This is a genomic window from Bradyrhizobium campsiandrae (assembly GCF_014529705.1).
GTDB lineage: Bacteria > Pseudomonadota > Alphaproteobacteria > Rhizobiales > Xanthobacteraceae > Bradyrhizobium > Bradyrhizobium campsiandrae.
Genome location: NZ_JAANIH010000023.1, coordinates 1 through 113,290, shown reverse-complemented (window position 1 = coordinate 113,290; position 113,290 = coordinate 1). Strand labels below are relative to the sequence as shown.

The 113,290-nt window shown below is 63.8% G+C and carries 104 protein-coding genes and 1 pseudogene (1 of these 105 cut by a window edge); 53 read left to right on the top strand and 52 right to left on the bottom strand.

What is annotated here, in order from left to right:
• Positions 1-817 carry the beginning of an acyl-CoA dehydrogenase family protein gene (locus tag G8O24_RS18935; protein ID WP_188101860.1) on the bottom strand. The gene continues 827 nt to the left of window position 1, outside the view, so the window shows 817 of its 1,644 coding nt (coding positions 1-817); it begins with the start codon at positions 815-817; its stop codon lies off the left edge, out of view.
• An 18-nt stretch (positions 818-835) separates the two neighbouring features.
• Positions 836-1,606 carry a M15 family metallopeptidase gene (locus G8O24_RS18930; RefSeq protein ID WP_188101858.1) on the bottom strand — a complete coding sequence of 257 codons (771 nt, stop codon included), beginning with the start codon at positions 1,604-1,606 and terminating at the stop codon, positions 836-838.
• 203 nt (positions 1,607-1,809) lie between these two features.
• Here G8O24_RS18930 and G8O24_RS18925 point away from each other — a divergent pair, with 203 nt between their 5' ends.
• The 4 genes from G8O24_RS18925 (at position 1,810) to G8O24_RS18910 (ending at position 6,070) form a co-directional block, all read left to right on the top strand.
• Positions 1,810-2,757 carry an aspartate carbamoyltransferase catalytic subunit gene (locus G8O24_RS18925; protein ID WP_092291136.1) on the top strand — a complete coding sequence of 316 codons (948 nt, stop codon included), beginning with the start codon at positions 1,810-1,812 and terminating at the stop codon, positions 2,755-2,757.
• Between the two features lie 8 nt (positions 2,758-2,765).
• Entirely contained in the window at positions 2,766-4,067 is a 1,302-nt protein-coding gene (locus G8O24_RS18920; RefSeq protein WP_188101906.1) for a dihydroorotase, read from the top strand.
• A gap of 35 nt (positions 4,068-4,102) precedes the next feature.
• Positions 4,103-4,699: a glycerol-3-phosphate 1-O-acyltransferase PlsY gene (gene plsY / locus G8O24_RS18915; RefSeq protein WP_188101856.1), complete on the top strand. Its 597-nt coding sequence runs from the start codon at positions 4,103-4,105 to the stop codon at positions 4,697-4,699.
• Positions 4,700-4,849: 150 nt separating this feature from the next.
• The gene (locus tag G8O24_RS18910) at positions 4,850-6,070 is read left to right on the top strand and encodes a patatin-like phospholipase family protein (protein WP_188101854.1); all 1,221 of its coding nucleotides are present in this window, start codon (positions 4,850-4,852) and stop codon (positions 6,068-6,070) included.
• Here G8O24_RS18910 and G8O24_RS18905 read toward each other — a convergent pair.
• Positions 6,062-7,306 (bottom strand): amidase, encoded by a 1,245-nt coding sequence (locus G8O24_RS18905; RefSeq protein ID WP_188101852.1) that lies wholly within the window; start codon positions 7,304-7,306, stop codon positions 6,062-6,064. The two genes, G8O24_RS18910 and G8O24_RS18905, sit on opposite strands and share 9 nt — an antisense overlap.
• Before the next feature lie 91 nt (positions 7,307-7,397).
• Between G8O24_RS18905 and dprA the strand changes: the two genes are divergently transcribed.
• Positions 7,398-8,540, top strand: coding sequence for a DNA-processing protein DprA (dprA, locus tag G8O24_RS18900; protein WP_188101850.1), 1,143 nt, complete (start codon positions 7,398-7,400; stop codon positions 8,538-8,540).
• A 48-nt stretch (positions 8,541-8,588) separates the two neighbouring features.
• On the opposite strand, the gene G8O24_RS18895 is transcribed toward dprA, so the two are convergent.
• Positions 8,589-8,999: a winged helix-turn-helix transcriptional regulator gene (locus G8O24_RS18895; RefSeq protein WP_188101848.1), complete on the bottom strand. Its 411-nt coding sequence runs from the start codon at positions 8,997-8,999 to the stop codon at positions 8,589-8,591.
• 83 nt (positions 9,000-9,082) lie between these two features.
• Between G8O24_RS18895 and G8O24_RS18890 the strand changes: the two genes are divergently transcribed.
• A complete protein-coding gene (locus G8O24_RS18890) occupies positions 9,083-9,691 on the top strand; it encodes an FMN-dependent NADH-azoreductase (RefSeq protein ID WP_188101846.1) in 609 nt (202 codons plus the stop codon).
• 57 nt (positions 9,692-9,748) lie between these two features.
• Here G8O24_RS18890 and G8O24_RS18885 read toward each other — a convergent pair whose 3' ends face one another.
• Together G8O24_RS18885 and G8O24_RS18880 are read right to left on the bottom strand one after the other, a co-directional pair.
• On the bottom strand, positions 9,749-9,931 hold the full coding sequence (locus G8O24_RS18885; RefSeq protein WP_188101844.1) for a hypothetical protein: 183 nt from the start codon (positions 9,929-9,931) through the stop codon (positions 9,749-9,751).
• Between the two features lie 177 nt (positions 9,932-10,108).
• Positions 10,109-10,882: a glucose 1-dehydrogenase gene (locus G8O24_RS18880; RefSeq protein ID WP_188101842.1), complete on the bottom strand. Its 774-nt coding sequence runs from the start codon at positions 10,880-10,882 to the stop codon at positions 10,109-10,111.
• A 122-nt stretch (positions 10,883-11,004) separates the two neighbouring features.
• On the opposite strand from G8O24_RS18880, the gene G8O24_RS18875 reads away from it, so the two are divergent.
• Positions 11,005-11,472: a winged helix-turn-helix transcriptional regulator gene (locus tag G8O24_RS18875; RefSeq protein WP_188101840.1), complete on the top strand. Its 468-nt coding sequence runs from the start codon at positions 11,005-11,007 to the stop codon at positions 11,470-11,472.
• Positions 11,473-11,521: 49 nt separating this feature from the next.
• Here the strand turns inward: G8O24_RS18875 and G8O24_RS18870 are convergent, their stop codons facing one another.
• Positions 11,522-11,770: a hypothetical protein gene (locus G8O24_RS18870; RefSeq protein ID WP_311972484.1), complete on the bottom strand. Its 249-nt coding sequence runs from the start codon at positions 11,768-11,770 to the stop codon at positions 11,522-11,524.
• Positions 11,771-11,987: 217 nt separating this feature from the next.
• Here G8O24_RS18870 and topA point away from each other — a divergent pair, with 217 nt between their 5' ends.
• From topA to G8O24_RS18850, 4 genes are read left to right on the top strand one after another with little or no spacing between them, the layout of a single operon-like run.
• Positions 11,988-14,747 carry a type I DNA topoisomerase gene (gene topA / locus G8O24_RS18865; RefSeq protein WP_188101839.1) on the top strand — a complete coding sequence of 920 codons (2,760 nt, stop codon included), beginning with the start codon at positions 11,988-11,990 and terminating at the stop codon, positions 14,745-14,747.
• A 7-nt stretch (positions 14,748-14,754) separates the two neighbouring features.
• Entirely contained in the window at positions 14,755-17,112 is a 2,358-nt protein-coding gene (gene rnr / locus G8O24_RS18860) for a ribonuclease R (protein WP_188101837.1), read from the top strand.
• Positions 17,106-17,546, top strand: a complete 441-nt coding sequence (locus tag G8O24_RS18855; RefSeq protein ID WP_188101835.1) for a DUF983 domain-containing protein — start codon at positions 17,106-17,108, stop codon at positions 17,544-17,546. The genes rnr and G8O24_RS18855 overlap by 7 nt, the downstream gene beginning before the upstream one ends.
• A 32-nt stretch (positions 17,547-17,578) precedes the next feature.
• Positions 17,579-18,328: an NUDIX hydrolase gene (locus G8O24_RS18850; protein WP_188101833.1), complete on the top strand. Its 750-nt coding sequence runs from the start codon at positions 17,579-17,581 to the stop codon at positions 18,326-18,328.
• Here the strand turns inward: G8O24_RS18850 and G8O24_RS18845 are convergent, their stop codons facing one another.
• Both G8O24_RS18845 and G8O24_RS18840 read right to left on the bottom strand, forming a co-directional pair.
• A complete protein-coding gene (locus tag G8O24_RS18845; RefSeq protein WP_188101831.1) occupies positions 18,329-19,021 on the bottom strand; it encodes a PEP-CTERM sorting domain-containing protein in 693 nt (230 codons plus the stop codon).
• 168 nt (positions 19,022-19,189) lie between these two features.
• On the bottom strand, positions 19,190-19,735 hold the full coding sequence (locus tag G8O24_RS18840) for a hypothetical protein (RefSeq protein ID WP_188101829.1): 546 nt from the start codon (positions 19,733-19,735) through the stop codon (positions 19,190-19,192).
• Between the two features lie 229 nt (positions 19,736-19,964).
• Between G8O24_RS18840 and G8O24_RS18835 the strand changes: the two genes are divergently transcribed.
• From G8O24_RS18835 to G8O24_RS18820, 4 genes are all read left to right on the top strand, one after another.
• Entirely contained in the window at positions 19,965-21,290 is a 1,326-nt protein-coding gene (locus G8O24_RS18835) for an LLM class flavin-dependent oxidoreductase (RefSeq protein ID WP_188101827.1), read from the top strand.
• 206 nt (positions 21,291-21,496) lie between these two features.
• Positions 21,497-21,664, top strand: a complete 168-nt coding sequence (gene rpmG / locus G8O24_RS18830) for a 50S ribosomal protein L33 (protein ID WP_007603295.1) — start codon at positions 21,497-21,499, stop codon at positions 21,662-21,664.
• 136 nt (positions 21,665-21,800) lie between these two features.
• Positions 21,801-23,747, top strand: coding sequence for a tetratricopeptide repeat protein (locus tag G8O24_RS18825; protein WP_244645897.1), 1,947 nt, complete (start codon positions 21,801-21,803; stop codon positions 23,745-23,747).
• Between the two features lie 117 nt (positions 23,748-23,864).
• Positions 23,865-25,100, top strand: a complete 1,236-nt coding sequence (locus G8O24_RS18820) for an acyltransferase family protein (protein WP_188101825.1) — start codon at positions 23,865-23,867, stop codon at positions 25,098-25,100.
• Between the two features lie 38 nt (positions 25,101-25,138).
• On the opposite strand, the gene G8O24_RS18815 is transcribed toward G8O24_RS18820, so the two are convergent.
• Complete coding sequence (locus G8O24_RS18815) at positions 25,139-26,101, bottom strand: AraC family transcriptional regulator (protein WP_188101823.1); 963 nt, start codon at positions 26,099-26,101, stop codon at positions 25,139-25,141.
• Between the two features lie 216 nt (positions 26,102-26,317).
• On the opposite strand from G8O24_RS18815, the gene G8O24_RS18810 reads away from it, so the two are divergent.
• The 4 genes from G8O24_RS18810 to G8O24_RS18795 all read left to right on the top strand — a co-directional run bounded on the left by G8O24_RS18810 (position 26,318) and on the right by G8O24_RS18795 (position 29,124).
• The gene (locus tag G8O24_RS18810; RefSeq protein ID WP_188101821.1) at positions 26,318-27,088 is read left to right on the top strand and encodes an alpha/beta hydrolase; all 771 of its coding nucleotides are present in this window, start codon (positions 26,318-26,320) and stop codon (positions 27,086-27,088) included.
• Positions 27,089-27,148: 60 nt separating this feature from the next.
• A complete protein-coding gene (locus G8O24_RS18805) occupies positions 27,149-28,024 on the top strand; it encodes an alpha/beta fold hydrolase (RefSeq protein ID WP_188101819.1) in 876 nt (291 codons plus the stop codon).
• A 59-nt stretch (positions 28,025-28,083) separates the two neighbouring features.
• Positions 28,084-28,578, top strand: a complete 495-nt coding sequence (locus G8O24_RS18800) for a DUF302 domain-containing protein (RefSeq protein ID WP_188101817.1) — start codon at positions 28,084-28,086, stop codon at positions 28,576-28,578.
• Between the two features lie 159 nt (positions 28,579-28,737).
• Complete coding sequence (locus G8O24_RS18795; RefSeq protein WP_188101815.1) at positions 28,738-29,124, top strand: RidA family protein; 387 nt, start codon at positions 28,738-28,740, stop codon at positions 29,122-29,124.
• Between the two features lie 8 nt (positions 29,125-29,132).
• On the opposite strand, the gene G8O24_RS18790 is transcribed toward G8O24_RS18795, so the two are convergent.
• Positions 29,133-30,371, bottom strand: a complete 1,239-nt coding sequence (locus G8O24_RS18790; protein ID WP_188101814.1) for an MFS transporter — start codon at positions 30,369-30,371, stop codon at positions 29,133-29,135.
• Between the two features lie 130 nt (positions 30,372-30,501).
• Between G8O24_RS18790 and G8O24_RS18785 the strand changes: the two genes are divergently transcribed.
• The 3 genes from G8O24_RS18785 to G8O24_RS18775 all read left to right on the top strand — a co-directional run bounded on the left by G8O24_RS18785 (position 30,502) and on the right by G8O24_RS18775 (position 31,816).
• Positions 30,502-31,104 carry a TetR/AcrR family transcriptional regulator gene (locus G8O24_RS18785; RefSeq protein ID WP_188101812.1) on the top strand — a complete coding sequence of 201 codons (603 nt, stop codon included), beginning with the start codon at positions 30,502-30,504 and terminating at the stop codon, positions 31,102-31,104.
• Positions 31,105-31,308: 204 nt separating this feature from the next.
• Positions 31,309-31,503 carry a hypothetical protein gene (locus G8O24_RS18780; protein ID WP_188101810.1) on the top strand — a complete coding sequence of 65 codons (195 nt, stop codon included), beginning with the start codon at positions 31,309-31,311 and terminating at the stop codon, positions 31,501-31,503.
• Positions 31,504-31,642: 139 nt separating this feature from the next.
• Positions 31,643-31,816, top strand: coding sequence for a hypothetical protein (locus tag G8O24_RS18775; RefSeq protein ID WP_188101808.1), 174 nt, complete (start codon positions 31,643-31,645; stop codon positions 31,814-31,816).
• 133 nt (positions 31,817-31,949) lie between these two features.
• On the opposite strand, the gene G8O24_RS18770 is transcribed toward G8O24_RS18775, so the two are convergent.
• Both G8O24_RS18770 and G8O24_RS18765 read right to left on the bottom strand, forming a co-directional pair.
• Positions 31,950-33,323 (bottom strand): PleD family two-component system response regulator, encoded by a 1,374-nt coding sequence (locus tag G8O24_RS18770; RefSeq protein ID WP_188101805.1) that lies wholly within the window; start codon positions 33,321-33,323, stop codon positions 31,950-31,952.
• A 14-nt stretch (positions 33,324-33,337) separates the two neighbouring features.
• Entirely contained in the window at positions 33,338-33,703 is a 366-nt protein-coding gene (locus G8O24_RS18765; protein ID WP_008130064.1) for a response regulator, read from the bottom strand.
• 251 nt (positions 33,704-33,954) lie between these two features.
• Between G8O24_RS18765 and G8O24_RS18760 the strand changes: the two genes are divergently transcribed.
• The 3 genes from G8O24_RS18760 to G8O24_RS18750 all read left to right on the top strand — a co-directional run bounded on the left by G8O24_RS18760 (position 33,955) and on the right by G8O24_RS18750 (position 36,192).
• On the top strand, positions 33,955-34,266 hold the full coding sequence (locus tag G8O24_RS18760) for a DUF3572 domain-containing protein (RefSeq protein WP_057756589.1): 312 nt from the start codon (positions 33,955-33,957) through the stop codon (positions 34,264-34,266).
• Positions 34,263-35,552, top strand: a complete 1,290-nt coding sequence (locus G8O24_RS18755; protein WP_188101803.1) for a DNA polymerase IV — start codon at positions 34,263-34,265, stop codon at positions 35,550-35,552. Before G8O24_RS18760 ends, G8O24_RS18755 begins: the two co-directional genes overlap by 4 nt.
• Before the next feature lie 220 nt (positions 35,553-35,772).
• Positions 35,773-36,192 (top strand): ACT domain-containing protein, encoded by a 420-nt coding sequence (locus G8O24_RS18750; protein ID WP_188101801.1) that lies wholly within the window; start codon positions 35,773-35,775, stop codon positions 36,190-36,192.
• 175 nt (positions 36,193-36,367) lie between these two features.
• On the opposite strand, the gene G8O24_RS18745 is transcribed toward G8O24_RS18750, so the two are convergent.
• The 6 genes and pseudogenes from G8O24_RS18745 to G8O24_RS18720 all read right to left on the bottom strand — a co-directional run bounded on the left by G8O24_RS18745 (position 36,368) and on the right by G8O24_RS18720 (position 42,928).
• Positions 36,368-37,756 (bottom strand): alpha/beta hydrolase family protein, encoded by a 1,389-nt coding sequence (locus G8O24_RS18745; protein ID WP_188101800.1) that lies wholly within the window; start codon positions 37,754-37,756, stop codon positions 36,368-36,370.
• A gap of 96 nt (positions 37,757-37,852) precedes the next feature.
• Positions 37,853-38,488 carry a hypothetical protein gene (locus tag G8O24_RS18740; RefSeq protein WP_188101798.1) on the bottom strand — a complete coding sequence of 212 codons (636 nt, stop codon included), beginning with the start codon at positions 38,486-38,488 and terminating at the stop codon, positions 37,853-37,855.
• A 520-nt stretch (positions 38,489-39,008) separates the two neighbouring features.
• A pseudogene (locus tag G8O24_RS18735) lies at positions 39,009-39,353 on the bottom strand (shikimate dehydrogenase); the annotation flags it as partial.
• Positions 39,354-39,414: 61 nt separating this feature from the next.
• Positions 39,415-40,677 (bottom strand): MFS transporter, encoded by a 1,263-nt coding sequence (locus tag G8O24_RS18730; protein WP_188101796.1) that lies wholly within the window; start codon positions 40,675-40,677, stop codon positions 39,415-39,417.
• A gap of 47 nt (positions 40,678-40,724) precedes the next feature.
• Complete coding sequence (locus G8O24_RS18725) at positions 40,725-41,540, bottom strand: alpha/beta fold hydrolase (protein WP_188101794.1); 816 nt, start codon at positions 41,538-41,540, stop codon at positions 40,725-40,727.
• 23 nt (positions 41,541-41,563) lie between these two features.
• Entirely contained in the window at positions 41,564-42,928 is a 1,365-nt protein-coding gene (locus G8O24_RS18720) for an FAD-dependent oxidoreductase (protein ID WP_188101792.1), read from the bottom strand.
• Positions 42,929-43,070: 142 nt separating this feature from the next.
• Between G8O24_RS18720 and G8O24_RS18715 the strand changes: the two genes are divergently transcribed.
• Positions 43,071-43,874, top strand: coding sequence for an IclR family transcriptional regulator domain-containing protein (locus G8O24_RS18715; protein ID WP_188101790.1), 804 nt, complete (start codon positions 43,071-43,073; stop codon positions 43,872-43,874).
• 391 nt (positions 43,875-44,265) lie between these two features.
• Here the strand turns inward: G8O24_RS18715 and G8O24_RS18710 are convergent, their stop codons facing one another.
• From G8O24_RS18710 to G8O24_RS18700, 3 genes are all read right to left on the bottom strand, one after another.
• Positions 44,266-44,670 (bottom strand): NUDIX hydrolase, encoded by a 405-nt coding sequence (locus G8O24_RS18710; protein WP_188101788.1) that lies wholly within the window; start codon positions 44,668-44,670, stop codon positions 44,266-44,268.
• 10 nt (positions 44,671-44,680) lie between these two features.
• Positions 44,681-45,082, bottom strand: a complete 402-nt coding sequence (locus G8O24_RS18705; RefSeq protein ID WP_188101786.1) for a RidA family protein — start codon at positions 45,080-45,082, stop codon at positions 44,681-44,683.
• 71 nt (positions 45,083-45,153) lie between these two features.
• The gene (locus G8O24_RS18700; protein ID WP_188101784.1) at positions 45,154-45,996 is read right to left on the bottom strand and encodes a cell envelope integrity EipB family protein; all 843 of its coding nucleotides are present in this window, start codon (positions 45,994-45,996) and stop codon (positions 45,154-45,156) included.
• A gap of 255 nt (positions 45,997-46,251) precedes the next feature.
• Between G8O24_RS18700 and G8O24_RS18695 the strand changes: the two genes are divergently transcribed.
• The 4 genes from G8O24_RS18695 to G8O24_RS18680 are packed head-to-tail and all read left to right on the top strand — an operon-like array spanning position 46,252 to position 49,261.
• Complete coding sequence (locus G8O24_RS18695) at positions 46,252-46,719, top strand: RidA family protein (RefSeq protein WP_188101782.1); 468 nt, start codon at positions 46,252-46,254, stop codon at positions 46,717-46,719.
• 5 nt (positions 46,720-46,724) lie between these two features.
• The gene (locus G8O24_RS18690) at positions 46,725-47,471 is read left to right on the top strand and encodes a glycerophosphodiester phosphodiesterase (RefSeq protein WP_188101780.1); all 747 of its coding nucleotides are present in this window, start codon (positions 46,725-46,727) and stop codon (positions 47,469-47,471) included.
• Positions 47,472-47,525: 54 nt separating this feature from the next.
• Positions 47,526-48,782: a GNAT family N-acetyltransferase gene (locus G8O24_RS18685; RefSeq protein WP_188101778.1), complete on the top strand. Its 1,257-nt coding sequence runs from the start codon at positions 47,526-47,528 to the stop codon at positions 48,780-48,782.
• Between the two features lie 50 nt (positions 48,783-48,832).
• Positions 48,833-49,261 carry an HIT family protein gene (locus G8O24_RS18680; RefSeq protein WP_188101776.1) on the top strand — a complete coding sequence of 143 codons (429 nt, stop codon included), beginning with the start codon at positions 48,833-48,835 and terminating at the stop codon, positions 49,259-49,261.
• A gap of 109 nt (positions 49,262-49,370) precedes the next feature.
• On the opposite strand, the gene tsaA is transcribed toward G8O24_RS18680, so the two are convergent.
• The 4 genes from tsaA to G8O24_RS18660 form a co-directional block, all read right to left on the bottom strand.
• Positions 49,371-49,862, bottom strand: coding sequence for a tRNA (N6-threonylcarbamoyladenosine(37)-N6)-methyltransferase TrmO (gene tsaA, locus G8O24_RS18675; RefSeq protein ID WP_188101774.1), 492 nt, complete (start codon positions 49,860-49,862; stop codon positions 49,371-49,373).
• Positions 49,863-49,895: 33 nt separating this feature from the next.
• Positions 49,896-50,246 (bottom strand): AzlD domain-containing protein, encoded by a 351-nt coding sequence (locus G8O24_RS18670; protein ID WP_188101772.1) that lies wholly within the window; start codon positions 50,244-50,246, stop codon positions 49,896-49,898.
• The gene (locus G8O24_RS18665) at positions 50,243-50,983 is read right to left on the bottom strand and encodes an AzlC family ABC transporter permease (RefSeq protein ID WP_188101901.1); all 741 of its coding nucleotides are present in this window, start codon (positions 50,981-50,983) and stop codon (positions 50,243-50,245) included. Before G8O24_RS18665 ends, G8O24_RS18670 begins: the two co-directional genes overlap by 4 nt.
• Positions 50,984-51,082: 99 nt before the next feature.
• Positions 51,083-52,114: a transglycosylase SLT domain-containing protein gene (locus tag G8O24_RS18660; protein WP_376708117.1), complete on the bottom strand. Its 1,032-nt coding sequence runs from the start codon at positions 52,112-52,114 to the stop codon at positions 51,083-51,085.
• 39 nt (positions 52,115-52,153) lie between these two features.
• Between G8O24_RS18660 and G8O24_RS18655 the strand changes: the two genes are divergently transcribed.
• From G8O24_RS18655 to G8O24_RS18645, 3 genes are all read left to right on the top strand, one after another.
• Positions 52,154-53,194, top strand: a complete 1,041-nt coding sequence (locus tag G8O24_RS18655; RefSeq protein WP_188101770.1) for a TRAP transporter substrate-binding protein — start codon at positions 52,154-52,156, stop codon at positions 53,192-53,194.
• A 72-nt stretch (positions 53,195-53,266) separates the two neighbouring features.
• Positions 53,267-53,905: an HAD family hydrolase gene (locus G8O24_RS18650; RefSeq protein WP_188101768.1), complete on the top strand. Its 639-nt coding sequence runs from the start codon at positions 53,267-53,269 to the stop codon at positions 53,903-53,905.
• A 116-nt stretch (positions 53,906-54,021) separates the two neighbouring features.
• Complete coding sequence (locus tag G8O24_RS18645) at positions 54,022-54,312, top strand: hypothetical protein (RefSeq protein WP_244645896.1); 291 nt, start codon at positions 54,022-54,024, stop codon at positions 54,310-54,312.
• Here G8O24_RS18645 and G8O24_RS18640 read toward each other — a convergent pair.
• Positions 54,309-55,211: an amino acid ABC transporter substrate-binding protein gene (locus G8O24_RS18640; protein WP_188101766.1), complete on the bottom strand. Its 903-nt coding sequence runs from the start codon at positions 55,209-55,211 to the stop codon at positions 54,309-54,311. The genes G8O24_RS18645 and G8O24_RS18640 overlap by 4 nt on opposite strands.
• A 20-nt stretch (positions 55,212-55,231) precedes the next feature.
• The gene (locus G8O24_RS18635; RefSeq protein ID WP_188101764.1) at positions 55,232-56,554 is read right to left on the bottom strand and encodes an aspartate aminotransferase family protein; all 1,323 of its coding nucleotides are present in this window, start codon (positions 56,552-56,554) and stop codon (positions 55,232-55,234) included.
• A 192-nt stretch (positions 56,555-56,746) separates the two neighbouring features.
• Here G8O24_RS18635 and G8O24_RS18630 point away from each other — a divergent pair, with 192 nt between their 5' ends.
• The 4 genes from G8O24_RS18630 to G8O24_RS18615 all read left to right on the top strand — a co-directional run bounded on the left by G8O24_RS18630 (position 56,747) and on the right by G8O24_RS18615 (position 60,625).
• Entirely contained in the window at positions 56,747-57,652 is a 906-nt protein-coding gene (locus G8O24_RS18630; RefSeq protein ID WP_188101762.1) for a LysR substrate-binding domain-containing protein, read from the top strand.
• 122 nt (positions 57,653-57,774) lie between these two features.
• A complete protein-coding gene (locus G8O24_RS18625) occupies positions 57,775-58,800 on the top strand; it encodes an aldo/keto reductase (protein ID WP_188101760.1) in 1,026 nt (341 codons plus the stop codon).
• Between the two features lie 91 nt (positions 58,801-58,891).
• Positions 58,892-59,053 carry a hypothetical protein gene (locus tag G8O24_RS18620; protein WP_188101758.1) on the top strand — a complete coding sequence of 54 codons (162 nt, stop codon included), beginning with the start codon at positions 58,892-58,894 and terminating at the stop codon, positions 59,051-59,053.
• 147 nt (positions 59,054-59,200) lie between these two features.
• On the top strand, positions 59,201-60,625 hold the full coding sequence (locus G8O24_RS18615) for an MFS transporter (RefSeq protein ID WP_188101756.1): 1,425 nt from the start codon (positions 59,201-59,203) through the stop codon (positions 60,623-60,625).
• A gap of 78 nt (positions 60,626-60,703) precedes the next feature.
• On the opposite strand, the gene clpA is transcribed toward G8O24_RS18615, so the two are convergent.
• Both clpA and clpS read right to left on the bottom strand, forming a co-directional pair.
• Positions 60,704-63,115 (bottom strand): ATP-dependent Clp protease ATP-binding subunit ClpA, encoded by a 2,412-nt coding sequence (gene clpA / locus G8O24_RS18610; RefSeq protein WP_188101754.1) that lies wholly within the window; start codon positions 63,113-63,115, stop codon positions 60,704-60,706.
• Between the two features lie 301 nt (positions 63,116-63,416).
• Complete coding sequence (gene clpS / locus G8O24_RS18605) at positions 63,417-63,749, bottom strand: ATP-dependent Clp protease adapter ClpS (RefSeq protein WP_188101752.1); 333 nt, start codon at positions 63,747-63,749, stop codon at positions 63,417-63,419.
• A 485-nt stretch (positions 63,750-64,234) separates the two neighbouring features.
• Between clpS and G8O24_RS18600 the strand changes: the two genes are divergently transcribed.
• Positions 64,235-65,620: a pilus assembly protein gene (locus G8O24_RS18600; protein WP_188101751.1), complete on the top strand. Its 1,386-nt coding sequence runs from the start codon at positions 64,235-64,237 to the stop codon at positions 65,618-65,620.
• 71 nt (positions 65,621-65,691) lie between these two features.
• Here the strand turns inward: G8O24_RS18600 and G8O24_RS18595 are convergent, their stop codons facing one another.
• Positions 65,692-66,030 (bottom strand): phasin family protein, encoded by a 339-nt coding sequence (locus G8O24_RS18595; protein WP_128966708.1) that lies wholly within the window; start codon positions 66,028-66,030, stop codon positions 65,692-65,694.
• A 389-nt stretch (positions 66,031-66,419) separates the two neighbouring features.
• Between G8O24_RS18595 and G8O24_RS18590 the strand changes: the two genes are divergently transcribed.
• Positions 66,420-68,240, top strand: coding sequence for a D-alanyl-D-alanine carboxypeptidase (locus G8O24_RS18590; RefSeq protein ID WP_188101749.1), 1,821 nt, complete (start codon positions 66,420-66,422; stop codon positions 68,238-68,240).
• 225 nt (positions 68,241-68,465) lie between these two features.
• Here G8O24_RS18590 and G8O24_RS18585 read toward each other — a convergent pair whose 3' ends face one another.
• The 4 genes from G8O24_RS18585 to G8O24_RS18570 form a co-directional block, all read right to left on the bottom strand.
• Positions 68,466-69,191 carry a DnaJ domain-containing protein gene (locus G8O24_RS18585; RefSeq protein ID WP_188101747.1) on the bottom strand — a complete coding sequence of 242 codons (726 nt, stop codon included), beginning with the start codon at positions 69,189-69,191 and terminating at the stop codon, positions 68,466-68,468.
• 64 nt (positions 69,192-69,255) lie between these two features.
• Positions 69,256-70,011 carry a VWA domain-containing protein gene (locus G8O24_RS18580; protein ID WP_188101745.1) on the bottom strand — a complete coding sequence of 252 codons (756 nt, stop codon included), beginning with the start codon at positions 70,009-70,011 and terminating at the stop codon, positions 69,256-69,258.
• 119 nt (positions 70,012-70,130) lie between these two features.
• Positions 70,131-70,991 carry an alpha/beta fold hydrolase gene (locus tag G8O24_RS18575; protein WP_188101743.1) on the bottom strand — a complete coding sequence of 287 codons (861 nt, stop codon included), beginning with the start codon at positions 70,989-70,991 and terminating at the stop codon, positions 70,131-70,133.
• A 337-nt stretch (positions 70,992-71,328) separates the two neighbouring features.
• Positions 71,329-72,252 (bottom strand): division plane positioning ATPase MipZ, encoded by a 924-nt coding sequence (locus tag G8O24_RS18570; RefSeq protein ID WP_188101741.1) that lies wholly within the window; start codon positions 72,250-72,252, stop codon positions 71,329-71,331.
• Between the two features lie 268 nt (positions 72,253-72,520).
• Between G8O24_RS18570 and panC the strand changes: the two genes are divergently transcribed.
• Positions 72,521-73,372, top strand: coding sequence for a pantoate--beta-alanine ligase (panC, locus tag G8O24_RS18565; protein ID WP_188101739.1), 852 nt, complete (start codon positions 72,521-72,523; stop codon positions 73,370-73,372).
• Here panC and G8O24_RS18560 read toward each other — a convergent pair whose 3' ends face one another.
• From G8O24_RS18560 to G8O24_RS18540, 5 genes are all read right to left on the bottom strand, one after another.
• The gene (locus G8O24_RS18560; protein ID WP_188101737.1) at positions 73,373-73,813 is read right to left on the bottom strand and encodes a DUF1489 family protein; all 441 of its coding nucleotides are present in this window, start codon (positions 73,811-73,813) and stop codon (positions 73,373-73,375) included.
• 42 nt (positions 73,814-73,855) lie between these two features.
• Positions 73,856-74,851 carry a hypothetical protein gene (locus tag G8O24_RS18555; RefSeq protein WP_188101735.1) on the bottom strand — a complete coding sequence of 332 codons (996 nt, stop codon included), beginning with the start codon at positions 74,849-74,851 and terminating at the stop codon, positions 73,856-73,858.
• A gap of 156 nt (positions 74,852-75,007) precedes the next feature.
• A complete protein-coding gene (locus G8O24_RS18550; RefSeq protein WP_027548146.1) occupies positions 75,008-75,199 on the bottom strand; it encodes a hypothetical protein in 192 nt (63 codons plus the stop codon).
• A gap of 203 nt (positions 75,200-75,402) precedes the next feature.
• Positions 75,403-75,771 carry a YidB family protein gene (locus G8O24_RS18545; RefSeq protein ID WP_188101733.1) on the bottom strand — a complete coding sequence of 123 codons (369 nt, stop codon included), beginning with the start codon at positions 75,769-75,771 and terminating at the stop codon, positions 75,403-75,405.
• 139 nt (positions 75,772-75,910) lie between these two features.
• Positions 75,911-76,573, bottom strand: coding sequence for a glutathione S-transferase family protein (locus G8O24_RS18540; protein ID WP_188101731.1), 663 nt, complete (start codon positions 76,571-76,573; stop codon positions 75,911-75,913).
• Positions 76,574-76,694: 121 nt separating this feature from the next.
• On the opposite strand from G8O24_RS18540, the gene G8O24_RS18535 reads away from it, so the two are divergent.
• Positions 76,695-77,408: a DUF599 domain-containing protein gene (locus tag G8O24_RS18535; protein ID WP_188101729.1), complete on the top strand. Its 714-nt coding sequence runs from the start codon at positions 76,695-76,697 to the stop codon at positions 77,406-77,408.
• A gap of 1,069 nt (positions 77,409-78,477) precedes the next feature.
• On the opposite strand, the gene tolA is transcribed toward G8O24_RS18535, so the two are convergent.
• The 4 genes from tolA to mgtE form a co-directional block, all read right to left on the bottom strand.
• Positions 78,478-79,452: a cell envelope integrity protein TolA gene (gene tolA / locus G8O24_RS18530; protein ID WP_188101728.1), complete on the bottom strand. Its 975-nt coding sequence runs from the start codon at positions 79,450-79,452 to the stop codon at positions 78,478-78,480.
• Between the two features lie 49 nt (positions 79,453-79,501).
• On the bottom strand, positions 79,502-80,320 hold the full coding sequence (locus G8O24_RS18525) for an aldo/keto reductase (RefSeq protein WP_188101726.1): 819 nt from the start codon (positions 80,318-80,320) through the stop codon (positions 79,502-79,504).
• A gap of 137 nt (positions 80,321-80,457) precedes the next feature.
• Positions 80,458-80,784 carry a helix-turn-helix domain-containing protein gene (locus G8O24_RS18520; RefSeq protein ID WP_188101724.1) on the bottom strand — a complete coding sequence of 109 codons (327 nt, stop codon included), beginning with the start codon at positions 80,782-80,784 and terminating at the stop codon, positions 80,458-80,460.
• A gap of 246 nt (positions 80,785-81,030) precedes the next feature.
• A complete protein-coding gene (gene mgtE, locus G8O24_RS18515) occupies positions 81,031-82,452 on the bottom strand; it encodes a magnesium transporter (protein WP_188101722.1) in 1,422 nt (473 codons plus the stop codon).
• A 76-nt stretch (positions 82,453-82,528) separates the two neighbouring features.
• On the opposite strand from mgtE, the gene G8O24_RS18510 reads away from it, so the two are divergent.
• Positions 82,529-83,335 (top strand): polysaccharide deacetylase family protein, encoded by an 807-nt coding sequence (locus G8O24_RS18510; protein WP_188101720.1) that lies wholly within the window; start codon positions 82,529-82,531, stop codon positions 83,333-83,335.
• A 206-nt stretch (positions 83,336-83,541) separates the two neighbouring features.
• A complete protein-coding gene (locus G8O24_RS18505) occupies positions 83,542-84,819 on the top strand; it encodes a polysaccharide deacetylase family protein (RefSeq protein WP_188101718.1) in 1,278 nt (425 codons plus the stop codon).
• A gap of 11 nt (positions 84,820-84,830) precedes the next feature.
• Here G8O24_RS18505 and G8O24_RS18500 read toward each other — a convergent pair whose 3' ends face one another.
• The gene (locus G8O24_RS18500) at positions 84,831-85,205 is read right to left on the bottom strand and encodes a hypothetical protein (RefSeq protein WP_188101716.1); all 375 of its coding nucleotides are present in this window, start codon (positions 85,203-85,205) and stop codon (positions 84,831-84,833) included.
• 238 nt (positions 85,206-85,443) lie between these two features.
• Between G8O24_RS18500 and G8O24_RS18495 the strand changes: the two genes are divergently transcribed.
• The gene (locus tag G8O24_RS18495) at positions 85,444-85,701 is read left to right on the top strand and encodes a hypothetical protein (protein WP_188101714.1); all 258 of its coding nucleotides are present in this window, start codon (positions 85,444-85,446) and stop codon (positions 85,699-85,701) included.
• A gap of 236 nt (positions 85,702-85,937) precedes the next feature.
• Positions 85,938-88,256, top strand: coding sequence for an AAA family ATPase (locus G8O24_RS18490; RefSeq protein ID WP_188101713.1), 2,319 nt, complete (start codon positions 85,938-85,940; stop codon positions 88,254-88,256).
• A 49-nt stretch (positions 88,257-88,305) separates the two neighbouring features.
• Here the strand turns inward: G8O24_RS18490 and G8O24_RS18485 are convergent, their stop codons facing one another.
• The 3 genes from G8O24_RS18485 to G8O24_RS18475 form a co-directional block, all read right to left on the bottom strand.
• A complete protein-coding gene (locus G8O24_RS18485; RefSeq protein WP_188101710.1) occupies positions 88,306-88,662 on the bottom strand; it encodes a helix-turn-helix domain-containing protein in 357 nt (118 codons plus the stop codon).
• Between the two features lie 216 nt (positions 88,663-88,878).
• Entirely contained in the window at positions 88,879-90,333 is a 1,455-nt protein-coding gene (locus G8O24_RS18480) for an exopolysaccharide biosynthesis polyprenyl glycosylphosphotransferase (protein ID WP_188101709.1), read from the bottom strand.
• A 113-nt stretch (positions 90,334-90,446) separates the two neighbouring features.
• On the bottom strand, positions 90,447-91,403 hold the full coding sequence (locus G8O24_RS18475; protein ID WP_188101707.1) for a class I SAM-dependent methyltransferase: 957 nt from the start codon (positions 91,401-91,403) through the stop codon (positions 90,447-90,449).
• A 231-nt stretch (positions 91,404-91,634) separates the two neighbouring features.
• Here G8O24_RS18475 and G8O24_RS18470 point away from each other — a divergent pair, with 231 nt between their 5' ends.
• The 3 genes from G8O24_RS18470 to G8O24_RS18460 all read left to right on the top strand — a co-directional run bounded on the left by G8O24_RS18470 (position 91,635) and on the right by G8O24_RS18460 (position 95,194).
• The gene (locus tag G8O24_RS18470) at positions 91,635-92,942 is read left to right on the top strand and encodes an O-antigen ligase family protein (RefSeq protein ID WP_188101705.1); all 1,308 of its coding nucleotides are present in this window, start codon (positions 91,635-91,637) and stop codon (positions 92,940-92,942) included.
• 26 nt (positions 92,943-92,968) lie between these two features.
• Entirely contained in the window at positions 92,969-94,090 is a 1,122-nt protein-coding gene (locus G8O24_RS18465; RefSeq protein ID WP_188101703.1) for a glycosyltransferase, read from the top strand.
• 189 nt (positions 94,091-94,279) lie between these two features.
• The gene (locus G8O24_RS18460; protein WP_188101701.1) at positions 94,280-95,194 is read left to right on the top strand and encodes a glycosyltransferase family 2 protein; all 915 of its coding nucleotides are present in this window, start codon (positions 94,280-94,282) and stop codon (positions 95,192-95,194) included.
• A gap of 210 nt (positions 95,195-95,404) precedes the next feature.
• Here G8O24_RS18460 and G8O24_RS18455 read toward each other — a convergent pair whose 3' ends face one another.
• Both G8O24_RS18455 and G8O24_RS44355 read right to left on the bottom strand, forming a co-directional pair.
• Complete coding sequence (locus G8O24_RS18455) at positions 95,405-96,976, bottom strand: substrate-binding domain-containing protein (protein ID WP_188101699.1); 1,572 nt, start codon at positions 96,974-96,976, stop codon at positions 95,405-95,407.
• Between the two features lie 358 nt (positions 96,977-97,334).
• Positions 97,335-98,120: a peptidylprolyl isomerase gene (locus G8O24_RS44355; protein WP_188101697.1), complete on the bottom strand. Its 786-nt coding sequence runs from the start codon at positions 98,118-98,120 to the stop codon at positions 97,335-97,337.
• Here G8O24_RS44355 and G8O24_RS18445 point away from each other — a divergent pair.
• The gene (locus G8O24_RS18445; protein ID WP_188101695.1) at positions 98,104-100,722 is read left to right on the top strand and encodes a glycosyl hydrolase family 28-related protein; all 2,619 of its coding nucleotides are present in this window, start codon (positions 98,104-98,106) and stop codon (positions 100,720-100,722) included. The two genes, G8O24_RS44355 and G8O24_RS18445, sit on opposite strands and share 17 nt — an antisense overlap.
• Positions 100,723-100,740: 18 nt before the next feature.
• Here the strand turns inward: G8O24_RS18445 and G8O24_RS18440 are convergent, their stop codons facing one another.
• Positions 100,741-102,081: a polysaccharide biosynthesis protein gene (locus G8O24_RS18440; protein ID WP_188101693.1), complete on the bottom strand. Its 1,341-nt coding sequence runs from the start codon at positions 102,079-102,081 to the stop codon at positions 100,741-100,743.
• A 281-nt stretch (positions 102,082-102,362) separates the two neighbouring features.
• Here G8O24_RS18440 and G8O24_RS18435 point away from each other — a divergent pair, with 281 nt between their 5' ends.
• From G8O24_RS18435 to G8O24_RS18420, 4 genes are all read left to right on the top strand, one after another.
• Complete coding sequence (locus G8O24_RS18435; RefSeq protein WP_188101691.1) at positions 102,363-103,349, top strand: NAD-dependent epimerase/dehydratase family protein; 987 nt, start codon at positions 102,363-102,365, stop codon at positions 103,347-103,349.
• A gap of 44 nt (positions 103,350-103,393) precedes the next feature.
• Positions 103,394-104,599 carry a glycosyltransferase family 4 protein gene (locus tag G8O24_RS45610; RefSeq protein ID WP_188101689.1) on the top strand — a complete coding sequence of 402 codons (1,206 nt, stop codon included), beginning with the start codon at positions 103,394-103,396 and terminating at the stop codon, positions 104,597-104,599.
• A gap of 27 nt (positions 104,600-104,626) precedes the next feature.
• Complete coding sequence (locus G8O24_RS18425) at positions 104,627-105,925, top strand: acyltransferase family protein (protein ID WP_188101688.1); 1,299 nt, start codon at positions 104,627-104,629, stop codon at positions 105,923-105,925.
• Between the two features lie 161 nt (positions 105,926-106,086).
• On the top strand, positions 106,087-106,824 hold the full coding sequence (locus G8O24_RS18420; RefSeq protein WP_188101686.1) for an FkbM family methyltransferase: 738 nt from the start codon (positions 106,087-106,089) through the stop codon (positions 106,822-106,824).
• A gap of 118 nt (positions 106,825-106,942) precedes the next feature.
• On the opposite strand, the gene G8O24_RS18415 is transcribed toward G8O24_RS18420, so the two are convergent.
• Positions 106,943-113,245, bottom strand: coding sequence for a filamentous hemagglutinin family protein (locus G8O24_RS18415; protein WP_210324907.1), 6,303 nt, complete (start codon positions 113,243-113,245; stop codon positions 106,943-106,945).
• Between the last annotated feature and the right edge of the window lie 45 nt (positions 113,246-113,290).

Genomic DNA, 113,290 nt, shown 5'->3' with positions numbered 1-113,290 from the left:
AGGACGCATTCGAACGGTTACCGAGCTTGTCCTTCAGCCGCTGGAACTGGATCGCGTTGACGGTGCCGTCAGGTGCAAAACGCGGCATGAAGAAACAGGTCAGGCCGCTATCCGCCTGCGCCAGCACCAGGAACGCATCGCACATCGGAGCCGACATGAACCATTTATGGCCGGTGATGCGATAGGCGTTCCCGTCACGCACCGCGCGCGTCATGTTGGCGCGGACATCAGTGCCACCCTGCTTCTCGGTCATGCCCATGCCGAGCGTCATGCCGCGCTTGTCCCACCATGGCGCGAAGCTCGGATCATAGCTCTTCGTCGACAGCACCGGCATGACGCGCGCCAGCAAATCCGGCTGCATCGCCAGCGCGGCGACGGAGGCACGCGTCATCGTAACAGGGCAGAGATGGCCGGTCTCGACCTGCGAAGCCATGTAGAATTTTGCCGCACGAATGACCGCGGCCGCATCGCCCGCAGGTTGTCCGTGCGCCGTCCAGGTCGAGACGTGCACGCCGGCGTGAGCGCTGTGCGCCATCAGCTCGTGATAGGCTGGATGAAACTCAACCTGATCGCGGCGATTGCCCTTGGCATCGAACGTGCGCAGCTTCGGCGTGGTCTCGTTCGCCAGCCGCCCGCGATCGGCCATCGCCGCCGAGCCCCAATGCCTGCCGAATTCTGACAGTTCCCGCTCCGCTGCCGCGCCGCCATTGGCCTTCACGGCCTCGACCAGCGGCTGGTCCACGGCAAACAGGTCGATGTCCTCGAACGGCGGCGATTGATTGAAGACCTCGTGGGTCGCAAAGCTCGGCTGGGTCATCTTGCTTCCTGGGCGGAATCAGTTCCGCCGCGGCTGAATCGGGAAATCATAGGCCGCCCCACCGGCCCCCGGCAGGGAAAAATGCCACCACTCCTTCGAATAGTTCACAAAGCCTTGCTTGGCCATCGCAGCCACCAGCCGCCTGCGCCAGGCGCGCTGATCGGGCGAGATCGACGGTGCTGCGGTATGTCCCTTTGCATCGGTGCAATCATAGCCCGTGCCCATGTCCACGCTCCCCTCCGGCAGCCGCGCCTCGACCGGCGCCGTGCAGTCGGCATAGGATTTTGCGGGATCGATTTTGGCGGAATTATCGGCCTTGAGATCGACCAGAGTGAGATCCAGCGCAGCACCTGTCGAATGCTGCGAGCGGCTCGCGATATAGCCGAGGCGAAACAGCTCGGTCTTTGGGATCTTCGGATTGTAGCGCCGCTCGGCCGCGGTCTCGTGGCCATTTTGCGACCACCTCACCATGTCGAGCGAGGCGCGCGCCGGCCGGTAGCAATCGAACATTTTCAGCGACAGATTTTGCGCGGCCAATTCCTGCTGGACTGCCTTCAGCCGCAGGCCCACTTCACGTTTCACCACGCATTCGCCGGCACCATAGCCGGCGAGCGGACGGCCGACGAAATTGTTCGGCGTGGCGTAGCGGATGTCCTGGATGATGCTGGGATCGACGTCGCGCAGATAGACGAAGCCGCCGGGAAGCGATTGGGCGGAGGCGGCGGCGACAAAAGTGGTTACCGCGACCGCAGCGACTATTGCTTTCACCTGATGTCTCCCGATCGTCATGGCCGGGCTTGTCCCGGCCATCCACGTTCTTTTTGCGTCAAATGCGATAGAAGATCGTGGATGCCCGGGACAAGCCCGGGCATGACGGAGAAACTGGCGACAGGTCGCGCCACCACGGCAAAATAGACAGATCAGGGGATAACTCCCCGCCCCGGCATTGGCCCTTGCTCCATCAGCCATCCGCGCCTATAGCTCTCGCTTTAATGACATCGAAATCGACCTTCGTCCTCGGCCACCGGCATTTGCTGGGCATCGAGGGCCTTTCCGCGGCCGATATCACCGGCCTTCTCGACCTGTCCGAAGAATATGTCGAGCTCAACCGCCAGGTTGACAAGAAGCGCACCGTCCTGCGTGGACGGACGCAGGTGAACCTCTTCTTCGAGGCCTCCACCCGAACCCAGTCCTCGTTCGAACTCGCGGGCAAGCGCTTGGGTGCCGACGTCATGAACATGTCGGTGTCCTCCTCGTCCATCAAGAAGGGCGAGACGCTGGTCGACACCGCGATGACGCTCAACGCCATGCACCCCGACATCCTGGTGGTGCGCCATCACGCCTCCGGCGCGGTGGAACTGCTGGCGCGCAAGGTTGACGGTTCCGTGATCAATGCCGGCGACGGCGCGCACGAACATCCGACGCAGGCACTGCTCGACGCGCTGACCATCAGGCGCAACAAGGGCCGGATCGAGGGGCTCGTGGTCGCGATCTGCGGCGACGTGCTGCATTCGCGCGTCGCCCGCTCCAACATCATCCTGCTCAACACCATGGGCGCCCGCGTCCGCGTCGTCGGCCCCTCCACGCTGCTGCCTCCCGGCATCGAGCGGATGGGCGTCGAGGTGGCGCGCGACATGCGCGAGGGCCTCAATGGCGCTGATATCGTCATGATGCTCAGGTTGCAGCGCGAGCGCATGAACGGCTCGTTCGTGCCCTCCACATCGGAATATTTCCACTATTTCGGGCTCGACCAGAAGAAGCTAGGCTACGCCAAGCCCGACGCGCTGGTGATGCATCCAGGTCCCATGAACCGCGGCGTCGAGATCGACACCGCGGTCGCCGACGGCGCCCAGTCCCTGATCCGCGAACAGGTGGAGATGGGGGTTGCGGTGCGCATGGCGGTGCTGGAAGCGCTCGCCCGTAACCTGCCGAACGCGTGATGGCCGCCATGCTGACCGACCGCCGCCCGATCCTGCTCGCCAACGCCCGCGTCGTCGATCCCTCCAGGGATTTCGACGGTCCCGGCGACGTCCTTATTGCCGACGGCGTCATCCGCGAGACCCGCCGCGGCATTGGCGCAGCCGGCGTCCCCGAGGGCACCGACGTCGTCAACTGCTCCGGCAAGATCGTGGCGCCCGGCCTGATCGACATGCGCGCCTTCGTCGGCGAGCCCGGCTTCAGCCACCGCGAGACCTTCGCCTCGGCGAGCCAGGCGGCGGCGACCGGCGGCATCACCACCATCATCTGCCAGCCCGACACCGCGCCCGTCATCGACAATTCGGCGACCGTCGATTTCGTGATGCGCCGCGCCCGCGACACCGCGATCGTCAACATCCAGCCGATGGCGGCCCTGACCAAGGGCATGCGCGGCGAGGAGATGACCGAGTTCGGCCTGCTCAAGGCCGCTGGCGCCGTCGCCTTCAGCGACGGCGACCACAGCGTGACCAATGCGCAGGTGATGCGGCGCGCGCTGACCTACGCCCGCGATTTCGACGCGCTGATCGTGCACCACACCGAGGACCCGGACCTCGTCGGCGAAGGCGTGATGAACGAGGGCGAGTTCGCCTCGCGCCTCGGCCTGATGGGCATCCCGAAGGCCGCCGAGGCCGTGATCCTCGAACGCGACATGCGTCTCGTCGCACTGACCGGCGGCCGCTATCATGCGGCCTCGCTATCCTGCATCGAGTCGCTCGAGATCTTGCAGCGCGCCCGCGACGCCGGCCTTGCCGTCAGCGCCTCGGTCTCGATCAACCATCTGGCGCTGAACGAGAACGACATCGGGCCCTACCGTTCGTTCCTGAAGCTGTCGCCGCCGCTGAGGGCCGAAGACGATCGCCGGGCGATGGTCGCCGCCGTCGCCTCCGGCCTCGTCGACGTCATCATGTCCGATCACAATCCGCAGGACGTCGAGGTCAAGCGCCTGCCCTTCGCGGAAGCGGCTCCCGGTGCAATCGGCCTCGAGACCATGCTGCCGGCGGGCCTGCGGCTGGTCCACAATGACGCGCTCGATCTCAAGACGCTGATCCGGGCGATGTCGACGCGGCCGGCCGAGCTGCTCGGGCTCGCGGGCGGAACCCTGCGCAACGGCGCACCGGCCGACGTCATCGTGATCGACCCCGACGTTCCCTGGGTGGTCGATCCCGCCGATCTCAAATCACCCTGCAAGAACACCCCGTTCGACGAAGCCCGCTTTACAGGTCGCGCGGTCAGGACCATCGTCGGCGGACGGACAGTTTACGAGCATGTCTAATGGGCGCGGGCTATGTCAGCCACGGAGACACCGCCATGGGGCTTGATGCCTTCCTGCCGGTGGCTTTTGTCATCGGCTATCTGCTCGGCTCTGTCCCGTTCGGGCTGATCCTGACCAGGCTCGCCGGCACGCAGGACCTGCGGTCGATCGGCTCCGGCAATATCGGCGCCACCAACGTGCTGCGCACCGGCCGCAAGGGCCTCGCCGCGGCGACCCTGCTGCTCGACGCGCTCAAGGGCACCGCGGCGGTGGTGATTTCAGGCTATATCGGCGGCCCGAATGCTGCGATGGTGGCAGGCCTTGGCGCCTTCCTCGGCCACCTCTTCCCGATCTGGCTCAAATTCAAAGGCGGCAAAGGAGTCGCCGTCTATATCGGTATCCTGCTCGGCCTGTTCTGGCCGGCAGCGCTGGTGTTCTGCCTGATCTGGCTCGCGACCGCCTTCACCACCCGCTACTCCTCGCTCTCGGCGCTGGTGGCAGCCTTCGTCACGCCGCTGTTCCTGTGGTGGTTCGGCCACCTTGCCCTGGCCTCGCTGTCCGCCGTGCTGACGCTGCTGCTGTTCTACATGCATCGCGAGAACATCAGGCGGCTGCAATCAGGGAAAGAAGGCCGCATCGGCGAGAAGGCTTGAGGCCGGGTATCCTACGGATACCAAAGCACCCTTCTCGCGTTATATGCCAAATCCTGTTCGCAACTCTCCGCCAACTCACGGGAGCTAGTGGCGGTCAGGTTCCATGCCTGTCATCCTGACAGTGGACATGGTGTTACGCGGTTGCTCAGAATGAGCGAGACGATTGACGGCACGCATGATGACGGCGGCTCGCAGAGCACTGCGGCAAGCCGCCTGCTGCTGACGACCAACATCTGGTCGGATGCGCCCTCGCCGCCTCCGGTACCAAAACCCGCCGCCTCACCGGCACCGCCGCCTGATTCCATCACCCAGGCTCCTCCAGTACAGGCTCCTCCAGCAACTGCCGAAGCCGTCACCGCCCTCGCGCCTGTTGCGCCCGCGCCGGCAAACTCCGATCCCTGGCCACCGCGAAAGATCTCGCTGGCGCTCCAGGGCGGCGGCACCTTCGCAGCCTTCACCTGGGGCGTGCTGGAGCGGCTCCTGGAAGAGCCATCGATCGAATTCGACAGCATCAGTGGCGCCAGCGCCGGCGCCATCAACGCGCTGCTGCTCGCCGGCGGTCTTGCCGAAGGCGGCCGCGAAGCGGCCCGCAACCGCTTGAACCGGTTCTGGCTCCGCCTGATGCACGAGGCCTCGTTCCGCTCGCTGATGCTGATCGGCGGCTTCTCGCCGGCGGGAAGCTCGGTCGCTTTCGGGCCGACGCTGCGCTCCGGCCAGTTCGATCCGTTCGACCTCGATCCGCTGCGCCAGGCGCTGTCGCGCGACATCAATTTTGCCGCCTTGCGCGACACCAGATGCCCAAGGAGATGCCCAAAGCTCCTGATCGCGGCGACGCGGATCCGCGACGGGCAGCAGCAGATCTTCGGCAATGAAGCTGTTACTGCGGATGTCGCGCTGGCCTCGACCTGCCCGCCGCTGGTTCATTGCGCCGTCGAGATCGACGGCGAAGCCTATTGGGACGGCGGCTTTGGCGGCAATCCGCCGCTGATCAAGCTGGCGCAGCAATCGACGACCGCCGACCTGTTGCTGGTCCAGGTCACGCCCACGCGCGACAATTATGTGCCGATCACGCTCGCCGCGATCGACCGCCGCCTCGACCAGATCGCGGCCAATGCCGCGCTCAACGCCGAGATCGCGGCGATCGAATGGGCGCGGTCACATACAGCCCCCGCGCTACGGCTCTCGAGAATCGCAGCCGAAGACTCAATCGAGGGCCTGGCGCAACGTTCATCGACCGATCTCGGCCGCGGCTTCATCCGCCTGCTGCACCGGAGCGGTCGCGAGGCCGCCGAGCGCTGGCTCGGGCAAGCTGCCAATACCGGCGTCTCGCAGGCGATGCGCGGACGCGCCGCCGAGCCCGCGCTAGCCTGATTTCGCCAGCGCATTCTCCAAGAACCACGCCGCAGACAGCGCGCCGGAATCATTGCCGAAGCGCGCGATCACCTGCACGCCGATCGGAAGGCCCCCGATCTTCATCACCGGCACGTTGACGCATGGATTGCCCATCAGCGTCCACAGCCTGTTGTAGCGGGGCGAACCGGTCGAGGCGAGCTCCTTGGCCGGCGCGGTGCCGGGCGCGGAATAGGTGAGCAGCACGTCGAAACCTTCGAACAGCTCGCCGAGCTCGCGACGGCCGCGGCGGGCAATCCGGCGTGCATCGTCGTATTGCTTCGGCGTCAGTCCGACGGTCTCATCGAGGCTGGCGCGCAGCAGTGGCGCGATCTCGTCGTGACGCTCGTCGAACTCCCAGGCGAGCGCGCGATGCGCCTCGAAATCCTGGATGATCGGATGGATGCGCCAGGCCTCCTTGACCGCCTCGGGCAGATCGATGGTCTGCACGCTGGCGCCGGCCTTCTCGGCTGCCTTGATCGCAGCCAGCAGCCCCTCTTCTGCCGCCGGCTCCACAGCCTCGGCAAACTCCTGCCTGACCACGCCGATGCGCGGCGACTTTGCCGGGACGATGCCGGAGAACTCCGTCCGGCCCGTCATCCCCAAGAGGCCGCGTGCGAGATCCTCCGCACGCGATCCGAACAGGCCGACCGTGTCGAGCGCCCACGAATAGCACTTCACGCCGACCGTCGGCAGCATGCGGAACGACGGCTTGATCGCGGCAGCGCCACAATAGGCCGCAGGCCGGATCACCGAGCCGCCGGTCTGGGTGCCGAGTGCCAGCGGGATCATGCCGGCGCCGACCGCCGCCGCCGAGCCCGAGGACGAGCCGCCAGGCGTGTGGCCGGGATTGTGCGGATTGAGCGTTTGCGTCGGATCGCGCGAGGCGAATGCCGTGGTTGTGGTCTTGCCGATGATGGTGGCGCCGGCCCGCTTCAGCATCATCACCACAGGCGCATCCGAGCGCGGCTGCCAGCCGCGATAGATCTCCGAGCCCATCTCGGTCGGCATATTGGCGGTGTCGATGATGTCCTTGATGCCGACGGCAATGCCCCGGAGCGGACCAAAGCCTTGCGCCTTCGCCGAGACGTCGTGGCGGACGAAGGCGCGAACGTCCTTCTCCTTGGCCTCGATCGCCTGATGCGACTGGGCGATGGCGGCATCGGGCGTAAGCTCGCCCGCTTCAATGCGGCGCTGGAGATCGGCGAGTGAGATCATGGCAAAATCCTTCTTATTGGCCTCGCTTTTAGCATCGGGGCGAGGCCGCGCAAGCGCACAGCCCTGTTGCGCAACGCCCTCAGGTTGTTCCATGCTGCGCCCACAAGGAGACGCCGTGGACGCCATCAATCCCAGTGTTAAGCTGACCGAGCTAGAACGGATCGACCGGCTGCGGCTGATCCGCTCCGACAATGTCGGGCCGCGCACTTTTCGCTCGCTGGTCGATCATTTCGGCACCGCGCGCGCCGCGCTGGAGCGCCTGCCTGATCTGGCGCGCCGCGGCGGCGCACCGCGATCGGCTCGCATCTGCAGCCTGGATGAAGCGAGGGCCGAGCTCGCCGCAAGCCTCAAATTCGGCATCGCCTGGCTCGCTCCCGGCGAGGACGGCTATCCGGCGCGGCTGGCGACACTCGACGACGCGCCGCCCTTGCTCGCGGTGCGCGGCGATGGCGCGACCTTGATGCGTCCGATGATCGCGATCGTCGGCTCGCGCAACGCCTCCGGCGCGGGCCTCAAATTCGCCGGCCAGCTCGCGCGCGAGCTTGGCGAAGCCGGCTTCATCATCATCTCGGGTCTCGCCCGCGGCGTCGACCAGGCCGCGCATCGCGCCAGCGTCGCGAGCGGCACCATCGCCGTCCTCGCCGGCGGCCATGATTGCATCTATCCGCCCGAGCATGGCGATCTCCTCGCCGCGATCCTCGACCACCAGGGCGCGGCGATCTCCGAAATGCCGCTCGGCCACGAGCCGCGTGCCCGCGACTTCCCTCGCCGCAACCGGCTGATCTCGGGCGCAGCGCTCGGCGTGGTCGTGGTGGAAGCGGCGCACCGCTCGGGCTCGCTGATCACCGCGCGCATGGCGGCCGAACAGGGCCGCGAGGTGTTCGCTGTCCCCGGCTCGCCGCTCGATCCGCGCGCCGCCGGCGCCAACGACCTGATCAAGCAGGGCGCAACGCTCGTCACGGAAGCATCCGACATCATCAACGCGGTTCAGCCGATCCTGGAGCGGCCGATGATGCGGCCGGTGAGCGAGCCCGACAGCGAGCCGTTCGAGAGCGATCCGCAAGGCCACGACCGCGAGCAGATCACGGGCCTGCTCGGCCCTGCCCCCGTCACGATCGACGATCTCGTGCGGATGTCCGGTGCCTCGCCCGCGATCGTGCGCACGGTGCTGCTGGAGCTCGAGCTTGCGGGAAAGCTCGAACGTCACGGCGGCGGGCTGGTGTCGCTGCTTTAGGCCTGTGTGTCCGACACCCTCATTCCGGAGCGCGACGATGTCGGCGCGCTAGCCGCCGTTTCTCTCGTCAAAGCGCGTTCTTGCCGCCGCGATCCTGTCCTGATGTGCGATCGCCCACTCGCCCAGCGCCTTCACCGGCTCTTGCAGCCCGCGACCGAGATCGGTCAGCTCGTAGTCTACGCGCGGCGGAATGGTCGGGAAAATCGTGCGCGTGACGAGGCCGTCGCGCTCGAGGCCGCGCAATGTCAGGGTCAGCATCCGCTGCGAAATGCCGTTGATCATGCGCTTCAGCTCGTTGAAGCGTTTCGGCCCGTCGCTGAGCATCATGATGACGAACACGCTCCATTTGTCACCGACCCGCGACAGCACGGAGGCGACCCCGCGACAATCCGCGTGGTTCGGATCGGGCCTCGGGGACGCGGGAAACTCGGTGTGTGCAGGTTCCAAAGATGTGCCCATGGCTCAAAAAAGTGCGTTCTTGCGGGGATTTTGACAGTCACTCATGTAGTGCGGGTTACAAATCTATACCAGGGTGACCCCAAATGAAACTCCTCCATATCGACTCCAGCGTGCTCGGCCCCCACTCCGTCTCCCGGCAGGTTTCCGCCGCAATCGTCGACCGGCTCAGGCAGGCGACGCCCTCGCTCGAGGTGACCTACCGCGACGTGACCCAGGCCCCGCTCGCCCATCTTTCCGGGTCGCACCTTGCGGTGGCGCAGGGCGCATCCGCGCCTGCGGAACTCGGCCCCGACCTCGCTGCCGGTGCTGCCGCGCTGGAAGAGTTCCTGGCGGCTGACATCGTGGTGATCGGCGCGCCGATGTACAATTTTACGATTCCGAGCCAGCTCAAGGCCTGGATCGACCGTGCCGTGCTCGTGGCAGGCAAGACATTCAGCTATGGCGCGAACGGACCGCAGGGCCTGGCCGGCGGCAAGCGCGTGATCGTGGCCATCTCACGCGGCGGCTATTACGGCGCGGATACGCCGATGGCCGCGCTCGAGCATCTCGAAACCTATCTGCGTGGCGTGTTCGGCTTCATCGGCATCAATCCTGAATTCATCGTCGCAGACGGAATCCAGGTCGGTCCCGAACATCGCGAAAAGGCGCTGGCCGGCGCGCTCCAGGCGGCCACCGGCTTGCGTGCGGCGTAAGGTTACGCCGACGACAGCCGCTGCCGCCCCCCGGCGGCGGCTGAAAGATCGACAAAGCTAAAACCAGGCGCCCTGCACGCCGAGGATCACGGCGATGAGCGACATGAGCAGGCCGATGCCGGAGAAGATGGCAACCCCGATGAACTCCGACACGTCGGAGTGCTTTGCCGGAACTGCGGAACGTTCGGTATGAATACGCGGCGCTGAAATCGGAGCAAAAATACGTGCGGCTTTCGGCATAACGGGCTCCCTTAAATAGGTCTTATGACCCCCTGCCCGTAGAAAAGTCTTGGCAGCGCACGCGAAGGTTCAACGCATCACGCAAGGTTCAGAAAATACCTGCCGCAAGACGAGGGAACCGGCCGGCGCAACCGTTCGCGGTTCGCGCCGGCCGGTTCAACTTTCAGCTCATTTGACTTATCCGCGATAGATCGGCGCGCCGCTCGGCGAGGCGACGGCCCCGCCGTCGACGAAGATCTCCTGTCCCTGAATGTGCGCGGCATCGTCAGACGCAAGGAACAGCACGGTCTTCGAAACGTGATCGGGTTCACCGATACGGCCGAGCGGCGTCGACAGCCCAATCCGCTTCTCGAATGCCTTCTCGGCTTCAGGTGTTGCGATCGCGGCGCCCCAGATCGGCGTGCGGATCGCACCGGGCGCGACCACGTTGACGCGAATGCCGCGCGGCGACAGTTCCGAGGCCATGATCCGCGCCATCGCGCGCACCCCCGCCTTGGCCGCGCCATAGGCCGAGTAGCCGGGAATGCCCAGCACGGAGATCACCGAACCGTTGAGGATGATCGAGGCGTTGTCGTTGAGATAAGGCAGCGCGGACTGAACGGTGAAGAACACGCCGGTGAGATTGGTGCTGATGACTTTCTCGAACACTTCGAGCGTGGCTGAGCCGAGCGGCGTGCCGCCGGGGATGCCGGCGTTGGCAAACAAAATGTCGAGCTTGCCGAACTTTTCCGTACCCCTCTTGACCGCGGCTTCCGTCGCGGCGATGTCGGTGGCATCAGCCGCAAGTGCGATCGCGTCAGGGCCGAGTTCCTTTGCAGCGGCCTCCAGCGTCTCCCTGTTGCGGCCGGTGATAATCACCTTCGCGCCCTCGGCCACGAACAGCTTTGCGGTCGCCAGCCCGATGCCGCTGTTGCCGCCTGTGATCAGCGCCGTCTTGCCTTGAAGTCTCATGCTCGCCTCCACTGGTTTCATGATGAAACTGAGTTGCGATCTACGCCATATGGTTTTATGATGCAACCACACATCCGTGTGATCGCCACCGCAACCGTGCGAATGCGACAGGACGAAGGACGATGGTGAAACGAACCAGCTTCGAGGGCGATGCCTGCCCGATCGCCCGATCGCTGGACGCGATCGGCGACTGGTGGTCGCTGCTGATCATCCGCGAGGCGCTGTTTGGGCTGCGCCGCTTCGGCGAGTTTCAGAGCAAGCTCGGCATGGCCAAGAACATTTTGGCGGCACGGCTGCGCTCGCTCGTGGATCACGGCATCCTGGCAACCGCCCCCGCCTCCGACGGCAGCGCTTATCAGGAGTATGTTCTGACACCGAAGGGCCGCGGCACCTTCCCGATCCTCGTGGCGCTGCGCCAATGGAGCGAGGAGTTCGACGACCACCCCGAGGAGATCGCAACGATCTTGGTCGATCGCGAGAGAGGCCGCCCGATCAAGAAGCTCGAAATGCACGCCGAGGACGGGCGCCTGCTCAGCCCGGCGGACACGATGTTGAAGCCGCGTCCGGCATCACGCCGGCGATCGGCATGATGGCGCCGGGCCTCACCTCAGGATGGCGGATCCGATCGATGCGCAAGCCTCACGACAGCTTGCGCTTGCTTCGTAGCCGCAGGTGCTCATCGGCCTCGAGCTTGGTCATGCCCAAGAGATAATGCAGCACGTCGAGCTTGTGGCGCTCGGCGAGTTTGCGCAAAACGGCCACCTGCTCGGCGATGAAGGCCACGGCTTCATCGGCGCCGCCCTCCCCCGGTTCCTCGTTACGCGAGCCTCCCCGCACGCCTGATGCGGCGCGCGCACGTTTCTTTCCTGGCCTTGCCACCAGCCCCACCCGAATCCATGCCCCGCGGCGACATTACGCCCATCGCGGCCGCAACTCCAAGGTGGTAATTTGCAACTTTCTCGATATGAAACTTTTCCCATCCCGCAGGCTCTCAACACCCCTCGATTTGACAGGGACCGCCTCACCACCCATGTTCGGTGCGAAACGGCCGACCCGAATCTGATCGATTTCGGCCCAAGATTTCCCCGTAAGTTACTGGAACTACATGAATATCGTCATTGTGGAGTCGCCGGCGAAAGCCAAGACGATCAACAAATATTTGGGCTCGTCCTATGAGGTTCTGGCCTCGTTCGGCCATGTCCGCGACCTTCCCGCGAAGAACGGTTCCGTCGATCCCGACGCCAATTTCAAGATGATCTGGGAGGTCGACCCCAAGGCGGCCGGCCGGCTCAACGACATCGCCAGGTCGCTGAAGGGTGCCGACCGCCTGATTCTGGCGACCGACCCCGATCGCGAGGGCGAGGCCATCTCCTGGCATGTGCTGGAGGTGATGAAAGAGAAGCGCGCGCTGAAGGATCAGAAGATCGAGCGCGTGGTGTTCAACGCCATCACCAAGCAGGCCGTCACCGATGCGATGAAGAATCCGCGCCAGATCGACGGCGCCCTGGTCGACGCCTACATGGCGCGCCGGGCTCTCGACTATCTCGTCGGCTTCACGCTCTCCCCGGTGCTCTGGCGCAAGCTTCCGGGCGCCCGCTCGGCCGGCCGCGTGCAATCGGTGGCGCTGCGCCTCGTCTGCGACCGGGAGCTCGAGATCGAGAAGTTCGTGCCGCGTGAGTACTGGTCGCTGATCGCGACGCTGCTGACGCCGCGCGGCGATACCTTTGAGGCCCGCCTCGTCGGCGCCGACGGCAAGAAGATCCAACGCCTCGACATCGGCACCGGCGCGGAAGCCGAGGACTTCAAGAAGGCGCTGGAACTGGCGACCTATGCGGTGACGGCGGTCGATGCCAAGCCGGCGCGCCGCAATCCGCAGGCGCCCTTCACCACCTCGACGTTGCAGCAGGAAGCCAGCCGCAAATACGGCTTCGCGCCGGCGCACACCATGCGCATCGCCCAGCGCCTTTATGAAGGCATCGACATCGGCGGCGAGACCACCGGCCTCATTACTTATATGCGTACCGACGGCGTGCAGATCGACCCGTCGGCGATCACCCAGGCGCGCAAGGTGATCGGCGAGGATTACGGCAACGCCTATGTGCCGGATGCTCCACGCCAGTACCAGGCCAAGGCCAAGAACGCCCAGGAAGCGCACGAGGCGATCCGCCCGACCGATCTCTCCCGCCGCCCCGACGCCATGAGCCGCAAGCTCGATTCCGATCAGGCCAGGCTCTATGAGCTGATCTGGAAGCGCACCATCGCAAGCCAGATGGAATCGGCCGAGCTCGAGCGCACCACCGTCGACATCACGGCGAAGGCCGGCGGCCGCACGCTGGAGCTGCGCGCCACCGGCCAGGTCGTCAAGTTCGACGGCTTCCTTGCCCTGTACCAGGAAGGCCGTGACGACGAGGAGGACGAAGACTCCCGCCGCCTGCCCGCGATGAGCCAGGGCGAGGCGATCAAGCGGCAGTCGCTGTCCGTCACCCAGCACTTCACCGAACCGCCGCCGCGCTTCTCGGAGGCCTCTCTCGTCAAGCGCATGGAAGAGCTCGGCATCGGCCGTCCCTCGACCTATGCCTCGATCCTGCAGGTGCTGAAGGACCGCGGCTACGTCAAGCTGGAGAAGAAGCGCCTGCATGGCGAGGACAAGGGCCGCGTCGTCGTCGCCTTCCTCGAAAGCTTCTTCAACCGCTATGTCGAGTACGACTTCACCGCCAATCTGGAGGAGCAGCTCGACCGCATCTCCAACAACGAGATCTCCTGGCAGCAGGTGCTGAAGGATTTCTGGACCGGCTTCATCGGCGCCGTCGACGAGATCAAGGATCTGCGCGTCGCCCAGGTGCTCGACGTGCTCGACGACATGCTCGGCCAGCACATCTATCCGCCCCGCGCCGATGGCGGCGACATCAGGCAGTGCCCGAGTTGCGGCACCGGCCGGCTCAATCTGAAGGCCGGCAAGTTCGGCGCCTTCGTCGGCTGCTCGAACTATCCGGAGTGTCGCTACACCCGGCAGCTCGCCGCCGACAGCGAGACCACGGCCGATCGTTCGCTCGGCCAGGATCCCGAGACGGGTCGCGATGTCTGGGTCAAGGCCGGCCGCTTTGGCCCCTACATCCAGCTCGGCGAGCAGAAGGATTATGAGGAAGGCGAGAAGCCGAAGCGCGCGGGCATCCCGAAGGGCACCTCGCCCAGCGATATCGAGCTCGAGCTTGCGCTCAAGCTGTTGTCGCTGCCGCGCGAGATCGGCAAGCATCCCGAGACCGGTCAGCCGATCACCGCCGGCCTCGGCCGTTTCGGGCCGTTCGTGAAGCACGAGAAGACCTATGCCAGCCTGGAAGCCGGCGATGAAGTCTTCGACATCGGCCTCAACCGCGCTGTCACGCTGATCGCCGAGAAGGTCGCCAAGGGCCCGAGCCGACGCTTTGGGTCTGATCCCGGCAAGGCGCTCGGCGACCATCCGACCCTCGGCACCGTCACCGTGAAGAGCGGCCGTTACGGCGCCTATGTCACAGCCGGCGGCGTCAACGCGACCATTCCGGCCGAGTTCGAGAAGGACACGGTGACGCTGGCCCAGGCGATCGCGCTGATCGACGAGCGCGCGGCCAAAGGTGGCGGCAAGGCCAAGCCGGCGAAGAAGGCTGCGAAGCCGGCCAAAGCAAAGAAGACTGCCGACGGCGACGACACCGCGCCAAAACCAAAGAAACCGGCCGCGAAGAAAGCCGCGGCCAAAACCAAAACCGATTCCACCAGCAAGGCGCGCGCTGGCGTGGCGTCGACGGCCAAGACTTCTGCCACGAAGCCGTCGGCGACCAAGTCAGCTGGCGCAGCCAAAGCTCCGGCCAAGAAGAGCGCCGGCACCAATTAGAGGTTAAGTGAAACCAAAGAAAGACCGTGGCTTTCCCGACCGGCAAGCCATCGTCGCCTTCATCAAGGCACATCCCGGAAAGGTCGGAACCCGCGACATCGCGCGCGAGTTCGGCCTGAAGAACGCCGATCGCATCGAGCTCAAGCGCATTTTGCGCGAGCTCGCCGACGACGGCACCATCAAGAAAAAGCGCCACACGGTCTCCGAACCGGACAGCCTGCCGCCGACGCTGGTCGCCGACATCACCGGCCGCGACCGCGACGGCGAGCTGATCGCCTCCCCGACCGAATGGGACGAGGTGGAAAACGGCGAGCCGCCAAAGATCCTGATCGAGATGCCGCGCCGGCCCAGGCCCGGCACCGCCGCAGGCGTCGGCGACCGCGCGCTGCTGCGCGTCGAGCCGACCACCGAGGAGCAAGGTCCCGCCTATCGCGGTCGCATCATCAAGGTGTTCGACAAGGCCAAGAGCCGCATCCTCGGCGTCTTCCGCAGCCTGCCCGAAGGCGGCGGACGGCTCGTGCCCGTCGACAAGAAGATGGCGGACCGCGAGCTGAATATCGCTGCCGCCGACACCAAGGGCGCGCAGGACGGCGACCTCGTCAGCGTCGACATCGTCCGCACCCGCAGCTTCGGCCTCGCCTCAGGGCGGGTGAAAGAGAAGCTCGGTTCGGTCAAGAGCGAGAAGGCGATCAGCCTGATCGCGATCTACGCTCACGACATCCCGCTAAATTTCTCCTCCGCCGCAGAGCGCGAGGCCGAAGCCGCCGAGCCCGCCAACCTGAAAGGACGCGAAGACTGGCGCGACGTTCCGCTCGTCACCATCGATCCGCCCGATGCCAAGGATCACGACGACGCGGTGCATGCGCAGGCGGATCCAGATCCCAACAACAGAGGCGGCTTCATCGTCGATGTCGCCATCGCCGATGTCAGCTTCTATGTCCGGCCCGGCACCGCGCTCGACCGCGATGCGCTCGACCGCGGCAACTCGGTCTATTTCCCCGACCGCGTCGTGCCGATGCTGCCCGAGCGCATCTCCAATAATCTCTGCTCGCTGGTGCCGGGCGAGCCGCGCGGCGCGCTGGCGGTGCGGATGATCATCGCGCCTGATGGCCGCAAGAAGTCGCACAGCTTTCACCGCATCCTGATGCGCTCGGCCGCCAAGCTGAGCTACGCGCAGGCGCAGGCCGCGATCGACGGCAGGCCCGACGACACCACCGGTCCCCTGCTCGATCCGATCCTCAGGCCGCTCTATGCGGCCTATGCCTGCGTCAAGCGCGCCCGCGACGAGCGCGATCCGCTCAATCTCGATCTGCCCGAGCGCAAGATCCTGCTCAAGAGCGACGGCACGGTCGACCGCGTCGTCGTGCCTGAGCGTCTCGATGCGCACAAGCTGATCGAAGAGTTCATGATCCTCGCCAACGTCGCCGCGGCCGAGATGCTGGAGAAGAAATCGCTCCCGCTGATCTACCGCGTGCACGATGAGCCGACACTGGAGAAGGTCCACGCACTCTCCGAATTCCTGGAGACGCTGGACGTTCCCTTCGCCAAATCAGGCGCGCTGCGCCCGACCCTGTTCAACCGCGTGCTGGCCCAGCTCGAAGGTCACGATTATTACCCGCTGGTCAGCGAGGTCGTGCTGCGCGCCCAGGCGCAGGCCGAGTACTCGTCGGAAAATTATGGTCATTTCGGCCTGAACCTGCGCCGCTACGCGCACTTCACCTCGCCGATCCGCCGCTATGCCGACCTCGTCGTGCACCGCGCGCTGGTCCGCGCGCTCGGCCTCGGCGAAGGCGCCCTGCCCGACAGCGAGACGCCGGAAACCTTGAGCGAAGTCGCCGCCCATATCTCGCTGACCGAGCGGCGCGCCATGAAGGCGGAGCGCGAGACCGTCGATCGTCTGATCGCCCATCACCTCGCCGACCGTATCGGCGCCAGTTTTCAGGGCCGCGTCTCCGGCGTCACCCGCGCCGGCCTGTTCGTCAAGCTGAGCGAGACCGGCGCCGACGGATTGATCCCGATCCGATCCCTCGGCGCGGAATATTTCAACTATGACGAGAGCCGCCACGCCCTGATCGGAACGCGCAGCGGCACCATGTACCAGCTCGGCGACGTCGTCGACGTCAGGCTGATCGAAGCGGCCCCCGTCGCGGGCGCACTGCGCTTCGAGCTGCTGTCGTCGGACAGCGCGACGAGCCCGCGCGAGCGCAGGCGCCCCGGACCACAGCGCCGCCCTTCGTTCAAGGCCCATCCGGGACGCAGTCCGGATAAAAAACGCAAGCCGCCGAAGCCGAAATCCGGCAAGAAGGGCAAGCAAAAGAACAAGGGCAAAGGCAAGAGCAAGGGGCAAAAGGGCAAGGCATGGTGACGATGAGCACGGCGCCAAAAATCTGGACGCGCGAGACCGGCCTCGTCGAGAAGCGCGACGTCTTTACCGCGATGAAGCGCGGCTTTCGCGGTCGCTGTCCACGCTGCGGCGAGGGAAAGCTGTTCCGCGCCTTCCTGAAGACGGCGGACAATTGCGCGGTCTGCGCGCTCGATTTCACGCCGCACCGCGCCGACGATTTGCCCGCCTATCTCGTCATCGTCATCGTCGGCCACATCGTGGTGCCCACGATCCTCTGGATCGAGACCAATTACACCACGCCGGTCTGGCTGAGCTTCGTCGCCTATCTGCCCTTCACCTTCTTCGCCTCGCTCGGACTGTTGCAGCCGGTCAAGGGAGCTGTGGTCGGCTTGCAATGGGCTCTGCGCATGCACGGGTTTGACGAGAACCCGCCGGATGGTATTCCGCCTGTGTAAGCAACATAAGCAAGAGCGTTTCGGGTGAGGACATGACGGATATTGCGCAAGCCGAGGAGAAGGCCAAAGTCCACGAGGCGAAAGAGGCCGACCACCATCCCTATTTCCGTCCGAAGGATGCGGCGACGCTGATCCTGGTCGATCGCAGCGGCAGCATCCCGAAGGTCCTGGTCGGAAAGCGCCACGACAAGGTGGTGTTCATGCCCGGAAAATTCGTCTTCCCAGGCGGCCGCGTCGACAAGAACGATTATCGCGTGCCGGTTGCGGCCCCGATCACCGCGGAGCTCGAGGCCAATCTCGCCAAGGGCAGCCCGAAGACGCCGGCCTCGCGCGCCAAATCGCTGGCGATCGCCGCGATCCGCGAGGCCTGCGAGGAGACCGGCCTCTGCTTGGGGCGCAAGGTTGAGATCAAGGCGAAGCTCGAAGGTCCCTGGAAGCCGTTCGCCGATGCTGGGCTCCTGCCCGATCCCTCCAGCCTGTTCCTGATCGCGCGCGCGATCACCCCGCCCGGCCGCGTCAAGCGCTTCGATACCCGCTTCTTCACCGCCGATGCCTCCGCGATCACCCACCACGTCGAAGGCGTGATCCATGCCGATGCCGAACTGGTCGAATTGGTCTGGGTCGAGCTCGGCTCGAAGCCGCTCGCCGACCTGCATCCGATGACGCGCAACGTGCTCAACGAACTCGACACGCGCCTTGCCAGCGGCCCCTTGCGCCACGACGCGCCGGTGCCGTTCTTCCATTTCTACGGCGGCAAGATGCAGAAGGATATTTTGAGCTGATCATCGACGGATGACGCCGCGAGCGATCCCGGCGCTACGCCGTGCGATCGTCGCACAACCGGCGAAACCGAGAAGCAGCATGATCCAGGTCGACGGCTCGGGCACCGCCGCGACAGGGGTGTATGTGTAGGTGATTTGAGCGTCGCCACTGATGGCGATCGAGGTGAGCGGAACGACCCTGCCGCCTTCATTGAAAAAAACCTGGTCCTGACTGAATTGCGGCAGTGTCAGCAAAGACAGCGAGAACGGATTGGTGATCGTCGGCAGTGAAAAGCTGTCGCCGAAGCTCGCCTGAAACAGGCTTCCCAATCCCGGGATGGTCACTGGGTCGGTGAGCGCTGCATTGAACGTGGTCGGTCCGGCATTGAGGAAAAATGGCTCGCCGAAATTGTGGCTGATGGTCAAAGGCAACGGATTGATGCTGAACGGCGACGTGAAAGTGTATCGCGCGCTTACGAAGATGTTGACGGACGTCAATGTACCGAGACTGGGCTTGAAGGTGCTGCTGGTGTTGAAGCTGTTGAAAAAGGCAACCTCGCCGAAATGCGACGGATCTCCGTCGTAGGCAGTCACCGGCACCGATGTCCGGTCCGTACCGAACGGGAAATCCGTGGTGACAGAGGCAGCTTGGGATTGACCGGGCGCGATTGCCGCCCAGAACGCGATCAGAAGAGTTGCGGCACCCATTCGCATGGCGGCCTCCAGTCTGCGCTTGATGGAGGCTACCAAGAAGGCACTAGCATCGCAATGGCTGCCCGGCACGGCGTGCCGTTCGCATGGAAAAGCCACGAGATCGCAGCAGCATAGCCGGCGATCGCAGGGGCAGCGCGATTGCTCCGGTGACCCTGCGTCTCGTCCGTCCTACGCGTCTTCGTCCGGCTCGGTGCCGACATAGTCGCGGGCCGGCAGCTTGAGGGAGCGGGCGAGCTCGTTGGCGAGCCTGGTCGCCTCGTCGCGTGAGGTGAAGCTCGACAGCTCGATCGGGACGGTGCCCTTGTTGCCGCAGAGATTGACGTCGTACATCGTCAGCGCGGGATCATAGTCATCGGTGATGCTGATGAAGTGGTAGTCGGCGAGATCACGCGAGCTGCGGATGTTCAGCGGACCGAACTGCCTGGTAATGACGACCTGCCGCCGCGTCTCGTTCAGCACGATGAAATAGCGGAACGTCAGCAGGATGAGACCGGGGATGCCGACGAGGAGCCCGAGGCCCGTGAACACCAGCACCGGCACGAGGTCGTCGGCGAGCCTGCCGAAGCCGGAGAAGTCCTGCTTGAGCCCGAGCGCGACGTTCCACAGCAGATAGGTGCTCGCCGCCAGCAGCGGCAGCGACAGCAGCCGGCCGAGCCAGGGCATCGGCCGGTCGATCCGGACGATGCTGCCGTCCACGGTCATTGCGCCGGTCATGAAGAGTCTCCTCGGGAGCGAAGGTCTTGGCTTGGTCGGCGCGAGCGGCGGGATGGTTCGATCGGCCTCCCCTCATTCCGGGCTCACAGCTCACGCGGCGGCCCGGAATGACGAGAACGTGCTGAACAGGCATCGAAAAACAAAAGAATCTTCCTTGTCCCCCCAATGGCAGAGTTCCGCTGCGCACCTATGTCTTTCCCCAACGACATCAAGAACGGACCACGGCGCGATGGCACAACGGCAACTCAAGCTTGGCGCGTTCATGCGCCCGATCAGCATCCACACCGGCGCCTGGCGCTATCCCGGGGCCTGGCCGGACGCCAATTTCAACTTTGGCCACATCAAGACACTGATCAAAAAGCTCGAGGCCGGCAAGTTCGACGCCTTCTTCATGGCCGATCACCTCGCCGTCTTGAACATGCCGATCAACGCGCTCAAGCGCAGCCACACCGTGACCTCGTTCGAGCCGTTTACCCTGCTGTCGGCGCTCTCGGCCGTCACCGAGCGCATCGGCCTGATCGCGACCGGCTCGACCACGTTCGACGAGCCCTATCACGTCGCCCGCCGCTTCGCCTCGCTCGACCATCTCAGCGGCGGCCGCGCCGGGTGGAACATCGTGACCACGTCGAACCCGGACGCGGCGCTGAATTTCGGCCTCGACGACCACATGGAGCACGCCGAGCGCTACAAGCGCGCCCGCGAGTTCTACGACGTGGTCACGGGCCTCTGGGATTCCTTCGCCGACGACGCCTTCGTGCGCGACGTCGACAGCGGCCTGTTCTTCGATCCTGCGAAGATGCACACGCTCGACCATGTCGGCAAATATTTGAAGGTCCGTGGCCCGCTCAACATCGCCCGCCCCGTGCAGGGCTGGCCCGTGATCGTGCAGGCTGGCGCGTCCGACGACGGCAAGCAGCTAGCGGCGGAGACGGCGGAGGCCGTCTTCACCGGCGGCGGCAGCCTCGCCGACGGGCAAAAGCTCTATGCCGACATCAAGGGCCGCATGGAGAAGATCGGCCGCGATCCCGAGCACCTCAAGATACTGCCAGGCGCCTTCGTCGTGGTCGGCGACAGCGTCGATGAGGCCAAGGAGAAGCGCGCTTTGCTCGACAGCCGCGTGCACTACGACAGCGCCATCGCCTCGCTCTCCGTCATCCTCGGCACCGATGCCTCCGGCTTCGATCCGGATGGACAGCTCCCTGAGATTCCCGAGACCAACGCCAGCAAGAGCGGCCGCCAGCGCATGGTCGATCTCGCCAAACGCGACAAGCTCACCGTGCGCCAGCTCGCCCAGCGCGTCGGCGGCTATGGCGGGCTGTCCTTCGTCGGCACGGCCAAGACCATCGCCGACCAGATGGAGGAGTGGCTGGTTGGGCGCGGCTCCGACGGCTTCAACATCATGTTCCCGTTCCTGCCCGCCGGCCTCGACGATTTCGTCGACAAGGTCGTCCCGGAGCTGCAGAAGCGCGGGATTTTCCGCAAAGAGTATGAAGGGGCCACTTTGAGGGAGAATCTCGGCCTACCCCGCCCGAAAAACCGCTTCTTCGAGGCGTAAAAGCCCCGATTTGGCTCGTTTTCAGGGCCTACAGCCCCTTCGGAGCTGTAGGTAGTTGTTTTTGACGCGTTTTCTTCACGCGAACCGGTGCCCACGTCGCTCGAAAACGCTTCGAAACCTTGACATCAGGCGGTTTCTGGCTAGTTTGCCGGCCAACGCGGGCCGTTTGGCCGGCTCCAGATTCCCCAATTCCTGAGGTTCAGAACATGGCCAAAGCGGTCACCATCAAGGTCAAGCTCGTGTCCTCGGCCGACACCGGCTTCTACTACGTTGCCAAGAAGAACTCGCGCACCATGACCGACAAGCTGGTCAAGAAGAAGTACGATCCGGTCGCGCGCAAGCACGTCGAATTCCGCGAAGCCAAGATCAAGTAAGAAGATCAAGTTAGATCGGCAGTAGCGAAGAGTTTTGCGGGGCCCCCTTGTGGGCCCCGTTTTCGTTGCGGCCCAGTTGTCTCCGCTCGCAATGACGGAGCATGGGGTGACAGCACTGGCCCCTCTCCGATGCCGAATGCGCCGCCACCAGCTTCGCGAAATCCTGATGTGGTCAGAACAGGCAGCCTCCCTGCCTTCAATTGCGAGGCCGCTTTGGACCATTTTGCAGCGAGTCATGAATCGCAGAGAGCGCCGGGCGGCGGCGGCGAAACAATCCGGGAAGGCCACACCGGCGGCGCTGTGCCAGGCCGGCTTTGTGCATTTTCAGTCCGGACGGATTGCCGATGCCGAGCTGTGCTGCCAGCAAGCACTGACGCTGGACGAGCATCATCCGGATGCGCTGCATCTGCTCGGCGTGCTTTGCTTTCACGCGGGCCAGCCCGACGCCGCCGCAGAATGGATTGGCCGCGCAGTCCAGCAGGCACCGAAGGCAGAGTACATCCTCAGCCTCGCCACCGTGCTGGAGCGACAGGGCCGCCTCGAGGACGCGCAGCAACACTTCAGCCAGGCCTTGGCCCTCAAAGCCGAGGATGCGGGCCTCTGGAATCACATTGGCAACCTGCTCTGGCAACTCGGGCGCAAGGACGAGGCCGCGCAGCACTTGCAGCAGGCCCTGACGCTCAATCCGCGATATTGGGAGGCCGCGCATAATGGCGGCATGCTGCTGCTCGAACTCGGCCGCCACGCGGAGGCCGTGGCATGCTTCGACGTCGCTGAGAAGCTGAATCCATCCGCGGCGCTGTACCAGATGCGCGCCGTTTGCCTGTCGGAGCTGAACCGCTTCGAGGAAGCGCAGGCCGATTACGAGAAATCCATCGCACTGGATCCGGATCTTGCGGAGACGCACAACAATCTCGGCCTGCTGCACTGGCGATCTGGTCGGCTGGAGCAAGCCTTTGCCTGTTTCGACCGGGCCCTTGGCCTTCGCCCCGATTTCCATGCCGTGCTCAACAACAAGGCCGTGGTCCTGCTGCATCTGCAATTGCTGGATGAAGCGTTCGCGACCTTGCAAAAATCGCTCGCGGCCGCCCCTGCTGATGCGCAGACGCTGTTCTATCTGGCGACGCTTCAGCTGCTGACCGGCGATTTCGAGCGCGGCTGGCTCGCGCGCGAGGCCCGTTGGCGGCTTCCCTCCGTCGGCCTGGTCGATCGCGGCTTCTCGCAAGCCCTTTGGCGCGGCGACCAGCCGATCGCGGGCAAGACCATCCTGCTCTATTCCGACGAGGGATTGGGCGATGCGATCCAGTTCGCCCGCTACGTGCCCATGGTGGCCGCGCTTGGCGCCAGGGTCATCCTGGAGGTCGAACCCCCGATTCAGCCGCTTTTGGGCAGTGTTAAAGGAGTCGCCGAGTGTATCGGCCGGTCGTCGACGCCGGCGTTCGATCTGCACTGCCCCCTGGGCACTCTGCCGCTCGCCTTCGGGACACGGCTCGACACCATCCCGTTCGCGCAAGGCTATTTGCCTCCACCTTCCGCAACGCGCGTGCAGGCGTGGCAAGATCGGCTTCAAGCGCGGCTTGGTCCTCTCAATCGCTTCCGTGTCGGTCTGGTCTGGGCGGGCAATCCGGATCACAAGAACGATCACAACCGATCGATGGCCCTGCGCACGCTCACACCCCTGCTGGATTGCGACGTTCAGTTCGTCTCCTTGCAGAAAGGCGTTCGCGACCACGACCGGGTTTTCCTGAACCAGCGTCCCGACATCGTCGACCTGACCGAACAACTCACGGATTTCAGCGACACGGCGGCGCTGATCTCGTGCCTTGACCTGGTGATCTCGGTCGACACCAGCGTCGCTCACCTCGCCGGCGCGTCCGGGGCTCCGGTCTGGACGCTGGTGCCGTTCAATCCGGACTGGCGCTGGCTCCTCGAGCGTGACGACAGCCCGTGGTACCAGTCGATGCGGCTGTTCAGGCAGCGAGAGCGAGGCGACTGGGCCAGCGTCGTCGACCGCGTCCGCGTCGAACTGGACAGCCTGCGATCCGCACGGCGGCAGGACCAGCCGTCGCTGCTGTCCGCTTGACCGACGCTACGATCTGCTTATGCGGGTGGCGGCGGCGCAAGTGTGACCCACCTCGCAGAGCGCCATGAGCGGATCCAATACCGCAGCGTGATCGCTGCATGAAATTGGTCCACTTCCGTGAAAAGCCATTTGTCCCTGCTGGATCCATTGCGCTTCGCCGCCGCGCTTGCCGTCGCCATTTTCCACCAGATGTTCTGGTCCTGGGCCTGGACGTCGATCGGCGTCCCGGGTTTCGAGCGCACCGTCGCGGCCGATGTTCTCTACCCCTCCGCCGCGCCCTACACATGGTTCGGCTGGGTCGGCGTGGAGATCTTCTTCGTGATCTCCGGCTTCGTCATCGCAAACTCCGCGATCCAGTCTTCGCCGGGCGCGTTTCTTCTCGGTCGCGCACTCCGGCTCTATCCGGCCGTCTGGGTTTGCGCCACCGCAACCCTGCTCGTCCTGCTGCTGTTCGGCAGCGGGCCGGCCTCCGAACTGATCCTGCCCTACATCCATGCCATGCTGATGGTCCCCAAGGGTGTCACAGGTCAATGGCTGGACGAGGTCTATTGGACGCTGGCAGCGGAAACCGCGTTCTATGGACTCGTGTTCTGCGCGATGCTCACCAAGACGGTCACTCTGCGGCACTTGGCCTGGGGCCTCACCGTCTACAGCGCAATCTTCAATGCCGTCGCGCTGCTTGTCGCGTCATGCACGACGCCGTCCGACCTGCCTTATCTCGTCATTCTCATGTTTCGGGTGCCGTGCGCGGCATTCCTGCTGAGCCATGGCTGCTTCTTTGCGCTGGGGATCTGGCTGTTCATTGCCGCGAACAGGCGGATGACGCCGCTCGAACAGCTCGCCATTGCCGTCGCCTGTGTTTCGGGCGCCGCGGAAATCTATGTCTTTGCCTCGTTCTTTCTGACCTCCATACCTGCCATCGCCGATCAATCGGCGCTCGTGCCGATCATGGTCTGGGCAGCCGCCGTGCTGCTCATGGCCATCGCCGCCGTCAGGAGCAGGCGCTCGGCGAGGACCAGCTTCCCTGCAGCACCGGCCTTTTTGAGAACGCTCGGACTGATCACCTATCCGCTCTATCTCACCCACAACGTCATCGGCTCTGCAATCATTCGCGCCCTGGTGGTTTCAGGCCTCGATGCCACCACGGCGCTGTGGATCGCTCTGACCATGCTCGTCCTTGGCTCTTGGTTCATCTGCGCGAAGATCGAGCCAGCCGTCCGATCCGCGCTGGTGCAAACCCTCGCTTATTTCGGGAAGCTGCCGAAGCGTCAGCCACGCGCGCGCCGCGCGACGCTGGCTGGGGGATTGCGCCTTCCGCTGCCCGCCTCGGTCAAGGTGAAGGTCGCGGCATGAGGGCCGCCGCGCGGCGTCCAGAGCGACCGTTGCCGAGGTCAATCCGATACTTGCAATTCCGAACCGTCCAGCGGCGCACGCCCACTGGCGGCGCGTCGCGAGGCCCGGTAACGGCCTGGCGATTCTCCGTGGTGCCGGTGAAACAGCTTTGAAAACGCCGCCGCTGTCTCGTAGCCAACCCGGCTGGCAATCTGCGCGATCGCCTCATCGCTGGTCTCCAGCAGGAACGCCGCTTCGGCCATCCGGCGCTCGATCACATAACGCTGCATGGGCTGGCCGACGAGCCTGGTGAAGCGCGCCGAAAATGCCGAGCGGCCGAGCCCGACGCGACGGCCAAGCTCGCTCAGGGTCCATGGCCGCTCCGGGTTTTCGTGAATGAGCTTGAGCGCTGGTCCGATATGCGGGTCGGATATGGCCCCGAGCCAGCCGCCTTCTCCGGGACTGAGAGACGAGGTCCAGCTTCGGAGCACCTCGACAAACAGCACTTCCGTCAGGCGCGAAAGCGCCACGCTTTGGCCGGGACGCTCGAGCGCGTGCTCGCTGACCATGCGGCGCAGGATCGCTTCAAGCCAGCCGCCATCTGCCGTCGGCTTCAGCAGGAGTACGGGGGGCAGCAGTTCCAGCACGCTGGCAAACATCGGCCGCGAGACCGTGAAATTGCCGCAGATCATGGTCGAGAACGGCTTGGCGCGGCTGCCGTGGCGAATGATGCCAAACCGCGCGGACGCCCGATTGATGTCAATGATCCGCAAAGGCTTGGCCCGGCGATCCGAGTAGAACGCATGGGGCTCGCCTCGTGTGATGACGACGAAATCGCCTTCGGTCATCTGGATCTTCCGCCCCTGCCCGAGCGCGAGGGTCGCCGAGCCCTGGCTGAGATAGTGAAACAGAGCGTAGGGGCGCGCCGGCAATTCGAGATGCCAGGGATGGCCGAGTTCGAAGTGGAACAGCAACGTCCCCCCGAGACGAATGCGGTCGAGCACTTGGGCGAGGATGTCCATGCCGCCCAAGCTAATCCGGTGGACGATCGGACACAACATCCGGACGGTTGATGGCTACTGTCCGAAAAGTCCGCGCACTACCTCATGCCGCGACGGGCCGCCGTCACGTGCGGCAACCATCTCGCCGACGGCAGATGGAAGAATCGCGACGTTGCTGGAAACGCCTGTCCATTCCCCCCCGGACTTTTTCGTCCGACATGCCAACAGGAATTATCAATGCGAAGCATCCTTCTCTCAGCCGCCACCGTACTCCTGGCCGGATCGACACTGGTCGGCTCCGCGCGCGCCGCCGAACCGCCCAAGGGAGCAGCCCACAACATCGTGCTCGTGCACGGCGCTTTCGTGGACCAGACGAGCTGGCAGCCCGTTGCCGAGATCCTCACGAAGAAGGGCTACAACGTCACGCTGGTGGAAAATCCGCTCACATCGCTCGCTGCTGACGTCGATGCCACCAAACAGGCGCTCGCGAAGCAGGACGGCAGGACCGTTCTGGTCGGCCACTCCTGGGCCGGCGTGGTGATCACGCAAGCGGGCGACGATCCCAAGGTTTCGGCGCTGGTCTATGTCTCCGCCTTCGCGCCCGATGTTGGCGAATCCCTGGCTTCGCTGTCGAAGGCCGGCCCGCCGACCGAAGGCGGCAACGCGATCCATCCCGACGCGAAGGGCAATCTGTACATCGATCCCAAGGTATTTCCGTCGGCGGTTGCGGCTGACCTTCCGCCGGAGATCGCCCAGCACCTGGCCAACTCGCAGCTTCCATTGAATGTTGCCGCGTTCGAGGCTCCCGTCACCATTGCGGCCTGGCGTGACAAGCCGACGTTCGATGTCATCACCACCAAGGACAAAGTCATCGCGCCCGAGGCCCAGAAGTTCTTCGCAGCCAGGATGAAGGCTCAGGTGACGGACGTCGCCGGCAGCCACGCCTCGCTCGTTGTCCATGCCAAGGAAGTTGCCGAGGTCATCGAAAAGGCAACCCTCGTGAAGTGACGGAGCCGCTCCCGGCGCCGCCGCGCCGGGAGCGCACATGCCAAGCATCCGGAGGATCACATGACTCAACTCGACATCGCGCAACACGACAATGCCACACTCGAAACGGCGCCGACCCGTTACGTCGAAGGCCAGGGCATCCGCTTTGCCTATCGCCGCCTCGGCCCCGCGACCGGAACGCCGCTGGTTCTCCTGCAGCACTTCTCGGGCAACATCGATGCGTGGGATCCCGCCGTCGTCAACGCTCTGGCCATTCATCGCCCCGTGATCGCTTTTGACAATGCCGGGGTCGGCCGTTCGACCGGCCAAACGCCCGACAACGTCGAGGCGATGGCGCGAGATGCAGTCGCCTTCATCCATCTCCTCGGCTTTTCTGAAGTCGACCTGCTGGGCTTTTCTCTCGGCGGCTGCATCGCTCAGCAGATCGCCGCCGAGCATGGCCAGCTGGTGCGCAAACTCATCCTCGTCGGGACCGCGCCGAAAGGCGGCGAGGAGCACCTGTTGGCGGTTTTGCAGGAGGCGTTTGCCCGGACCGATGCGCCGGACCCCCGTCTGCCGCTGTTCTTCACGAAGTCATCCGCCAGCCAGTCGGCCGGCCTGGCATTCCTGAAGCGGACGAAGTTGCGCCGGGAAGATCGGGACACCGACAACGGCAACAAGGTCACCGATCCGCAGGCCAAGGCGCTGATCACCTGGTGTGCCACGCCGGACCCCGAGCACGCCATTCTTCGCGCGATCAATCAGCCTGTTCTCGTCGTCAGCGGCAGCCACGACACCATGCTGCCCGCGAGCAACGCCTACGCCATATTCAAGCAACTCAGCAACGCGCAACTGGCGCTCTATCCCGACTCAGGCCACGGCGCCCTGTTTCAGCACCACGCGATGTTCGTCAGCCACGTCCGGACTTTCCTGGACGCGCAGCCTGCGACGGCATGATCCCTCGCGTTCCGACGCCATCACACGCAGCCCGCCAATAGAGACGTAAAGAGGACGAGATGACAATCGTTAAAGTCGACGTGGAACGATTCAGCCTGACGAGCTCAAAACCATTCGACGCCGTTGTGGCCGCCTTCAAGTCCGCGATCGGACAGCCTGACATCGCCGAATTCTTCAAGGAGACCAAGGCGACACATTCCTTCCCGGATCTGGAACGCGTCGTACGACGCAATCTCGGCCCAACGGATCTCATGCTCTTTGCGCAATTCGACCTGGGCGACATTCTGCGCCGCGAATCCGGATCCGGGACGCCCAGGATCATGCGGTTTGTCGTCGGCAATCCACTTATCATGAAAGACATGGTCAAGCACGTCCCCGATGCCGGATCCTACGCGCCAGTCACTGTGCTGGTCGATGAGCGCGCCGACGGCGTGCACGTCTCGTATGACACGATGGAGAGCTATCTGATGGGCTATGGCAGCTCGGAAGCGCTTGCTGTCGCCCGAGATCTCGATACGAAAATCACGAATCTGCTGCGCGATTGTGCAAGCTGACCCTGCCGCGCCAGCGGTTTAGTCCTGTGACACGAAGCGGAAAGTCTCTTTGGCCCGTGCGCTGTCCCTCTGTCGCTGGACAGAAGAGGTCGCGGTCTCTAGGTTGTCCGCCAGCATACTGCAACTGGCCTCGCTTCATATCCGACATGGGAGCGTTCCGTGCGCGCGCTATCGCCATCAACTATTCGCCCTCCCTTGGCCCGATATAGCCATGGCCTTGCGGTCCCGGCGAACCATCGGCTGGTGATCACAGCGGGACAGCTCGGCATCGATCGGGAAGACAAGATCCCTGCGGACAGCGAAGGACAAGCCGAGATCTGCCTTGCCAATATCAAGGCCATTCTGGCTGAAGACGGCATGACAATGGAGAACGTCATTCGCCTCAGCGTTTACGTCACAGCGCGCGAGCATATGGACGGCTATAGACGCGCGCGGGACCGCCGCTTTCCTGGGACGCCTCCGACGACAACGTTGATCATTGTCGCCGGGCTCGTCAGGCCCGAGTTCGTGATAGAAATCGAGGCCATTGCCGCCGTGGTCGTCTGAGGGGACGTCTACACAGTCCGCAACACCGGCGCGGGCGGCTGCGACGGCCTCACGAGCGCGAACGCGACCTGGATGATGCCGCCGGCAAGACCGAGCGCGACGCCGATGCGCCAGGCCATGGTGTAGGAACCGAGTGAATCGTAGATCAGCCCTCCTCCGTAGGCGCCGAGGAAGCTGCCGATCTGATGGCTCATGAAGGCAAGGCCCTGGATCATCGCCTGCCAGCGCAGGCCGAACATCTCGGCGACGGCGCCGGCCACCAGCGGGCCGACGCCCATCCAGAGGAAGCCCATGATCGCGCCGAACAGCAGCGTCGAGAACGGCGTCGCCGGCAGCATGAAATACCAGGCGAGCGCCAGCGAGCGCAGGATGTAGATCGCGCCCAGCAGCGCCAGCTTGTTCCAGCGCTGGCCGGCCCAGCCGAAGAACAGCGAGCCCAGCACGTTGAAGCCGCCGATCATGCCGAGCGTCTGAGCGCTCAGCATCGGATCGAGACCGCAGATCGCTAGATAGGACGGCAGATGCGTGGTGAGGAAGACGAGCTGCATGCCGCAGACGAGATAGGCGCAGGTCATCACCACGAAGGAGGCATTGCCGAACGCCGCCCTGGTCGCGGATGCGGCCGTGGCATCGCCGATGTCGTCGGCGGCCGGCTTCGGCAGCGGGATCGCGTCGACGCGGCCGGCATACCACGCGGCAGGGATCATCAGCACCGACATGACGACGAAACCGGCAAGCCCGATGCGCCAGCCAAAGCCCTCGTTGAGCATCTGCCCGATCGGCGCCGACAACAGCGCACCGAGCGAGCCGGCGCCGGAGACGATGCCGAGCACGGTGGAGCGCACCGTTGCCGGAACTGCACGCGCCGCCACCGACATCGCGATCGCGGCTGCGGTGCAGGCGAGCGACGTGCCAATCAGTACGCCGGCACCGACCATGATGCTGACGAGCCCGTTCGCGGTCGCCATCAGGGCGAGGCCCGCGATGTACATCAGCGCGCCTGCGATCATGATCGGACGGAATCCGAAGCGCACCGTCATCGCGCCGGCGAGCGGCTGGAGAAAGCCCCAGGCGAGATTCTGCACCGCGAGCGCCAGCGTGAAGTCCGACACCGAGAGGTGGATGTCGTGCGTCAGCGGCTGCATGAAGATGCCGAGCGATTGCCGCAGGCCCATGCTCAGCGTCAGCATGATCGAGGCGCCGATCAGGATCGGCAGGGTCGGACGCAGGACCTGCAACAGGGGCATTTTTGTTCTCCCTCATGGGCACGGCACGCGTGCCGCCGTCTGCAATTCGCGCTGATTTTGGTTACACAGACCTGTGTAATTAGCCTATAAGAGGCAGGCGCTGTCAAGCGAACAGGACACCTCACGACGCATGGCTCCCCCGCCCGCCCCACAGACGATGAAAGAGCGGATCCTGCAGACCGCCGACAGACTGTTCTATCTGCAAGGCATTCGCGCCATCGGCGTCGACACCATCGCCGCCGAGATCGGCATCTCCAAACGCACCCTCTACAACCACTTCCCCTCCAAGGACGCGCTGATCGCGGCCTATCTCGAGCGCCGCTTCGTCCACGCCCGCCCCTCCGACAAGCCGCCGGCCGAACAGATTCTCGGCACCTTCGATTCGCTGGAGCGGCGTTTTGCGGCGAAAGATTTTCGCGGCTGCCCGTTCGTCAATGCGGTGGCCGAGCTCGGACCGACCGACCGCGCCGTGAAGAAGATCGCCATCGCCTTCAAGGAAAGCCGCCGCGTCTGGTTTCGCGAGCGGCTGACCGAGCTTGGCGTTGCCGATGCGGATGCACTTGCAACGCAGCTGGTGTTGCTGGTCGACGGCTCCATCGCGCAGGACCTCGTGCGCGACGACCCCGCCATGGCCCGCGCAGCCAAGCAAGCCGCGAAGGTGCTGCTGCAGAATGCGGGGGTGGATGTCGGCGATGGCGCGGCGACGCCGGCCACAGATCGGCGGCGGAGGTAACCGTCGTCCTTAACCTTGAGAAGTGAGGTTAATCCGAACATCGGCTTGAGCTCGCGGGCGGCGAATGGTTTCAATGCGGCACCGGGCGGGGCTGGTCTTTTTCCCAAGTCGAACGCCAAGACCACGATTTCAATCGTCCGGTACGGGCCGCCAGCGATACTGCCCCAAGTCTGGCGGCCCACCCTCATGGGACTTGAAGCTCGGATGCCTTTCGAAAACCTCTCCGACTACTTCATCATGCGCATGTACGAAAACATCCGCGACCAGGCGCTCGCCGACGCAAGGTCCGCCGTCCGCCTGGTCGGCGAACCAGCCCGGAGCCGCGCCGAAGAACTCCGGCAGGAGATCGAGCGCCGCGGATTGTTCTGCACGCCGATTACGTGGCCGGAAGAGGTCTAGGCTGCAAGGCACGAGCTGACCGGCGAGCGCCGGCGTTAAATCAGACATCTTGTGATGGCCGTCACATACCGGCGTGCGCGGTGATGCCAATGTGGCCGCATCGGCGTCGGATGATCGCGCCAGGTAACGGAGAGAACTGATGACTGATGCAATCAACGCGGACAGCAACGGTCTGAACGAGCGCGAACTCGACCGCGTGAGCGGCGGCATCAAAGGGGCACTCGAGGGAGTGTGCCGGAAAGCCGAAGGTCAACGGGACCCGGCATCCCAGATGTTTCAACAGCTTTTGCAGCAAGTGACCCAAGGGCAGTAAACGTACCGTTTGCGATCTCATCAGGATGAGCAAGGCCGCTTGCTGGCCGTGCGTCACTTCCGCTTCGGGCCGTTGATACGGCCAGCGCCGGCAGTGTGCGTGAGTCTGCGCTTGGTTGGGCCGCGACTGGCCCTCACGCCGCCTGCGACACCACCCGATTGCGCCCGTCGTGCTTGGCGCGGTAGAGCGCGGTGTCGGCGCGCTTGAGGACGTCGGCGACCGCCTCGCCCTTCTGCTCCAGCGTGGTCAGCCCGATCGAGATCGTCACCTCGATGCGCTTGGTGCCCTTGTGGACGGCAAAGGGCTCGCCCGCGATCGAGCGCCGCAGGCGCTCGGCGACCATGCCGGCAACGTGCAGATCGGTTTCCGGCATGACGATGACGAACTCCTCGCCGCCGTAGCGGCAGGCGAGATCAATGCCGCGGATCGACTTGCGCACGCGCACCGCAAATTCGCGCAGCACGTCGTCGCCGGCGTCGTGGCCGTAGGTGTCGTTGATCGACTTGAAATAGTCGATGTCCAGGATCATCAGCGCGAGCGGCTTGCCACGGGTCGAGGCCTGCTCGGCGAGCGTTGCCAGATGGCTCTCCATGTAGCGGCGATTGTGCAGGCCGGTGAGCGCGTCGGTGATCGCCATCTCGATCGAGTTCTGCACGTTGTCGCGCAGATGGTCGGTGTAGCGGCGGCGGCGGATCTGCGTGCGCGCGCGCGCCAGGAGCTCGGTCTTGTCGATCGGGCGCAGCAGATAGTCGTTGACGCCGATCTCGAGGCCGCGCAGCAGCCGCGTCGAGTTCTCGGGATCGGCGATCGCCAGGATCGGCACATGCCGCGTGCGCTCCAGCGAGCGCGCCTGGCTGCACAGCCTGAGGCCGTCGAAATTGTTGAGGTCGAGCGAGACGATCAGGAGGTCGTAATTGCCCTCGGCGGCGTGGAACAAGGCTTCCGTCGGGTTCGGCTCGACGTCGACGGTGTGCTCGGCGGCGAGGATCGTCGCCAGCCGCTGGTAGGAGGACTCGCGGTCGTCGACCAGGAGGATGCGGCCCCCCTTGCCGGTGTCGGCCACCGCGCTGCGCTCGGGCGCCTGCATGCCGATCTCGAGCGAGGTGATGGCGCGCATGCGCAGCTCATCGGTCATCATCTTCAGCCGCGTCAGCGAGCGCACGCGCGCGATCAGCACGACGTCGGAGACGGGTTTGGTCAGGAAGTCGTCCGCGCCGGCCTCCAGCCCCCGGTTGCGGTCGGAGGGGCTGTCGAGCGCGGTGACCATCACGACCGGAATGTGGTGGGTTGCCGGGTCGGTCTTCAGCCGGCGGCAGACTTCGAAACCGTCCATGTCGGGCATCATCACGTCGAGCAGGACGATGTCGCATTCGGCGCGGCGGGCCAGCGCCAGCGCCTCGGTGCCGTTCGAGGCGGTCATCACGTCGAAATATTCGGCCGAGAGACGGGCCTCCAGCAGCTTGACGTTGGCGGGAACGTCATCGACGACAAGGATACGCGCGGACACTGTGAACTCACTTCCTATCCGATAAAACGCCGGACCGTCTCAATGAATTTGCCGACCGAGATCGGCTTGGACAAATAGGCTTCGCAGCCGCCCTCGCGGATGCGCTCTTCGTCGCCCTTCATCGCGAAGGCCGTGACCGCGACGACGGGAATGGAACGGAGCTCCGGATCGTCCTTGATCCAGCGCGTCACCTCGAGGCCGGAGACCTGCGGCAATTGGATATCCATCAGCACGAGGTCAGGCCGCATCTTGCGGACGAGGTCGAGCGCCTCATATCCGTTACTGGTTCCCGAGGTCTGATAGCCGTGCGCCTCCAACAGGTCGCGGAAGAGCTTCATGTTGAGCTCGTTGTCTTCCACGATCAGGACGGTCTTGGCCATCCCGCCCTCCTGTTTGGTCGCAAAGACCGATGCATGTGACGCCTCAGGCGCCGCTTTCCGGCGCTTCGAAAACTGGATTCAAACTAGCCCCAGATTCGCTTGAGTTTGGTTAAACCCGAGGGGGCACTTTCTGCGATGTGGTTTCCAGTTGCTTGTCTGGGGCCCCAAGGCTCAACGCCGAGACTCAGTCTCGAGACTCGGGCATAGTCCAAAGTAGACACCGAAAGTTAATGGAAAGGCAAACCGGGCCGTTGAAAAAGCCTGTTCACAACCCCCGCGAAGTCGCTGAAATCGTTGCGATTCAGGCCCTGTCCTTCGTCGCCGGCGAGCCCGAGCGGCTGGGCCTGTTCCTGGCCGAGACAGGGGTCGGTCCGGAGACGCTCCGGAACGCCGCCTCGGACCCGCATTTCCTGCTCAGCGTGCTCGATTTCGTGCTGCGCGATGACGACACCGTGAAGGCCTTTGCCAAGGCTGTGGGGCTGCATCCGACCAACGTTGCCGCCGCGCGGCAGGTGCTGGGCGATGCGCTCGGCGACCGCACCTGGGAGCGCGACGTGCCGTGAGCGCCCCTGATGCGGCCGGGCCCCGCTGCTTCTGCCGGGATTGTCTGGCCGATCTGGATATCGGCGCGCGGCGCTGTTCCGCCTGCGGCTCCCCTCGCCTGGTCCGGCACCGCGCGCTCGCCGGGCTGACCATCGCCCACATCGACTGCGACGCCTTCTACGCGACGGTCGAAAAGCGCGACAATCCCGACATTGCGGACAAGCCCGTCATCATCGGCGGCGGAAAACGCGGCGTGGTGTCGGCGGCCTGCTACATCGCGCGCACCTATGGCGTGCGCTCGGCCATGCCGATGTTTAGGGCGTTGGAAGCCTGCCCGCATGCGATCGTTATCCCGCCTGACATGGCAAAGTATGTCCGCGTCGGCCGCGAGGTGCGCCAGGCGATGCAGGCGCTGACGCCGCTGGTCGAGCCGCTCTCGATCGATGAGGCCTTCCTCGACCTCTCCGGCACCGAGCGCGTGCACGGCATGATCCCGGCAAAGGTGCTGGCGCGCTTTGCCCGCGACGTCGAGCGCGACGTCGGCATATCAGTCTCGGTCGGCCTGTCCTGCAACAAGTTTTTGGCCAAGATCGCCTCCGACCTGGACAAGCCCCGCGGCTTTGCCGCGCTTGATCAGGACGAGGCGCGCACGATGCTGGCCGAGAAGCCGGTCGGCTTCATCTTCGGCGTCGGGCCGGCGACGCAGGAGCGGCTCGTGCAGCGCGGTTTCCGTCTCATCGCCGATCTGCAGAAGGCCGACGAGATCGAGCTGATGCGGCAGTTTCCGAGCGATGGCCGCAGGCTGTGGCGGCTCGCCCGCGGCATCGACGACCGCCGCGTCGAGCCGGACCGCGGCGCCAAGACGATTTCGAGCGAGACCACGTTCGAAACCGACATCCGCGATTTCGCCTCGCTGGAAAAGATCCTGTGGCGGCTGTGCGAAAAGACCTCGTCGCGGCTCAAGAGCAGCGAGCTCGCCGGCTCGACCGTCACGCTGAAGCTGAAGACCGCCGATTTCCGCCAGCGCACCCGCTCGCAATCGATCGCGGCGCCGACGCAGCTTGCCGCAAAGATCTTCTCGATCTGCCGCGAGATGCTGGCGAAAGAGATCGACGGCACCGCTTTCCGCCTGATGGGCGCCGGCGTCAGCGCACTTCGCGAAGGCTCCCCTGCCGACGACACCGACATGCTCGACCGCCGCGCCGCGCATGCCGAGCGCGCGGTCGACAGTCTGCGCAAGAAGTTCGGCAATGCCGCCGTCATTCGCGGCATCGCGTATGAGGGGCCGGAGAAGACGCAGGAGTAATCCGGCTGCGATGGCGGTGTTCGTTCCGTCATCCTGAGGTACGAAACACACGGTGCAACGCGCCGTGTGGAGAGCCTCGAAGGATAGACGGCCGAGCTGTCAGCCGGGCCGTCCATCCTTCGAGGCCTCCGCCCGGCGGCGCAATAGCGCCGCAAGGCTACGGCACCTCACGATGACGGCGATGGATTCTCGCCGTTACGATCCATGAGAAGGAAATCACGTGCCAACCGAACGCGACCTCACCACTCTGCTGAAGAACATGAAACCGGAGCTGCAGCCGGGCATCTTCGTGTTCTGCACGATCGCGGCGGGCGCGCCTGTTCCCGCAGCACTCGATCCACTGCTGACGTTCCGGGAGGAGGAAGGAACGACGCTCGTCGTTCATCGCGAAGGCGCCGAAGCGGCAGGACTGGGCTACGCGTTCGCCTCAGGGCTGATCACGCTGACGGTTCAGTCCGCGCTCGATGCCGTGGGATTCCTGGCGGCAATCGCCGTGCGCCTCGCCGCAGCCGGCATCAGCGTCAACGCCGTGTCGGCTTTTCATCACGACCACCTCTTCGTGCCTTACGACAGGGCCGATGAAGCAATGGCTCTGTTGCAAAACATGGGCGGGCCGAACGAGACCCGGGCTGGGTCATAAGCCAGCTGGCCGCCAGGTGCCTGCTCAAGCCCTAACAGGAGCGGGAAAGCGGACGTCTGCCAAGGTCGCTGAAGGGGCTATAGGCGACATCGGCAATCGAACGTACTGCAGTCATATGGTAGTCGGAAAGACGCGCTCCTCACCGGAGGCGCTACGACGAAAGAGCACACCCAAATCAACCGCCATAGCCAGTCATGGCGAATGTGCTACCGATATCAAGCTCACGCTGAAGCGCCGCAGGCCTTGCGAATGCGCGTCCCTCCTGTTTCTTAATTTGTGTCTCGGTCGCATAAGTACTCGTGAACCCATATCTACTGGTTGCGGCGGTCTTCGCGAGGGGGACGCCGCGGGCGTAGATGGCTTGCTCAGGTGCGGCAGCCACCAACTCTCCTTCTCCCTCCGGGCGGCGATATCGCGTATCGCAACCACTCACCGTAGGTGGCGCGGACAATGTCCTCGCGTTCATTGATGTTTTAACAATGCCGTCAGCAAAATTGCCGATCTTGTGCTGTGCAACTAACCCACGGTCTTCACTCACGTCGAACCTGACAGTCCGTACCAGCGGGAAACAGCGCTGTTTGATTGGATACTGCGGGATCCATACTCGCTCTTGTTCTAGGATCTCTCCAGGATGGTAGACATAGTCGATCTCGAGCGAGGAATTCTTTTCGTCCTTGGATCCAGCGTTCGAAGCCAGCCTTTTTTGATCAACAAGTTTGTAACCTGACTCCGAAGACGGGTTGAACGCAAAAACTTTCGCAATGCGCGGACCACCTACTCGCGGCGCAAAAGCCGCCAATTCGGCCAAGCCTGCCCCAAGCGAATGTCCCACTGAAACGATTTGAGTTTCGTTCCTATAGCAGTTCAGTTTCGCAATTCTTCCGATGATAGCGTCGATATTGCGCTCTAGTTGATGATAACCAGTATCCGCCACCCAACCGGTGTAACGATAGCCACTACTTACGTAATCAGCCAAGTTGGTAGTGCCACGAAACACGATACTCACCTCGCTGCATGAGGCACGTCTACGTCTGTGAGTCCATACGTTGAACGCGAAGTCCGTATAGGAACCAACGAGGCGTCTGATCCTGCCCGGTAGCGAACGTTTACAAGCATCGTCTTCCGGATAGGCTTCATCCTTGTCATGCAGGCACGCGGTGTAACCCTCGCTGCCGAATTGGTAGCTCCATCCGCGCAGAAGCGCCTTGGCATATAGCCTGTTGTCTGGCTTAAGCGCCTTCACTGCCACGTCGGCGTCGGGCACTTTGTTGCGCCCCGCTCGACGGTTTTGTTCAAGCTCAGCGCTAATAGGAGGGTAGACGGCGGCCGCCATGATTGCGTAAGGCGCATAATAGCTACCGCAGCGCGTTGAGTATTGTCCGATGATCACACGGCCTTCGTCCTCCGTGATATCTTTCAACACTCCCGTTTCTTCCTCTTTGTAGCTGCCGCAAGGTGTCGGCTTCTCCGACGACGCTTGTGCGGTTGCCGGATGTTGTTGGAACGCGAGGGCGCTGAAGGTGATTACGATCAGAAATAGTATTGTTGAAATATCTCGCAGCATTGACATCTCCCTCAATGGTGCTACGCAAATTGCGCCACAAGTTTAAGTCGGTTGCAAGCTTTTTTGCGATCAAAAGTGGTATTCGCGTAAGCAAACTTATCGCACGACGGCGCGAGTGCGCTTTCTCGAACCTGCCCAAAACAAGATGACTGCGATTGCGTAGATGCCCAAAATGCCGAATGCGAGCGGGACGCCGTAAGAAGCCAACCAACCTATCGCGACAGCGTCGTGCACGGGACTATACTCCGCATTCCCGATATAACCACCAAACACGACGCAAGAGCCGATGCCAGCCTCGTTCGGCTGGCAATTGTCATTCATCAGACTGGCGATAGCTAGCATTGGTCCGAGGTAGGGTAGGAAGGCAAATGCCAATGCCGCCGCGAAGCCGAGCAGAAGTCGACTTAGCGGCGACGCCCAACCGAGATATATTGTGATCAAACAGAGACAAAGCCATGCGGAAACGCCGGCATAAAACACAGGGAGCCACTTGGCGTCAGTACGGATAACAGCCAAGATCGAGCTTGCCGCTGCTTCCAACGCGAAGGTTATGATCTTGGTCAATGGCAGCGAATAAATGGTGCACACGCCCTTCTGATCCCACCCCATAATTTCTGCAACAGCAGCCGTTGACACGATTACGATTTCCGGAAGGAACGGAATTACAATCAGCAACAAAGATAATAGCCGCCAGAGATAGCGATTCGATTGGTGGAGGGATTGCTTAATCATCGCAAATCCTCAGCATTGGTTGTCCGCCGCATTGTTGCTGGTCGACCTTATAGCGCGTCACCATGTACAACCAGAGGCTATTTGTCAGCTACACCACGCTCTTTGCGCGGCAGAAATTCCGCCCTGGATCGAAGGACTCAGGTTGAGCAATTCCTGGCTCGCTCTGGCTCAATGAGCGGACCTCCGGCATACCCGGCGCAACTTCGCAGACGGACTATGAGCAGCCATTCCGGCTCCACGTTGCCAGGCGCCACCGATGACGGATGTGAGTATATCCTTGGTCGCTTGGGGTGGGAGTTGAACGATTATGCCTGCTGAAACGCCTCGCCGGTAGGATTGCGCCCTTGCGAAACCGGTCTCTTCCTGAGAAGGCGCACAGCGTGATGGATGGTGCTGCTGCAGGAGATGTCAGCAGTGAAGCAACTGCGGCGCAGCGAATCCGGGATGGGGGTGCGGACGATCAAGTCGGATTGGTGCGTCGAGCCTATAATTCCATGTGCACGATCTCGATCGGCTCGCCGCCGAGCCCGTCCACCATGTCTCCGTGCCATTTGCGGTCAGCACGACGGCGGCGCATGAGGTTCGCCGCGCCCAGGAAATGTGCGCGGTCGGTTGCGTTCTCGCACGCTTGATAGCAGGCAAACTTGTGCGGAATGGTCACGATGATACCGTCGAGGTTCTCGAGGCGGGTCGCGACCGAAATGAAGTCGGGCAAGTCCGCAGCCGAGACCTGCACAGGGACCAGGATTCCATCGTGGCCTCGCTCGGCGAAGGCCCGGGTTACCCCCGCCGGCGCGCGTACCTGTGCGACCGGATCGCCGACGATGACGTTGAGCCTTGTCGCACCGCTGAGTGTTGGGATCATCCGGCCTACCTTCTTCTGAAACGCTGCTGGCGCAACGATTGCGATTGCGTACCGTGTTCGCCTACTCGCGAACCGCGAACATGCAAAATGCTCCAATCAGCGGTCCTGCTGCGAGAATCGCGAAGGCGATCGAAAACGAGCCCGTTGCGGCGAACACCACGCCTACGATGGTTGGAACGATGACGCTGCCCAGCTGCCAGAATGCATTGATGACGCCTGTCGCCGTGGCCGTGAAGCGCAGATCGACCTTCTCGGTGATCATGGCGGCCAGAAGCGGACTGTAGACCACCGCCGTCAGCCCAAGGAATGGAGCAGCCAGCAGGAAGCCGGCTTTCGTCTGCATCAAGCCGAACAGCATCAGCATGGCAGCGAAAGCGATGAGGTCGTAGATGACCAGATTGCGCCGCTTGCCACCCAGCACGTCAGACAGAAGGCCGTAAAGCGGCTTCGAGACCGCAGCCGCAATGCCGAAGATCAGCGCGACCACGCCTGCATCGGTCGGACTGAGCTGATAGCCCCGCACCATCAGCGCGGTCGCCCAGAATGCAAAGCCCCATGTCCCCCAATTGGCACCGAAGCCGGCGAGTGCGATCAGCACGAGGTTTCTGTCTTTGCAGAGCGCCGCCAATCCACGGCGCCGAGTTGCGGAATACACGGGCGAGGACCGGACGCCATCGTCGCGCTCCGTCGGGGAATCCGTCAGTAGCCAAAGGCATATCGCCGCGACCAGCGAGGTCAGGCCGCCGAGGCCCCAATAGAGCGTTGGCCAGTCGATCAGGTTCAGCAGCCAGGGAAAGATCGCGTTGGCGCCTGCAACGCCAATGGACGGCGCCATTGAGAACAGGCCGAACGCCCTGCCGCGCTCAGCACGGGGAAACCAGGACGCCACAACCTTGACGCAAGCGGCATAATCAGCGCCGGCACACAGACCCATGAGGCCTTGCAAGGCAAGGCCCATCGCAAACGAGGTGGTCAGGCCGAACAAGAAGGTGCTTGCGGCAAGTGGAGCAAGCGCGAAGAACAGCATCAATCGCGGCCCGACGCGATCGGTGACAAAGCCTGCCAACGCGCTGGCGGTGACATAGCCGACGTAGAATGCCGTGACAAATACGCCGAGCGCGGCGATCGGGATTCCCAATGACTTGCCGGCGAGCAGGTTGGCGTTCGCCCATGCCAGGCGATCGAGGAACGTTACGAGGAAGGCTGCGAACGCGACCGCAAGGACGACCCAGCGATAGCGCGAGATCGCTGCCTTGGGCTCATGGACCGCCGCAACCTTCGATGCTCCACCTGCTGCATCCGCAAGCTCCGCAGATACGCTCATCTCGTTCCCCTGCTTGAGCAAACGCCTGGTCTCTTCCGCAAAAATGCTCACGCGACCAACTCCGCTAGCGTATCGGCGGTCAGTTGCGGGTCGGCGATCATGCATGCGTGGGACGCGGAGACGCTCTGGAAGTGCCAGTCCGGTCTTGCTCGCGCGCATGCACGGAAGGGATCAATCGCGGCCATCGCCGGCGCTTCGCAGCTCACATACACCGTGTCGATGCCGTCACCGACCGGCTTTGCGAGCTTTGGCGGCTCGAGATAGGTCCCGATCGGTTGGGGGCGCAGCCGTCTCTCCAGCCAGTCTGCCTGATCCGGGTCTGCCATTCCGAATGCTGCGACCGGCGGCGGTGGGAAGCCGTTCGCTGGTGTGGCTTTGGAGGCCGCGACCCGCTCCTCCCAGAGTTTGGGAGATGACAGGGTCGAGAGTGGCTTTCCATCCTCCGGCAGCACCGCATCCAGAAAGATGAGCCGGCGGATCCTTGCGCTGGTCCGCTCGGCGACCATCGCGCACGGCACTCCCGAATAGCTGTGAGCCACGAGAACAACGTCGCTCAACTCCTCGGAATCGAGGACGTCGATGACATCAGCGACATGCGTGGAGAGGGTCACGTTCGGCGCCGCCAGATGGGCCCGGTCTCCGAGGCCCGTCAGGCTCGGGGTGAACACGCGATGACCCTTGTCGCGAAGACGGTCTGCAACCTTGGCCCAGCACCATCCGCCGAACCAGGCGCCGTGGATGAGAACGAAGGTCCTCCGGGACACGGGCACCGGATCGGCCTTTGCGGCCAACGGAGCTGCCAGCGTGGCGGCGGCGAGCGTCGACAGGCATGTTCGACGGTCGAACAGGGATGAATCGCTCATGAGAGTGTCCCCTCGCGCGGCCGTTATCCGGCCGCCGTCTGCGCGGGCAGATGCCGCAGCGACGGCAAGGCGCCGGCCGCGGCCAGACCATCTTGGACGATCTTGTGCGGGACTGCCCGCACGTCCCATCCGAAAGCACCCGCCTCGGCCGCCAGATGACCGGCAGCCTGGCCGAGCGCCATCGCCGTGGCCTGATGACGTATGGCGCCATTCGCTTCGCGGCTCGCCGAGATGGCGCGACCGGTGACCACGAGATTTTTCACCGACGCGGATGTCATCGTGCGCACCGGGATCTCGAAGGGCTGCGAGGGCATGAACAGCCGCAGCCTGCCGTCCTCCTCGTGCACGTCCAGCGGACCGCATCCGAGCGCGATGGCGTCCTCAAACGGGGTGGCGCCGACGACATCCTGCTCGGTGAGGAGGTAGTCGCCGACCAGCCGGACGCTCTCCCGCACGCCGATATGGCTCGCGATGGCCGCGAGTTCGCAAGCCGCAAATCCGGGCATTCTTCGCTTCAGGAAGCCGCTGATCCTGCCGACCTGATAACGCCCGATGAACTCCGCCCTGGTCAGATCGTTCGGATCGAGACTGTCGAGGCCATCGAGGTGGCTCATCAGGCAGATGGCATCGGATTCGCCCACCGGCGAAATGGACAGGACGTCCCAGAACAGCTCGCCCGCGGCAATGCCTTCGAGCGCGATCGCGCGCTTGTCCTGTCTCGAGAGCGCGCGAAAGCGGGCAATGTCGACATGCGAGAGCCGGAACACGAGGCTCATCCCCATTCGGTGCTCGCCAGGTCCGACGCCCTTCAACGGCGCCCCGGCATGGCGCGCAACGACGGCATCGCCGCTCGCGTCCACAAAGCAGTTCGCACGCACCTCGAGCCGTCCCCCTGAGGTCTCGACCTGCACGGCCGTGACGCGGTCTCCTTCCAGGCGGGCCCCGGCGATGCGGGCGTGAACCAATGCGGACGCGCCGCTCTCCAGCACCAGTTCGTCGGCGACGAGCTTGGCGATTTCCGGATTGAACGGCAGGCGCTTCAAGCGAAGCGGCTGCGCAGTCGCTTCGGCCAGGACGTAATTCTCGAAACCCTTGGATCCGCCGCGCGCGATGACCCGTTCGGCAAACTCCATCGGCAGGCCGCCAACCGCGCAGGTCAGGCCGTTGTAGAAGCCGAGCCACTGGGCCACCATGGACGTGGTGCCCGCGCCACCAAAGCAGCCCGATGTTTCGACGACAAGCACGCGGGCACCACGCCGCGCCGCAGACACCGCGGCCATCAAGCCCGAGGCTCCTCCGCCGGCGACGATAATGTCGAAATGATCGCCCGAGCGCACCGGCGAAAGCCCGGTCGCCCGTTGCAATATTTCGCTGCTGCCAAGGGCCATAATGTTCCTTCCCTTCCCGCGCATTCCTGCGCCTGTGTTCTGCGCGGAATATGCGCGGGGACGGCGGTCGAGTGCGAGCGCGAATTGTGCGTTTTTGGGCTATTATGTGCGCTGAGCGCACAAGAGCTAGGAGACACGATCGATGGCGACATCGAAGACCATTCGTCACCACCCGGCCGCCGACGAGGAACCGGGCCGTGACTTCGTGACCGCGTTTGCACGCGGTCTTGCGGTGATCCAGGCCTTCGGTCCCGAAAACAGGGCGATGACGCTGTCGCAGATCGCGGAACGCACGGGGTTTGATCGGGCCGTAGCGCGGCGTCTGCTGCTGACGCTGGTCGGGCTCGGCTTCGCGCGCGTGCACGAGCGCAGGTTCGAGCTCACCACGCGCGTACTTCGCCTTGCCTACTCGTTCCTGTCATCGGCCGGTCTTGGCGCTTCGCTTCAGCCGTTTCTCGACGATCTCGCAGTTTCGATCGGCGAGACGACCTCCCTTTCCGTCCTGGACGATGCCGAGGTCGTGTTCGTCGCACGCTCCGACATTCCCGGCCGCCGCCTGTCGTATGTCGTCACCACCGGCATGCGCCTGCCAGCATTCTCATCTGCCTCCGGACGAATGCTGCTTGCTCACAAGCCACGCATTGAGGTCGAACGTCTGCTGGCGCGAACCAGGATCACGCGATACACGCGGCACACGATCATGCAGAAGCGCGAGATCCTGGCGCTGATCGCGGATGCTCGGCCGAAGGGCTATCACATCAATTACGGAGAACTCGAGGATGGCCTGGTGAGTGTCTCCGTTCCGGTCTTCAATCGCGCGGGTCTCGTTGTGGCAGCCCTCAATGCAAGCACGAGCAGTGCGCGCGCTAGCAGAGAAAAATTGGCAGGAGAATTCGTCTCTAAGCTGCGGGCGATGGCCGCTGAGCTTTCGCTCATGCTCCCGTAACGAGACGTGTTGCCCAGCATTGCGAAGACCGGCATCGCTCTGGCGATGAGTTCCTCATAAAAAGCCGGCCAACGCGCGAACAGGAGGGCCCCGCAAGCCCCCGGATCGATGCCTGGGTGATGTTGAAAACCGTTGCAGCATCATCGCGGCGAGCCGCTCGGACGGACGAGTCGCCGTCAAGCGTCATGAGAGTCGGGCGCCGGGAATCTCTTGTATCCCCATCAAGTCTGCCGAATGGATTGGACGGCGATTATGGCATCGTACGCCTGTTTTGCCCGACGCGTCAAAGTAAATTCTAAAAAAACGAAAGAACGAACCGTTCCCAGAACTCGTTTCTACTGTGCATGGGGTTGTTTTCGCCTTTTGCCGGAGGGGAGGTACGGCTACCGCGCTAGTCGCGTACACACAGCGGAAGCAGCTTGTCGCGCGTGAGAGGCGCGAGCTTCACCGAACCGGGCGCATTCGGATCCAGCCAGAGGATCTCCTCGATCTCCGCGCCGGGGCTGACCGGGCACGTGATGGCGACGCGAAAGATCTCCGCATCGACCAGCCGGCCCAGCTCATGCGCCGCAGGCGCGGTGTAGCGTCCCACATAGGTCATGTCGCTCGGGTCGACTTCGATCCCGAGCTCCTCGGACAGTTCCCGCCTGAGGGCGACCTCCGGGTGCTCGCCGGCCTCGATCTTGCCACCCGGCTGCATGAAGGCGTCCGTGGCCCGCTTCCTGACGAGCAGGACGCGTCCATCGCTCCCGCTCATCAGCGCTGCCGCGATCCGGATGGAATCCTGCGAAGTCATGTCCGTACTTTCAATCCGCGACGGCGATCGCCTCGATCTCGATCAGCCATTCCGGCGCGGCGAGCGCGGAGACACCGACGAGGGTCGAGGCCGGCGGCTCCATGCCTGCGAAGAAGGCCGAGCGGGCCTTGCCGATGATCGGGCGCAGCTCCGGCTTGTAGTTCACGACGAAGGTCGTGATCTTGACGATGTTGGAATAGCTCGCGCCGGCGGCTTTCAGCGCGAGGCCGAGATTCTGCATCACCTGCGTGGTCTGCGCGGCGATATCACCCTCGCCGACGATGCGCCCCTCCTCGTCCGTCGACACCTGACCGGAGATGTAGATGGTGCGGGCGCCGGAGGCGGCGACGACGTGGGAATAAGCGGGATTGTGGTGCAGGCCGCTGGGACGGAGATGATCGAGCTTGGGCATGGGCTGGCTCCCGGAGTTTGTGGTTGGAGGGGAGCGTAGCTTGAGACTGTGTCGAGAGCTAGCCTCGCCGTTCAATTGCAGGGCTTGCTGTCCTTGACGTCGAACTTGCCCATCGCACCTGAAATGACGAAATCGTTGTAGTCGAGCACGAGCTGGCGCGAGACGCCGTTCTCGTAAAGCTCGAAGGACATCGCATAAACGGGCGTCTGCTCGCCTTCCTTCTGCTGGACGTCGCGGTCGAAATAGCTGACGGTCACCGGCCAGCGCTTCAGCGATTTCATGTGCTCGTCCGACGTCGACGGATCAGGTGCAGCGGTGCGGTCCGGCGGGATCGGCTGGCCGATCACGGTCAGCGTGTTGTAGACCTTCTGGCCGTCGTCGGAGCCGTCATAGACGGAGAGCTCGAGCAGCGACTTGCCCTCCTTGGCGGCCGCAATGATGCGCTGGATCTGCTCGGTCGGGAACACGATCTTGCCGTCGAGCGTGAAAGACTTCGGCGCCGGCAATTTCAGCTTGACGTTGATGTGGTCGCCGTCGCGCTCCGCCCGGCCGTCAACGAGGCCGGCCTCGGTTTCGTTCATCCGCGTCTCGATCTTGAACTGGTAGCTCTTGCCGGCGGCGTCCTCCCATGAATTGGAGCGGAGGTCGCTCAGCGTCACCTTGCCCTCGCCGCTGTCGAGTTCGGAGACCTGGCGGAATTCGGAGGTGTAGCCTTCGCAGCTGCTTCCGGCGAAATTGTAGAGGATGCGGCCGCGCGCGCTGTTGATGGAATTGGAGCGCGATTTGACCAGGCTGAGATCGTAGAGCGCCTGATGCGCGAGGAACGGACCGTTCGCGGCCTGCACACCGCCGGCGCCGACAGTTGCCACTGCGAGCGCCATCACACCGAGTGAAGTCCGGAAAAGGTGCACCATGTCTATTCCCTGGGGGACGCGCAGATTCGACACTTTAATGACCGTTCCATTGCGTCGCAACTGCGGCGGTTTCACGTAAAGTTGCGCCTCTTTGTTGAACTGCCTGACCGGCCTCACGAAAAGGCAATCCGCCCCGATCTCCCGCCGCCTTGCCAGCTTGCTTGCATGTGGCGCCATGATGGGCGAAACAGGGCGCGCCCGGCGGTCCACCAGCGGCGCCGGCGCGGATAAATTTTCAGACATCGAGGTCGAGACATGGCGGGCACGGTCGAACAGAAACTGGCGGAACAGGGCATCAAGCTGCACGATGCCCCCACCCCCGTCGCCAATTACGTGCCGTTCGTTCGCACCGGCAACCTGCTGTTCGTCTCCGGCCAGGTCTGCTTCGACCCCGCCGGCAAGCTGATCGCCAAGGGCAAGCTGGGCGCCGGCGTCTCGCTGGAGGACGGCGCGGCTGCCGCGCGCGGTTGCGCCATCAACCTGCTCGCCCAGGTCAAGGCCGCGCTCGGCGACCTCGACAAGGTCGTGCGTGTGGTGCGCCTCGGCGGCTTCATCAACTCGTCGCCGGATTTCCTGGACGGACCGAAGGTGCTGAACGGGGCCTCGGACCTGATGGTCGCCGCCTTCGGCGACAAGGGCCGCCACGCCCGCACCACCGTCGGCGTCGCCTCGCTGCCTGCGGATGCGGCGGTCGAGGTCGAAGGCGTGTTCGAAATCGCCTGACGCTGATGCGCGCTCCGGATTGGCTGACAGCGCGGCCGGTCGCCCATCGCGGCCTGCATGACATTTCCCGGGGCATCGTCGAGAACATGCCGGGCGCGGTGCAGGCGGCTGTTGCGGGCAATTTCTCGATCGAGATCGACATCCAGCTCTCGGCCGACGGTGAGGCCATGGTGCATCACGACCATGCGCTTGGCCGCCTCACCGAGGCCACCGGCCCCGTGGTCGCGAAGACCGCCGCGGAGCTGAAGGCCATCCCGTTCAAGGATACGCCCGAGCGAATGATGTCGCTCGGCGACCTCTGCGCCATGGTCGCAGGGCGCGTGCCGCTGGTGATCGAGGTGAAGAGCCATTTCGACGGCGACCGCAAGCTGGTGAAGCGGATGGCCGAGGTGCTGGCGTCTTACCAAGGCCCCGCCGCCGGCATGTCCTTCGACCCCGACCAGGTGCTGGCGCTGCGCGACCTGCTGCCCTCCCGTCCACGCGGCATCGTCGCACAGCGCAGCTACGAAGACGAATATTGGGCCTACCTGACCCAGGAGCAACGCGACAGCATGCTGTACCTGCGCCACGGCTTGCAGACCCAGCCGCACTTCGTCGCCTTCAAGGTCGATCACCTCCCGGCGCCCGCCCCCTGGATCGCCCGCAACGTCTTCGGCTGCGCCCTGCTCGGCTGGACCGTACGGACCCCGGAGCAGCGGACTCGGGTCGGACAATATGCCGATCAGATGATCTTTGAGGGCTTCGTCCCCTAACCTTGATGTTGCCCGCCCTTGAAGTCGCTGCTGCAATGCACGATCTTGGGCTCAATGGCATCATCCGACATCACCCTGGAGGCGGTACCTTCCATTGGCGAAGTTTCGCCGGAGGATTGGGACGCCTGCGCCAATCCCGGCAAGGCTCTCAATGAAGAGGCCTGCAACGGGCTTGGCCCGGGAACCTCATCCGGGCTTCCAGCAAACTCCCTCGGCCTCTTAAAGCCCGCTTATAACCCATTCGTGTCCCACGCTTTTCTATCGGCCGTCGAGAAGTCGGGTTCGGCCACGATCCGCACCGGCTGGGGGCCGCGGCATCTCGTGGCCAAGATCGACGGCGGCGTGGTTGGCGTCGTGCCCTGCTATCTGAAATCGCATAGCCAGGGCGAATACGTTTTTGACCGCGGCTGGGCGGATGCCTATGAGCGCGCCGGCGGGCGCTACTACCCGAAGCTCCAGGTCTCGGTTCCCTTCACGCCCGCCACGGGCCCCCGGCTGCTGGTCCGCGACGGCGTCGACCGCGAGCGCATCATGGAGGCGCTGGCGAGCGGCCTGGTGGCGCTGTGCGGTGTCAGCAAGGCGTCCTCGGTGCACGTCACCTTCGCCCGCGAGGCGGAGTGGAAGCTGCTCGCCGAGCATGGCTTCCTTCAGCGCACTGACCAGCAGTTCCACTGGCACAACCAGGGTTTTGCCACCTTTGACGACTTCCTGGCGACGCTGAATTCGCGCCACCGCAAATCGATCAAGCGCGAGCGGCGCGATGCACTCGCCGCAGGGATCACCATCCACTGGCTCACGGGCAAGGACATCACCGAGGACGCCTGGGATGCTTTCTTCGAATTCTACATGGAGACCGGTTCGCGCAAATGGGGCCGGCCCTACCTCACGCGCGAGTTCTTCTCGCTGATCGGCGAAACCATGAGCCAGGACGTACTGCTCGTGATGGCCCGCCGCAACGATCGCTGGATCGCCGGCGCCATCAACTTGATCGGCTCGGACACGCTGTTCGGGCGCAATTGGGGCGCGGTCGAGCATCACCCGTTTCTGCATTTCGAGGTCTGCTACTATCAGGCGATCGATTTCGCGATCAGGCACGGCCTCACACATGTCGAGGCCGGCGCGCAGGGCGAGCACAAGATCGCACGCGGCTACCTGCCGCGGACGACCCATTCCGTTCATTTCATCGCCGATCCCGGTCTGCGTCGCGCCATCGCCGATTACCTCAAGCGCGAGCGCGCCTATGTTTCGGAAGCCGGCCGGGAGCTCGCCGAGCTTGGCCCATTTCGGAAAGGCATCGACGAGGCGCCTTGACGGTTGACTGTGGCTGGTGACAGTAAGCGCAAAATTCCGAGGGAGCCGTCATGACCGCCTACGACACCAACAACATCTTCGCAAAGATCCTGCGCGGCGAGCTGCCCTGCCACAAGGTCTATGAGGACGAGCACGTCTTCGCCTTCCTCGACATCATGCCGCGGGTAACAGGCCATACGCTGGTGATCCCCAAGGCCCCTGCCCGCAACATCCTCGACGTCACGCCGGACGATTACGCCCATGTCGCGCGCGGTGCGAAGAAGATCGCGATCGCCGCAATGAAAGCATTCAATGCCGATGGCATCACCGTCCAGCAGTTCAACGAGCCCGCCGGCGGACAGGTCGTGTTTCATCTCCACATGCACGTGATGCCCCGCCACGACGGCGTTGCCATGCTGCCGCCCGCGAGCCGCAAGGAAGACGTCAACGTGCTGGAAGAGAACGCGACCAAGCTGATCGCGGCGTTGAAGGCGGGGTAGAGCGAGACACTCCGTCATTGCGAGCAGCTCTTGCGACGAAGCAATCCAGGCTGCCTGCGCGGACGGATTGTGGATTGCTTCGCTTCGCTCGCAATGACGGGGTTGGAGCTCACTCCGTCTCGAAATCGCCCTTCTGCGGCGCAGAGAGCGGCGTGAACTCGCAGCGGTCGGGCTTGACGTCGATCAGCGGCGTGTTGTCGAGGCAATCGAGCCCGCGCACCAGAATGGCATTGCCCTCGATGCCGACCAGCTTCACGATCGATGTGCCGATCGGATTGGGCCGCACCGGCGAGCGCAGCGAAAACGTACCGCGAGTCTTGTCGTTGTTCTTCGGGCTTTGCAACACGATGTCGCGGCGCGATCTGTCGAGCCAGTACAGCACTTCGAGATTGCTGTAGAAATCGACTCCCTTGATCGCCGGCACGAATAGCTCGAAGATCTCAAGACGGCAGATCGGGCCGTCCTGGCGCCCCTGCCGCGGCGTCTCCAGCCGCGAGGCCCAGGGCGTTCGGATACGGCCGATGAAGACCAGGCCGGCATCCTCCGCAGGCGGCAATTCGATGGCGACTTCGCCCTCGCGGAGTTCGTTTTCGCGAACCATATTTCCAGTTCCTTGGCTGTCCGGGAAGCGGTTTTAGCCCAACCACCACTTGCCGGCCAGCATGAAGACCTCGCCGGCGACAACACCCGCGAAAATCGAACGCCGGGTCAGCAGGAACACGACGAGACCGGCGGCCACCGCGCCGTAACGCAAACCATCGGGCACGCTGGCGAGCGCCCCTGGCGGCTGGACCACGATCTGGGCGATGACGCCGGCCAGGATCGCGGTCGCGACCGCCCTCACCCAGACCAGCAGTTCCGAGCCCTCATCGATGCCGCCGCCGAACCACAGACCCAGCATGCGCCAGATCTGGTTGGGAATGACGCCGGCGACGAAGAGGACGAAGAGCGCATGCCAGTCGCCAATGAGTTGCGCGGCGCTCATGCGCGCACCTCCCGCCACCAATGCACGCCGTACGCGATCGTGCCGGCCGCCACGCCGCTGGCGAGGATGTCGAGACCGGAGTTCATCTTCGCTGCCAGCGGATAGAGCAAGATTCCGAGTGCGAGCGCCACGACGTCGGCGATCTCGCGGCTGTTGCGCGCGGTCGAGAACAGGAAGGACAGCGGCGTCAGCATCAGGATCGCGGCCCCCAGCGTCTGCGTGAGATTGGCGGCGAGGAAATAGCCGATCGTATTGGCAGTGAGGCACACCGAGACCAGACCGAAGCCAAGTCCGTTGACGAAGGCGATACGCCGCTCGCGCGGCACCTGCGGCAGGAAGCGATGGCATTCGACCCAAAGTGTCACGGCGGTCAGATGCGCCGCGAAGAACAGCTCCCGCCGCTTGGTCTTCGGCGTGCGCATCAGCGGCAGCACCGAGACCACCATCGGAAATAATCGGATCGCGCTGACGGTGACCGCGATCGCCGACTGAATGATGGTGGCGCCTGAGCCGAGCGTGGTGATCAGGATGATCTGCGCCGGGCCCGCCCAGACGAAAAGAGTCGATGCCAGCGCCCAGACCAGGCTGAAATGGCTGTCATGGGCCAGCGCGCCGATACCGAGATAGGTCGCGAACAGGACGAGCGTGAGGATCGTTTGCGTGATCGAGCGCAGCCCCCAGGTGAAGGCGCGCCAGGGACTTTGCCATTGAGGGGAATCGAGCGGAGGAAGCGCCACGGGAGTTTGGCCGGCGGTGAGGAACTCGCCCTGCATAACGGGCAATGCGAACGGCCACGTCAAGGAAGCCGGCGGCGGGGCTGGCATGCGTGGCACTCCCTACCCGTTCACGCCGCGGTTCTTCAGTACAAAGCAGGCGCCGCCCGCTTTGCGGATGCGGTTGCAGAGATCGTCCGCCTCGGCTCGCGTGTCGGCGCCGATGCGCACCTGGTAGAAGGCGTGCGAACCACGGCTGCGCACGACCGAGCTCAATAAGCTCGGATCGCGGTCGCCAACCACGCTGCTCAGGCGTGTGACGGCGCGGGAGTACATCGCCAGCGCCTTGTTGCGGTCGAAGCCCGCAGCGAGCTGAACGCCCCAGATCTTGGCGGCAGCAAGCTCGACGTGCTGTTCGAGCTCGGCGACGAACGGATTCGGCGCGCGCTTGAGCAGCGCCATCAGGTCGCGGCAGCTTGTCGGCGGTGAGCTCGGCGGGGCCTTCCCGGCGTTGCCGGCCTTGGCCCATGCGTCGACCGTCGTACCGGTGATGGCGTAAACGTAGTTGCGGGTCTGCTCCGGCAGGCCGCCGGTGCCGGCAAGCCATTCCTGCACTCGTCGCGGGCCGGCATTATAGGCGGCAGCCGCGAGCCCGAGATTGCCGAACTGGTTGCGCAGCTCGTTCAAGAACTCGGCCGACTTCGGCAGGGCCTGGACTGGATTGAAGGGATTGAGCAGACCGCGCTCGCTCGCGGTGCCCGGCATGAACTGCGCGATCCCCTGCGCCTGCTCGCCGCTCCTCGTCATGGGGCCCACCGCATCGGCCTGGAAGCGGCTCTCCTGCCAGATCACGCGGGCGAAGAATTCGAGCGGCAGGTTGGCATCGCGCGCGGCCGCCTCCACGATCAGGCAGATCGACTCCCGGGTATCGCTTTCGCGACCATCGGCAGGCTTCTCCGACGGCGTCCCAGGAGTCTCAGGCACTTGGACGCTGGGGGGCCCGGTATCGCTGGGCGGCGGTGCGCCGTCCTCGGCTGCTCCCGCCGTCACCGAGACCAGCAATCCGACGATGATCAGTGACGTTATTCGCGCCGCCCCTGCCCAACCATCATTGTGGCGAGCCCGGGCGCGGTGTGCAACAAGATGATCTGCCATGTCGTGGCGTTGTGCCATGGTTCAACGAGTTGCCAATCGATGCTGCCTGACCTGCTTCCTCCAATGCGCTCCCCCAGCCGACGGATCCATACCATCCTTGCCTTCGCCGCGCTCCTGTTCTGCGCGGCACCGGTCAAGGCGCAGACCGCGCCGCAAAGTGCTACGCAGGCGGTCTGGCGGATGACCACCGAATATCCAGAGAACAACATCTCCGGCATCGGGCTCACCACTTTCGCCGATCGCGTTGCCGCGCGCACAAACGGTTTCGTGACCGTGACCAACGCCTTCGACAATCAGTTGAAGATCAGCTCTGGCGAGATGCCCCGAGCGGCACTGGATGGCCGGATCGCGGGCGGCGATGCCTTTGCTGGCGCCCTCTCGGGCCTTGACCCCGTGCTTGGTTTCTCGACCCTGCCCTTCCTGGTCCAATCGGTCGACGTCGCCCACGCCGCGAATGTGCGCGCGCGGCCTCTCTATGAGAAGGCGCTCGCCACGCGCGGCCTCAAGCTGCTCTATCTGACGATCTGGCCGGCCACCGGCCTGTGGTCGGACCGCGCGCTCGCAGGCGCCGACGATCTGCCGAAACTCAATCTGCGCGCTTACGATGCCAATTCCAGCGAGGTGATGAAGGCGGCCGGTGCGAACGCGCAGTTCCTGCCGATGGACAAAGCGCTTGCCGGGTTGAAGGACCATCAGCTGAACGCGTTCCTCACCTCAGGGGACGGCGGCGCGGGACGCAAGCTGTGGGACTTCCTGCCCCATTTCACAGCTATCAACTACGCGATGCCGGTCTCAATCGCCTTTGTTCGCAGCGAGACATTCGCGGCGTTACCAGAGCCGATACAGCGCGAGGTGCTCGCCGCCGCGGCCGAGACCGAGCAGAGCCAGCTCGCATTGCTGAGCCACCGCACAGCCGAGAATTACGCGCGGATGCGCGACAACGGCGTCCGCATCGCCGAGCCAGCACCGCCATCTCTCCTTGCCGCGCTCCGAACCGCGGCGACGGCCACGATCGCCGCCTGGGAGGCGCAGGCCGGCGCGGATGCCGCCGCGATCGTCGAATGGACCAGGCAGCAATGACGCGGCGGCTCTTGACTTGAGAGGCGATCCCACTAGCAAAGGGCCGGCAACTTTAGCGTAGGCCGACTCCCGATGATGACCATCTTCTTCGATCTCGACGGCACGCTGACCAACCCGAAACCCGGGATCACGCGTTCGATCCAATATGCCCTGGAGCGGTTGAGCCTCCCGGTCCCCAGCGAAGATGAGCTGACCTGGTGCATCGGACCGCCGCTGCACGCGAGCCTGCAAAAGCTCACAGGCAGCGCGGGACTCGCTGACCAGGCCCTTCTGCTCTACCGCGAGCGCTTCAGCGATATCGGCCTGTTCGAGAACGAGGCCTATGCCGGCATCATGGACACGCTGGCGACCCTGGCCGCCGCCACACCACGGATGTTCGTCGCGACCAGCAAACCAGCGGTCTACGCCAGCCGCATCGTCGATCATTTCGGCCTGAAGCCTTATTTCGAGCGTGTGTTCGGCTCCGAGCTCGACGGCACGCGCGTCGACAAGCGCGACCTGCTGCGTTACGCGCTCGACGAGACCGGGATCGATGCCGACAGCGCCATCATGATCGGTGACCGCAGCCATGACGTTGTCGGCGCCCGGACCAATGGCATGACGGCGATCGGCGTGCTCTACGGCTATGGCAGCGAAGCCGAGCTGCGCGACGCCGGCGCGCATCACATCTGCGCTGCGCATCCCGAACTGCTCGGCCACTGCGTCGCATAGCATTTCGGTACCGTCTTCCGCGAACATTTCGGATGTCGCCACGCGACTTCCGGCAACTGCCGGCTCCGGCTCTGACAAGCAGTCGTCACGGCAAGCCTTCGCTTCAGGCGAAGGCAATGCTCGCCAATTCCAGATTGTCAGGTTGTCCCACCTGCATCAGGCTGCCGCGCATGAGGATTCACGCGACGATGTCAGGCTCGGACCTGCTGCTGATCGTCATCGCAATCCGGCTCGCGGCACTGGTCCTGGCCGGCTGGGGCTTGACGCTACTTCCACATCAGACACGCGACGGCGAACTTGTCTGCATCCCCACGTCTGCCGCAAGGATCGAAACCCAACCTGCTGTCACAACGGTCAGTCCACGGCTCGCAGATGCAGCGTTCGACGACATGCGTCTGCGCGACTAGGGCAACAGCGCGTCGCTCGGCGACATAACACGCGCCTTCATCGCTTGGCTCATGGGAAGCTGGAGGTTCTGCCCCTTTGGGGGAATCGGCCGTTCGAACCATTTGACATAGAGCCGATCAAATGCACCGGAGGCCATTTTCTCGCTGATCGCAGCATCGACGAGGGCCTTGAATTCCGGATCTTCCCTGCGGGTCATCAGCCCATAATAGGACGGCGCATACGTCGCAGCCAGCATCCGGAACTCCTTCGGGTCGGACGCGTTTGCGACGAGCCCGGCGACGAGGATATCGTCCTCAAACCACGCCGCAGCTCGCCCCGTGCCGAGCATGAGCAGTGACTCCGCATGGTCCTTGGCCTGGACGATCGTCACGTTCAGTTTCTGGTCATCGATCACCTTCTTGGCGACCGCGAAGTTCAGCGAACCCTGGGTGATGACGATTGTCTGTCCGTCGAGTCCTTTCGGCTCCATCACCTGCGATGAGGCAGATACCAGCCAGCGCGGCGAGGCCACATAGGTCGCGACGGAGAAAGAGACCTGCTTCTGCCGTTCCGCCGTGTTGGTCGTGCTACCGCACTCGATGTCGATCGTGCTGTTCTGAAGCAGCGCAATGCGGTTCGAAGCATTCACCGGAACGTACTCGATCCCGAGCTCAGGTCGGCGCAACACGGCCCTCACCTTGTCGGCAACGGTCGAACAGAGGTCGATCGACAGTCCTGTGGGCTTCTGATCTGCGCCAATATAGGCGAACGGGATGGACGCCTCGCGATAGCCGAACGTGATTTTTCCGACCTCCCTGATCTTGTCGAGCGTTTGGCTGGCTGCCAGCGCGCCCCGAATATCGAGCAGCGCAAGCGAAACGACGACAACAGAGAATGTCAGCGGCGTTCTGCAGATCATGTCGGCCTCCGGAACCGGGTTCAAGCAGCGGTATTTCGTGACAACTCGTCGAGGCTCTCCCTCAAGGCGCGATCCAGGATGTCAACCGCGCGGTCGATCTCCTCATTCGAAACGGTGAGGGGCGGCGCGATACGCCACACCGAGCCACGTTCGGGCCGGCGGCGGATGTTCATGCTCAGCCCGTATTCGAAGCACTTCTTCGTCGTCAGTCCTCCGAGCTGATGCGCGGCGCGGCGGCTGTTGCGATCAGTGACCAGTTCGACGCCGAGCAGAAGGCCCATGCCCCTTATATCGCCGATCTGCTCGTACTTCTGCTGAAGCCCTTCGAACCGGCCACGCAGATAGGCCCCCATGGCGTTGGCGCGCGCGACGAGCTTCTCTTCGGTGATGACGCGCAGCACCGCGAGCCCGACCTCCGCCAGCAACGGGTCGGAGACATGGCTGGTGTAGTAGGTGAAGTGATCCTCGTGCAGTTTGCTTTCGATCGCCTCGGTGGTCGACACCGCCGCGAGCGGGAGGCCGCCGCCGAGCGTCTTCGACATGGTCATGATGTCGGGAACGACATCGAAATATTCGGATCCCGTCTTTGTGCCGATGCGCCCGAACGCAGTCTGCGCCTCGTCGAAGATCAGCAGCATGCCGCGCTCATCGGCTGCCCTGCGCAGCGCTTCCATGAACGCCTTCGGCGGCACCAGCACGCCGCCGGCGCTGATTACGGGCTCGGCGATGATCGCAGCCCCCCGCCCGCTCGACTGCATGTCGAACATCCTCAGCGCAAGCTCGAGATTGGCCAGCGCGGATTCCTCATCGCTCCCCTTCGCGATGTAAGGCCGGTAGGCGTTCGGCTCGGGGATCACGAACACACCAGGCGGCGGCACGCCATAGCCCTTGCGATCGCTCGCCATCGAGACCGAAGCGGCGCCCCCCGTGATGCCGTGCCAGGAGCCGCCGAGGACGAGCACCTCGTAACCGCCGGTGTACATCTTGGCCATTCGGAGCGCGACTTCGGTCGCCTCCGAGCCTGTATTGATGAAAATCGAGCGCTTGAGATCGCCCGGCAGCCAATCCCTCGCCAACACCTGGGCGAGCTCAGCAACGACTTCGGGGATCATCCCGCTGAAGAGATGGAAAGCCTTCTTGCCTGCTCGCTCCACCGCCGCGACGATCGCGGGATGGTTATGGCCGATCGTCGCGCACATCTGCCCCGAGGTGAAATCGAGATACTCACGCCCGTCGCTGTCGGTGACGATGGTCCCTTTCGCCGAGGTGAAGAGGTTGGGGAACACGTCGCCGCCGTACCGGACCAGGAATTCGTCGGCGGCCTGCTTCAGCGCGGAAGTCATGGGTTCTCCTTGGGCAAGCGGAAGCCGCTCGCCGTTGTCGGGTCGGTTTTGGTGGCACGAAGGTGTTGCGTTGGGAGGTTCGCGGTACGAAACTTGCCAGAGCAACGGGGAAATTCGTACCGGGCAGGCATGATGGACGCCAGTTCAAAAAATTCAGCAGCCGATGAAGTGGAGTCAACGGAACGGCCGCGAATGCCGCCGCTGAAGGCGCTGTCGGCGTTTGAGGCCGCCTCGCGCCATGGCAGCTTCAGCCGCGCGGCCGAGGAGCTCGGTGTCACGCCCTCGGCGATCAGCCATCACATCCAAAAGCTCGAAGATTTCCTCGGCGTGCGCGTCTTCTCGCGCCACGCCGGGCGCGCGGTGCTGACTAATGCCGGCCGCCTCTATGCCGGCGAGATCGAGCGCGCGTTCGGAACGATCATGGGCGCAACGCGGCTGGTCGCGCCGCAGTCCCAGCGCAATCATCTCTTCATCGCAAGCGGTCCGAGCTTCGCCGCCAAATGGCTTCAACCGCGGATCGGCAATTTCATCGGCCAGCATCCGGAGATCGGGATCAGGCTGTCGACCATCACTGATCTGCGCGATCTCGAAACCATCCGCTTCGATCTCGCGATTGCCTATGGACGTCCGCCGGTCGTGAACGACAGGCAGATCGAGCCACTGCTCGCCGAGCGCCTGCGCCCGCTCTGCAGCCCGCGGTTGATCGAGCAGCTCGAGCTTCGCGAGCCCGGCGATCTCAGACGCGCCACCTTGATCCATTCCTCGAACGCACTGACCTGGACTGACTATCTGCGTAAGGTCGTCGGCACCAGTATCAAGGCGCGTCACGAATTGTGGTTTGACCGGTCCACGATGGCGATCGACGCTGCGGTTGAAGGCCTCGGCGTCGTGCTGGAGAGCGAGATCCTCGCGGCCGAGGAGCTTGGCAAGGGCACATTGGTTGCGCCGTTCCACCTGCCCAAATTCGAGGTGGAGACAGTCTCCTACTATCTCGTGCGATCGGCCGAAACCAAGGGGCGCAGCCATGTCAGCGCGTTCGAGACCTGGCTGCGCGCGAAGATCTCGGCTGCGAATTTGCAGACGACGAGCGTGGTCTAGCGACGCCGAATCCGCAAAGCAGAGCCGCTATGTGCGCACGCAATGGTGCACCGGGCAGGCTTACATTAACTTCGGCTCCAAAGCCGCGCCAATCAATCAGCGGCTCGCCGAGGAGCAATCTGATGGAATATCGACGTTTGGGCCGGTCCGGCCTCATGGTGCCCGCTTTGAGCCTTGGTACGGGCACCTTCGGCGGCGTTGGCCGCCTTGCGGCCTGGGGAACGACGGATGCGACCGAAGCGCGGCGCTTGCTGGACATCTGCCTCGAGGCCGGCGTGTCGATGTTCGACACCGCCGATGTCTACTCGCTCGGCGAATCCGAGCGCGTCCTCGGTGAGGCCATCAAGGGCCGCCGCGACAAGGTCCTGGTCTCGACGAAGGCGACCTTCCGCTTCGGCGACGGGCCCAATGACGTCGGCTCGTCGCGGCAGCATCTGCTCGCCGCCGTCGATGCTTCGCTGAAGCGGCTCGGCACCGACTATGTCGACCTGTTCCAGCTCCACGGCTTCGACGCTTTCGCCCCGCCCGAGGAGGTGCTCGGAACGCTCGATACGCTCGTGCGCGCCGGCAAGATCCGCTATGTCGGCGTCTCCAATTTTTCGGGCTGGCACCTGATGAAGTCGCTCGGCGTTGCCGACAAGCATGGCTTCCCGCGCTACGTCGCCAACCAGACCTACTATTCGCTTGTGGGGCGCGACTATGAGTGGGAGCTGATGCCGCTCGGCCTCGACCAAGGGCTTGGCGCCGTGGTCTGGTCGCCGCTGGGATGGGGCCGCCTCACCGGCAAGATCCGCCGAGGCCAGCCGAAGCCTGAAGTGAGCCGCCTACCCCAGACCGCCGACTTCGGACCGCCCATGTCCGACGAACACGTCTATCGCGTCGTCGAGGCGATCGACGAGGTCGCCAAAGAGACCGGCAAGAGCGTCTCGCAGATCGCGCTGAACTGGCTGCTGCAGCGTCCGACCGTTTCGACGCTGATCATCGGGGCGCGCAACGAGGCGCAGCTGCGCGAAAATCTCGGCGCGGTCGGATGGTCATTGACCAAGGACCAGGTTGCGAAGCTCGACGCTGCGAGCAAGGTGACGCTACCCTATCCCTACTGGCACCAGCGCGGAACCTTCTCCGACCGCAACCCACCGCCAGTGTAACCCGCTTGTCCGCACGGGTCGGCCTGATTTGAGCTGCATCAATCCGGCCCCTGCGGATCGTGGCATCGTGTTTGCCTCGCGAGGCTGTCCGATGCGCCGATTTGCTATGAAGGCTCTGTTCACGGCCCTCAAGCTCGACCGCGCCGAGAGAGTGCGGATCGACTGGGATCGCCGTGTCCTGATTTTCTCCACGGCCGTCACGATCGGGCTCGTTGGCCTCTACATCTACGGCAAAGTGACCTCGCGCTGGTGAGCCCGCACGGGTGAACCAATCCACGCCGGCAGCGCCGGAAGACCTGCTTCCGGCAAAGGAACCGTCCGTGTCCTGCCGGGTTGCGGTGGTCAGTGCAATTTCCTAATCGAGGGGATCAACACGGCTCGAATCAAGCACGCATCCACCATGTCGTCGTCTGTCCCGATCGAGCATGCCGACGGCCTGCCGCAACCGCAGCGCAATCAGGCGATCCTGACCATTGCGCTCGGCATCACCATGGCCGTGGTCGACAGTGCCATCGCCAATGTCGCGCTGCCGACGATTGCAGCCGATCTGAATGCGAGCCCGGCCTTCTCGATCTGGATCGTCAACGGCTATCAGCTCGCGATCACCATCTCGCTGCTGCCGCTCGCATCGCTTGGCGAGATCGTCGGCTATCGCCGCGTCTACCTGGTCGGGCTCGCGCTGTTCACGCTCGCATCCGCTTTCTGTGCGCTGGCGCATACGCTGCCGCTGCTGACGGTTGCGCGCATCATCCAGGGGTTCGGCGCGGCCGGCATCATGAGCGTCAATTCGGCGCTGGTCCGCTTCACCTATCCGCGCCACCTGCTCGGCCGCGGCATCGGGCTGAACGCGCTCGTCGTCGCCTTCTCCGCCGCCGTCGGGCCGACGCTGGCAGCCGGCATCCTTGCCGTCGGCAGCTGGCCCTGGCTGTTCGCCATCAACATCCCGCTCGGCGTCGTGACGCTGGTACTCGGCCTGCGCAGCCTGCCGCATACGATTGCGGCGAGCCACTCCTTCGACTGGCAGAGCGCTGGGCTGTCGGCAATCACCTTTGGGGTCGGCATTGCCGCGATCGACAGCGTCGGTCACGGCGAGGCGACGATCACCTGTCTCGTCCAGTTCGCGATTGCGATCATCGCCGGCGTGTCGCTGATCTACCGGGAAACACATATGAGGGCGCCGCTGCTGCCGGTCGACCTGTTGCGCATCCCGGTGTTTGGACTGTCGATCGCAACCTCGATCGCCTCGTTCTGCGGACAGATGCTGGCCTTCGTCGCGATCCCCTTCTACCTGCAGAGTCGCTTCGGCTACTCGGCCGTGCATATGGGCCTGTTGATCACGCCATGGCCGATCGCGGTGGCCTTCGCGGCTCCCCTCGCCGGACGCCTGGTCGAGCATTATCCCGCCGGCTTGCTCGGCGGCGTCGGGCTGACGCTGTTCGCCGTTGGGCTTGCGGCGCTCGCTTTCCTGCCCCCGAGCCCGACGCCGCTCGACGTCATCTGGCGAATGGCGCTGGCGGGTGCGGGCTTCGGCCTGTTCCAGACGCCCAACAACCGCACCATGATAGCAGCCGCCCCGCGCGAGCGCGCCGGCGGCGCTAGCGGCATGCTCGGCACGGCACGTCTGCTCGGCCAGACCACGGGGGCCGCGCTGGTGGCGTTGTTCCTCGGCCGCTACCCCATCGACGGAACCCGAATTGCACTTCTCACCGGCGTCGGATTTGCCCTGTGCGGCGCATTGCTGAGCATGCTGCGGCTGTCGCCAGCCGGTGCGCGCGGCGCCGAGCAGGTCCGTGTGCAAGATGACCAGCGCTTGCGTGGCGAGTAGGCGTTCAACGGGACCGAAGTGCGTACCAACAAAAAAGCCGGCTCTTCAGCCGGCCTTTTCCGATTCATGATGTGCCGATCAAACCTTGACCAGCGGGCCCTTCGAGGTCGGGCCCTTGGAGCCGCCGGGGCCGCCCGGCTTGTTAGGCTTACCCGGCGGGCGCTTGCGGGCGCCGGGCAGCTTTTCCTGCTTCGGCGTAACCGGTCCCTCGACGAACTCGAAGCCGATCTTCTCCTTGGTCTCGTCGGCCTCGTCCTTGACCAGAACGACGCGGACGTGACCGCCGCCTTTCAGCTTGCCGAACAGCACCTCATCAGCCAGCGGCTTCTTGATGTGCTCCTGGATGACGCGTGCCATCGGCCGCGCACCCATCTGTTCGTCATAGCCGTGCTGCACCAGCCAGGCCTTGGCGGGTTCGGACAGCTCGATGGTGACGTCGCGGTCGCCGAGCTGCGCTTCGAGCTGAAGCACGAACTTCTCGACGACGGTCCCGATCACCTCGACGCTGAGATGGCCGAACGAGACGATGGCATCGAGACGGTTGCGGAATTCCGGCGCGAACTGCCGGTTGATCGCCTCGTGGTCGTCGCCTTCCCGCTTGGAGCGCGTGAAGCCGAACGCCTGCTTGGCGAGATCCGCCGCACCCGCATTCGTGGTCATGATCAGGATCACGTTGCGGAAGTTGACCTGCTTGCCGTTGTGGTCGGTGAGCCGGCCGTGATCCATGATCTGCAGCAGCACGTTGTAAAGATCAGGATGCGCCTTCTCGATTTCGTCGAGCAGCACCACGCAATGCGGATGCTGATCAACGCCATCAGTCAGAAGACCACCCTGGTCGAAGCCGACATAGCCGGGAGGCGCACCGATCAGGCGCGACACGGTATGCCGCTCCATGTACTCGGACATGTCGAAGCGCAGCAGCTCGACGCCGAGAGTGGCCGCGAGCTGTTTTGCCACTTCCGTCTTGCCGACGCCGGTCGGACCTGAGAACAGATAGCAGCCGATCGGCTTCTCAGGCTCACGCAGGCCCGCGCGGGCCAGCTTGATCGAGGCAGCGAGCGATTCGATCGCCTTGTCCTGCCCGAACACGGTGCGCTTCAGCGTCTGCTCGAGGTGCTTGAGCACCTCGGCATCGTCCTTCGACACGCTCTTCGGCGGGATCCGTGCCATCGAAGCGATCGTGGTCTCGATCTCCTTGATGCCGATCGTCTTCTTGCGCTTGTTCTCGGCGACCAGCATCTGCGCCGCGCCTGATTCGTCGATCACGTCGATCGCCTTGTCGGGCAGCTTGCGGTCGTGGATGTAGCGCGAGGACAGCTGAACCGCCGCCTCGATCGCCTCATTGGTGTATTTCAGCCGGTGGTAGTCCTCGAAGTAAGGCTTGAGGCCCTTGAGGATCGCGATGGCGTCCTCGACCGTCGGCTCGTTGATGTCGATCTTCTGGAAGCGCCGCACCAGCGCGCGGTCCTTTTCGAAGTGCTGCCGATATTCCTTGTAGGTGGTCGAGCCCATGCAGCGGATCGTGCCCGATGCGAGCGCGGGCTTGAGCAGGTTCGAAGCATCCATCGCGCCGCCCGACGTCGCGCCGGCACCGATCACGGTGTGGATCTCGTCGATGAACAGGATGGCGTTGGGATGCGCTTCGAGCTCCTTCAGCACTTGCTTCAGGCGCTCTTCGAAATCGCCGCGATAACGTGTGCCCGCGAGCAACGTGCCCATGTCCAGCGAGAACACGGTCGCTGCGGCCAAAACCTCCGGCACCTCGCTATCGACGATGCGCTTGGCCAGGCCCTCCGCGATCGCGGTCTTGCCGACGCCGGCCTCGCCCACGAACAGCGGATTGTTCTTCTGTCGGCGGCACAGCACCTGGATCGCCCGGTTGATCTCGGAATTGCGTCCGATCACCGGATCGATTTTGCCGTCGCGCGCCTTCTTGTTGAGGTTGACGCAATAAGTCTCGAGCGCCTCGCCCTTCTTCTTGGCGTCCTCGGCGCCCTTGGTCTCGGTCTCCTCGTCGACGCCACGAACGGGGCGCGCCTCGGACACGCCCGGCCGCTTGGCGATGCCGTGACTGATGTAATTGACCGCGTCATAACGCGTCATGTCCTGCTCCTGCAGGAAGTACGCGGCATGGCTCTCGCGCTCGGCGAAGATTGCAATCAGCACGTTGGCGCCGGTCACCTCTTCGCGACCTGACGACTGCACGTGGATGACCGCGCGCTGAATCACGCGCTGAAAACCGGCGGTCGGCTTGGCGTCATCGGCGCCGTCCGTCACCAAGTTTTCGAATTCGGTCTCAAGATAGTTGACAAGGCTCGTGCGGAGCTTGTCGAGATCGACGCTACAGGCGCGCATGACCGCGGCTGCATCGGAATCGTCGATCAGGGAGAGCAAAAGATGCTCGAGCGTCGCGTATTGGTGATGACGCTCATTTGCGATCGCCAGCGCACGATGCAGGGATTGTTCAAGGCTTTGGGAAAAAGTCGGCATTCGCGTCCTCTATGGCCCCCACCATCATGATCGCCATCGCCCGGTCAGGCAACAACAACCTTTGTCACATATAGTTATACAAGATCGCGGCGAAAGACCGGTTCCGCGACTCGTCAGCTCGGCACCTGCGGTATTTTCGATGCAAAACCCGTTCCGATTTGGGCAGGATTCTTAGACAGATTCCGGCCGGCGCGGATTTCCGTAGTTTTGCCGATGGCCATGGGGAATCACGCCGGTACGCCACACGGAGACATCACGCGACAAACACGTGCGACAAAGTCGGGCAGGCTTGTACCGCGCCTTACTTCTTTTCCATCACGCATTGCAGCGGGTGCTGGTGCTTGCGGGCGAAATCCATCACCTGCGTCACCTTGGTCTCGGCGATCTCGTAGGTGAACACGCCGCACTCCCCGATGCCGTGGTGGTGGACATGCAGCATGATTTTGGTCGCGGCCTCGACATCCTTCTGGAAGAACTTCTCCAGCACGTGGACGACGAATTCCATCGGTGTGTAGTCGTCGTTCAGAATCAGCACACGATAGAGGTTCGGCCGCTTGGTCTTCGGTTTGACCTTGGTGATGACGGAGGTGTTCGGACCCGTCGGGCCTCCGGAAGGGTTCTCATCATTGCTCATCCGGGGAGCGCGGGCGGCGGCAGCCGCGGACAGGTCGAGTCTGGAAGTCAGTTGCGGCATGGCTCAGGCGTTCATATTCCCCACGGAAGCGTACGGCGGTCCGCCGCCCAGCCCCTCACTCGGGAGCCTCGCGCGGGCGCATCGCCCAGTTGGATCACCGCTTCCCACCGGTCCGGTCAGGGCCGGATCGGTTGCTGGGAATATGGCCCCGCCCCCGGCTCGCCGCAAGCGTGCAGAGGTCCAGCCGATACGGCCGCTGCGGTCCCGATTCCCGGTCCGGGCGATCCTGGGCGAGGTTAATCAATCCGGACCGATTTGACAAAAATTTCCCGTCGACCTGTTCAGAACGTGTTGACCAGGAACCTTACACGAAAGCGGCTGTGGTGGTTTGGCGCGGGATACCTCCGTCTTTCTACGGTTCAATTTACTCACCATTCAAGGGTGTGGCGTGAGATCGGGCAAAATCACAGATCTCGGGGACCGTCATGTTTCGCCTGCCCGTTGTCAGCCGCTTTGGACGACAAATCGCCGGTTTCGTCGGGGCCGAGCAAGGCAATATTGCCGTGATCTTTGCCATCGCGCTCGTCCCCGTCCTGGGCTTCGTCGGCGCCGCCGTGGACTATAGCCGAGCCGTCCAGGCCCGCTCCTCGATGCAGGCGGCGCTGGATTCGACTGCGCTGATGCTGTCGAAGGACCTGTCATCCGGCACCATTACCACCGCGCAGATCAGCACCAAGGCGACCGCCTATTTCAACGCCTTGTTCACCGACAAATCCGCCCTGCCAAACGTCGCGGTCACCGCAACCTACACGGCCAGCACGTCCATGGGCTCGACCATCCAGGTGACGGGTGGCGGCAGCTTCACGACCACCTTCATGAAGATCGCCGGCTATCCGACGCTCGACATCAACACCTCGTCGACCAGTGCCTGGGGCATGACGCGCATGCGCGTCGCCATGGCGCTCGACAACACCGGCTCGATGGCCCAGAGCGGCAAAATCGGCGCCCTGCGCACGGCCGCCAGCAACCTGGTCGATCAGCTCAGCGCGCTCGCGAGGACCAATGGCGACGTCTACATCTCGGTGGTCCCGTTCGCCAAGGACGTCAATGTCGGCAGCACGAACTACACCCAATCGTGGCTCGACTGGACGGACTGGAACGCCGCCAACGGCACCAGCACCTGCACCGCGCGCAACAGCTGGGGTCAATGCACCAGCTCGACCTGGACGCCGGCCAACCACAATACGTGGACCGGCTGCGTGACCGATCGCACCCAACCCTACGACACGCAGAACACCACGCCGACGACCAGCAATATTGCGACGTTGTTCCCGGCCGACGAGTACTATGAAAACGGCCAATATTACTGCAAGAGCGGCAACAGCCCGCAGCTCCAGCCGATCATGCCGCTGAGCTACGACTGGACATCGATCAAGACGACGATCAGCAACATGCAGCCCACCGGCGGTACCAACCAGCCGATCGGACTGGCCTGGGCGTGGATGACGCTTCAGCAGAGCTCGCCGATGAATGCGCCCGCCCTCGACAGCAACTATACCTACAAGCAGGCGATCATCCTGCTCTCGGACGGCCTCAACACCGAAGATCGCTGGCCCGCCTACGGCAATGGCAACACCCAGTTCAACGGCTCGATCGACGCGCGGCAGAAGATCCTGTGCGACAACATCAAGGCCCAGGGCATCACGATCTACACGGTACAGGTCAACACCGGCTCCGATCCAACCTCGACAGTGATGCAATATTGCGCGAGCAGCAGCGACAAGTTCTTCCTGATCACGTCGGCCAACCAGACCGTCTCGGTGTTCCAGAGCATCGGCACATCGCTGTCGAAACTGCGCGTGGCACGCTGACAGTACCGTCGCGCCAAACGAAAAAGCCCGGCTGGTTCAGCCGGGCTTTTTGATTCCAGAAGTTCGGAGGATTACTGGGCGGCCGGGGTGAACTTCGACACGACGGTCTCGACCGGCTTGAATGCCTGCTTGGCGAGATCACTGTAAAGGCCGGCGATCTTCTGCGATTCCGCAACGAAGGTCTCGTAGGCGGAGCGGGCGAAATCGGTCTGGGCCTCGAGAGCCTTGTCCAGCGACTTCACGCCGGAGAGCTTCTCGACGAAGGACTTGGTGTCTTCGAACGACTTCTTGGTGTAGTCGCCATAGGCGCTGGCGATCGCCTGGAGGCCGTGCTGCACCGAGGTCGCGGAGGCAACGCAGCTCTCGAAATGCTCTTTCCCGTAGTTCTGAAAGTCTTCAACCTTGAACATCTTGGAATCCTTTTTCCCTGGCTCGTGTCCGGAAGCCCCGGCTCCCTGACTCTGCCCACAAATAGTGCAACGCACAAAAAAGTCAAGAATCTTGTGCGACGCACAAAAACAGATGCAAGTTACGGAGATTCCCGGGCTTTCCCGCAAGAGTTCCTTAAGCTTTTGGAAACCGCGGCCCCCTACCCTGATTCCCTGGAAATGTTCGCCTTCCGCAAACGGTCAAAAGCCGTTTGAGAACATCACCTTAGCCAGAACAGCGGCTCAGGCCCAACGTCCCCCGCGGTGAGCATCAACGGAGGGACAGCCTGAGCAGGTAATGATCCCGGGTCCGCAGGGCACAATTTCGCCTCACGAGCCGGTGATCAAGTCACAAACGGGGACGGGGTTCCATGCTTCGTAACAACTGGTCTTCCTCGCGCTTGGCGCGGGTCGGCGTTTTCGGGCTTCTGACGGTCACGACGGCCGTCATCTTCACGACCGATGCAGCCGACGCCCGGCGCTATCGGCGCCACTACGCACACCACCGGGTGCAGCGTGAAGCGTCCGAGAGCTCCAGCCCGAAATTCGCGTCGATCATCGTCGACGGCAATTCCGGCGCAGTGCTCCAGTCGAACAATCCCGACGGGCTGCGCCATCCCGCCTCGCTCACCAAGATCATGACGCTTTATCTGCTGTTCGAACGTCTGGAGTCCGGCAAGATGAAGCTCGACACCGAGCTGCCGGTGTCCCAGCACGCAGCCGACCAGGATCCGACCAAGCTCAATCTGCGCGCCGGCCAGACCATCCGCGTCGAGGACGCGATCAAGGGTCTCGTTACCCGCTCCGCCAACGACGCCGCCGTCGTGATCGCGGAAGCGATCGGTGGCGACGAGGATGATTTCGCCGCGATGATGACGCGCAAGGCGCGCGCGCTCGGCATGTCCAAGACGGTCTATCGCAACGCGAACGGCCTTCCCAACGACGAACAGGTCACCACCGCGCGCGACCAGGCGACGCTCGGCCGGGCCATCCAGGAGCGCTTCCCGCGCTATTATCGGTATTTCTCGACCACCTCGTTCAGCTGGCGCGGGGAGCAGATCCGCAACCATAATCACCTGCTCGGCAGCGTTGAAGGCGTGGACGGCATCAAGACCGGCTATACGCGCGCTTCCGGCTTCAACCTCGTGACCTCGATGCGTCGCGGCAACCGCCATCTGATCGGCGTGGTGCTGGGCGGCCGCAGCGGCGGCTCGCGCGACGCAATCATGCGCAACCTGCTCGCCGAGAACCTCGAGAAGGGTGCGACCACCCACACGGTTGCCGCGGTGACCGAGCGCAACAGCGCCGACGCCGGCAGCGAGGTCGCCGACGCATCGGAGACCCCGGCTCGTCCGACTGCGCCGGTCCAGGTCGCGGCCGCTCCTGCTCCAGAGGCAGTCGCGCCGCGTCCGGCTTCACGGCTGTCGGCGCTTGCCAATGCGACCGCCGCAATGCCCCCGGTTCAGGCCAAGCCTGAAGCCAAGCCCACCGAGTCCAAGATCGAGCCCGCGCCGCTGACCAATGGCGTGATCGCGAGCCAGCCGCTCGCCCTGATCCCGGGCTCGTCCGAGCCGATGAAGCCGGTTCGGGTCAAGACGGTTCAGGTCAAGGCTGGCGCGGTGAAGGTCGCGTCCGCCACTCCGACGCAAGTTGCCCCGCAGGTCACCAACACGATTTCAGCCCGCAGCGACATTGCCGAAACTTCCGGCGCTGTTGTCGCGAGGGCCGACGTCATTAACAAGCCGGAGCCGGCCAGGACCGAGGTCGCCCGCACCGAGCTGCCGCAGCAGCCGGCGGGCTTTGGTACCGGCAATGGCGTCCTCGGCGTGCTGCCGGCAGCGACCGCCGCTGCGCCGGCGCCCGCCCCGGCCGCCAGGCTGGCCTCCGCCGATCCGGCTCCGCAGCCGATCCAGATGAGCGCGACCACCAAGCCGGTCATCACCCACAGCGGCTGGATCGTCCAGGTCGGCGCGCTCGAGAGCGAGAGCGAGGCCCAGCAGCGAATTGAAGCCGCGCGCAGCTCGGCCCGCGGCCTGCTCAGCAAGGCCGATCCGTTCACCGAGCCTGTCGTCGCCAGGGACAATCGCAAGCTCTACCGCGCCCGCTTCGCCGGACTCGAGCGCGACGAAGCCGAAGCGGTGTGCCGGACACTGAAGCGCGCCGACATCTCCTGCATGACGGTCCGCAACTGATCTATCTCATTCTTCCCGGCAAAATGCCCGCGCCTTGCGCGGGCATTTTTGCTTTTGGCAGCCGCTGGCGCCGGAAGCTGTTCCGCGACAACCTCTCGTCAAGAATTTACGGTTAAAACTTTGCTCAAGGGATCGACCACGCCGACAATGGCGGGCATCGGGGCGACGGCAAACAGAGCCAAACGGAGCTCACACGGTACGGGCGTTTGTGGCGTGGTGCCGGAGTTAGCCGTTATGCGTACGAAGCAGAGTATCCTTGGCCTCGTTTACCCGGGCAGCGAGGTACGTCGAGCCCCCCTGGTCGGGATGCAGTTTCTTCATGAGGGATTTGTGCGCCCGGCTGATGTCGTCGCGCCCCGCTCCCGGCTGCAAGCCAAGGATCTGATAGGCTTCCTCCGCCGTCATTTTGCCGCTCGCCGCCGTGCGGCGCTGCCCCCCTGCCGCGTCGCCTTGCGCGTTCTGACGCCAAGCGGGAAACCGGCGGTCCAGATAGCTTTCAAGTAAGGCCACGCTCTCGGCGTCGAACGCCGGGACCATCGCCAGCAAGCTTGCAAGATCGAACTCATCGAGATTGCGCCCGGCGTAAGGCCCCGCGACGATCTGGCCCGAGAGCTGGCCGGACTCGTGATCGAGCCGCATGTCCAGGAATTGCGAGCGCACGCGCGAGCTCTGGCCGGAGGAGCGCGTTGCGCCACCGCCGAACAAGCCCCCCATAGTCCCGAATCCCGCGTTGGCCAGAGGCGTCCAACCGAGCAGTCCGGCCCCGAAAAGCCCGAGCGGGATCGCGACCGCCAGCTCGCCCCTCAAACCGGTGAAGGCCGCCACCGCGAGCGCGACCACGCCGCCGCCAAGTTTGACGGCGCGCGCCAGCACCGCCGGATTGGCCGCGCGGAACATCTGGAGCAACAGATAGAGCGTGATAATGGCGACAAGGCCGGCGATCAGAGTCATGGCCCGAATATAGTCGTCCAATTCTCAAAAAGCATGCTGCCGCGGCGAGCCGGAAGCGCCGGTCTCACTTCATCTGGCCGATCAGCTTCGCCGCACCGCTCGCCGTCTTTGCCAATCGCAGCAATGCCTCGCGGCCGCCGGCGGCATAGGCCGCGGCGGCCCGCAACAGCTCCCGTAACTGCGCCGCCGCGCCCGGATCGAACCGGCACCAGGCGCCCCCCGTCAGACGCGCGATCTCGCGAAACGCCTGCTCGGCAACCGCGTCATGGCCTTCCTGAAACAGAAAGACGGGCACCTTCAGCATGCCGAGTTCGCCGGCCTTGGCGCAAAGCGCGTCGACCTTCTCCTCCATGGCATCACCGACGAAGACCACGGCACGCACGCCGGATGCAACCGCCTCGCGCCTCGCGTCGGTCAGCACCCGGCCGATCTGCGTATCGCCACCGCGGCAATCGATCTTGCTCATCAACGTCGCGAGTTTGCCACTGTCGGAGATCCACCCGGTCGCGCGGCATTCGTTGTAGCCGCGATAATAGACGAGCCGGATGTCGAGGCTGCCGAGGGCCGCAGCCTCGCGAAACATGTCGGCCTGAAGCGCACAGGCCATATCCCAGGTCGGCTGCCGGCTCATCGTCGCATCCAGTGCAAAGATCAAGCGGCCCTTGGCGCCGGGGGCGTGCGGCGACAGCGCGCGCGCCTTGGCGACAAAGGCAGCGACGTCCTCCGAGCTCGACGTCGTTGCCTGGGGCAACGCGCCGTCGCTTTCGGCTCTGGCCGATACGGCATCGCTATTGCGCGGTTTGATGGGGTCGCCCGGCATCCGAGGTCACACTTGGTCTTACGTCACCAATGTGGATAGCATGCCCTGCCCGATCAATGAACAAAGCCTCCGCAGGTGGGAGCCGGCGGAGGCTTTTTGAACGTTGAGGCTACGGACGATCAGCTCTTGGCGGGGGCCATCAGTGCGACCGGACCGGGCTCCAGGATCTTGGGCGGAGCCGAACGCGTGTCGACCGGCGCTATCGAGCTGTCAGTGTCGCTCAGGAATTTATCGAGCATGCCCTGGATCGAGTTCTTGGCGTCGTCAGGGCCGGTGTCGCGCATGTCGTTGTGCTGGAAATCAGTCTTCACGACCTGAATACCGGCCTTCTCGCACTCCTCGTCCGTCGGGATCACGCCCGGATCGGTCTTGAACTGCGGATCGTGAGAACGGAACGACAGGATCTTGAATTTGCCCGCAGTCACGAACGGGACGCGGAGATTGTCCAGCGTCACAACTTTCTTGACCTCGTCCGGATACTGCTTGGCGAAATACATCGTGATGTCGCCGCCCATGGAATGGCCGACCATCGTCACCCTGGAATAGTCGGCGTTGGGCTGAACCTTCTTCATCTCCTGCATCGCCAGATGGATGTTGGCGACGCCGCGCAGGATTTGCGGCAGACGGCCGACATAGAGCTCGCCGGGCTTGGTCACCATCGGCGGATCGGTCGGCAAATCATGTTGCGGGCTGACCACGAGGTAGCCGCGCGCGGCAAATACGTTGGCGAGGAATCCGTACTCGGTGTTCTTGACGGTGTTGCCGTGATTGATCACGGCGACAGGCAGCGTGATCATGCCGGCATTGGCCTGCATTTCCTTGTCGCGACGGACCGCGACGTCGACAGGCACGGGACGATTGTCGCGCGAAGCATCGTAGAAAGTGACGGTCTCGTGCTTGATCGCCCACTTGCTCGCCGTGAAATAGGCGACGCCGCAGAGGGCTCCGACAGAAACCAGAACGGCAATTCCACGCTTCATTTTCGTCCTCAGCCTCAGGCCTTGCGGCCTGATCCCTGTTGAAAATCGTGTTCGAGGAGCTCTCCGGCCCCTTCGCGCCTATTCCCTAATATATGTCACAGGCGCGTGACAGGAAGGCTAAATATTGTGATCCGGCAGCCCTTTCATTGTGCGACGCACACGTTTGGTAGGCACCCTGTTCTGATACCGCTACGCCCGGATGCATCCGACCATTCGACGCAACCCGTCACCACCGGGTTCGATTTCCCGGTGAATGCATGGTGAAAACAAACGTCGGGTACGCCGGGTTCCCGCGGGAACCTGCAATTATGATCATCCGGAAGTAGCGTCGTACCGCCTAGACGCCAAGGATGTCGTGGAGCTCGAGCGGCTTATCCACCTGGCTGAACCACTCGGCGCGATTTGCCGCACGGCGCCGGCCACGCTCGTCGAGCGGCAGCTTGAGCTGACGCAGCAGTCCCGTCACCTCTTCCCGCGCGGTGAGATGGCCGAGATTGGGCCGCATGCCAAGCGTGGCCTCGTCGATTTCGTCGAGCGCCGTGAGGCCGCGCGGGAAAAACTCGCGGTAGACGACGCGTTCGGCGAAGCCGTCGACGTAGCGAAAGCCGAGCCGCAGCGACAGATCCTTCAGCCCGTCGGCGACGAGTTGCTTGTTGCGGGACCCGAGCATCGACAGGCGGTTGCGCACCACGATCCAGTCGGTGGTCGAGCCGTCGAGCTGGCGGCGCTTGCGCCTGACGTCGCGCACCATCTCGGCGTAATGACTCTCGCCGGTTACCGCGTAGTTGGCGGGATCGACGGTGCCGAGCACGTCGAAGTCGAGAAAGCTGTCGTTGATCGGGGTGACGAGCGTATCGGCCATCGAATGGGCCAGCCGCATCAGATAGCTGTCGGTGCCGGGCGTATCGATGACGATGAAGTCAAAACTGCTCTCGACCGCCGAGACCGCCTCCATGAATTGCTGGAACTCGGAGTTCTCGTTCTCGGCAATCTGCATGGTCTCGCCGAGCTTGATGCAGCGATGCACCGGGAGCTCGAGATCGAGCTTGGTGCGGCGCGCCCAGGCGGAGCGGTTGTTGATGTAGTGGGTGAAGCTTTGCTGGCGGCAGTCGAGGTCGATGGTGGCGACGCGTTGGCCGGCCTTCAGGAGCGCAACCGCGATATGCAAGGCGGTGGTCGATTTGCCGGAGCCGCCCTTCTCATTGCCGAGCACAACGACGTGCGCCGAGCCCGATTGGCTTTGGCTGGCCTGCACAAGCATGGCGATCCTCAACACCCCTTAAGCAATATCTTCGAGTTGGCCGCGTCTGCGGTCAAGTGAAATGCGTGACAGGAAATGCAAATCGATGTGCGTAGCTCTTCATCATGAATCGCACCGCCGCTTCTAGTCTGTGATCCAGCCCACAATGGCGAAGACATCCTGCGCGGCACTGCGCGGGATGCTGTGCCGCATGCCGATGCATGGCGTCCACGACCGCCGCTTGTTAAGGTTAGCCGGCCGCGCCCTTCCTCAACCTTCCCGAGTTCTGATGTCACCAAGCCCCTTGATCGCCCGCACGGTGCCCGCCCTGCGACGCGCCGTCGACAATCTTCGCAAACGAAAGGCCACGATCGCGCTGGTGCCAACCATGGGGGCCCTCCATGACGGGCATGTGTCGCTGGTGCGCCTTGCCAAACGGCGCGCCAGCCGCGTCGTCGTATCGATCTTCGTCAACCCGACTCAGTTCGCCCCATCAGAGGATTTCGGCGCCTATCCCCGTACCTGGAAGTCCGACATCGCCAAGCTCGCGGCCGAGGACGTCGACATCGTCTGGCACCCGGGCGTCGAGGCGATGTACCCCAGCGGCTTTGCGACCCGCATCGTCCCGGAGGGGCCCGCGCTGGCCGGCCTCGAAGACCGCTTCCGGCCGCACTTCTTCGGCGGCGTCGCCACCGTCGTCGGCAAGCTGTTCACGCAGTGCCGGCCGGACCTTGCGATCTTCGGCGAGAAGGACTTCCAGCAGCTGCGGGTGGTGACGCAGATGGCGCGGGATCTCGACCTCGGCGTCAAGGTCATCGGCTCCCGCACGGTGCGCGAACGCGACGGGCTCGCGATGTCCTCACGCAACGCCTACCTCTCGGCCGAGGAACGCGCGATCGCCCCTGCCCTTTACCGCGCCATGAGGCACAGCGTCGGGCAGATCCAGGCCGGCGAAGCCATCGCCAGCGCGATGGCGGGAGGCGCCAAGGCGATCAAGGCGGCCGGCTTTGCCCTCGACTATTTCGAGGTGCGGCATGCCGAGACGCTGGCCCCGGTCACCTCACGCAAGGACGGGCCGCTGCGGATCCTGGTCGCAGCCAAGCTCGGCACGACGCGGCTGATCGACAATATCGCGGTCTAGTTACAGCAGCCCGAGATCGCGCAGTTCGCGACGCATCGGCTCCGGCATGGCCGCGATGGTGCCTGCGGCGGACTTGCCGAGATCGGGCGGCACGGCATCGTCCGTGAGATAGCGCCAGCCCTGGAACGGGCGCATCGGCCGCGGCGAAACCGAGATCACCTTCGGCTGCATCACGATCCGGCAGCGCCCGATGCCGTCCTTGTCGCGGAACGGCTCGATGCCGATGATCTTTTCCCGCGCGGCGATCTCGCCCTTGATGACCCAATAGAGCGAGCCGCCCGACAGAATCTCGGCGTCGCGCTTGGGCACCATGCGGGTGATGTGGATGTGGTGTTGCGGCAGGCCTTTTTTCTTGGCCGTCTGCATCCGTTCGGCCACCCACTCCTTCAATTCCTTGACGGAGTCGCAGCCGACGGCAAGCTTGATCAGATGGAGTGGCATGGCCCAGCATTAGCGGGCCAGGCGCAGGTTTTCAAAGCCGAACTAGTCGTTATCCGCAGCCGCGGGAGCCGAGGCTGGGGGCGGCGCGAGCGGAACCGGCGCAGCGGCAGGTGCGCGCGCAGCCTTCGGCGCCGGCGGCTTCTTCGCAGCCGGTGCGGCAGGCGCAGTGGCCTGGGCCGAGGTTGCTGCCGGCGCGCGTGGCGCTGGGGCCGCGGCCGCATTGGCGGCCGGTGCCTGGCGCGTGGCAGCCGTCGGCGGCTCCGGATTCATGATGCTCACCGGCGGGGTCGACGAGGCGCTCGGGAACTCGGCATTGGTCGGCTTGCCCGTCGGCATCGAGGGCGGCAACACGGCGATCGAATTGGGCGGCAGCGCCCCCGGCGCCGCAGCAGGCGCATTCCAGGTCGGCGCGTAACGCGCGACCAGCTGATCATAGAGATGGGTATCCATGTTGGCAGCGACCTGCTGCTGATCGCTCAGCGAGCGGAACGCGGCGCAATCGAACTGGGTGCAGCCGTCGCGCGCGACCAGCACCTGGGCGACGAGGCCGTAGCGATCACGCTCCAGGGACTTGCGCAGCACCTTCGTCTCGAGGGTCAGGCTCTTCTCGGCGGTCGCGGCATCGCCGAGCGCGGTCAGGCGGTCGATGCGGGCAGCGGTATAGGCAACAGCCGCCGCCGCCGCATCGGGCGCGCCGAACAGCGCCTTCTCGCAGCCGATGGCGACGGCATCGCCCGCGAGGTCATCGAGGCACGCCAGCGCCGGCAGGGTCGCGGTCACCGTGGCTTGGGTGCGGGCGTCCGCAGTCGAGGTTTCGCGCGCCACCGGCCCATAGATGCGCATCGTGGCGGCCACCGCGATGCCGATCGAGAGCAGCGTGATGACGGTCAGCGCGCCGTTGGCAACCGATTTCTCGGCACGCACGAGCGTGATCAGCAGGATCAATCCGAAGAAGCCGGCCGCGGCCAGCGTCATCCACATCGGGAATGCCGGCGAGCGCCAGATTTGGTCGAGCGACGAGGCCCAAGCCCAGTTCATGCGCGATGTCCCCTCACGCGAGCAAAGAGCTGATGGTCAAGCGAGCACCGCGAACCGGCAGCTGCCCCTGGCCACCTTGCCAAGGCGAAGCGGGCCTTTTGACGGCGAGCGGAGCAAATTCGTTCGCAATGTCAATGCGTCGGCGCGGTCAGCGCGTTACGAGAGCGCGAGCTGGCTTTCCTTGGCGACCCGTTCGAAAGCTTCGGTCGAGCTCTTGATCCGGTACTGGCAGTCGTCGCCTTCCGTCGGCAGCAGGCGAATGATCTCGTATGAGCCACTCGCAGCCGGGCGCGCGACGTTGCTGGCAGTGAATAATACGCGCGTTCCCACGGGGAATTTATGCTTCAACGCCCATCTCCATCACTCAAACAGCGCCGGCCGTGCCCAGGGTCCCACTGCGACGGACCGGCTGAATACCCGGTCCGACCTATAGCACGCGGTGCGGCGTTCTGGCCAGCGATATCAGACCTGGCAAATGCACAAATCCTGCAGTTTTTTCAGGATGATAGAAGCCGAACCCGGCATCCGGCGATACCGTCGGGAACAGCCGCTCAGGCGCCGTGGGGCAGATGGCCCTGCGGGCTCGCCTGATCCACGGCCTTGGGCAGCTCCTGGGCCAGGATCTCGCCGAGCTGGTCGACCGGGATATTGTAGCGCGCGGCGAGCTGCCGGACGGTGTCGTTGCCGAGCACGGCGCGGAGCTGGTCGGCCGAGATCGGCAGGTTCTGGCCATTGCCCAGCCAGGATTTGACCTGGTCGCCAAAGCCAGCCTGCTGAAGCTTGGCAACGATCGCGCCCAGGCCGCCCTGATTGTTGCTGCCGAGCACCTCGTTCAGCACGGCCGGCAGCACGGCGGCTCCGAGCTGGCCGAGCGCGCTGCGCAATGCGGGGTTATTCTCCAGTGAGTCCAGAAGTCCCATGGCCATCCCTCTCCTGAGCCGTGTTGCCTCGATTGAGCGCCGCCAGCCGGCACGCCGTCAAGCCGCGCGCAATCACATTTCGAGCGAGCATGATCTCGTCGCAGAACCGGTGCGCCCTTCTCCCGGCTCGCGCTCCCAGTCAGACGTTCTCGAATCTTTCGATGACAAGCGTTTCGGCGAGCCCGTCGCGGGTCCATTCCTGGAATGCCGGCAGCGCCATCATCGTGTCCATATAGGCCTTGGTCTCCGGCGTGACCTCGATCGCATAGGTGCGGAAACGATGCACGACAGGAGCATACATCGCATCCGCCGCGCCGAAGCCGCCGAACAGGAATGGCCCGCCGGCGCCATAGCGGCTCCGGCATGTGCGCCAGATCTCCTGCACGCGCGCGACGTTGGCCTTGGCGTCCGCCGACAGCGTTACGGCGCGCACCGGACGGTGCAGGTTCATGCCGCATTCGCTGCGCAAGGCCATGAAGCCGGAATGCATCTCGGCGCACACGGAACGGGCCAACGCGCGGGCGGCGACGTCGTCGGGCCACAGCTTCTTCTCCGGATAGCGCTCGGCGATGTATTCGAAGATGGCGAGCGAATCCCACACCGTAATGTCGCCGTCGACCAGCACCGGCACCTTGCCGGCGCGGCTGAAGGACAGGATCTGCTCCTTGTCGGCGGGATTGTCCGTGTAGAGCGGAATCACGGTCTCCACGAACGGGATGTCGTTGGCGCGGAGCGCGAGCCAGGGCCGCATCGACCATGACGAGTAGTTCTTGTTGCCGATCGCGAGCTTGAGCGCTGCCATGTCATGGATCCCTGGTTGAGTCCGTCTGTGCGGCTGCTTTTAACGCCATCGCCTGCCGCCAATCAATCGTTGCCGCTACTGGCCATGCGTGGCAATCGTGGCGGCTCGCGAGGAGAGAGACATGAGCAGGCATTGGGTCGACATCACCGCCGTCGGCTTCTTCATCATCGAATGGCTGGCCTATGCCGCCACGCTCGAGCACTCCGCCTATGGCCGCGACAGTCTGTCGGCGCGGATGAACCGATATCGCGAAGTCTGGGTCCGCCGCCTGCTCGACCGCGAGGCGCGCATGGTCGACATGCAGATCATGGCCTCACTGCAGAACGGCACCGCCTTCTTCGCCTCCACCAGCCTGTTCGCGCTCGGCGGCGCGCTGGCGCTGCTGCATGCCACCAACGATGCCATCACCATTCTCGGCAAGCTGCCGATCGATCTCAGCACCTCGCCCGCCATGTGGGAGCTGAAATGCGTCGGTCTGGTGCTGATCTGCGTCTACGCCTTCTTCAAATTCGCCTGGGCCTATCGGCTGTTCAACTATGTCGCGATCCTCTACGGCGGCATGCCGCCGGCCTCGCAACGCGACACGCCGGAGGCCGAGGCCCATGTCATGCGGACCACGCGCGTGTTCGAATCCGCCGGCCGCCATTTCAACCGCGGCCAGCGCGCCTTCTTCTTCGCGCTCGGCTATCTCGGCTGGTTCGTCAGCCCCTGGGTGCTGTTCGTGACCACGGCCGCCGTGGTCATCGTGACCTGGCGACGGCAGTTCGCATCGAGCGCGTGGGCCGCGATGGCGCCGGAGGTCGCGGGGGGCGATGAGGGGAAGCGCGGTCGGTGATATGCGTCCTTCCACACCGACCTTGCGAACATTAGACCCGTCATCCTGAGGTGCGAGCGATGGGACGCAACGCGGCCCATCGCGAGCCTCGAAGGATGCACGGCCCCGATACAGCCGGGCCGTGCATCCTTCGAGGCCTCCGCCCGGCGGCGCAATTGCGCCGCAAGGCTCCGGCGCCTCAGGATGACGGGAATGGATGAGCGCATGCTCTTTCCACTTCCACGTCGTCATTGCGAGCGCGGCGAAGCAATCCAGAGTCTTTCCGCGGAGGGATTCTGGATTGCCTCGTTGCACTCGCAATGACGGAGTATGAGGTGACGGCATCACTCTTCTGGTTTCAGTTCAAATCGCAGACACGCCTTCTCGTCCTCGCGACGCCCTTTCGCCCGAGCTTTGCCTGATCTCTCCACCCTCTCGATCAAGAGGGCGCAGGGAAGACCGGGTGCTGACCTCGCACCCGCGGTCTGCTGCGCGAAATGGAACGCAAGAAGACCGCACAGCAGCATACAGGTGTGGCCGAACGCACGGCCTTCCCTGCGCGATGGGTTGACGGCTTATGCCGCGCTCTCCCGGGAGCCGAATTTCCTTTGGCCTCCCTCGCTTCCGCAGATTGGCGATGCGGTTAACCCGGTCGGGCGCTCCACACCTCGGCGGAAAGCTTGACCGTCGCTACGACGGCCAGGACCACACGGTTTTGCCGTACGCGCGTCCGCCGGCGCCGCAGAGGCTTTCGGCCGTTGTGCACACGCGCCGAAAGCATGTTGGCAAGACGAATTTCACAGCGCCGTTCATCTACACGCGGCTTCGGGCTCACAGGGACTACCCGCCCTGCCCGCGCCATCTCGTGCCGACGCTGCCGCGTCCACCGCAAACCCGGCTCGCGACACGTGACGACGTACGATCGCCCCTCAAGACCAAGCCGGGATGGGCAACACATACGCTATTTCCGAATTTCGGTAAAGTGGAATATTTTCGCGGGGCATATTGACGACCCTGCCGGGTGTTTTGCCCGTCGGCAGGCAATCCGAGGGCCGTATGACGGTCGAGCGGGGCGGCGGCCACACGCCGGTCACGATCCGAAATCCCCCGGCGTGAATGAAAGGTCCATCACCTTCCATTCCGCATATTTGTCGACGGGCAGCATCTTGTAAGGCTGGCAAGCCTGCATCGCGCTCATCGCGGACTTCACGATGGCGACGCCCTTTGCCGATGGCGGCGCCTCGATCAGGATCGGCGGGCGCGCCAGCGTGCCGTCGGTGGCCATCACCGCGCGCAGCTTGATGCGGACGGCGTCGCTGGGCGCAACGCCCGCCGGCAGTTTCGAACAGCTCCTGAGGTGCCGGCGCAGCGCGGCGATGACGTCCGCCGGCAGCTTGGCACTGATCGAATCCTTGGCGTCGCCGCCGTCGTCCTTGGGCGCGTCTTTCGGCTCCGGCGGCAATTCGGGCGGCAGGCCCAGCATCACGCCGTATTTGACGGTCACATCAGGCTCCGGCGCCTGATGGGCCGGTGGCGCGGCCTGCGGCTGCGGCATCGCGGGCGGTGATGGCTGCGCTGCCTGAGGCTGCGCCTGTTGCGCTGGCTGCTGCGATGGCGGCGGCTGCGGTTGTTGCGCCTGCGGCTGTGCGTTGGCCTCTTGCTGCTTCGGCGCTTCCGACGACTGAGGCTGTGGCTGCTTCTGCTGAGGCTCTTGCGAGGCCTGCTTTTGCTGCTGCGGTTGCGGCGGGGCCTTCTCCGCCGGCTTCTCCTTGGCCGCGAGCTTGGGGGCCGCGGCCTTGTCCTTGTCGGCGAAATCGATCTTCGGCAGTTGCAAGTCGGGGAGCGGCTCCGGCGGCTTCTCCTTCGCCTCTTCCTTGGCCTTCTCTTCTGCCTTGGCCTCTTCCCGCTTCACCTGCTCCGGCGTGACGATATCCACGGCGACCGTCTCGGGCGGCGCGGAATGAAACGGATGGACCTCGCTGATCACGATGATCAGCGCCACCAGCGTCAGATGCGCGATCGCTGACGCCGCAATGTCCGTCCGTATGATCTTCCGCAGTTCCATCGCCCGATCTTGGGTTGCTGTCCTGCTCCTAGCATACCCAAGTTCCCCCTCAATCCCATTTCGGCGCGAAGCCGAAATCGGTTAGCCGGCCCTTGGGGCTGGCCAGCGCGGCGATCCGGGCCATCTCGTCATCGGCGAGAGCAAAGTCGAAGATCTCGATGTTTTCCGACAGGCGTTCGATGCGCGAGGTTCTGGGAATTGCGGACACATTCTGTTGCACCAGCCAGCGCAGGCAGATCTGCGCCGGCGTCTTGTGATGGGCGCGGCCGATCTCCGCCAGCGTCTGATCGGACTTGATGCGGCCCTTGGCGATCGGGCTATAGGCAACCAGCGCCATGCCGTGCTGGTCGCAGGCCGCCTTCACCTTGGCCTGGTCGAGATAAGGATGGAATTCGACTTGGTTGCAGACCAGCGGCTCCGGACACAGCGCCGCCGCCTGCTCGATCAAGGCCACCGTGAAGTTGGAGACGCCGATGTGGCGCGTCAGGCCCATGCGCTTGGCGTGCGCCAGCGCGCCCAAGGTCTCCGACAGCGGCACGTGCGAATTGGGCCAGTGCAGCAGCAGGAGATCGACGGAGGGGAGTCGCAGCCGTGCCAGGCTCTCCTTGACCGAGCGCTCGAGATCGTGCGGGGCGAAATGGTTGGTCCAGACCTTGGTGGTCAGGAAGATGTCGTCGCGGCGTACGCCGGAGGCGCGCAGGCCATCGCCGACCTCGCGCTCATTGTCATAGACCTGGGCGGTGTCGATGTGGCGGTAGCCGAGCCGCAACGCCTGCTCGACCACGCGCGCGCAGGTGCGGCCGGTCAGCTCCCAGGTCCCGAGCCCGATCGCCGGTATCTTTGCGCCATTGGCCTCGACGAACAGCATGAGGAATCCTCTCTGTTGCGGCAGCCCCAAACGTCATTATGGCCCCGCCCCGGCAGAGTGCAACGGACGACGCCGGCCTCGGGCCCCGATCTTGAGCTGCAATGCTAACGGGAGGTTCGCGGGATCAGGCCTTGACGTCAGGCTTTGGCGAGCGCCTGGAACACCGTATCCGGCGCGTGCGCAATCACGGTCAGCAACGCGCGGGCGGGACCGCGCGGGGCGCGCTTGCCCTGCTCCCAGTTGCGAATGGTCTCGACGGGCACGCCGAGCTTGGCGGCAAACTCCATCTGGGTGAGACAGGAGCGCCGGCGCAGATCGCGTACTGCGAGCGAGCCGATCTCGGCCGGCGGCGCCTCGGCCGCTGGCGGGACCGGCTGGACAGGAAACGGCTGGACAGGAAATTCTTGCCCGTCCCGCAACTCAACGACCCGTCCGTCCGCCTTCAGCCGCAACCGCATGCCCATTCCCCCAAGCGGAGCAATGATGCGGCAGGTCGCTTAAAGTCGGATTAAAGGATGCGGCCCCCGCCCCCACGAGAGCGCAAGAGGGCCGCACCGCTCTTACCCCGTCATTGCGAGGAGCTCGCGACAAAAATTGCGAAGCAATTTTGCGCTGATGCGACGAAGCAATCCAGACTGGCGCCGCGGAAGGATTCTGGATTGCTTCGCTGCCGCTCGCAATGACGAGTGGAGAGAGCGTGGCACGCCCCACTACTTCAACCCGAACCACAGCGTGGCGATGCCGAGGAAGGAGAAGAAGCCGACCACGTCCGTCACCGTCGTCACGAACGTGCCCGATGCCACCGCCGGATCGGCCCTGACGCGTTCGAGCCCCATCGGGATCAGGATGCCGCCGAGCGCACCGGCGACGAGGTTGCAGATGATGGCGAGCCCGATCACGATGCCAAGGCCGGGGATCTTGAACCAGGCCACCGCGGCGATGCCGGTGATCACGGCAAAGGCGAGACCGTTAACGAGGCCGACGAACGTCTCGCGCATCACCACACGCCAGGCGTTGGACGAGCCGAGTTCGCGGGTGGCGAGCGCCCGCACCGCCACCGTCATGGTCTGGGTCGCGGCATTGCCGCCCTGGCTCGCCACGATCGGCGCAAGCACGGCGAGCGCCACCATCTTCTCGAGCTGGCCCTCGAACAGGCCGAGCACGGAGGACGCCAGGAACGCCGTGGCGAGATTGACCAGCAGCCAGTTGAAGCGCGCGCGCGCGATCGTCAGCACGCTGTCCGAGAGCTCTTCGTCGCTGGTGACGCCGCCGAGCGCCTTGAGGTCCTCGTCCGCCTCCTCCTCGATCACGTCGACGACGTCGTCGACGGTGATGACGCCGACGAGGCGGTCCTGGGTGTCGAGCACGGGCGCTGCGACAAGATTGTACTTGCCGAACATGCGCGCCACCTCCTCCTGGTCCTCCAGGACGGAGACGCGGCGGCGATCCTCGTCAGTCAGCTCGGTGAGCGGCACCGGACGGCGTGCGCGCAGCAGCACGTCGAGCGGAACCGCGCCCTGCCAGTGCTGGTCCTTGTCGACGACGTAGATCTCGTAGAAGCGGTCAGGCAGATCTGGCGTATCGCGCATGTAGTCGATTGCCTGCCCCACCGTGAAATCCTGCGGCACGGCGATGAACTCGGTCTGCATGCGCCGGCCGGCGGAGTTTTCCGGATACAGCAGGCTGCGCTCGAGCGCGACGCGCTCCTGCAGCGGCAGCTTCTCCAGGATCTCCTCCTGCTCGTCCTCGTCGAGGGTTTCGAGCAGCTCGACCGCGTCGTCGGATTCGAGCTCGCGGACGCCCTCGGCCACCGTCTCGGGGGGGAGCTCGTCGAGAATCTCCTCGCGCACCCCCTCGTCGAGCTCGTTCAGCGCGGAGAAGTCGAAGTCGGCGCCGGTCAGCTCGACCAGGCGGACGCGATCGTCGGGCGCGAGCGCCGCGATAAGGTCGCCGAGATCGGCCTCATGCAGCTCGGCGACACAGGCGCGCAGCGCGGCGCTGTCGGCGGCCTCGATCGCATGGGCGATTTCCTCGACGAATTCATGCCTGATTTCGCCGTCTTCATTGCGCATCGGCACGTGGTCGAGTACCGAGGCCTCGGCGGAGGCGGCGCCGTCCATCTGTTCATCCATGGTGGGCCTCGCCGTTCAACAGGTTGGTGATTTGGGCTGACGGTCAGCCAATACCCACAAGGCAATCGCAAGCGCAATGGCAAAGATGCATCGACCGCAATGGACCTCGATCGCGATGGCCGCGGCTCTCGCAGCCCTCATCGGGAGCGGCGCGGCCGAGGCCGCAGACTGCCCGCGCAAGGATGCACTCGGCACGTCGCGCCTGCTGAGCGTCGATGCCAAGAGCACCTCGCGCGTCGGCCTGAAGAGCTTTCCGCAGACGCTGCCGCTCGCCGATCACGAGGTCGTGCTGACCTTCGATGACGGCCCGCATCCACCGACCACGTCGAAGGTGCTGGCGGCGCTGGCGCAGGAATGCGTGCGCGCAACCTTCTTCCTGATCGGCCAGCACGCATCCGAACACCCTGATATGGTCAAGCGCATCGCCCGCGAGGGCCACACAATCGGCCACCACACCTGGTCGCACCCGTTCATGGCCCGGATCCCGGCCGACAAGGCCAGCAGCGAGATCGACCGCGGCATCGCCGCCGACGAGATGGCGCTGCACGGGGTCTCGAGCACGACGCCATCGACGCCGTTCTTCCGCTTCCCCTATTTCGAATCGACGCAAGGACAGCTCGACCTGCTGCAGTCGCGCGGTATCGTCGTGTTCGGCGCCGACCTGTGGGCCAGCGACTGGAACGAGATGACGCCGGAGCAGGAGTTGAAGCTGATCACCGAGCGCGTGGCCGCGGCCGGCAAGGGCATCATCCTGTTCCACGATCCCAAGGCGCGCACGGCGGCCATCATGCCGGCCTTCCTGCGCTACCTCAGGGAGAACGGCTTTCACGTGGTTCACGTGGTTCCCGCAGGCCCGGCGCCGAAGCATGCCGATGCGCATTGATGCCGGAATGTCACGTCCGGCCAAAATGGGGTGATTTGAGCCCTATTAACACTCTGTTCATGCTACGCCATGCATTGATGGAGGGTGCCACGGACGGGACCCCTGGACCGGACCTTGGGCGGGAAAGCTGTTTGCGCCTGAACCGTTTCCTGATGTCTCCGACCTACGGATATCGCAGCCAGCTCAGATGAGGGCAGACCGGGTTCATGATCGGCAGTAGCGTTGTTGTCCGGACGCGATCGTGGACCGTCCTGCTTCTTGGCGTGTTCTTCGGGTTGCTGACTGTGGCGTCGCCGGCAGCCTTGGCGGCCGACTGCCCCGGTCATCCCGATGCGCTCGGCACCTCCCGCACGCTCGTCGTCGACCCGCGCGAGCATCCGCGCATCGGCACCATGCAATATCGCGAGACGCTGCCGCTGAAGGACCACGAGGTGGTCCTCACCTTCGACGACGGTCCGCTGCCGAAATATTCCAACCAGGTGCTTCAGATCCTCGCGAGCGAGTGCATCAAGGCGACCTTCTTCATCATCGGTCAGCAGGCCAAGGCCAACCCGGAAGGCGTGCGCAAGCTGGTGGCCGCGGGGCACACCGTCGGCACGCACAGCATGACCCATCCGCTGACGATGAACAGGATGCCGATCGACAAGGCTGAGACCGAGATCAACGGCGGCATCGAGTGGACCTCGGCGGCCATGACGGACCCATCCAAGCTGGCGCCGTTCTTTCGCATTCCCGGCCTGATGCGCGCTGACGGCGTCGAGGACTATCTGATCTCGCGCGGCATCCAGGTATGGAGCGCCGACTTCCCGGCCGACGACTGGCGGCATGTCTCGCCCGATCGCGTCTACCAGCTTGCGATCCAGCGGCTGGAGGCCAAGGGCAAGGGCATTCTGCTGCTGCACGACATCCAGCCGCGCACCGTGGCGGCGCTGCCAAAGATCATTCGCGACCTGAAGGCGCGCGGCTACCGCATCGTGCACGTGGTGCCCGCGACCGCCGACCAGCCGGCGACACCGACGACGCCGGTGGAGTGGCTGCTGCATCCGCCGACGGAAACGACGCCGATCGCGCGCTGGCCCGCTGTGCCGAATTTCGTGTTCACCCAGACCGCGAGCCTGCCGGCACCGGCCCTCGCCGATCTCAATGTGCGGACCGCGCACCAGCCGGTCGTGCTGCCGCGCAGGACTATGGCGCAGGCCGATGTCGCGGCCACCCTGCCCGCGCCCGGCCGCGATCTCTTCGCGATCCCCGAGGGCTCGATCGAGGTGCTGCTGTCGACCACCCTGTCGCGGCGCGCGGCGACGCGGCTCGCGATGGCGGCCGAGGCGCCGCGTGGCGGCAAGGGCAAGGCTGGGAAGATCAAGGCCGGAAAGATTCAGGCCGCGCACACGGCTGCGCGCGCCGCGCCGAAGCACGCGGCTCAGGTCAGGACCACGGCGCCCCGCCCGACCCGCCTCGCCACCAGCGTGAAAAAACGCGCCTGAGCGAAGTGCTGTTACTGCCGCATGATGTTGGCGACGCAGAGCAGCACGATCAGCGCCAGGAAGAACAGATCCATATAGGATTTGAGCTCGCCGTCGCGGCGCAGCCGCCCGACATCCACGACGATCTGCTTGCGCGAATTGGTCCCGCCCGAGCCGTCATTGATCGGCGCTTGAAGCCGCTTGGTCTCGGCTTCCAGCTTCTCGATTTTCTGGAAGAAGTAGAAGGCGCGCAGCGTCGAGGCCGCGCGCATGCCGCTATAGACCAGCACCAGGATCGCGAGGATCGCCCGGTTCTGGTATTTCTCCATGAAGTTCAGGCTGAAATAGACCAGCGCCATGAATGCGAAATTGGTCAGGAAGCGGTAGACGAAGCTTAGAAAGACCATGCTGGCTCCAGCCGAGAGAGGTCACGCGAGGTCCGTCTACGCCAACTTTGTTTCAACAAAGATACCGTCCCCCGCGTGCCGCCGCCTTTTAGCCACGCCCCGCCATAATGCAAGCGAGAGCGCGGGGATCATCGCCTGTTCCACGCGCCCGGCTGCCGCGGCTCGATGGAGATTCGACCGAAGCTACGGTAGAGTGCTGCCGCAGCTAAAGGCGAAGTCTGCGGATTGGGGTCTGCCGATGCCGAAGAAGGGAATCACGGGCCACGACGACTGGGTTCTGACCGAGGCGCTCGCGACGGCCCTGGTCGCGCTGGAGCAGCTCGAGGCCAAGCACCAGCCGAGCGCGCATATGGATGATCTCCGGAAAATGCTGTCGAACGGCAAGGAGCCGGCGGCCGTCAGCCTGCATCTGGCCCAGGCCAAATGCCGCCTGTTCCCCGACCTCGATCCGCTCGAGATCTACCGCGAATACGGGATCGGCGAGGAGTACGGCTGAGGGGCCGCGCGGCCGCCTGCTCTCAAGAATGCGACTCAAAAAGAAGGGCAATGATCGATCCATGCGATTGATCCGGCCCGAACACCACGAACTGTAACATATCTGTATTATTGTGAGGTTAGACCTAGGTCGGCTTCTCCGTCACGGAGGGAGAGGCAGCACAAATGCGGGTGTGATTTCCCGTGCACGCCGTATCAGAGGACCGCATATTGCGCCTCCGCGGGACTTGATCAACAATGGATATGATCTCGCGCGCTGCGCGAGCCGACTATCGCAATAGCGGCGCGGATGCACCGGACTCGCTTTCAACCCTGCTCGAGCGGCTGACGGGGCTGGTTCGAAGGCAATATCGTCTGTTGCTCGCCATTCCGCTTGCAGCGCTCGCGATCGGCGCCCTGTACCTCGTCATCACGCCGCCGCAATATACGGCGACGACGACGTTGCTCATCGACAGCAGCACGCTGCGGGTCCTGCAAAACCAGCTCCAGCCTCAAGGTGACGTGCCGCTCGACACGCTGCAGGTGGGTTCGCAGGTCGAGATCCTGATGTCGCGCAAGATCGCGCTTGCGGTGGTCAGGGAGCTCCACCTGGCAGATGATCCGGACTTCACGAGCAACCGTGGACCGTTCGGTTTCCTCACCGGCGCGGCCGGTGACTCCTCCGACGACCGCGAATTACTGGCGCTCGACCAGCTGATGCGGAACCGCGCGATTTCGCGGGGTGACAAGACCTACGTGCTCAACATTGCCTACACCTCGCGCAGCCCCGATACGGCCGCGCGGATCGCCAACGCATTGGCCGATGCCTATATCGACGACCAGCTCGAAGCCAAGTTTCGGACGGTCAACAGGGCCAGCGTCTGGCTTCAGGATCGCATCAACGAATTGAAGACCAAGGCGACATCAGCCGATCGCGCCGTCCTGGAATTCAAGGAAAGGAACAAGATCGTCGATCTGGGCGGCAGCAATGGTCCAGGCGGCAATCCAGGATCGAACCGCCTGATCGGCGACCAGCAGGCCATCGAGCTCAGCAGTCAGCTCGCATCCGCGCGCGGATCGACCAGCGAGGCGAAGGCCCGCCTGGACCGGGTCGAACAGATCCAGAAGATGGACGTCGGCCAGGCCGCAGTCGCCGACGTCCTCAAGAACGAGGTGATCACGCGCCTGCGCAACCAGTATCTCGACCTGTCCGCGCGCGAGGCCAGCCTGTCGTCGCGCTACGGCATCGACCACGAAGCCGCCGCAAACGTGCGAGCGCAGATGGAAGAAGCGCGCCGGAACATCAGCGCCGAGCTCGGCCGTATCCTGGCGAGCGCCCGGAGCGACTACCAGGTCGCGAAGACGCGCGAGGAAAACCTCGAGCGCGCGCTGAACGATCTCGTCTCCGAGGGACAATTGTTGAAACACGACCGGCTTGGTCTCGCCGAACTCGAGAGCACGGCCAAGGTCTATCACAGCCTCTATGACAGCTTCCTGCAGCGCTACATGGAAGCGATCCAGCAGCAGTCGTTTCCGATCACCGATGCCCGCGTGATCAGCGCGGCGGTGCCGCCGACGCAAAAGAGCCGGCCGATCAGTTCGCTGGTTCTGGTGATCGCCCTTACATTCGGTCTGCTGGCGGGGATCGGAACAGCCGTCCTGCGCGAAGCGATGGACGGGGTGTTTCGGACCGGCCGGCAGGCCGAGGAGGAATTGGGACTTCGGTGCCTCTCCGTCGTCCCGATGGCCGATCGCAAAGCCGCGCCGGGATCGAAACCGGCTTCGCGAAAGGATGCCCGCAGACCCGGCCCTGCATCTGTCCTGGCTTCACGCTACAAACTGCCGAGCTTGCAAGGCACACCTGCCTTCCAGTTCGCCGACCCGATGAAGCGGACGGCTGCCGATCAACCGCTCTCGGCCTTCGCCGAGGCGATCCGCAGGATCAAGATCCGTGTGTCGCTCGAAGCCTCGATCCGCAACAACAAGGTCATCGGCGTTACCTCGAGCCTGCCCGGCGAGGGCAAGTCGACCGTCGCCTGCAATCTTGCGACGCTCACCGCCGACGCCGGCAAGCGCGTCATCCTGGTGGATGCCGATCTGCGCAATCCCACGCTCGGCCAAAGCCTCACGCCGCAACCGTCAACGGGATGGCTCGGCGTGTTGAATGGAACGGCCAACGTCGACCAGGTGATCGGCTTCGATGCGGATACCGGATTGTCGCTGCTCCCGGTCGTCCTGACGGAGGCCCTCCTCCACTCCGATGAAATTCTGGCGTCTGCGGAATTTGCCCAGATGATCGATGCGCTGCGCGAGCGCTTCGACTATGTCATCCTCGATCTGCCGCCGACCGCCCCGGTCATCGACGTTCGCGTGGCGCTGCCATTGATCGACTCGGTGGTATTTGTGGTGAAATGGGGCAGCACGAGCATCGCCTCGGTCCGCCGGCAATTCGGCGCTGAGCCGGAGCTACATGAGCGAATTCTCGGCGTTGTGCTCAATATGGCCGATCCGAAACTGCTGCGGCGTTTCGAACAACCTGATGTCTCGCACTACGGCTATTATTCGAGCCCCGCCTAGCCGACGGCGCCTCTTCGAGATCATCGCGAGCGTGTGAGGCGCAAAATATCTAGGTGTTGTCCGGGCGTCGCAGGCGCTTTGCCTGGCCGTCCCGCAAGGCGTCCTCGAGCTTCAGCTTCTCAAGTAGCATGTCGGTCACCAGCCGACGCAATTGCGCATTCTCGAATTCCAGACGCCGAATTGCGTCCCCCGACTGCGATCCGCCGGCGACACGCGACTCATCGGCCGACGATGCCACGGGAGCAAAATCCTCGGAATTGACCATCTTCTTCCAGCGATGATAAGTCATGATGCTGACACCGAGCGCCTTCGAAATCTCGCGCTGGGTCTTGCCTCTTGCGGCGAGATCGTTGGCCTGAGCCAGCTTCGCCGCAATTTCTTCCGAGGCATGTCTCTTGCCGACCATATCTCGCTCCGGCCCGAATCCCACCCTGCCAGTCCCAAGGACCTTGTAAGCGCAAATCCCTAATCTTTTCAATAGCCGCAAGGATCGCTGCCGACGATACCGGGCCGACACGGGACCCTGTCGGCACGTTGTCAAGCGCGATCACGCTAAGCCCGATAACAGCGCGGCTCAAATTAACGGTCGTTAACACGCGCAGATCGGCCGGAAAAATCGACTTCAATAAGCGTTCCTGCGCCGCACAAGTTCGAATGCGGTCGCGAAAATAATCCATAAGTCCAGCAGTAACGTCCAATTATCAATATACCACAGATCCAGCATGATCCTGCGTTCCATCAATGCGAGCTCGGCCGTTTCCCCGCGAAAGCCCTGCACCTGGGCCCAACCGGTCATTCCCGGCTTGACGTGATGGCGGTAGGCATAGTTGGCGATGACTTGGCCGTATTGGTCGTCATGCGCCAATGCGTGCGGGCGCGGCCCGACAAATGACATATGTCCGCGCAGGACATTCCAGAGTTGCGGCAGCTCATCGATGCTGCTCCGACGAAGCACGCGACCGACGCTGGTGATACGAGGGTCCGACTTTGTCGCTTGGGCAACATCGGGTCCATCCTCCAGCACCTTCATCGTGCGCAATTTGTAGATCACGAACGGCTTGCCGTTGAAGCCGGCTCGTCGCTGACGGAAGATGATCGGCCCCTTGGAATTCAACCCGACGGCGATTCCGGCCATCAACAGGATGGGAGACAGCAAGACCAAAGCGGTTGCCGCCACCGTCAGATCCAGCATGCGCTTCATGACTCGTTCGGCTCTCGTCAGGGGCGCACGTTGCAGATCGAGCACGTAGAGGCGCCGCGACACGGCCGTCTGGCCATCCAGCAGCCTCGAGAGCGATGAGTCGGGTAGCAGATGGACCGGTAACGGCAACACCCGCAAGGCCGCGAGCGCATGCTGGATATGGCGCGGGCGCGACCACGGCAGCGCAAGAACCACCTCCTCGACCGCCGCGCTGCGCAGCCAGGTCACGATCTCATCTCGCATGATCTCCGGAATTTCGCACGAGCCATCCGACGGCAAGCTGAAGCGCCGGACCTCATCCCAACCAAACCGGGTCAGAAGCTCGCTCTTCGACATCAGTGCCAATTCGTCCTTGGTGCCGATGACGGCCGCGCGCGGGCCTCGAACCAACTCGCGACGAAGCGCAGCGAGAAGACAGCGCTTGACCATGCGACGCGACGGCGGAAGGGAGATGCCGCCAAGACCGAACAGCACGCCCAATTGGCCAAGCAAGGCCCGATCGCCGGCTCTGAACAGGATGACCGTCATCGCCAGGGCAAGCGCGACGAGGCACCAGCTGCCCCAGATCTGTTCGCGTTCATGCCCGCCCTTCAGTAGCTCGCCCGTCCGGTAGAGACCGCCCCCGTGCGCGGCCAGCGCGTAGGCCAGGCCAGCACCCAAACCCAAGGCCGCGTGCATCGATGCATCGCCACCGCCGCCGCCACCATCGAGCACGACTTTGTAAAGCCACCCACCGAGGAGGCCGGCGCCGGCGACGGTCAGGATATCGATCAGGGCACAAATGGATTCGACGGCTTCCAGACGGACGTGAAAACGCGTCCCAGCGAGTCCGCGCGTGAATGCATTCGTCTCACGAGAGTTCACAACGTCCGTCATGGCAAATTCGGCTCTCAGACGCGTCCGATGTCGCCACGGAGACAATCACATAATCATGATATATTATTAACATAATGGAGCCGCTGAGGCCGCCGCCGACCGGCGCCACGGCTCTAAGATCGCGGCGCCTTCTTACGGAGAACGAAACGCACCTTGTTCGAAAACAGTTCATCCTCGTCGTAGGATGCGAGCCTCTGGCGGCGCTCATCGGTCAAATGCTGGCGACCCAGGTCGCCGCGGACCCGTTCTTCCCGAACGATGTCGAAACGGCTGCTGAACAAGTCCCGAAATTCCCGCCGCGTCACCTTGTTCAGGAAAGTATCACCGGGGCTGTTCTCACCCGTCAGATGGCCCCAGGCGGGGCCACGCGAACGATCCTCGCGGTCGACGCGATGCGGGTACCAATCCAGGTCGTGACCGCCGGCGATTCCCGTGAAGATCATCGGCGCGATGACGGCAATCGCATGATCCTCCATGGCGTCTGCCATAAGCGATATCACCTGCGGCAATGCCTGCCGCGGAATGTGTTCGAAAACGTCCTCGGAATAGATGAAGTCGAACCGCTCGCCCGCCCGTCTCCAGGCGGACGCGTCGGCGAGATCACCGGTGACCAGGGCGCTGGCGTCGAGCGTCAGCTGCCTGCCATATCGGTGACTGACGAACCGCGCGAGATTCCGGTACTCGGATCCATCAAAGATCGTCCTGCGCACCAACGATTTGATGGCGCGGAGCGAGCCATTCGATCGGAAGAGCGCGGCTACGCTCACGGCATTGAGACGGTACAGCGGCTGGTCCAGATCGATACCGCGAGCATCATATCCGAGAGACTGCAGCAAGATCAGGCGAAGCGGGCGCTGCCCGAAGCCGAGTTCCAGGATGCGTGCGTCGCGCAGTTCGCCGCCCCCTTCCCGGCCATAAGTCTCCTCATAGAATTTGAGGTCGAGCGCCAGGCCACCGAGATCTTCCGGCCGGAACAATCTCGATACATACATCGACGCCACGCCGCACAGATAGGCCCAGCGCTGGACGACAGCGCTCTCTTGGCTGTGGGAATATGATCGTTGCGGCACGCAGGACTGATCTTTCGTTTTCGTCGCCCGGAGCGCCTGGCAAGCCGGTTAAGCCGGCGCCTCACGACGTAATGATATGTTATATCGGCTCCGACTAACAGAAATGTGAAATTGCGTGGCGGAGACGAGCTGCGCACGGAATCCTTGATTTGCGCAGCCGATATCCAGATTGTATCTTCGATTTTCGGATCACGACGCCCCGCGGTGTCAGCAACGATGCCGGCGAGACACATGAGCAGCACAGTCGAGCTTCCCGCGCAGCAGGCGGTCTCGCAGCGACGCGACGACTGGCGCGACGGGCTTCTGATGGTCGCGCTGTGGGTCTGGTACGCCTTGCTGAGCTTCCCGATCGCCACGGTCGATGCTTTCGAAATCGTCAGCAACCAGGTGCTGATCTACCAGGGCGCGGGACTGCTCCTGTTCGTTGCTGCCGCAATGATCCTCGCGCCCATGCGCGCCGCCGAAGCCCTCGGCCGTCTTACGCCGGCGCAGCTGGCGATCGTCGTGATCATCCTGGCGTCCCTGGCCCTGCAATTTCACGGGCCCGAGACCGCGGTTCTCGAAGGCACTGCCTATACCCTGGCCCTGCTGCTCGTAGCGGCGTGCCTTTCCGGACTCTGGACCATGCCCCCCGATGCCCTGGCAAACTGCCTCGGCGGAATCGGCATTGTGCTCGTCGCCTTCGGCGTCTTCTCCATCGCCGTTTTCGGCTGGCCTCAAGGACGCATGGTGGGCGGCATCCACCCGAATGCGTTCGGCGGAATCATGCTTGCGGCATTTGTGACATCGCAGTTCCGCCGGGGATATCCGATGATGGCCGTGAAGGCTGTCTCGCTGGTCCTGGCTGCGGCGGTGAGCTCGCGCTTCGCCGTGATCGGATGCATCCTAGCCTACCTCATCTTCGAACTCAGCGCGCGGCCGTTCGGGTCCCGCACGGCGTTGATGGGTGTCGCTATCGTCACCTGCCTGATCCTGGTTGCGACTGTATTCAAGGATGTCCTTGCTCTCGACGATCCCTCCCGAAATCTCGATTCCGGCTTTACCGGCCGGGACGATCAATGGGCCCGCGCGCTGGAGGCGATCTCCGAAGCTCCCTTTGGTCTCGGATTCAAGCGGCCCCCCGTCGAGGATGCAGGCCACAACGGTTATCTGCGCTGGCTGCTCGAGTTCGGCGTCCTCGGTGGAAGCCTTGCGATCGCCGCAACTCTCGCCATCACGCTCAGCGCGATCGTCGAAATCTTCCGCATGCCGGACACGGTGCCTGATCTGCGTCGCCTCGGCGCGGCGCGCGCGGCCGGGCTCGTGGCCGTCACGTTCGCGTCGTTCTTTCAGCCGCAATTGTTCAATCTCGGCGACGTCCACGGCGTCACCGTCATCCTGATGCTGTTCTCGTTGAGGATCGGCTCGCGAAGCTCCGGCGAGGGGCCGTTCGTCCCGGCCGCCAGGCGTCCGAGCCAGACTATCAAGGACACCACATCGCCGTCGGCACAAGATAACATCATCAAACTATCACACGTTCCCATTAGACAGCCCTGCTAGCTCATGGGGACACGGGTTCAGGTTTCATGCGGGTTCTGCGGGTGTTGGACAGTCTCGATCCGGCAACCGGCGGGCCCCCCAGCGTCTTCAGTGCGGCCGTCGTCTCGACCGCCGCGGCGGGCGCCACGATCGAGTGCCTGACCCTTCGTCCGACCAACGCCGATGTCACGACCTTTCCCGACCACCAGCGGCTCGTCGCCAACGGCATCAAGGTGCATGTGGCCCGCGACTTTCTCGCCGCCTGTGCGTTGATCTACCGACGCGCGAGGGATTTCGACGTCATCCATGTCGACGGCTGCTGGGTGCCAATCAGCATCGTCGCGGTGCTGATCGCCAAGATCAGAGGGCGATGCAGCGTCGTGACGCCGCACGAGACGCTGACATTCGAAGAGCGCCGCAGAACAAGGTCTCGCGTCCGCGGCCTTATCAAGCAGGCCCTCACCCGCTATTATCTGGTGCTGGCAGGCTGCATCGTTCATTCGTCCGGTTTGGAGCAGCGGGACTCGCCGCCTCATCGCAACTCCATCGTGATTCCGCATCCGGTTTTCGACGGCGCGGCTCCCGTTTCGGTCCGCTCCGGCCTTGTCGCGCCGCCGGAAATCCAGCTCGGCTACCTCGGGCGGTTTCACGCCAAGAAGAACCTCGAGAACATCGTTGGCGCGGGCGCCCGGACCGGCGGCGTGCGACTGCACCTCGCAGGAAGCGGACCTGATGCCTATGAGCGAGCCCTGAAGTCGCTCGCGGACGGCAGCGACAATTTGCACTGGCTCGGCTTCCTGAAGAAAGAGCGGCGGGAGAAGTTCTTCCGCGACATCGACTTTCTGGTGCTTGCGTCGGAATATGAGTGCTTCGGAATGGCGGCGGCGGAAGCCATGGTCCGCGGCATTCCCGTCATCGTCACCGAGAGGGTCGGCGTGACCGACGACGTCAGGGCGACCGGCTGCGGATTGGTCGTTGCGGTCGGGACCGAGCCGCTGATGGAAGCGTTCGAATGGTGCACGGGCCTGACTGCCGAGCAATACGGCGCGCTACAATCCAAGGCGCTGGTCGCGGCCGCCAGATACTCATACGCGGCGCACGGCCGATCGCAGGTCGGCGCCTATCGTCGCATGCTCGAGCTTCGGCAGCCCCGGCGACCGGTTAGGTAGATATGTTACATTGGGCGAACATGATATGATACATCGCAACGCAGCCGGCCGACATGGCGCGCTGTCCTTCGAACCATCGACGGTGATCCGGATGCTGCGCCCAGCCCGGAACGCTGCCGGGTCGCGCGCGCATGGCAGGGCGCAAGCTTCCGGTCACCGGCCGGCGCGGGTTGGAAAGGCCCCCTTGTCATGTCTCTCGCGGTAGTCATTCTGACATTCAACGAGGAACGGCATATCGGCCGGGCACTCAGCTCGGTTGCTGATTTTGCGAGCGAGCTGTTCGTGATCGACAGCTTCTCCACCGATCGGACGGTGGAGATCGCCAAGGCTCACGGCGCCGTAGTGATCCAGCATCCTTTCATCAACTACGCCAAGCAGTTTCAATGGGCTCTGGACAACGCCCCAATCGCGGCGGACTGGATCATGCGGCTCGATGCGGACGAGGTCATCGAACCGGACCTGGCGGAGCGCCTGCGCACCGACCTGCCCGCCCTGCCGAAACACGTCGTCGGCATCAACCTCAAGCGCAAGCACATCTTCCTGGGCCGATGGATCCGCCACGGCGGACGCTATCCGCTCGTGCTGCTGCGGATCTGGCGGCGCGGCCACGGTCGTATCGAGGATCGCTGGATGGACGAACACATGATCTTGTCAGGCGGCCAGACAGTGACCATCGAAGGCGGCTTTGCCGACCACAATCTCAAGGACCTGACGTTCTTCACCGACAAGCACAACAAATACGCGACGCGCGAGGCGATCGACGTGATCAACCAGCGCCGCGGCCTGTTTCGGCGCGACGTGGATCTCGTCGCGGAAGAAGGATCGCGGCAGGCCGCGCTGACGCGCTGGATCAAGGAGAAGCTCTACAACCGCATCCCTTATCAGATCAGCACGCCGGCCTATCTGTTCTATCGCATGGTGTTCCGCCTCGGATTCCTCGACGGCAAGGAAGGCATCCTGTACCACTGCCTGCAAGGATTTTGGTATCGGCTGCTGGTCGGCGCGAAGATCGACGAACTCGAGCGGGCCCTGGAGGGGATCGAGGATCCCGCAGCCATGCGAGCGGAAATTCAACGCCGCACCGGGTTCGCGCTGGATGTTTGAGGTCTGTCGCGCGCGGTCCTGACAGAAGCGGGATTGACCGATATTCGCGGGCGCCGCTGAACATCTCGAGCCTCACCGCGCGCGATCGAAGACCGCGCTCGAACTTCAAATCCGCCGAGCGCAATCTTCACCCCTCGTCCAAAATGAAATGTGCACCCGGAAGGACCGGGTGCACATCCATGCTCGAGACGTGATGGAAGGTCGGACGACTTACTTCGCGCCGACCTTGCCCGTGCAGGCACCGGTCGCGTCGTTCAGCGGACGGAGGTTGTCGTCGCTGAGCAGCGCGTAGACTTCGTTCAGCCAGACGCCGGGAACCTGGGCAAAGCCGTTGGATTCGATGATGGCCTTGTAGCCGCCGGTGCCGTAGAGGGTGTACACGAACTCGAGCAGCTGCACCGGGATGTTGTTGCCGGTGTTGTAGCACTGGTACAGTTCGAGCCAGGAGAAGCCGGCGATCGGGTAAGCCGCCTTCAGAACCGGGTTCGGCACGACGCCCTGCAAGCTCCACGCGAGCGGGTTGCCGCGCGTGGTGCTGTCGAACACCGGCGTGACCGAGCTCATGGCAGCGGTCGTCGCGGCGACGGTCGGAGCCACGAAGGTCGGGGTGCCGGTGGAGTTGGTGCTGACGTCGAACTCGTTCTGCAGGTTGGCGGCCTTCGGACCGGTTGCGGTGATCGGCTTGGCGAAGTCAGGCGACACGTAGCCGATGGCGCCCGGAGTCGACTGGACCTTGTTGACCAGCGACTGGCTGCCGTTCGCACCGGAGTTGGTGAACGCCGCCCCGGCCGGAGTCGGGTTCGCGTTCGAGCAGACGGTGGTGAACTGATCAGGCCAGTTGACGGTGTTGGCGCCGCGCGGCAGAGCCGGGCAAGTCGTCTGGTCACCCCACGGGAAGGCGTAGGAGACGGTCACCGGAGGGGTCGATTCATCCGGGCCGGTGACGGCGCGGCACTGCTCCTGCAGCGCGTTGGTCAGCAGGAAGGTCGTGCCGCTGCCATCGAAGCGATGCACGACGGTGATCTGCCCGTTGCCCATCGCGACGCCGCCGTTCAGCGAGGTCAGAAGCGGGTTATTCCACTTCGTGATCTTGCCGGCGAAGATGCCACACACCGCCTGACGGCTGAGGTTGATCGCGCTGCTCGAGCCGGTCACGGCGCTGCCGTGTTCCGCCAGGTTGGTGCCCGTGGCATCCTGGCCGTTGAGGATGATGGCGACCGAGCCGGCAACCGCCGGAATCTGGATGAGATTGCCGAACTTGCTGCCAGGACCGCCCGTAGCATTCCAGGCTGTCTGGTCGGCCAAGTTCCAGACGTCGTCGCTGCCGGAATAGTGATAGCCGAATGCCGGATTGTAGGGATAGGTCGGGATCACGCTCGAGGTGTAGGGAATCGAGGTGGTGATCGGACTCGTCAGCGTGGCGTTTGAGTTCGACTTGATCGCGGCCTTGCCGTTGCCGGAGCCGGTCGGAGCATAATAGAACCAGAGATAGTTGCGGCTGGCGGTGCCGAACGGAGCCGACGGGCAGTTCGGGTTGATGTCGTACCAGCCCGGACCGGTCGTGTTGCCGTACCCGAGCGGATGGAAGTTGCAGTCCTGCAGCTCGCGATACACGATCGACGGGAAGGTCGCGCCGCCGCCGATGATGTTGATCGAGAAACCGGGATTCGTGTACGGGTCAGGCGAACCGGCGGGGTGGCTGCTGCCGGCGGCGAACGCCGAGGTCGACCCAAGGCACGCCAGGGCGGCCGAGGCCATGAGCAGACGAGTCATAGTTTTCATTACGATCTCCTGAGCAAAAAGCGTTCGATGAACTCGACGCGTTCCCGAGCCAAGCGTCGTTGCGCTTCGGGTGCCGGCACCATAGAGACGATATGTGATAACCATGTTTTGATTTTGTGATTTATGTTATTGTGAACGTTACTCACCGCAACCCGAGCGCGCCGGCGCCAATCACCAGCAATCGATTGCGCCATCAATCGGATACGCCATCAATCGGAGAGCGAACGGCGAAGAATTTCCGGGCGCAGGAAAATTGTCGAGCGCCGGATCGGCAAGTCGCGCCGCTTCTCGTTTCCATGGGCGAACACATCTCGTGACGAGCAGGCGCACCCTATCGCGCCAGCTCGTCGCCAACGAATTATCGCGTCGGCGCGGCTTGCCCTGACGCCGTTTCGTCGAAGCGCTGGATACGTGCCTCCGCGCGCAGCTTCTCGATCAGATCTGACTGCGCCTGCTGGGCCATCTGATCACGCAGACGGTCGCTGATTTGATCGAAATCAGGGATGCTGGGCGCGCGCGTATCCACAACTTTCACAAGATGCCAGCCGACCTTTGTCTTGATCGGTTCCGACACCTTGTCGTTTTCCAGCAGCGGAATGACTTCGGCGAACTCCTTGCCGAGGCCGTTCAGTGCGACATAGCCCCGATTGCCGCCATTCGCCTTGGTGCTCGGATCGTCCGACAACTCCCGCGCGACCGCTTCGAAAGCTTCGCCGTTCGCGATGCGTTGACGCGCGTTTCTCACCTTTTCCTCTGCGGCCTTTGCAGCAGATTCGCCTCCAGCACCCTGGAACAGAAAATCGAGGACGAAGATGTGATACTGCCGATCGGTCGACATCTTGGCGATCAACTCGTCGTATTTCTTGCGAACGGCCCGATCGTCGGCGACTGCATCGCGACCGGCGATCCTGATCACCTGTTCGGAGATGACGCGGTTGCGGACGAACTCGAGCCGGGTGCGAATCTCCGCTTCATCCAGCGCGCTCTTGTCCGCAGCCGACGCAACCATGAGCGTGTTGATCAGATATTTGATGACCTCGTCGCGGCGCCCTTCCTGCTGAGGCCCCAGGTTGCGTCCCATTTCCTTGTCTGCGGCACGGACGTCGCTCTCGCGAATCTCGATGCCGTTGACGCGGGCGATCACGGGATCGCCGGACTGTTCGGCCGATTGCAGCGCGCCGGGAGCAGAAACACACAAAGAGACCGCCAGAGCCGTGGACATGACGAGCCGCTTCAAGACGAGACGATGCATGTTGCTGGTTTCCCTTCAGAGTCCTGCATTCTGGGCGAAAGCCCGTCCGATATGTTATGATAATATAACTCGGCGCGCCCTTAGACTAGACGGATGTAACACATCAATGATCATACGCGGACAAATCGATGACGCGCTCTTTACGCCCCACGCGCCTGTCAAAATCCGACAAGGTTGTCCTGCTATCCGTGTTGCTGAGGGGAACCGGAAAACTCCGCGCCCAGTGCGGCTCCGGAGCGCACCGGCAACGGCAATCAGGAGATCACAGCTGGTGCGTTCGGCAATCTTGAAACCGATGCTCTCGCTCGGACTTGCGAGCGTGATCGCCTGCCTGTCGATCGCACAGGGGGCCGCACAGCCGGCGATATTCTGGTTCAATGACCCCGTCGGTCCCGACGATACCGTCCTCGTCACCGGCGCCGAGCTGGGCGATGTGACGCAAGTGACGGTCGGCCGCATTCCGGATCGCGAGTCAGGTGGTGTCGATACATCGATGCTGACCGTGCCGGTCCTGCAGGTTTCGCCGCAATCCCTGAAATTCACCGTTCCGCGCGAATTCGAGAGGGGAATCTATCAGTTCACCCTGACCGCTTCGCGAAAGACACTCTCCGGCCGCCTCAATCTGCCCAATGTCTATTGGGTTCAGGGATCGCTGGGAGACGCGGTCACTCCGGACGGATCGATCCAGCTATTCGGGCGCAATATCGTTCGTCGCGCCGAACATGCGAGCCTTGACTTGACGCCGGTGAGCGGAGCCGCGACGATCGCTGCAACGTTCGAGGGGGGCGACAGTTGGCGCGGCAGGTTCTCGCTGCCGGCGAATATATCTCCCGGCACCTATCGGCTTCGCCTTTCCAACGGCGCCGGCGGAGAGCACGAGCGGGTCGACGCCGGGACCATCGAAGTCAAACGCAGCCCGGCAGTGACCGCGCAGGAGTTCGACGTGCGCGCCTATGGCGCCAACGGGGACGGGGCTGCAAACAGCACACGCGGCATCGTAAACGCGATTGCGGCAGCCGAGCGAGCCGGCGGCGGCACCGTGTATTTTCCCCGCGGGCGCTACATCGTGATCGAAGGGTTGGTCATACCGCCCAATGTCAACCTCAGGGGCGAAGCAACGGACCTTGTCAACCTCGTCTGGCCGGATTTCGCCAGCCCGCCCGAGGCACTGATCCGCGGCACCAGCCGTTTCTCAATCGAAGATATGACGCTTTATGCATCCAATCATCGTCACGTCATCGCCGGAGGTTTTCTCGACGGGGACCGACCGGCGCCCGATGCATCGGACATTAGGATCAGGCGCGTACGTATCCGCGCCTCTGCCTTTCGCGGGCCGTTCGACCTCGAGGCGACCTTCCGCCGCATGTCAGACATCAACCGCCAGTTCCCCTACTCCGGCCCCGATACGATCAGATTGAGCGGCGACCGGCTGGAGCTGTCGGATTGCGACGTGGCGGGCACCGGACGCTCGCTTTATCTGTTCAAGGCCAGCAATGCGGTCGTCGCCCGCAATATCCTCGTCAACGGACGTTTCGGGTGGTATTCGATCACGGGCTCCAGCCGCGTGGTGTTCGAAGACAATCAGGTCACCGCCGGCGACCTCCAGGGTAACGGTGGCGGCATCAACACCTTGTCCAACGCGGTCAGCGCCTCTGAAAACGTCTATGTCGGCCATAACAGCTTCAAAGGCATTTACGGACTGGACCGCGAGGCGATGACCACGGACGGCCCGGGAGGATATTATTATGGACATGCGAAAACAGGGGGAGCGCAGCAAGTCCTGCTGCGCGATCCGCCTGTCCAATATCCCGTCAGTTCTGATTGGACCGGCGCAGCGCTCCTGGTCGTCGACGGCACGGGCGCCGGAGAGGCCGCCCGCGTTGCGAAATTCGAACGAGACCCGACATCCTCGCAGATCGGGCTCCGTCTCGACCGCACGCTGCAGGTCGCGCTCGATGCCACGTCGACCATCACGGTGGTCCAGGCGCGCCAGAACTATCTCGTCGTCGGCAATCAATTCGAGGACTGCGGGGTCGCGGCGCAAAGCTATGGGACCGGCCTGAACCACGTCATTGCCGACAATACCTCACATCGAACCGGAGGGTTCTTTGCGATCGGTCTGTTCTACAACCACTTCCAGCCAAGCTGGCAGGTGCAGTTGCTGAACAACCGCATCGTCGAAGGCAACATCTATCGTGCCGGCGCCAGCAGGAGCGTTTTGTCGGAAGAGTCCGCGATCGGCGTGCATGCCTATCGCACCGACATCAAGCCAGGATCGCCGCCTCTCGTGCGCGCCATCATCTTGCGAGGCAATCGCCTTGAACAGGACGCTCACATCGAGATCAAGGGCTCGCTTCCAAACGCCCACGGCGTGCGTGACGTCGTCATAGAGGACAATTTCATCGGCGCCTCGCGGGTCGGCCTGACAATCGACGACGGCGTGACTTCCGCGATCGAGCGCCGCAATGTGATCGAGCGCAGGATCGGCAGGTAGCCGGCCGACGCTCGACCATCACCGTGCCTTACGCTGTCGCAGGTGCACATAGAGCAACGCGAGGCTCAGACCGTGTCCCGTCACCTCGCCGGCCAGCAGCGCGTAAATGCCGAACCATCCGATCGCCGCGTAGCTTGCGATCGTCCCGACCAACGTGCTGATCGCGATGGCTTTTGCGCCGGCGACATAGTCACCCATCGCAGCGGTACCCTGCATCATGATCGTCACCATCGAGATAATGACGATCGTAGGCGCATAGGCCATCAACAATTCGGCCGCTCTTGCCAAGTTGTCTTGCGGGATCAGCGGGGCCGCCATGCCGACTACGAACATCGCCGCCGCAAAAAAAATGGCCGTGGCGATCGCCAGCTTCTGGGCCTCGCATAGGGTGCGGAGTCCGGGCGATTCCTCTTGCTTCAGTTTCTGGACGAGGCCAGGAAAATCAACGCGCATGATGAAGCCGACCAGCATCGTCGTGGCGACAACGGCCTGCTTGGCGTAGACGAACAGAGCGGTGCTTTCCGCGCCGAGATAGACGGTGCTCATGACGAGCTGGGCGCGCAGGATCAGCTGACCTGGCACGAACTGCGACACCAGAGCCGCTCCATCCAGAAACGCCTGCCTGACCCCGGATAGGCCAGGTCGCCGAAACCGAATTCGCTGTCCGACGCGCTTCAACGCCACCCACTGCGCAGCGACGGTCAGGACATAGCCAAGCGAGAACGCCGATCCCAGAATGCCACCCGCAACCGGCGGCGGCATGTTCACAGCGAGCACGAGTGCCAACGCGGATGTTGCGAAGGCGAGCGAACCCGTTATCCCGCTCACTCCGCTCAGCCGCCGTCCATCCAGCATCCCGACCGCGTTGCAGGTCCAGACCGCCAGTCCGGGAATGATCGACATCAGATAGTATCGCGAGAACAGGTCGGCGGCGAACCCGAGTGCATAGACGATCGCTCCCGTCGCAAGCGCAAGAGCGATGCCTCCCCGGACGACGACCGTAGCCCAGAATACGGGCCATATCTCTTCGTCGCTCGCATCGTCATCCGCCAGACCGGCAATCCGACGCGCCAGGGTCGTGGTCGAACCGGCATCGATCAGGAAGATGCTCAACATCGCGAACGAAAACAGCGTGCCGAAGCTCGAGAGCAGCTCGAACGCGCCTCGCGCCACCAGCCAAGTCTGGACCACAAAGATCGCGCCCTGCCCGAGTCCATATCCGCCAACGAGTAAGACGACGTTGATCAGCCGCACTCGTTGCGAGCGCCTGCCCGCCGATCGCGCGTCATCGCGGCGGACAACATCGGCCGACAAGCGTTCCGTGCCAGCGCCGGTTTCGGCAACGATCTGTCTGCGCATCGATTCCTCTATCCGCGCCTCGTCGCCCCGCCAGCTTCAATCGCGACGACCACGAGCAGACGCAGCGACCACCGATACCCTCGCCTTGAACGGGGACAACATAACACAGTTATGATGCATCGAAGACAAATCGGTGATTACGCAAAGTATTCGCTGCCGTCCATTTGCAAGCGCGTAGCACACCAAACAAGCTTGCGCTGCCGATGAACTGCATGTTATTTACCATCATGTGAGTTTAACGTTATACATCACATAACGCGAATGAAGTGAGACAGACGATCATGAAGCGTGCTCTTGTCTGCGGCGCCGGCGGTTTTATCGGCAATCATCTCGTCTCACGGCTCAAGCGCGAAGGATACTGGGTGCGCGGCGCGGACCTGAAATATCCAGAATACAGCGCGACCGAAGCCGACGACTTCGCGATCGTCGATCTGCGCGATCCCGCAAGCTGCCGCGCCATCATCGATTGCCGTTTCGACGAGATTTATCAGCTCGCGGCCGACATGGGCGGTGCAGGCTACATTTTCACCGGCGAAAACGATGCACACGTGATGCACAATTCGGCGACGATCAATTTGAACGTGCTCGACGTCGCCAGCAAGCGGAACTGCAAGCGCATTTTCTATTCCTCTTCTGCCTGCATCTACCCGGAACACAACCAGAAGGATCCGAGCGCTCCCGTCACGTCGGAAGCCAGCGCCTACCCGGCCAATCCCGACAGCGAATATGGATGGGAAAAACTGTTTAGCGAGCGCCTCTACCTCGCCTATCATCGCAATCTCGGGATGGATGTCAGGGTCGCCCGCTATCACAACATCTTCGGTCCGCTGGGGACCTGGACCGGCGGCCGCGAAAAGGCGCCGGCGGCGATCTGCCGCAAGGTTGCGGAGGCACGGGACGGCGATACGATCGAGATCTGGGGCGACGGAGAGCAGACCCGATCGTTCCTCTTCATCGACGAATGCATCGAGGGAACCCTCCGCTTGATGCGCTCGAACTTCCTGGGACCGGTGAACATCGGCTCCGAAGAAATGCTGACGATCAACCAGCTTGCCGACATGGCGATGATCATCGCCGGCAAGACACTGCGCAAGCGTCACATCCCCGGGCCGATGGGCGTTCGCGGCAGAAATTCCGACAACCAGCTAATCCGCAGAGTGCTCGGCTGGGAGCCGTCGCAGCCTCTCGTCGTCGGACTGGAACAGACCTATCAATGGATCGACGGCCAGGTGAACGGCAAGAACGAGGTCGACAGCATCGCAGCCTGATCGACCTGAAGGTCTAGGAAGCGGGCATCCGGCGGGGCTGATCGGTGCGTATCTTCGTATGTGACTATTCGGGCCATCCCTTCCAGGTCCAGCTCAGCCGAGAGCTCGCGCGCCGCGGCAATACGGTCGTGCACAGTTACTTCTCCGACTTCCAGACGCCCAAGGGGCGGCTTCAGGTCGAGCCGGGCGACCCGCAAGGTCTGGAGATCGCGCCGCTCTCGTTTGGCAAGCCGTTCAAGAAATACGGCCTCGTCAAGCGGCGCTTTCAGGAGGTCCGGGTCGGAAAGGCGCTCGCCGAACGCATCGCGACGTTCAAGCCGGACGTCGTGATCGGATGCAACCTGCCCATCGATGCGCTGGACAAGGTCGTCGGGTTGTGCGCGCGGAAGGCTTATCCCTTCATTTTCTGGCAGCAGGACATCTACAGCAAGGCAATTCAGGATCTGCTGGGCGCGCGGCTCGGCATCGCCGGCCGCCTGATTGGACGATATTATCAGTTCCTGGAGCGCTGCGCTGCCAATCGCAGCTCTGCCGTGGTCGTCATCGCCGATGATTTTCGCGAGACGCTCGAAAAGGAATTCGGCGTCCGCGGTGACCGCATTCATACGGTCGAGAACTGGGCTCCGCTCGACGAGATCGCGCCGCGGCCGAAATCCAACGAATGGGCCCGCAGCCAGGGCCTGAGCGACTGCGACGTGGTGCTCTATACCGGGACGATCGGCCTGAAGCACGATCCCAAGCTCATTCTGGAAGCGGCGAAGTCCCTGGCCGGTCGTCCGCGCACGCGCATCGTCGTCACCTCCGAAGGACCGCACGCCAGCTGGCTCGCACAGGAGGCCAAGAGCATCCCGGGCGAGCCGCTGCTGGTGCTGCCGTTCCAGGCCTTCGAACATTATTCGGACGTGCTCGGCGCAGCTGACGTCCTGATCGCCGTGCTCGAACGCGACGCCGGCACGTTCTCGGTCCCCTCCAAGGTCCTGAGCTATCTCTGCTCAGGGCGGCCGATCGTGCTAAGTGCGCCGCTCGAAAACCTTGCTGCGCGCATCGTCACCCGAGCCAATGCAGGATATGCGGTCGCGGTCGAAGACATTCCAAGCTTCGTCGGCGCGATCCACGGACTGCTGGACAGCCCGGAAAAGCGGACGACCCTCGGCGCCAACGGACGCGCGTTTGCCGAGAGCACGTTCGATATCGCAAAGATCGCCGATCGGTTCGGCGCGATCATAAGCTCGGTTCAAGCAAGCAACTAGAATGAGCCTCTGAAGACCGGATTGGACATGCCCGGCACGCCGCTCATCATAACCGCCCTCTCGGAGTTGCCACGGCGCCTTGGACGCGTGACGAGCAGCGGGGTCTATGTTCCCCAAATCGACGGCCTGCGGTTCCTCGCCATCATGCCAGTGCTGATCTTCCATGCCGGGCTGCGAGGGGCGAGGATCTCGTCCGATCCGGCCGTCAACGAGGCATTGTTGTCGGCATGGCTTCCGATGGGCGGTCTTGGCGTCTCGCTCTTCTTCTTCATCAGCGGCTACATCATTTCCTACCCGTTTCTCTCGAACAGAGCTCCGCAACTTTCGCACTTCTACAAGCGTCGCCTGCTGCGCCTCGAGCCGCCCTACATCGTGGCGATGCTCGGTTGCTTCCTCGTTCTCAGCCTCTACACCCCGTCGCGCGCCCCGAATTTCGATTACACCCAGGCCCCGCTTTGGCAGAGCCTAGTCGCGAGCCTGACCTACACGCATGGCATCATCTTCGGGCAGAGCCCCAAGCTGAACCCGCCGGCGTGGTCGCTCGAGCGCGAAGTGCAATTCTATCTCATCGCACCCTTCGTCATGTATGCCTATCTTCGGGTCGGAAGCGAGCGCGCACGCATCGTGCTCGGCGCCGCGATCTGCCTTTCGCTCCTGGTCCTCGGCGAGGTGATCAAGAACGAACTCGTCCGTGAAAATCCGCTGCGGCATACGTTGCTGGCCGAAAGCTACGGATTCTTCCTGGGCATTCTTGTCTGTGACTGGTCGATGCGCGTTCGCCCCTTTCAACTGTCCGCCATGCGTCGGTTCGATTTGTGTCTTGTCATCGGCTATGCCGGCCTGCTGATGACCGGCGTATTCGATCCCCGGATCGAAGATCTCAGTGCCCTGAGGCCCGAACCGGCCGTCGCGGCCGGCATCGCCAATTCTTTGGTCCGCGCCGGCTGCATCCTGCTGATCTTCGTCGGAGCTGCGCGCGGCGAGATCGGGCGGCGCATGCTGAGCTGGCCCTGGCTCACGCTCATCGGCGGGGCCTGCTATTCAATCTATCTAGTCCATCTTCCGCTGATGCATTTCGGGGCGGAGATCATTGCTCGGCTGGTACACCTCGACTCCCTGATGCTTTCGACCCTGCTCTGCTGGATGGTTCTCATCCCCGCGAGCATCGTGGCCGGGCTGCTCTTCTACGTCCTCATCGAACGTCCCTGCATGCGCCCCGACTGGCCTCGCGAACTCGCCGACGCCTTTCGTTTCCGCCGCCACCGCCTGCATTCGCCGCCGCTGCCGACCTCGACACACCGGCCCGACCCGACCGCCGCCAGCTGAACCGAAATGCGAAGCGCTGACACGACATCAAACGGTCATGGCGCGCGTGCTACGCGAACGTCTCGTCACTATCGCCGCTCGCAGATGCCCTTGGCACGAGATCGCCGGATCATTGACGCGAGGAGGCCGTCATACATCGCTATCTGAAATATCTCCGCGCGATGTTCAGGCCCGCCTTCTGGCCCGCGCTGCGCCGCCGTGTCATGCCCGCGCTTGAGCACGGCAGGCTGCTTGACGACATCAAGGTCGGCAGCCTGATCGATGTCGGCTCCAATCGCGGCCAGTTCGCCCTGCTGGTGCGCGACCGCTTTCCGAGCGCGCCGATCCACGCGTTCGAACCGCTGCCGGCAGAAGCCGATGTCGTGAAATCCGTGATCGCGGCGCCCCTCATTTGTCACACGCTGGCGCTCGGTGCGTCCGCCGGCGAGGCCACATTCTACGTGACCTCCAAACGCGACAGCTCCTCGCTGTTCAAGCCGGGCGCCGTGCAGACGGCGGCAAGCGGCATCACCCTGACCTCGGCGACCAAGGTGCGCGTCGCGCGCCTGTCGGAAGTCATTGACATCAAGACATTGCCGCGCCCGATTCTGATGAAGATCGACGTGCAGGGCGGCGAACTCGACGTTTTGAAGGGCGCGGAAGACGCGCTGCAGCTGATCGAGGCGATCTATACCGAGGTCTCGTTCGTCACGCTCTATGAAGGCCAGCCCTTGGCGAGCGAGATCACGACCTTCCTCCACGGACGCGGCTTCGAGCTGCGCGGCGTCTACAATCACTTCTTCGCCGCGGGCGTCGGTCCGACCCAGGCGGATTTTCTGTATGTGCGCGGGGCGCCGTCCGATTCCGTCAAGCACCGCACGACAGGATCAGCAGCGAGCCTGCTGCAGGAGCCGGCCTGAGCGGTCGCATCGGCTAACTTCGGAGGCAGGGTCTCACGCATCGTGGCGGGGGGGGATCTGCGTTGTTGCGCGCACAATCCTGCCGCGTGCCATAATCCTGGGCCGGCGGCGGCCAGCGCTATTGCTGGCCATCCTTATCCTTCTTGTCTTCGCTACTGCCCTGCGCGGCCGGAGTCGTGTTCTGGGACGACGCGGCGCCGCCCGCCGCGGCGCCCGAACCATCGCCGCCACCATAACCCACCACCTCGACGATGAAGACCGATGCCGGGTTGCTGTTGCCGCTGGCGGTCGGCGTATCAGACGTTTGGGTCGACTTGGTCGCGCTGTTGCCTGAGGTCGCCGACCCGACACTCTGCACCGAGATGGTCGGAATGCCGGTCGTCGTGCCCTGCACCGAGTTGTTGCTGGCGTTTGCGACGACGGGCGCGACCACGACCAGGTTGCCGGACGAGCGCACACCGGCCGTGCCGAAATCGATGGTGCCGCGCGGCGCCAGAAGATAGGTGTTCGAGGATTTGGCCAGACGGGAGGCTTTCAAGGTCGCGATGCCGGCGCCCGTCACGAACCCGCCGAGATCGACTGATTGGTAGTCGTTGCGATCGAACAGGACCTGGAGCGGCGGCAACGACAGCGTCGTCTTGGAACCGCGTCCAGCGTCGAGATCGCCGTTCGAGCTCCACATCAGGATATCGCCGCCTTGCGTGGTGAGCACGCGGCTCGAATTCACCCGCACGCTCTGGTCCGTGAAAGTGTTGATGGCGCCGCCGCCGAGCGTGAGGATGCCGATGTCGCTCAGCTTGAGTTTGGCGTTCGTCTCACTCGCGAGCGAGCCGACGACGATGTTGCCGCCCGGCCCGAAGATCGAGATGTCACCGCCGAGCTTGGTCTGGATGGTGGAATGGAGGAGATTGAGGTCGCCCGTCTTCACGATCGAACTGCCGTCACTGGACGAATAGCCGAAGCTCGCCGGGAACATGGTCTCGACCGCCTGATAGCCGCGCGGAAGCGCGTCCTTGCCCTGAGTGCTCTGCGCGACGGCCTTGAGCTCGGCGAAAAAGACCTGGTCGAGGAAAACGTGCTGAAGCTGATCCGGCAGGGCCTTGAAGGCCGCGATCGGGTCAGAATCCGCAGGTTTGCCGATCCGCGTCAGAAACGCTCGCAGTTCATCAACATAGTTGTGTGCCACATTGGCGTTGCTTGCAGGATCGACATAGGTCTTGAACACCCCATCGTAATTGATGCCTTTGCTCACGCCGAACATTGCAACGATGTCGGCGCCCTTCGAGCTGAGCAGGTCATTGCGGCGAGCAGACGGGCTGTTGTACGGCCCCAGCAGCGCCGAATTGTACATGCCCGTCGGACCGCCGTTGGAAGTTGGCATGACGAAGGCGTTGCCAACCGGGCTGGTGCTGGAATTGCCGACCGAAGCTATCCCCTGCTGTGCCTGGATTTCCGTCGTCGTGTTGTGGGCTGCAGGTACGAACGGGCCGAGGTCGCCGCCGGCCTGGACGACAAGGAAACCTGGACCGGCAACCTGGATGCCGCCCGCCGCGTTCAAGCCCGTATAGCTGATGTTACCACCGGCAACGATACTGCTGACGTCCGATGAATTGATGTTCTGCACGATCACGTTGAGATCTGTGATGTCTCCGCCAGCGTAGATCGCCGCGGGCCGGTTGATCTCGACGCGAACCAACGCCGTGACCACGTTGTTGTCGTTGACCACGGTGCGCCCGCCGGCGACAATGTTTCCGGTCTGAGCCACAATCCTGGCGATATTGTCGTCGTTCTGATGGGCGAGCACGACGCTACTGGACCCGCCGCCGTAGCTCGGATCTCCGATGTGGGTGCCGTACCAGGCGTTGGGCCGGAATGGATCAAACGCCTTGTCGAGCAGTGCCGGCCCGGCTGAAATATACGGCCTCAGCTGCTTGGCTGGGTCATAGCCAAAGGTCAAGTCGATCGAGCCGCTGGCCAGCAGTTGAAACTCACCGTTTTCCGATCCGCTCAACACCATGCCCGGCTGCGGACTGATTGATGCTGTGTTTGGCAGAGACAAGCCTGTCGTAACAATGTCGCCTCCGAGAGCGATCGCCTCGAAGCTGGCAGGAAACACCGTCGATGTGCTCGAATTAATTCCGGTGGGCGCTATACCGATTGTGACGTTGCCAGCAGTGGATAGCAGGGTTGCGCCGCTCTGCGGACCGTAAGTATCCATATAGACCGCTGTCGTATTTCCGGCCGGATTTGCGGCGCTGCTGGCTTGCTGATGCGAGGCCGCCGGGTTGATCGGGCCGTCGACCGATATCCCCGCTCCCGCCCTTACCTGGATCATTCCAAGGTCAACGGCCAACACAGGCAGATTGTCGACCAGCACGGCGGCCTTGTTGCGGTCTATGCCTGCCCATGCCAGCTTCTCGCTCGTAGCGCCGATCGAGCGGCCCGCCACGACGGCTCCATGGCCGGCTCCTTCATAGAACGATCCTCCGAGGACGTCCCGTCCGGCGCTGACAACCATGTTGCCGCTATCATAGACATGCGTCACCGGCGTATTCGACGCCGACAAGCCGCCGCTGACACGTCCCGTCGTCGGTAACGACACCGAGACGTCGTTGATGTCGCGGCCGGCGACGACGGTCGCGTTGCCGCCGGCGCTCAGGATGCCTTGCTGGAAGCTGCTATATTCAATCCACCACGCGGTCTGCGACGCGATGGCCGATACGCCCGGCGCGAATACGCCCTGACCTCTGAGGCTGACCGAGGCTGCGGCCGCAATGTCGGCCGGTGTCAGCCCGGCGTCCGCGAGCAGCCACTGCTTGTAGAACTGATAACTCGTCTTGGCGGCCAGGCCTCCGGTCGACGGGTCGGTCACGGCGCTGTAGCCGACGATATCATTCTGTGCGGTGACGGCGACGTCCCCGCCCATATGCGGGAAAGCCGCCGCCGTCGGCGGCCCGTACACCGCTCCATCGCTCCCGTACATCAGCAATCTTGGCTCGAGAAAGAGCTGGCTCGGGTCCGCGCTTATATTGCCGATCGCGGTGCCGTTATATTGCGGATCGGGGAGCTTCGCCGTGTTGACGCCGGCCGCATAGATGACGCCGGGCGCGTCCTTGTTCGCAGTCGGGCTCGTCGTGTTGGGATCGCTGAGGAATACATCGTAGGCGGCGCTGACGCTGACACTGCCGGTCCCGGTTCGGACCATCGTCGGCAGGGTGACCGATTTCGTGCTGGTCGCGCCCGCACCGTTGTAAACCGTCTGATTGTACGACGTCTGTCCCGTCATGATGACGCTGGGGGTCCGGGACGTGTTGTCATAGGCCGTCACATATTTCGGATTGTAGATCGTGGTCTCGAGAGACCTGACCGCATTGGGATTGCCACTGGCCAAGTTAGCGCCTGCTGTGATGCGATAGCTCCAGGAGGCGGGATCCGTGACGGTGACGATGGTGGCGTTCGCGGTGCCGCAATTGGCCACACAAACGTTGAGCTGGTTGGGAAACAGGTCGGCTGCCGCCAGATCCGCGGAAGTCGGACTCGAAATGTTGGCGCTCGAGCGATACGGTGCGATCGGCGCGGCAACATTCGCATTGAGATAGTATTGATAGTGCGAGCCAGTCGTGTCGGGATCGATACCGCGAAGCGTATTGTTGTTGATATAGCTGGCCAGCGCCGCGCTGTAGTTTGTGTCGAGATAGTTGGCGAACTGGAAGAATCCGTCGGAGATCGAGCCGCCGATGATGACACTGTTCGTTGCGCGCAGGGTCAGCGCACCGGCTTCGATCGACGTCGTCCCGGTCCCATAATTTGCCGCCATCCGGTAGTCGAATGTGACATAGCTCTGTTGCGTCACATCGGCCGTGTCCTCGACGTGAACATATTTGCTGCCGTTGCCGCCATTGGGCTGCAGATTGTAGGCGGTGCCGGCCGCCAGGTTCCAGTTGCCCTTCACCGTGATGTTGCCGGAATTGATACTGGAATCCGAATTCACCAGCTCGACGCCTGGCCGCACGTGGACGACACCGGCACCGAGCCCTTGGGCCAACGGCGTGACCATCGCAATCAGCTTGCTGAACCCGTAGTCCTGACCGTTCAGGGTCGAACCACCCTGGCTGAAGACCTTGATCGCATCATTGATCTGACCGTGAGCGCCCTCAGGTGCGAACACCGCCGTATCGAGCGCTTTCGTCGAAGCGAAAGCGTTGGTCTGCGTCAGCACGAATGCGCCGGCCGTATTGGTCTTGCCGGTGAGGGACGACGTCTTAGCAACGGCCACGGCCGCGGCGCTGGACGGCGGCGCGCCGGTGTTCAGGAAGGCAACCGACGAAATGTTGGCGAAGGTTTTGCTGCTATTGGCTGCGATTCCGACCACCTTCAGGCCACCTGCGGTCACCACCGCATCCGCAAGCTTGGTGCCGTCGGCCGCAAAAACATGCGCCTGGATGGTGAGGTTGGTGTAGCCGCTGCCGGCGTTCGTGATCTGGATAGTCAGAGCGCCGCTCGCATCGGTGGTCGCGATCCCCTGCGCGCCAAGCCTCGTAACGTTCGAGCCGCCGTTCGTCGGAGTGTCGAATGTCACCTTGAGATTGGACAGGTTCGGGGTCAGCGTCAGCGGCGTGCCGCCCGCGCTCAGTGTCAACGGCGTCACCCCGTCGAGGCCCATGACCGCAATTGCACTCGATAGATCGCCGAAGGAATTGATGTTGACGAGGGGTGGCGCCTTGTAGCCGCTGCCGCCGTTGGTGACGGTGAACTGAAAGCCCGTAACGCCGGTCCAATTCCCCGTCGTGACCAGGTTGCCATTGGCATCATACGCATTGGCCGGATCGATCAGCCCGTCCCAGCCGAGCTTCGAGCCGTCGACACCATAATTGCTCGCCTTGGTGTCGATGGCGAGGAAGCCTTCGATAGCGACTGTGCGCGCGCCCGTGATGTGGACGTTGTTCGGACTGATCGCCGAAAGTTCGCTGCCGTTCGCATCGATCCCGACGATTTTCGCGCCGCCATTGCCGTCGACCGGCGCGCGGAACGTGACGGTGCCGCCGCTCAGGCCGCCCTTCGTGCCGCCAGAGACGTCGATCGTCATGCCGCTCTGCAAGCGGATCTTGCCCTTCGCCGCCCACGGAATCCCGACGGTGACATCGCCGCCCCGCTCGTCGGCATGCGACGTCGACGCATCAATCAGGCTGGTGCCTGCCAGCGTGACCTGGTTCGCGCCGTACAGGCTGACCTGCCCGCCAGCCTGTCCGGTGCCGTCTGCCGTCACCCCGTCATAGCCGCGCGCGTCGATCTTGCCCGCGAGGGTGATCTGGCCGAACTGCGCCGCCGGGTTTGCGTTGTCCCAATTGGTATCGTCGGCAGTGAGCACGACCGTGTGCGCCTTGAGCACGTGCCCGTTCGACAGAACGAGATTGCCGGTTCGGGTGTGGATGTCGATCGCACCGTCGAGGCCACCAGCCAGCAGCCTGTCGGCGAGCGGGTCGAGCCTGACATTCGGATCGAAGGTGCCGGCGAGTTGCAGGCTGTTCGCATCGACCTTGAAGCCGCCGCCGAGACCGTTCCCGCCGCGACCGAGGACCTGGCCCAGCAGAATGGCACGGCCCGCCGTCGTCGAAACCTGGATCTGGCCGCCATAGCCGATGCCGCCCACGGGCTGGGCGACGTCGATGACGCTTTTCTCGCTCGTTGCGACGGTGCCGCCGCCAGCGGCATCCGCAAACAGCACCACCTTGCCGCCTGCTGCGTAAGTCGTGGTGTCTCCGAGCACCTTGGCATAGCCGCCGGCGGCGATGTAGGCGCCGTCAGTCAAGCTCAGGCTCGGGCCGGTCGCCTCGAGCGTCACCGTACCGGCCTGGGCCTGGATCGTGGTGCCGACCGTAATATTGCTCGCGATCACCGCGAGATTGCCGCCGATCTGTGAACTGTCCGTCGGCCGGGAGGCAAGTCCGGTCCGCGCAACGACGTCGGCAAAGCTCACATCGCCTTGCGTGGTCAGCGTGAACGAGCCCGATCCGCTGCCGGTTGCGCTGGCAACGAGCACATTGGGCGTGACGATGCCGAGATTGACCTTGTCGGGATTGGCATCGGTGCCGACGCCGAGCGTCAACTTGCCGGATGCAGCGAGGAGCACCTGGTCGGAGGCCTTCAGCGCGACGCCCGACGCACCGGCGATGGTCTGGGCGCCGCCGCCGAACACGATGTCGACGCTGTCGAAGGCGAGCGATCCGCTAGAAGCTGCTGCAAGGCCCGTCGGCAGCGAAAGGCCGGTGCTGTTGAGCAGCGTAATGCTGCCGACCTCGGTCTTGCCGTCGGCGGCGAGCCAGCGAATCCTGATGTTGACGCCGCTGACGCTGAAATTCGCCGACTTGAAGTCCGTGCCCGGCGCTCCCGATCCCGGGCCGGGCCCCACGCCCGACGGCAAGCTGTCGAGCCTCCCGCTGCCGGGCGGGGGTGCCGGACGGATCAC

What these genes read in the sequence shown, in the direction of transcription:
- G8O24_RS18930 (WP_188101858.1), bottom strand. Translation starts at nt 1,606, where the DNA reads ATGACGATCGGGAGACATCAGGTGAAAGCAATAGTCGCTGCGGTCGCG.
- G8O24_RS18925 (WP_092291136.1), top strand. Translation starts at nt 1,810, where the DNA reads ATGACATCGAAATCGACCTTCGTCCTCGGCCACCGGCATTTGCTGGGC.
- G8O24_RS18920 (WP_188101906.1), top strand. Translation starts at nt 2,766, where the DNA reads ATGCTGACCGACCGCCGCCCGATCCTGCTCGCCAACGCCCGCGTCGTC.
- plsY (WP_188101856.1), top strand. Translation starts at nt 4,103, where the DNA reads ATGGGGCTTGATGCCTTCCTGCCGGTGGCTTTTGTCATCGGCTATCTG.
- G8O24_RS18910 (WP_188101854.1), top strand. Translation starts at nt 4,850, where the DNA reads ATGAGCGAGACGATTGACGGCACGCATGATGACGGCGGCTCGCAGAGC.
- G8O24_RS18905 (WP_188101852.1), bottom strand. Translation starts at nt 7,306, where the DNA reads ATGATCTCACTCGCCGATCTCCAGCGCCGCATTGAAGCGGGCGAGCTT.
- dprA (WP_188101850.1), top strand. Translation starts at nt 7,398, where the DNA reads ATGCTGCGCCCACAAGGAGACGCCGTGGACGCCATCAATCCCAGTGTT.
- G8O24_RS18895 (WP_188101848.1), bottom strand. Translation starts at nt 8,999, where the DNA reads ATGGGCACATCTTTGGAACCTGCACACACCGAGTTTCCCGCGTCCCCG.
- G8O24_RS18890 (WP_188101846.1), top strand. Translation starts at nt 9,083, where the DNA reads ATGAAACTCCTCCATATCGACTCCAGCGTGCTCGGCCCCCACTCCGTC.
- G8O24_RS18885 (WP_188101844.1), bottom strand. Translation starts at nt 9,931, where the DNA reads ATGCCGAAAGCCGCACGTATTTTTGCTCCGATTTCAGCGCCGCGTATT.
- G8O24_RS18880 (WP_188101842.1), bottom strand. Translation starts at nt 10,882, where the DNA reads ATGAGACTTCAAGGCAAGACGGCGCTGATCACAGGCGGCAACAGCGGC.
- G8O24_RS18875 (WP_188101840.1), top strand. Translation starts at nt 11,005, where the DNA reads ATGGTGAAACGAACCAGCTTCGAGGGCGATGCCTGCCCGATCGCCCGA.
- topA (WP_188101839.1), top strand. Translation starts at nt 11,988, where the DNA reads ATGAATATCGTCATTGTGGAGTCGCCGGCGAAAGCCAAGACGATCAAC.
- G8O24_RS18855 (WP_188101835.1), top strand. Translation starts at nt 17,106, where the DNA reads ATGGTGACGATGAGCACGGCGCCAAAAATCTGGACGCGCGAGACCGGC.
- G8O24_RS18850 (WP_188101833.1), top strand. Translation starts at nt 17,579, where the DNA reads ATGACGGATATTGCGCAAGCCGAGGAGAAGGCCAAAGTCCACGAGGCG.
- G8O24_RS18845 (WP_188101831.1), bottom strand. Translation starts at nt 19,021, where the DNA reads ATGCGAATGGGTGCCGCAACTCTTCTGATCGCGTTCTGGGCGGCAATC.
- G8O24_RS18840 (WP_188101829.1), bottom strand. Translation starts at nt 19,735, where the DNA reads ATGACCGGCGCAATGACCGTGGACGGCAGCATCGTCCGGATCGACCGG.
- G8O24_RS18835 (WP_188101827.1), top strand. Translation starts at nt 19,965, where the DNA reads ATGGCACAACGGCAACTCAAGCTTGGCGCGTTCATGCGCCCGATCAGC.
- rpmG (WP_007603295.1), top strand. Translation starts at nt 21,497, where the DNA reads ATGGCCAAAGCGGTCACCATCAAGGTCAAGCTCGTGTCCTCGGCCGAC.
- G8O24_RS18825 (WP_244645897.1), top strand. Translation starts at nt 21,801, where the DNA reads ATGCGCCGCCACCAGCTTCGCGAAATCCTGATGTGGTCAGAACAGGCA.
- G8O24_RS18815 (WP_188101823.1), bottom strand. Translation starts at nt 26,101, where the DNA reads ATGGACATCCTCGCCCAAGTGCTCGACCGCATTCGTCTCGGGGGGACG.
- G8O24_RS18810 (WP_188101821.1), top strand. Translation starts at nt 26,318, where the DNA reads ATGCGAAGCATCCTTCTCTCAGCCGCCACCGTACTCCTGGCCGGATCG.
- G8O24_RS18805 (WP_188101819.1), top strand. Translation starts at nt 27,149, where the DNA reads ATGACTCAACTCGACATCGCGCAACACGACAATGCCACACTCGAAACG.
- G8O24_RS18800 (WP_188101817.1), top strand. Translation starts at nt 28,084, where the DNA reads ATGACAATCGTTAAAGTCGACGTGGAACGATTCAGCCTGACGAGCTCA.
- G8O24_RS18790 (WP_188101814.1), bottom strand. Translation starts at nt 30,371, where the DNA reads ATGCCCCTGTTGCAGGTCCTGCGTCCGACCCTGCCGATCCTGATCGGC.
- G8O24_RS18785 (WP_188101812.1), top strand. Translation starts at nt 30,502, where the DNA reads ATGGCTCCCCCGCCCGCCCCACAGACGATGAAAGAGCGGATCCTGCAG.
- G8O24_RS18780 (WP_188101810.1), top strand. Translation starts at nt 31,309, where the DNA reads ATGCCTTTCGAAAACCTCTCCGACTACTTCATCATGCGCATGTACGAA.
- G8O24_RS18775 (WP_188101808.1), top strand. Translation starts at nt 31,643, where the DNA reads ATGACTGATGCAATCAACGCGGACAGCAACGGTCTGAACGAGCGCGAA.
- G8O24_RS18765 (WP_008130064.1), bottom strand. Translation starts at nt 33,703, where the DNA reads ATGGCCAAGACCGTCCTGATCGTGGAAGACAACGAGCTCAACATGAAG.
- G8O24_RS18745 (WP_188101800.1), bottom strand. Translation starts at nt 37,756, where the DNA reads ATGCTGCGAGATATTTCAACAATACTATTTCTGATCGTAATCACCTTC.
- G8O24_RS18740 (WP_188101798.1), bottom strand. Translation starts at nt 38,488, where the DNA reads ATGATTAAGCAATCCCTCCACCAATCGAATCGCTATCTCTGGCGGCTA.
- G8O24_RS18730 (WP_188101796.1), bottom strand. Translation starts at nt 40,677, where the DNA reads ATGAGCGTATCTGCGGAGCTTGCGGATGCAGCAGGTGGAGCATCGAAG.
- G8O24_RS18725 (WP_188101794.1), bottom strand. Translation starts at nt 41,540, where the DNA reads ATGAGCGATTCATCCCTGTTCGACCGTCGAACATGCCTGTCGACGCTC.
- G8O24_RS18720 (WP_188101792.1), bottom strand. Translation starts at nt 42,928, where the DNA reads ATGGCCCTTGGCAGCAGCGAAATATTGCAACGGGCGACCGGGCTTTCG.
- G8O24_RS18715 (WP_188101790.1), top strand. Translation starts at nt 43,071, where the DNA reads ATGGCGACATCGAAGACCATTCGTCACCACCCGGCCGCCGACGAGGAA.
- G8O24_RS18710 (WP_188101788.1), bottom strand. Translation starts at nt 44,670, where the DNA reads ATGACTTCGCAGGATTCCATCCGGATCGCGGCAGCGCTGATGAGCGGG.
- G8O24_RS18705 (WP_188101786.1), bottom strand. Translation starts at nt 45,082, where the DNA reads ATGCCCAAGCTCGATCATCTCCGTCCCAGCGGCCTGCACCACAATCCC.
- G8O24_RS18700 (WP_188101784.1), bottom strand. Translation starts at nt 45,996, where the DNA reads ATGGTGCACCTTTTCCGGACTTCACTCGGTGTGATGGCGCTCGCAGTG.
- G8O24_RS18695 (WP_188101782.1), top strand. Translation starts at nt 46,252, where the DNA reads ATGGCGGGCACGGTCGAACAGAAACTGGCGGAACAGGGCATCAAGCTG.
- G8O24_RS18690 (WP_188101780.1), top strand. Translation starts at nt 46,725, where the DNA reads ATGCGCGCTCCGGATTGGCTGACAGCGCGGCCGGTCGCCCATCGCGGC.
- G8O24_RS18685 (WP_188101778.1), top strand. Translation starts at nt 47,526, where the DNA reads ATGGCATCATCCGACATCACCCTGGAGGCGGTACCTTCCATTGGCGAA.
- G8O24_RS18680 (WP_188101776.1), top strand. Translation starts at nt 48,833, where the DNA reads ATGACCGCCTACGACACCAACAACATCTTCGCAAAGATCCTGCGCGGC.
- tsaA (WP_188101774.1), bottom strand. Translation starts at nt 49,862, where the DNA reads ATGGTTCGCGAAAACGAACTCCGCGAGGGCGAAGTCGCCATCGAATTG.
- G8O24_RS18670 (WP_188101772.1), bottom strand. Translation starts at nt 50,246, where the DNA reads ATGAGCGCCGCGCAACTCATTGGCGACTGGCATGCGCTCTTCGTCCTC.
- G8O24_RS18660 (WP_376708117.1), bottom strand. Translation starts at nt 52,114, where the DNA reads ATGGCAGATCATCTTGTTGCACACCGCGCCCGGGCTCGCCACAATGAT.
- G8O24_RS18655 (WP_188101770.1), top strand. Translation starts at nt 52,154, where the DNA reads ATGCTGCCTGACCTGCTTCCTCCAATGCGCTCCCCCAGCCGACGGATC.
- G8O24_RS18650 (WP_188101768.1), top strand. Translation starts at nt 53,267, where the DNA reads ATGATGACCATCTTCTTCGATCTCGACGGCACGCTGACCAACCCGAAA.
- G8O24_RS18645 (WP_244645896.1), top strand. Translation starts at nt 54,022, where the DNA reads ATGCTCGCCAATTCCAGATTGTCAGGTTGTCCCACCTGCATCAGGCTG.
- G8O24_RS18640 (WP_188101766.1), bottom strand. Translation starts at nt 55,211, where the DNA reads ATGATCTGCAGAACGCCGCTGACATTCTCTGTTGTCGTCGTTTCGCTT.
- G8O24_RS18635 (WP_188101764.1), bottom strand. Translation starts at nt 56,554, where the DNA reads ATGACTTCCGCGCTGAAGCAGGCCGCCGACGAATTCCTGGTCCGGTAC.
- G8O24_RS18630 (WP_188101762.1), top strand. Translation starts at nt 56,747, where the DNA reads ATGCCGCCGCTGAAGGCGCTGTCGGCGTTTGAGGCCGCCTCGCGCCAT.
- G8O24_RS18625 (WP_188101760.1), top strand. Translation starts at nt 57,775, where the DNA reads ATGGAATATCGACGTTTGGGCCGGTCCGGCCTCATGGTGCCCGCTTTG.
- G8O24_RS18620 (WP_188101758.1), top strand. Translation starts at nt 58,892, where the DNA reads ATGCGCCGATTTGCTATGAAGGCTCTGTTCACGGCCCTCAAGCTCGAC.
- G8O24_RS18615 (WP_188101756.1), top strand. Translation starts at nt 59,201, where the DNA reads ATGTCGTCGTCTGTCCCGATCGAGCATGCCGACGGCCTGCCGCAACCG.
- clpA (WP_188101754.1), bottom strand. Translation starts at nt 63,115, where the DNA reads ATGCCGACTTTTTCCCAAAGCCTTGAACAATCCCTGCATCGTGCGCTG.
- clpS (WP_188101752.1), bottom strand. Translation starts at nt 63,749, where the DNA reads ATGAGCAATGATGAGAACCCTTCCGGAGGCCCGACGGGTCCGAACACC.
- G8O24_RS18600 (WP_188101751.1), top strand. Translation starts at nt 64,235, where the DNA reads ATGTTTCGCCTGCCCGTTGTCAGCCGCTTTGGACGACAAATCGCCGGT.
- G8O24_RS18595 (WP_128966708.1), bottom strand. Translation starts at nt 66,030, where the DNA reads ATGTTCAAGGTTGAAGACTTTCAGAACTACGGGAAAGAGCATTTCGAG.
- G8O24_RS18590 (WP_188101749.1), top strand. Translation starts at nt 66,420, where the DNA reads ATGCTTCGTAACAACTGGTCTTCCTCGCGCTTGGCGCGGGTCGGCGTT.
- G8O24_RS18585 (WP_188101747.1), bottom strand. Translation starts at nt 69,191, where the DNA reads ATGACTCTGATCGCCGGCCTTGTCGCCATTATCACGCTCTATCTGTTG.
- G8O24_RS18580 (WP_188101745.1), bottom strand. Translation starts at nt 70,011, where the DNA reads ATGCCGGGCGACCCCATCAAACCGCGCAATAGCGATGCCGTATCGGCC.
- G8O24_RS18575 (WP_188101743.1), bottom strand. Translation starts at nt 70,991, where the DNA reads ATGAAGCGTGGAATTGCCGTTCTGGTTTCTGTCGGAGCCCTCTGCGGC.
- G8O24_RS18570 (WP_188101741.1), bottom strand. Translation starts at nt 72,252, where the DNA reads ATGCTTGTGCAGGCCAGCCAAAGCCAATCGGGCTCGGCGCACGTCGTT.
- panC (WP_188101739.1), top strand. Translation starts at nt 72,521, where the DNA reads ATGTCACCAAGCCCCTTGATCGCCCGCACGGTGCCCGCCCTGCGACGC.
- G8O24_RS18560 (WP_188101737.1), bottom strand. Translation starts at nt 73,813, where the DNA reads ATGCCACTCCATCTGATCAAGCTTGCCGTCGGCTGCGACTCCGTCAAG.
- G8O24_RS18555 (WP_188101735.1), bottom strand. Translation starts at nt 74,851, where the DNA reads ATGAACTGGGCTTGGGCCTCGTCGCTCGACCAAATCTGGCGCTCGCCG.
- G8O24_RS18545 (WP_188101733.1), bottom strand. Translation starts at nt 75,771, where the DNA reads ATGGGACTTCTGGACTCACTGGAGAATAACCCCGCATTGCGCAGCGCG.
- G8O24_RS18540 (WP_188101731.1), bottom strand. Translation starts at nt 76,573, where the DNA reads ATGGCAGCGCTCAAGCTCGCGATCGGCAACAAGAACTACTCGTCATGG.
- G8O24_RS18535 (WP_188101729.1), top strand. Translation starts at nt 76,695, where the DNA reads ATGAGCAGGCATTGGGTCGACATCACCGCCGTCGGCTTCTTCATCATC.
- tolA (WP_188101728.1), bottom strand. Translation starts at nt 79,452, where the DNA reads ATGGAACTGCGGAAGATCATACGGACGGACATTGCGGCGTCAGCGATC.
- G8O24_RS18525 (WP_188101726.1), bottom strand. Translation starts at nt 80,320, where the DNA reads ATGCTGTTCGTCGAGGCCAATGGCGCAAAGATACCGGCGATCGGGCTC.
- G8O24_RS18520 (WP_188101724.1), bottom strand. Translation starts at nt 80,784, where the DNA reads ATGGGCATGCGGTTGCGGCTGAAGGCGGACGGACGGGTCGTTGAGTTG.
- mgtE (WP_188101722.1), bottom strand. Translation starts at nt 82,452, where the DNA reads ATGGATGAACAGATGGACGGCGCCGCCTCCGCCGAGGCCTCGGTACTC.
- G8O24_RS18510 (WP_188101720.1), top strand. Translation starts at nt 82,529, where the DNA reads ATGGCAAAGATGCATCGACCGCAATGGACCTCGATCGCGATGGCCGCG.
- G8O24_RS18505 (WP_188101718.1), top strand. Translation starts at nt 83,542, where the DNA reads ATGATCGGCAGTAGCGTTGTTGTCCGGACGCGATCGTGGACCGTCCTG.
- G8O24_RS18500 (WP_188101716.1), bottom strand. Translation starts at nt 85,205, where the DNA reads ATGGTCTTTCTAAGCTTCGTCTACCGCTTCCTGACCAATTTCGCATTC.
- G8O24_RS18495 (WP_188101714.1), top strand. Translation starts at nt 85,444, where the DNA reads ATGCCGAAGAAGGGAATCACGGGCCACGACGACTGGGTTCTGACCGAG.
- G8O24_RS18490 (WP_188101713.1), top strand. Translation starts at nt 85,938, where the DNA reads ATGGATATGATCTCGCGCGCTGCGCGAGCCGACTATCGCAATAGCGGC.
- G8O24_RS18485 (WP_188101710.1), bottom strand. Translation starts at nt 88,662, where the DNA reads ATGGTCGGCAAGAGACATGCCTCGGAAGAAATTGCGGCGAAGCTGGCT.
- G8O24_RS18480 (WP_188101709.1), bottom strand. Translation starts at nt 90,333, where the DNA reads ATGACGGACGTTGTGAACTCTCGTGAGACGAATGCATTCACGCGCGGA.
- G8O24_RS18470 (WP_188101705.1), top strand. Translation starts at nt 91,635, where the DNA reads ATGAGCAGCACAGTCGAGCTTCCCGCGCAGCAGGCGGTCTCGCAGCGA.
- G8O24_RS18465 (WP_188101703.1), top strand. Translation starts at nt 92,969, where the DNA reads ATGCGGGTTCTGCGGGTGTTGGACAGTCTCGATCCGGCAACCGGCGGG.
- G8O24_RS18460 (WP_188101701.1), top strand. Translation starts at nt 94,280, where the DNA reads ATGTCTCTCGCGGTAGTCATTCTGACATTCAACGAGGAACGGCATATC.
- G8O24_RS18455 (WP_188101699.1), bottom strand. Translation starts at nt 96,976, where the DNA reads ATGAAAACTATGACTCGTCTGCTCATGGCCTCGGCCGCCCTGGCGTGC.
- G8O24_RS18440 (WP_188101693.1), bottom strand. Translation starts at nt 102,081, where the DNA reads ATGCGCAGACAGATCGTTGCCGAAACCGGCGCTGGCACGGAACGCTTG.
- G8O24_RS18435 (WP_188101691.1), top strand. Translation starts at nt 102,363, where the DNA reads ATGAAGCGTGCTCTTGTCTGCGGCGCCGGCGGTTTTATCGGCAATCAT.
- G8O24_RS18425 (WP_188101688.1), top strand. Translation starts at nt 104,627, where the DNA reads ATGCCCGGCACGCCGCTCATCATAACCGCCCTCTCGGAGTTGCCACGG.
- G8O24_RS18420 (WP_188101686.1), top strand. Translation starts at nt 106,087, where the DNA reads ATGTTCAGGCCCGCCTTCTGGCCCGCGCTGCGCCGCCGTGTCATGCCC.